Genomic DNA, 93,446 nt, shown 5'->3' on the forward strand with positions numbered 1-93,446 from the left:
CTCCTGCCGAAACTCGTGAAGTTAAGGGCCAGGACGCCCACTGCGAAAGTCAGAACCAGCACGAGTATGGTGATCGGGATGCCCAAAAGGGTGCCGGTCCCGAGCCATTGAAAGTCTTCGTTGGTGTCACTGAAGGCAGTGGAGTTCGTGAAGAACAAGACGCCGCCGGAGTACAGGGAAGACGTGCCCAGAGTGGTGATGAACGGGTTGACCTTGAGGACGGTGACGCCGAACGCATTAATGGCTCCGAGCACGACGCCGGCACTGAGTGCGAGGAAAATTGCCGGCGTCACACCAATTTCGGTGGAAAGTGCAGCCGCGATTGTCGCCGCGGTCGCAAAAATCGCGCCTACCGAAAGGTCGAAACCTCCGGCGATAATTACCAGGGTCATTCCCACCGCAACGACGCCCAACGGGGCGTACTGCGTCAGGACGATCTGCAGGTTACCCGGTTCCAGGAATCCTGGATATATTGCCGTTGCAGCAATGATGAGGACGATCAGGACCCCGAGCATTGAGTACTCGAGGATACGTTCCGGAGAGAACCACCCTGGCTTGGCGACCGTGTGGTCGGTGGCTTCGGGGGCTATTGTTTTACTGCCGCTCATGATGTTCCTTTGACGCCGAAGGCGACGTGGAGGATGTCGCCAGGAGTTGGAGATTGGGTATGGAGATCGATTTCAGCCACGGCTCGGCCTTCACTCATGACGATCACGCGATCGCTGATTTCGAGTACTTCCTCGATCTCTGCACTGGTGACGATTACCGCTTTGCCTTGGTTGGCGGCTTCCCGGATGGCGTCGAGCACATCTGCCTTGGCGCCAACATCAATGCCTCTCGTCGGCTCATCAACCAACAGGACATCCGGGTCCCGGTAGAGCCATTTCGCGACCGCGACTTTTTGTTGGTTGCCGCCGCTTAGCCAGCCAACCGGGTAGGTCCCGACTTCGCGGCTTAGTGCGAGGTTGGTCAGCATCTTCCTGGCCACTGCCAGCTGCTCCGTGGATCGGACTACTCCGAATCGTGAAACGTCATCCAGCCGTGCAAGAGTCACGTTGTCCGGCAGGGACATCTGCAGATGCAGCCCCTCGGTCTTGCGTTCTTCAGGAATGAGCCCGATGCCCAGGCGAAGGCCCGCCCGCACGCGCCTGGGCCAGGCTACTTCCTTCCCGCGGATTCGCAACGAGCCGGAACTGGCGGGTTCAGCTCCTGCCAGGGAACGAAGGAGACTTGTTCTGCCGGAACCTACTAGCCCTGCGAGACCTACGACTTCGCCGGCCCGGGCCGTTATGGATATTCCACTGATGGCGCCGGGCAGCTCGACGTCATCAGCTTCAAGGATGATGTCTCCTATGCTGAAGCCCCGCTGGGGCGCCCTTTCAGCGGCGCGCACACCTGTCATCGCCTCTACCAGGGCCGGGCGCGTCCACGACGATACAGGGCCATCGGCGGTCGTACGGCCGTTGGTCATGACGGTGATGTGATCGCTGACTTCCAGGACCTCGCCAAGGTTGTGCGTGACAAGGACCATGGTGATTCCGCGTCGTTTCAGTTCCCGGACGAGGTCCAGGAAATGGCGGCGTTCGCGCTCGGACAGCGCAGCGGTGGGTTCGTCGAAGAGTATGACCCGCGAACCGGACTGGACGGCCCTGAGAATCTCAAGTATTTGAGCCTTTGCCACGGTTAGTTCGCGTGCCGGTTCGTGCGGATCATACGTGACGCCGAAATCATCACATAGGTCCTTGAAGCGCCTGACCATCTCACGTTTCCTGAGCCATCCACCGGAGGTCAGGTTTTGGCCAAGAAAGACATTCTCCACTGCGGTCATCGCAGGGAGCACGGTCAGCTCCTGGTAGACGGCGGCAAGGCCCGCGCGGCGGGCATCGACCGGACTGCCTGTCTTGAGTTCATGTCCAAGCACGGAAACGTGACCGGAGCTCGGTGCTGTCCTGCCGCTCATGATTCCAAGCAACGTGGACTTGCCCGCGCCGTTGGCTCCCACTAAAGAGTGGACCGTACCCTCTTCAACGGTGATGCTCACATCCGATACAACCGTAGATGGCCCGTAGCGTTTGCTTACGTCCGTGCACACAATGGCTTGACTCATTGAAAATTCCTCTTGCAAAGGGGGTCATGGGTGCGGCCCGCCGAACCGGGGCCGCACCCGGGTGCGAGCTATTAGTACTCGGGGTTCCACTGAGCGACGTTGTCCTTGGTGATCACTGGTGCGCCGGGGAATTTGAGCGTATCGAGCGGGTTGGTGTTCTTCGCGACGTCCTTGCCCTTGATCTTGTCAACCAGCAGTTGGACCGACAGCTTGATGTCAGTGGAAGGCATGCCGGGCAGTGCTGCCTTGACGGTTCCGGCCTGGATCTGTTCTTTCGTCCAGCTGTCGCCGTTGCTGTCATAGACCAGTACGCTGTCCTGCTTGCCGGCCTGCTTGACTGCCTGGACCACACCGCGGGTCATTCCGGAGTAGTTGCTGGCGATCGCTTTGAGTCCGTTGTTCGCGTTCAGGAACGTCTGCGATGCCTTGAAGGCTGCGTCTGTGGAGTAGTCGGTGTTCTCGACGTTGGCCAGTGAGAAGTTGGACTTCTTGGCAAACCCTTCCTTGACCGCGGCCGTGGTGGTGTCTGTGACGAAGTCGAGAGGGGGGCCGGTGATCAGGGAGACTGGCCCGGGCTGCGTGCTGGCCAGGATATGGTCGGTCCATTTGGTGTAGCCGTCGCGGTTCTGCTCGCCGACGAAACCTACTGTGCCTTCGCTGTACCCGTCGTCACCGCAAATGGCAGTGATGGCGATGATGATGGGGATGCCACTGTTGGCTGCCTTCTTGATTCCGTTGCACTGGTCGGATGGGGAGATGGCGTTCACGACCCATCCGTCGTACGTCTTGCGCTGCTGGGCGAGCTGGAATGCGGTGTTCTGGTCCTGGGCCTTCCAGTTGCTGGTGATGACCGTAACGTTGACGCCAAGCTCTTCGCCCACTGCCTTGGCGGCCTTTTCTTCCGCTTGCAGGTATGCGTTGCTGTTCGCGGGAATGAAGACGCCGATGTTCAGCTTCTTCTCGCCGCCGCTGGAGGAACCGGGAGGGGTTCCGCCACCGCAGGCTGCAAGTGGCAGCGTCAAGGACAGGGCAGCCAAGGCTGTTCCAAAAATCCGGTGCTTTAGGTTCATGGTCAGTTTTCCTTGCATTTGAGGGGGCTGTGGTTAGTCGGTCCAGTGCGGAAGAAGGGCACTGAGGTTGGTGAACCACACACCTTCGAGTCCGGCGATGTAATCGAGAAGCTCTTCGAACATGAGCAGGTTGTGCGGCCGTCCGATTGCTTGGGGATGAATGGTGATCGAGACGAGTGCATTCGGAACCCGTGCGTAAGCGAAATCTATGTGCGCTTTCCATCGCTCGTAGATCGCCCGGGGCGACTCGAAACCGGTGCTTACGCCGGGAATGTGCTCTGTAGCCGGCCAGTCATCGAGGTACCAGGAGACAGGAAATTCAAGAAGGGAGCTTGGGTCGCCGAATGAGTTCCCGTTCTCATAGTCCAGAGTGACGGGTCTGGGCCTGTATGGCTCGAAGTCCCGCCCCATCAGGGAGGAGTCCCATTCAAATCCAAATTCTTCCAGCAGGCTCAAGGTCTGATCCGTGAAGTCCCAGGCCGGAGAACGATAGCCGCGGGGAGCCTTTCCCACAATCTGTTCGTGCTGTTTGATCTGGAGGGCAAGCAACCGCCGCTCATCGTCCTGGGTTATTTTCATGATCGGTTCGTGCCAGCAGCCGTGGGCTGAAATCTCATGACCGCTCTCGAGCACGCTTTCAAAAGCTTGCGGAAAAGTGGCCATGGTGTGCGTCGGGGTGAAGAAGTTTCCCACGACGTTGTGCCCGCGCAATGCCTCCAGTACACGGGGCAGTCCCACCAGCGCGTCGTACTCGCCGCGCGAGAGGAAACCGGGGCTGGTTTGCCCAAACGTGCCCATCCACGTTGCATGCGCATCGAAGTCCACTCCGATGTTCACCGCCAAGCGCTTGCCTTCGGGGAGCTGTAATGTCACCGCTGCCGCCTTCACTTCGTTGTGTCCCCTTGTGCAGTCGCTGCCAGTGAGGTTTTTTGAGGTTTTATGTGGATTAGTATGGTCCGGCGTGAGATGAAACACAAGTAGCCTGGCTCACGCCCTCTAAGATCAACCATTCCAGCAGGAGGGTATTCTGTCTAATGACATTTTGTCGCCAACGGTATAACTTGTTGGAATGGATAGACGTGATCTGGAGTGCTTTCTGGCGATAGCGAAGACCGGGTCGGTCAGTTCGGCCGCAGCGAAACTGCATGTGACGCAACCGGCCGTCTCAAAGCAGATAGGTCGCCTCGAAGGGGAGCTTTCGATAAGGCTCTTTCGACGTACCCCGAGCGGAATGGCCCTCACAGCAGCGGGCAGCACTCTCCTTGAGCTTGGAAACGAGGTGCTGACGCGGTTTCAACAGGCTGAAGACATCATGCGAACCCGTCACTTGGGCGTACCGTCTTTCCGCGTGGGCTGTCCTCACGCGACCGCAGAAGGAGTGCTCACACCGTTCATGGCGGGTACCGAGGCCCCCATTGCCGACCTTCATATCGTGTCAGCCGGCGAAGTGGACCAACTGCTGGACCAGGACGTCGACCTGGCGGTCAGTTCGCTGGCTCCCCCGCCTCATCGGCATCAGTTGGCGGTTGCGAAAATTCCCATCATGATTCAGTGTCTGGAACCCGAGCAGCGTCTCTTCACCCACGCCGGACGTGGGGATTTGGAGGTCCTGGCGGATAATGGGGTGATCGTCCCCCGTACCGGAGTCAGGGCAGCGGTGTTTGAAGCCACGATGGGGTTTGATCCACCGATACTCATCCGTGAGTTGTCCACAGGATCCGTCGCGCAGGCAGTGGCGGCGAGCACGCACGGTTATGCCCTCGTGACGGAATCTCAGCGCTTCGGGCTCCGTGCCACTCCCGCCTACGCAGGCGGAGAGCCGATCACGATCACGCTGTACGCGTCGTGGGACGTGCACCACTTTGCCTCTTCAGAGCTGCGGCAGTTGGCGCTGGCTCTAGGTAAATGGATGTCTGACAACCCCCCGTGGCCGGCGGCAATCGTCGGCTAAGCGCACCGCCCGACTGAATTTGGCGGGTGACCGATCCAAAGGGTCCGGTTGTGGGTCATGGATTCTGAATTGGGTGCGCGGCCCAGAGTTCGAAGCCTTCGGCTTTGTCGATATAGGTACGCAGATGGGCGCCGTCTGCCAGCAACCAAAAACCCGTACCATTCGGCATGACCTCGTCGACCTCGCCCCGGCGCAGCAGTTCGCCACCGGCATGTATCTCAACGATTTCACCGGGGGCGCGGCGCCAGTCAGTAACGCAGCAGAGAGTCATTTTTGTGTGATGAGGGTTCGAGTTCATCTGGGTTCCTTTGGACTGTGGTCGCTGCCTATCCGCGGTTCAGTCATCTGCAGCGGATGGTTTCCGTCCCCGACACGGCGGCCTGAAGCCGCTGGCGGGAGCGGGTCCCGGGGTTGACGAGGTAGGTCTTGGCTGCGGCTGCGGCCAGGGGGATGTCGGTGGCCGAGTCAGTGTAGAAGGTTGCGTCGGCGACGTTGATGCCGGCGTCTGACAGTCTGGCCACTTTCGCTGCCCCGACGTTGTGCGTGGCCATGGTCAGGGCCTGTTCATGGACGCCGAGGTTGGAGGCCAGCAGTTCGGCGTCGTGCAGCCCGACGGCGTCCAAAAAGGCGCGGGCCAGGCGTCGTTCTGAGGCCGTGACGACGATGGCCCGCCCTTGGGTGGCAGCCTCAGAGCAGCGCCCGATCATCTGGTGGTTGATGAATCCGGGTCTGGCGGCCAAGTTCCGCCCGGTCTCTGCCGCCAGCTGGGCATATTGATGGTCGTTCAGTCCTCTCAGCGCCAACGTCACGAGCCTGCGGTTCATTGAGCTTTTCAGGTCGCTTTCGGGACGGGCGGCAAGGGTGAGCAGGAAAAGCGGAACGGCCTTGAGGAGCCTGGCGGGGTGTTGCACCAGGCGACGCCCGACCAGGGAAGCCATGGTGTCTCCCCTGGTCAGGACACCGTCCAGATCGAAGAGGGTGATTGCGGTCATCGCTCTTACGTTATGTCAGTAAGCCGCTACGCGACGTATGCGTCGGCCTCGATTTCGACCACAAGGTTCGGCGCTGCCAGCGCGCTTACTTCGACAACAGCGGTCACAGGACGGATGTTACCGAAGATCTCTCCGTGGATCTCTCCTACCGCGTCAAAGTCGGCGATGTCGGTCAGGTAGACGCGGGTACGGATGACGTTTTGGAAGGACGCGCCAGCCTGTTTAAGAGCGGTTTCGATGCGGGAGTAGATTTCGCGGGTCTGCTCTGCCGCGTTGTCCCCGACGCCGCCGGAGGTGGTGCCGGCGACCACGATTTGGTTTCCGACGCGGACGGCGCGGGAGTAGCCGAGGATCGGTTCACGGGGCGAGCCGGATGAGATGTTCTGGCGTTCTGTCATTGATGATCTCCTTTATTGGGCGCCCGGGCGGTCGCCGGGCAGGTTGAAGCCGCGCCCGGATCCCTCCGGGCGCCGCGGTCTATGTGGGTTAGTCTGCGAGGCCGACGCTGACAGCGCCCGCTTTCCAGTCAATGCCACCAAGCAGGCTGGAGGGAATGCGGAAGACGCGGCCCGGTGCAGCTGGCCACAAGAGCCTTTTCTGGGCTACGACTTTTCCGTTCTGCCGCAGAACGACCTTCGGGAAGGGAACGTACTTGTCGCTCCACAGGAGCAGCCGGCGACGTGGCGGGGCCGGGTCGTTCTGGCGCAGGACTGACGGGGCAACCCACCTGAAGGGAGCTTCCGCGGTGAGCCCGACCGGTGCACCCGCAGGGCGGTTCCCGCGAAGGTATCCCAGGACGTGGTCCGCGACTGCAGCGCCGTCCAGTGCTGCCACGTCGGCCGTATCGACCGGGTGCAGCATATTGCCGATAGCGAAGACGCCGTCCTTGCTTGTCCGCAGTGCGGCATCAACGACGGGTGCCTTGCTGACCGGATCAATCTCGATTCCGGCTGCCCGGGCCAGCTCGTTGTCCGGGATCCAGTCACCGGTGAGGATGACGGTGTCGCAGTCGACGATCTTTCGTTCACCGGTGTCGAGGTTTTCAATTTCCACGCCTTCAACGTTGGGCTTTCCGATGATGCGGGTGACTTTGGTGCGGGTGGCGACCTTGGTGTTGAAGAAGATCCTGCCGGGCCCGCTGAACAGGCGGTAGGCGTCCGCCTTGGGGTATTCGGTGGTCATCAGTACTGTCTTGCACTTGACGTGCTGCAGGCTCATCGCCGCGGACCAGCTGACCAGTTCCGCGCCGACGATGACTGCTCGTTTGCCGACCTTGCCGTGCTTGAGGTGGACGATGTTCTGCAGGTGTCCGGTCGTGTAGATGCCCTGACCGCGGTCCCCCGGGATCAGGCGGGCGGGACGGGGCCGCTCCCTGGCCCCGGTGGCGAGGATGACAACGTCAGCGTCAACCCGGACCCGGCCCTCGGGCATGGTCACGTTGACGGAGCGGGCGCCGGCCCAATCGGTGACCATGGCATTGGTTAGGATCCTCGCACCGGCAGCGGCTGCCTTTTCCCGGAGGATTCGTGCGTACTTGGGGCCGTCGATGAACTTGCCCATGTCACGGATCCCGTAGCCGGGGTGATCACTGTGACGGGGGATGCCGCCGGCGAGGCTTTCGCGTTCCAGGACCAGGACTTCGCCGTTCACCTTCGGAGCGAGTTCTGCTGCGGCGCGGAGCCCGGAGGGGCCGGCGCCGATGATCAGGACGGTCGGTGTCAGGACGGTGGCGGGGGTGCTCACTTGTTGGCCTCCATGGTCGAGAGTCGGGTCTTGCTGTCATTGCTCTCCGGGAGTCCTACGTTTTCGCCGCGGCTGTCGAGCATTTCTTTGACCTCGGCTCCGCAGAAGAAGCCCTGGCAGCGGCCGTTCTGGGCGCGGGTCCGGCGGCGGAGCCCGTCCAGGGTGCAAGGCGGGATCGGGGAGCTGAACGTGTCGCGGATTTCCCCGGCGGTGACGCGTTCGCAGAAGCAGACGATTTTCCCGTATGCGGGATCTGCCGCGATCCGCGCAGCGTCCTGGTAAGGGCGGAGGTAGGCTTCGCCAATATTGGGCATGTGCGGCGGTTCCGGCAGGTCATCGCGCTCGATGAGTTCAATCGCGCCGGACTCCTCGAGCAGCTGGTCGATGTATTCCGCGACGGCGATTCCGGAGGTCAGTCCGGTGGAGCGGATACCGCCGGCGATGACGTACCGCTGCCTGGTGTCCAGGTCGATGAGGTAGTCGGGCTGGTCGCTGGCTGCGCGCAGCCCTGCATAGGTTGCGGTGACTTCTTCGTGCAGCAGCTTGGGCATGATGTTTTCGCCCTTGCCTTTGAGGAATTTGAAGCCGTTTTCGGATGTGCCGGTGTTGGTGCGGTCCTCGAGGTCTTCGGCGGTGGGTCCGAGCATGACGTTGCCGTAGATGGTTGGGCTGACCAGGACGCCCTTGCCGAGAGCTGTCGGAACGGGCAGAACGATTTTGTCCACCAGCGGTCGGGCCTGCTTGTCGTACACGAGCAGCTCGCCGCGGCGCGGTGTGATGTGGATGCGGTCGTAGCCGAACATTTGGTCAATGGCGTCGCCGCCCAGGCCAGCGGCATTGATTACCCAGCGGGCAGAAATGTGGTCGATGCTGGTGTGAATGATGGTTTCGTCGTCGTGCACATCGAAGCCTTTGACCCAGCGGCGCAGCAGGAGTTCCGTGCCGCGTTGGACTGCGTCGGTTGCCAGGGCAAGGTTGGTGGTCCAGGTGCAGATAATGGATTCGTCCGGGACGGACAGCCCGGCCAGGGCCCCTTCACCGAGGTGTGGCAAGAGTCGGTAGATCTCGGCAGCATCGATAATTTCGGTCTGGGCGTAGCCGTTCTTTTCGGCCTTTTCCTTCAGTCCCGGAAGCGCGTCACGCTGTTCCTCGTTCCAGGCGACGAGGATGGCACCGGTGTGCTCAATAGGGATGCCGGTTTCCTTGGCGTACTGCGAGAGGAGGTGGTAGCCCTCGTGGACCATCCTGGACTCCAGGGTGCCGGGCTTGGCGTCGAACCCGGTATGAAGGATTGCCGTGTTCGCTTTGCTGGTGCCGTCGCCGACGTCCTCGCGGGCGTCCAGAAGCGCGACGCTGAGCTGGTACGCGGCCAGCTTTCGTGCGATGGCTGAGCCGACGATGCCGGCGCCGATGACAGCGACGTCGTAGGTCTTGGTCTGGGTGTTGTTCATCTGGGTTTTCTCCTTCGTCACCTTGTTGCCTCGACGGCGGATGACCACCGTGCGCGGAACTCGGCTGCTTCGTCTGCAGACCATTTCGGCTCGTATACAGTGCTGGGGCTCCACGGGACCACTGCGTCCTGGAGTGTGCGGGACGGGTCCAGTGCCACCCTTGCCAGCGCTGCTGCGCCCAGGGGCGTCGCGTGCTGGGACGGGTAGACATCGATCCCGATTTGCATGAGATCGGCGACGGCCTGCATCAGGACCCGGCTTTGCGTCAGTCCGCCGTCCACGCGCAGCCGTTGGAGCGGCCGGCCGATGTCCGAAGCCACCAGTCCACCAAGCTCGGCGACCTGCGCGGCGATGCCTTGGAGGACGGCGAGCACGATGTGCCCTGGACCGGTGGAAAGGGTCATCCCGGTGAGGGATGCCTTGGATTCAGGGCTCCACCAGGGCGCGGCCAGTCCCGCGAAGGCCGGTACGCTGAACACTCCTTCTGAGTCCTTGGCAGCCACAATGTCCAGCTCCGGGGCGGCCTTGATAAATCCGAGCTGCTGCAGCCATCTGACGGCGGAGGCCGCGGTGTAGACCTGCCCGTCGAAGCAATAGGTTGGTTCGTCTTTGACGGTCCAGGCCACCGAGGCCGCCAGTCCTGCCGAGGAACGGAGCGCCCCTTTGCCCGTGTTGGCCAGCAGGAACGCTCCGGTGCCAAACGTGCATTTCGCTTCTCCGGGGGCAAGGCAGTTCTCCGCCAAAAGGGCAGCCTGCTGGTCCACGATGAGCCCGCCCACTGCCATGATGCCGCCGAAAGCGGTGGTGGATCCGGCGATGGCATCCGAGGGAAGGATTTTTGGGAGCTGCTCGTCACCGAGTTCAAACAGGTCCAGCAGCTCCCGGTCCCATTCGGTGCTGTCCAGGCTTGTCGTTAGGGAACGGCTGGCCGTACTGACGTCCGTGACGAACTCACCGGTCAACTGATGGATCAGCCAGCTGTCTGAGGTCGTTACGACGCCCTCGCGGGTGACGTTCTTCCTCAGCCATGCCTGCTTGGGAGCTGAGAAATACGGATCCAGGACCAGGCCGGTGCGCTTGGCGAAGTCCTCCTTGCGGTCCACCAGGCCGGCGCAGACGCTCTCGGCGCGGCGGTCCTGCCACACGATCATGTTGGACAGGGGCTTGCCGGTGGCCGGGTCCCAGGCCAGGACTGTCTCGCCCTGGTTGGCGATGGTCACGATGTCAATCAGTGCACCGGACTGGGCGACGGCCGCCCTTCCGGCCTGCAGGACTGAATCGAGCAGTTCCTGGGGATCCTGTTCTACGCCGCTGCCGGGAAGGTAGTGGGGCCGGACTGGCTGTTCTGCCAGGCCAAGGATCTTGCCGGCGTCGTCGACGACCACGGCTTTGGTTCCGGAGGTTCCCTGATCGATGGAAAGTACGGTCGTCACTTTCGGTGCGTCCTTTCGGTGTGCTGTGCGTCGGCATCAAGCTCTGCGTCGATGGAGTGCAGGTCGGGCATGGCGAGTCCGGAGGGACCGCCGCGTCGGATGAGCAGGAAGACCAGATAGACCGCGCCGATGGCCACCATGATCGCGACATACAGCCAGGAGTTGATGAAGGACGCATCACGGAAGATCAGGAGCATGAAGATCAGCCAGACCGAGGCCAGGACAATGACAGGTACTTCGAACTTACCCAGCGTAAATCCTTTGCTGGGGGGAAGGCTTTTGCGCTTGACGATGTACAGCAGAACGGTGGATGCGTAGATAACAGCCGGGAGGAGCGTCGCTGCTGCGAAGAGGCTGAACAGGGCATCTGTCTGGAAGGCGAAGAGTGCCAGGATCAGTTCACCGAGGGCGAACATCAGGCCGGTGGCGGCCGTGGGCGTTCCGAAACGCGGTGACACCTTGTGCCACAGCACGTGCCCCGGGAATCTGCCGTCCCGGGACATGGCCCAGACGAGCCGCACACCGGTCATCAGGATCACCATGCCGCAGGCGAAGATCGCGACAACCACCATGACCAGCAGTGCGGTGCCCACGACGGGTCCAAGGACGCGGTTGATGACGTCGGCGACCGGGGTTGCGGATTCGGCCAGGGCTACCGGGTCCCCGGCCAGCAGAGTGATGGCAAGGAGGAAGAAGAACCCAAGGATGCCGGAGGCCAGTACAGCCTGCCACATGGCACGGGGTACGACCCGGGCGGGATCCTTGGTCTCTTCTGCGAGGTTGGCGGCAGATTCGAATCCCACGATCGTGAAGGCGCCCAGCAGTGTGCCCAACATCCAGGGTCCGACCGTGGTCACTGTGCCGAAGTCAAAGTAGTTTTCAGCCGGCAGCGCGCCGGTCGAGAAGAGGTTGGCGAAGTTAACTTCCTTGGCCACGACCCCGACGACGATCAGGAGGACCACGAGCAGGACCATGCCGATGAGCTCAGCCGTGACAGCGACGTTGTTGACGCGCTCGGTCCACTTGGTGGAGAACGCGACCAGCAAGGCCTGCGCTGCCAGGACGAGGCTGGTGATGAACCAGGCGTTGCCGGCATTGCCTTCATAGCCCAGAAGGACAGGGAGCACTGTTGAGGCGATGGTGTAGTCGACTGCGACGACGACAATGGCCAGAAACGTGAACGATATCCATCCCATGATCCAGCCGAGCACAGGATTGGCCAGCCGGGACATCCACTGGTAGGAATATCCGGTTACGGGGATACGGGCTGCCAGCGAGCCGAAGATCAGCGCGACCATGAGCTGTCCGACGATGACAAGGGGCCACGTCCAGATGCCCGCAGGACCGGAACTGTTCAGGACGGCACCGTACGTCGTAAAAATGCCGGTGGCAATAGAAACGAAAGCGAACGCAACAGCGAATGAGGCGAACTTGCCGGTTCCCCGCTTCATCTCCTGCTTGTAGCCGTACTCGGCAACGTCTACTCCGGCACCTGCACTTGCGCCCGAGGCGGTGGAACTGTCGGACAAGGGGTGGTGGGTCATGGGGACGGATCTCCTTCGATGGTTGTCCCGGATATTTGTCGGCCTCTGGCCGACTTCCAAGCTGCTGCCTTGTGTGGATTTACGAGGATTCTTATGGAAAATTATGGCTGAACCAGCATTCCGCGTCAAGCCCTAGCTGTAGCCCTCGTCACATCAGCGTCCGGATTTCGTTGACTGGCCACCTTTTAAGCCATGCCGGGGCATTCCCACGCGATGGAACGGGAACTTCAGGTGAGGGCCATTTCCACAAAATGGCACATTTTCCGTGTGGAAAGTCTGAATCCTGCGCCCGTGGTGCGGCCCGTGTCCCAAGCGCAGGCAATGATGAACGGCGCGACTGCGGCAACGGTTTGCGATCTTTACGGGACGTCGGTGAGGATCCTTCGGCCTCCCACGACTGTCTTAATTGGGCGCAACACAAAACGCCATGCCCCGCTCCAGTGAGCGAGGGCATGGCGTTTGCACGTCAGGTAGTTATCGGGCGACCGAGCCTTCAGTGTAATCGTCGTCTGTGCGGGCCCAAGCGAAGAGCCTACGCAGGTCCCGGCCGGTTTCCTCGATCGGGTGTCCTTCTTCCTCTTTGCGAAGGGCGGCAAATTCGGGGGCGCCGGCGTCCTGGTCTTCGATAAAGCGCCTGGCGAAGGTGCCGTCCTGGATGTCAGCGAGGACAGCTTTCATGTTCTCCTTCACCTGCGGGGAGATGACCCGAGGCCCGGAAACGTAGTCGCCGAATTCTGCCGTGTCCGAGACGCTCCAGCGCTGCTTGGCGATGCCGCCCTCGACCATCAGGTCAACAATGAGCTTCACTTCGTGCAATGTCTCAAAGTAGGCCACCTCCGGCTGGTAGCCGGCTTCCGTCAGGGTCTCGAAGCCGTACTGAATGAGGTGGGAGATGCCGCCGCATAGAACAGCCTGCTCACCGAAGAGGTCCGTCTCGGTTTCTTCGGTGAAGGTGGTTTCGATGACGCCGGCGCGGGCTCCGCCGATTGCCTTAGCGTAGGCCAGGGCCAGTTCCTTGGCTTTGCCGGACGCGTCTTGCTCGATGGCGATCAAGGCTGGAACTCCGCGGCCGGCTTCGAATTCGCGGCGCACAATGTGGCCCGGCCCCTTGGGTGCCACCAGAGCTACGTCGACATCTGCCGGAGCCTTGATGTAGTTGTAGCGGATGTTGAAGCCGTGGGCGAAGAACAGGGCGTCGCCAGCCTGGAGATTTGGGGCGATGTGCTCTGTATAGATGTGTCGCTGGACCTGGTCCGGGGCCAGGATCATGATCAAGTCTGCCTCGGCAGCAGCGTCGGCCACACTCAGGACACGCAGTCCCTCGGCTTCGGCCTTGGCCCGGGACTTCGAGCCCTCCTTAAGGCCGACGCGGACGTCGACGCCGGAATCGCGCAGGCTCAGCGCGTGGGCGTGGCCTTGGGATCCGTACCCGATGACAGCTACAGAGCGGCCCTGGATGATGGAGAGGTCGGCGTCGTCTTCGTAAGACATTTCAGTCATTGTTGTTCTCTTTTCAACGTGCGGTGGTGGAAACTGAGAGGCGGGACTCCGTACGTACGGCGCTTTCGCCTGCGTGGTCGGTAGTGCTCCCGGCAGTGTTCCGGTCATATTCCCGGACATAGTCAGTGCAGAATCCGATGACACGGTCGATCCAGGCCTGTCCCATTTCCGGGGAGGATTCGCTGAAGTCACCGGTGACACCGGAGGGGCAGATGTCAGAAAAGTCCCAGAAGATTTCGCCCGGAAGTCCGTGGGGCGGTATGGATGCCTGGATATAGCTGGCAGGGGTCCAGCCCTGGAACCGGGTAAGTTCCGGGGTGACCGCCTTCTCCATATGTACTTCTTCCGGGAACATCGCCATCATCGCTGACAGTTCAGGTTCTGCTCCGTGGCCGTAGACCCGGTCAGGATCCTTATACAAATCACGCATCAGCGAATATCCAAGACCCCAGGGGTATAGCCGGCCCACGAGAATGCCGAACCGGTCTTTCAGCTCGAACGCTGCGGCCGCCGTCGCCCCGAGGTTCCCGCCGTTGCCGTCCACGAGGACAATCCGCCGGAACCCGTGCCTCACCAGTTCGGAGCCAACTGCAACTACCAGGTCGGTGAGGAGTTGCTGCGGCAGGCTGATGGTGCCGGCATATCCACGGAGATTATGTGAATGCCCATAGGGGATGGTCGGGGCAACGATAGCCCCCGTTGACGCGGAGACGACTTTGGCTACGTGGTCGGCCACCAGTGCGTCCTCGTCCAGCGGGAGGTGCGCTCCGTGCTGTTCGATGGCGCCGATGGGCAGCAGTACCACGGGGTTTTCGTCAACGGCAGCCGCCGCGTCTGTCCAGCTCATGGCTCCGAGCAGGCGGGCGCCGCAGTTGGAACGGTCTTCGAAAAGCCTGCCTCTGGGTTGCGTTGGCTCAGACATTGACCGCACGCTCCACAACCGAAAAACGGCGGTGACCGAGAACCGGCACCGTCTGCCGGACCTCAGTTACCCGTTCATTGCTGACCTTCGAGGAAATAACTCCCGGATGCGGTCCCGCGGCGGCGGTGACGACACCGAAGGGATCAATGATCGCCGACTGGCCGATGCACACCGGCCCCGTCTGGCCGGAGGCAACTACATATACCGTGTTCTCCAGGGCGCGGGCGCGAAGCAGCGTCCACCAGTGATCCTCCTTCATCGGTCCTGCCACCCACGCGGCGGGCAAGGCAATGACGCTGGCCCCGGCGTCGGTGACCCGGCGGGCCGACTCAGGAAAGCGGAGGTCGTAGCACGTCATGAGGCCGACCGTGATGCCGTCCACCGTGAAAGTTGCCGGGTCAGTAATGACACCCGGTTCGACGGCATCTGATTCGCGGTAGCCGAAGGCGTCGTACAGGTGAACCTTGCGGTACTGGGCGGCGAGTCTTCCCTGATCATCCACCGCAATGACTGTGTTGTGGACCTTCCTGAGGTCGGGGACGCTTTCAGTCATCCCGATGACGATCCAGATGTTGTGGGTCCGGGCAGACCGGGCGATGAACTGAACGAAATCACCTTCGAGGGACTCTGCGATGGGAAACAGATCCGTGGATGAATCAGGATGGCTGTACATGGCGTTTTCAGGAAGAACAACCAGGCGCGCGCCCTCGGCCGCAGCCTGTTCCACCAATGCCGTGATGCTGTCGCGATTGTCGTGTTTTTCGGGTGTTGCAGGGAACTGCGCCGTGGCAATTCGGAGGCTCATGACTGCTCTTTCTTTTGGATCATGCTAGGTAAGGACTCGACGAAGACCGATGATGCGTTCGATGACAACGACGATGACGAGGCTAAGCACGATCAGCAATGTCGAAACGGCGGCTAGTTGAGGATCGGTCCTGGTCTGCACGTAATCAAACATCGCGATGGGCAGTGTCCTGACGCGGCTTGAGACCAGGAAGAGGCTGACGACAGCTTCATCGAACGTTAGAAGGAAGGCCAGGACCACACCTGACAAGACGCCGGGGATGATGAGAGGCAACGTGACGGTCCTGAACACCGTGAGGGGAGGCGCGCCAAGAGTCTGGGCAGCTTCTTCACATCTTGCGTCCATGGTGGTCAGGCTGAGCAAGGTGGTGCGGATGACGTAGGGGATCACAAGTCCGGCATTCGCGAGGATGAGGCCCTGATAGGTCCCTTTGAGGCCGAGGGGACTAAAGACCAGGAGGAGTCCGAGACCGACCACGATAGCCGGTACCAGAAGGGGCGCGAGGAAGAAGCTCTCCACCGCGGTCTTTCCACGGAATTTTCCGCGGGCGATTGCCATGGCCGCAGGGATGGACACAGCCGCTGCAAGGAGGGAGGCGCCGCCGGCAACCATCAGGCTGACTTGGAAGGCACCCTTGAAATCACGATTGGCAAACAGGGTGGCGTACCACTTGAAGCTCCAGCCGGTTGGCGGGAATTTCAGAATGTTGTCGGCGGAGAACGAGATGACAACAGTGATCAAAATTGGTGCGAGGAGGAAGAGAAATATCAGGGTGACGCCGGCCCGGATCAGCCAGCGGTTGAGAGCCTTGGTTTTCATTAGCTGCGGTTCCAGTCGAGGCGGGCCATCAGTCGCTGGTAGCCCACAAGGACACCGGCGAACAGGGCGATGAGTATGAACGAGATGGCCGAGCCCAGGGGCCAGTTCAGCGACTGGACAGCCTGGTCATAAATCTCGGTGGCCAGCAGGAACACCCGTCCGCCCCCGACAAGGGCCGGCGTCACGAACGAACTGATGGTGAGCACGAAAACCAACAGGCACCCTGTGAGGATCCCCGGCAGCGTGAGCGGGAGTATTATCCGGAAGAAAGTCCTCACAGCGTTGCCTCCGAGGGTGGCCGAAGCTTCCAGCACCGCATCATTGAGCCGGGACGAGCCGGTGGCGACGGTGAGGATCATGTAGGGCATCAGGATTTCGGTGAGGGAGATCGCGACACCCAGCTCGTTGTTTGCCAGCTTCAGGGGTTCTGAAATAAGTCCCATGCCCGTCAGCGCCGAGTTGACGATGCCACGGTCTCCGAGAATTGCCATCCATCCGAATGTCCTGACCACTGCGCTGGTGAGCAACGGAGCCAGGGCCAGGACCAGAAGCAGACTCTTGAATCTCGATTGCGTGCGCAGCAGAAACAGAGCTAGCGGATAGCCCAGGAGGAAGGCGCCGGCCGTGACGACGACGCCCAGGCCGAGGGTGCGCCAGATCAACTCGAGATTGAACGAGGCTTCGAAAAATGTCGAGTAGGAGTTGAGGCTCACGCCCTCCTGAATGAGCCCGCCCGGAAGAGCAGCATTGAACGACATCCGCAGCAGCCAGGCCAATGGGACACCGAAGACGATACCGAGCAGGATCAGCCCGGGAGCCAGCTTCAGGAACGACGTCCAGGACTTGCCCTTGGCCTTAGGCTTCCCGCCCTCAGGTGGCAGGACAGTCCTGGGCGCGTCCCGGAGGATTACCTCATTGGACATTGCTGTCCACCAGACCAAGGGCGTCCGCCAGGACGCGGTTGGCGATGGTGACGTCCGGCAGCGGGACACCCTCGTCAAGCTTCCTGAGGAGTTTGCCCTCGTTCGCGTCAGAGTCCAGTGCCGTGTCGATCAGCTCCGCGGCTTCCCGGGCGGAGATGGCCAGCACGCCGTTGTCATCAGCGAGGATGATGTCCCCGGCGGACACAGCGACGTCACCGATGACCACGGAGACATTCACGCCGCCCTGGGCGATGCCCAGCAGTTTCGTGGTCAGGAGGCTCGTGCCGCGGGCAAAGACCGGGATACCGATCCTGGCGACCTCAACGACGTCGGTCATGACCCCATCGATGAGGATCGCCGATGCCCCAGCGACCTTGGCCGCATACGCGACGACTTCGCCAACAGGAGCATGCCGGCGGTCACCGCCTGTGCTGACCACCAGAACATCGCCTGGTTCCACCAGGGCAACGGCACGATGCATCAGCGAGGAATCGATTCCTGGGATGTGGACGGTGACGGCCCGGCCAACGATCTTACTGCCGTGGAGGTGGGAACGGATCCCCGAGTCGACGAAGCCGCGCTCATGGAAGTGGCCAAGGGTGGGATAACTGACCCGTCGAAGTTTCTCCAGCAGGTCGGCGGCGATGGGCTGCCCGTTCGGATTTTCGATTATGGACATGTGTCAATCCTTAAAAATTGTGGGTGTTGCTCAAGCGGCGATGAAGTGCACGCAGTCGGTGGTTGTGCCGATTGCGGCGTCCGAGCCCACCGGCAGTGCCGGAGCTCCGTCAGCGAACATCTGCACTTTCAGGAGGTTGGCTCCAGCTTCGACCTCGTACTGGACGGTGTCGCCGAAGTAGACGGACGAGCGGATCCGGGCCGGGATGTCTCCAGGACGGGCCGCAGGCCGTACTTCAAGCTGGTGCGGCCGGATCATGGCCGTCGCCCCGTCACGGTATTCACCGGAAACGCGGGGAACGGCCAGCCGTCCGGCGCCCGGCAGTTCGATCATGCCCGCGCGGCCACCGTCAGGGATTACCCGGACGTTCTCTACGAGATTTGCCTGTCCTACGAATTCGGCAACAAAGCGCGTTGCCGGACGTTCATAGATTTCCGTTGGGGACCCGAACTGCTCGAGCTTTCCCTCGGACATGACTGCAATTTTGTCCGCCATCGTCAAGGCTTCGCCCTGGTCATGGGTGACAAAGACGGAAGTGATCCCCATCCTTTGCTGGATGCCACGGATCTCGTTGCGCATCGCATCGCGCAGTTTCGCGTCCAGGTTGGACAGGGGTTCATCCATGAGGAACAGCTGAGGATTGATCACGATTGCCCTCGCCAGGGCAACGCGCTGCTGCTGCCCGCCCGAAAGAGCCGTGATGCGCCGGTCCGCCAGGTGGTCCAGGCGGACAAGCTTCAGGGCTTCATTGACGCGGGTGGCGATCTCTGTCTTGGGTACACGTCGCATCTGCAGGCCGTAGGCAACGTTGGATTTTACGTCCAGGTGTGGGAAGAGCGCGTAGCTCTGGAACACCATGCCCACTGAACGTTTATGGACCGGGGCGTGGGTGATGTCTTTGCCGGCCACCCTGACGGTTCCGGACGTCGGGTCAATGAGGCCGGCGATCATGCGCAGCGTTGTGGTCTTGCCGCACCCCGACGGGCCGAGCAGAGCCAGGAATTCGCCTTCTGCCACGCTGAGGGAGACGTCTCCAACTGCGGGTGCAATTCCCTCTTTGTAGCGCTTTGTGAGTGAACTGATTTCGAGATACCCAGGGGTGCCTGTCATTTACTTCGCACCCACAACTTCTGTCTTCAACCGGGTAGCCCAGGTGTCGCGCTGGGAGACCATGACATCCCAGTTCGGCGCAATGATCCGGTCGGCCTTTGCCGGGTCAGCAACAGGGATCTTGGTGAGGATGTCCGCGGGGAGTTTGGCTTTGGTGTTGGTGGGGGCGTATGACATGAGTTTGGAGAATGAAGACTGGGCATCAGCGCCGAGGGCATAGTTGATGAACGCCTGCGCTGCCGCGGGGTTGGGTGAGTCCTTGACCAGGTTGAGCGTGTTGATCTGGAGAATTGTGCCTTCCTTGGGCAGGACAGCCTTCATCGCACCGTTGGAGTCATCCGCGAAAAGCTGCGCCCGGGCGTTCCAGCCGACACCGTATGAGGCGTCGCCGCTCTGCACCATGGTGTAAGGGTCCGGCTGGGGATTCCAGGTCTGAACGCGGGGGGAAAGCTTCGCCAGCTTGGCGATGCCCGGATCGACTGACCTGGTGTAGTCCCCGCCCTCCATCTTGGTCGTGATTGCGGTCAAACCGACGGTGCTCGTAAGGTCCGGCGGGCCGATGATGGCGATCTTGCCGGCGGCAGCGGGATCCTCCCACAGGGCTTCCCATGACTGCGGTTCACTGGAAACGGCCTTGGTGTTGTACATCAGAGCCACGCTGTCAAAGGTCACGCCCGCTCCCAGGTTGCCGTCGACCTTGGCTTTGGGGTCCAGGTCGGCAAGGTTCGGAACAGCTGCGGGGTCGAGCGCCTGGAAGATGCCCTCTTTGTTCGCGGTACGGGCCACGGCGTAATCCAGCAGGGAGACGTCAACGCTGGGATTGGCCTTCTCTGCCCGAAGGGAGGCCAGTGACTCGGCGCTGGTGCGGGCCTGCACGAACGAGATGTTCAGGTCGGGGTGAAGCTTTTGGAAAGGCTCTACGACGGCTTTGACGTAGTTGTCCTGGAAGACACCCGGATAGATGCTGAAGACCAGCTCGCCGGACACATCGTTCCCGTTGCCCGATGATGCGGAAGGCGAGCCACCGCATGCGGTGAGGGCAAAAGCAGGAAGAGCGAGAAGAGCTACGCCCTTGAGCAAACGCAGTTTGGTTGTTGACAATGCATTCTCCTGAGATGAGTTGGTGGTGCAACGCTGATGAGCGATGTCCGAAAACGTGGAGTTTTGTGGATATCAGTGTGAGGCTGTGGAAGTCTGTGTGTCAAGGGTTACATCAAACTGTGACGGCGACCATCGGCATCAGCCTCGGCTGCAGGTCTGCCGCGATAGATGAAAAAGCCCGAAATGGCGCGGGAATGTCAACGGTCCCCGCCGGTACGCGAGAGAGAATTTGCAGGCCCGGCGCTGCTCCGCGAGGGGTTCCCGCCCGACCCGCCGCCGCCGTTCAGGAGTTCATTCGGTCATTCGTGGTCACGAAATCAGGCTTCAGCATTGCGGATATTGGTGCAATTATCCATACTTGGAAGCATGAATCCACGAAAAACCTCACAAGCGGGCAACGATGCTCGTAGCTGAACGGCACCGGCAGATCGTGCACAGGCTCCACGGGACCGGGGTGGTGAGCACGGAGGATCTCGCATTATCGCTTTCTGTTTCCAACGAGACCATCCGACGGGACCTTGCGTTGCTGGAGAAGCGTGGTCTGCTCTCACGTGTACACGGTGGGGCAACCGCTCCCCTGCCCTTGCCGCCAGGGGAAGAACCATCCTTTGCAGAACGCGCCAAAGTTGCCAGCCACGCCAAGGAACGAATCGGGAAAGCTGCTGCCGCGCTATTGAAACCTGGCCAATTCATCGTCCTGGACGTCGGAACGACAGCTCTTAGCCTGGCCCGTGCAATACCCCTTGACTATCGTGGCACCGTCGCGACCAGCTCACTTCTGGTTGCCGTCGAACTCTCCAACCATCCCAACCTGGTTGTCCACGTAGCCGGCGGCAGGCTACGTGGCGGGGACATGGCACTGTCGAATTCGAACGCCCAGACCTTCTTCAGAGACCTTCATCCCGACATTGCCTTCCTCAGCTCCGGCGGGATCGACGCCGAGGCAGGCCTGACAGGCTACTACCTTGAAGAGGCTGCGGTCCGGAGGGTCATCATTCAGAACTCGGCAATCTCATACGCCCTCGCGGATGCAACGAAGTTTGGCCGGATAGCACGGCACCGCGTCGTCGGCTTTCAAGACCTGACGGGGCTCATTACCGACGCGGAGCCGCCGGCAGACATACGGGAAGCCCTCGAACAGAACAAGGGCGTTGCCGTCATTGCCTAGGCCCGGCGTTGCCGCCTGCCACGCGGGCATCCAGCAGCTCGTCGCTCACACAACTAATTTCGAGGAAGAAGCATGATCCAAGCACCTAACCTCATCCGGCGTGTCTCGGTTACCGATGCGGGCATGCTTGACGATTTACTCAACTCAGCGGTGGAGAGCCTCATTCCCGATGCCCTGGCACTCAGCGAAGGTATCAGGGTGACCCGAACAGGGCCTGGCGACTACACCGTCGAAACTACCCCTGACGTTACTTGCGGTTACACGATCTGCGAGGCGCATTAGACCAGCAGGTCGTGGACCCAGCACCCTGCCCGCAGGTGCAGCCGCGAAACCGCCGATGTCGGATGGTCGTCATGTGCCAGGGAAAATCACCAGTGGAATCTTAGGGCCGGTGCACCTCCTGGCCGCATCCCAACGGCAGTGCACGGCCGCGCATCTGTTCCCGGCGGCCCTCCAATGTGGCAGCGAATACCTGTTCGTAGGCCACGCCCTCGGGGTCAGGGCTATCCGTGGGGAACATTCAGTTGTCAGGCGCAGTGAGGCAAAGCCAGGGGCTGAAAACCTCGTCTCCGGACCAAACGTACGGCTGGAGACCTGTCAACGTGCGTTAGTTCCGTGTGGTGCCAAGGACGACGTCAACGCCGGCTTTGCGCAATACGCTCACCTGAACGGGATCAGCTTTTCTGTCCGTTATTACGCCGCTGACACTGTCCAGATCGCATACCTGCCGGACCGCAATACGTCCCAGCTTGTCGCCTACCGCCAGAATGTAGGTCTTGGCGGCTTTCTCGATCATTAGTTGCTTGGTTGCGACGTCTTCAGTGGAGTAGTCCGTCAGTCCTGCGGTGGCGTCGACGCCTCCCGCGCCAAGGAACGCCCAATTGGCGTTGAAGCTTCGGATTTGCGCCAGCGCGTCAGGACCATAGGTCGTCATTTCGCCGGCTCGAATACGTCCGCCCAGAACATAGAGCTCGATGCTCGGGCGATCTCCCAGAATGGATCCAACAATCAGGCTGTTGGTGATGACTATCCCGTGGAATGTTGACGGGAGCGCACGCGCGGCCGCCTCCACCGTCGTTCCCACATCAAGGAATACGGTGTCATCATCTGCCACCAGCGCAGCAACAGCTGCCCCGATCTCCTCTTTTTCCTGAGGAAATTCCATCGACCTGTTGGCCCGGTCGGGCTCGGTGTCGATGACCCGTGCCGGCGCCATGGCTCCGCCGTGAATCCGTTTCAGAGCCCCCGAGCGTTCCAGCGCCATGAGGTCACGCCTGATGGTTTCCCCCGACACGGACATAACAGCCGCAATATCAGCCGGACGAAGGTAATCGCCCTCATTCATCAGCTCGAGAATTCTTCGGCGTCGTACAGCGGCCGGCTGCTTCGTTGGAGAGACCATTCTTTCCGGTGTCCTAACTAACTAAGATCGTTTGCCATGGGCCTCAAGCGGGTATGCCATGTTGGAACAGCCATTGTCCATGCGATCACTAAACACACTTTAACCCTCCCCACCCTATTAGATCCACATAATTCCACAAGGTATCCACGCAAAGTTCCATTGGCCCCGGATCCAGCTCCGTCATCGCCGCGAAAAGACCGCATGCGCCCATGGCCGGCGTCGCTTCGTCGCTGAGCGCCGCTGGATGCCGTCCGGTGCGGAGATCGGGTTTCCAAAGCCCCGGTGGTGATCATGGCGGTAAAGGGTGGCTGCCTCGTATCCGATCTCGGAGGTTTCAACCTTGCCTGCATTCAGATGAGTACCGCGTTCAAGTGGATGAAAAGACGGTCGCCCTCTCACGCCACCTCGCCCTCACCGCAGCCGGTTCGGGCAGTCGTCGCAGAGATTCCGACGGGTCCCTGTTATCGGGTGCCAGCCAGGAGTACCGTCTTCTTGAGAATTGTGGACCGCGGCCTGACCCACGAGGTTTAGCCAAGCTGGGTTGGTTGCTGAGCGGGCTGGGATGGCTGGATGGAATGCTGATAGGACGCTCGTGACAGCGTTCCTGCTGGCGCAACTGGATCTGCGCATCGAGGCGGACCCGGCCACTAAGCGCGCAGCCGAACTCTTCCGTCCACTCGACCCGCTGCTGGGCAGCGTTGTGGCCCGCCTGGAGGCTCTTGCGGCCGCCGAGCGGGGACAGGATGTGCTGTTGCTTCAGCTGCAGGAGGAACTAACTGAGCTCCCTCAGACCAGCGCGGTGGTCGAGCAGGCCGTGGCCTATTCCATTGCCGACCGGACGTCGAACTTTTTGCGCGGCTCGCACAACCTCCATGACGCGCCGCTGGCGCACAAGGACGCACTCTACGTCCGGGACAAGGCACGTGAGGCGACGACGAAGCAGCAGAAGCTCGAGCGCGAACGCGAAGGCCGGCCCATCCGATGATGCCGGTCCTGATGATGGCGATCGTCTGATTTTGAAACGCGCCCCGGGAAGCCTCTTCGGGATGCAGTCTTTTCAGGTGATGCGGCTCAGCGCGGTGCAGGGCACTCCCTACGGGTTGCGAGCGACCCGGCATAGACTGGGACCGAAACAGCAACCGGGGGGTGCGAATTGGGATCGTGGGGTTCGAGGGGCGTTTGCCTTGTCATCGAGGATGACCAGGACATTCGAAATCTGCTCACGCTCATCCTGACCGGCATAGGCTTCGAGGTACACGCCGTATCCAGCGCCCGGGATGCCGTGCGGGCTGCCAAGGCTCTCCCACTGGTGCTCGTCACGGTCGACCTGGGCCTGCCCGATGGTGATGGCCTGGACGTCGCGCATGACATCAGAAAGTTATCCGACGCGCCCCTGCTGATCGTCACCGCCCACGCCGAACCCCACGATGAGTTGGCCGGCCTCGCTTCGGGAGCGGCTGCGTACCTGGTCAAGCCGTTCCGGCCCCGGGAACTTACCGAACTGGTGGATCGGATCTGCCCCGCTGGGACGCCACTGGCCAGCATGGCGGCCCGGGAGGTCGCTGACGAGGACAGGCGCCACTGACCTGGAGGCACTCAAACAGTGGGCAACCGCATGTAAGTCTCCATGACTTTGGCGCGTCAGGAGGGCGCCATCTTCACCGCCCCCGGCGCGATGTTCGACAGTGGCCCTTAACGTTGCCGGCCGTATTGGCCGCTACCGGCGGATGAGCTCGAGTACCCCGGATCCTCCGGAACGGGCGTTGGGCCGGGATATGACCAAATCCCTGGTCCTTTGATCGTCACCAAATTGTCCGATAGGCTCCACTTCCCGTCCGCGGCGGCCACGGATTTCTCACCACGAAACTGCCAGCGCAGGTGTTCGTGCGCCCCCGCCGCAGGACACAAGCCAGCAATGTTGCAACAGGCAGTTGCAACATTGCTGATTCATTCCGGGTTCCGGCCGGGTGGAACCCACTTCCATCCCGTGAGACAAACCACGGATGGCGAAAGCAATCGTGCAAGCACGCTTGCACAATTGCCCCGCCGTACGGCCTCGTGGACCTCGTCTTCACCGAGATCCAGGCACCGGAGGCAGTGGGTGAGTGGAAGGATCAGATGCGCCGCCGCGCCCACTCGGCACGCGAAACGCTGCGCCGGCATCCATGGGCGGTCCGGCTGCTGGAATCCCGCAAAGCTCCCGGCCCGGCGACCCTCCGGCACCACGAGGCAACCCTGGCGACACTGCGCACCGAGGGCTTTACCGTCCAACAGGCCGCCCGGGCCTACTCCCTGCTGGACAGCTACATCTACGGGTTCGCCCTCCGGGAAGCCGCACTGCCCATAGCAGGCAATACGCCGATGGCGGAGGTGGCCGGATCCATCATGGAACGGTTCGCGACCGGGGAGTACCCACACACGGTCGAGATCGCCACGCAAGTCGTTATGCAGCCCGGCTACGACTACGGCAACGAATTCGTCTACGGGCCGGAGTTGATCCCGACGCGTTGGAACCGGCACCGGCCGGCTAACCGCTGCGGCTTCGACTCCGCCGCTCCAGCGATCACTCCCTGGCATCGCAGTGTAGAGCGCCCCAATTGACGGAATCCAGCCGTCCGGGTGGTGAAAGATCCGCTGCGGCGTTGGCGATCGCAGGTTGCTGACGAAGGATCGACGGCATTCCCACAAACCTTCGGTGCGGCTGGTCCGGTCTGCCGCACGGTGATCTGTATCAGCCTGCACACTATAGTTATTCAATTCGTTGTGCTTATATGATCGTGCCGCACAAGCCATCCCAGGACGTTGGAGAAGTTATGAAACACACACCGGGCATACTGAAGCACAAATGTCTCTCGCTGCTCGTCGCAGTCACGGCCACGACCGGTGCCTCGCTCGTCGCAGCGGTTCCGGCCTCCGCAGCAGGCCCATGCGGTACGGGATACGCGTATATCGGCTCACACCCCATCACCGTGCCGACCTATAGCAAGGACTACCGTTTCGGAAAACCGGGCACGAAGACCGGCTCCATTGACGTGTACTGGAACGCCTCAGCGCGCAAGAACTGCTCCGTGGCATACGCCTACGGCCCCACATATGGCGTGAAGATGTACCGTGAAAATTTGATCGCGAACTACCCCTCATACGGACCCGACGATGCCTCGCGCGGCTACTACTCCTACTACGCCGGACCGGTCTACACGAACACGCAAAAGGCCGGAGGCCAATGCATCATCCTGGACGCAAGCTTCGGGCCTGGCGGGACCGACCATTCCAGCTGGGGTGCCGCGTTCTACAGCCCGGTTCACTGCTGACCGTCTGACGTCGTCGGCGCAAGCCTCACCGCTGGCAGCCCGGAATCCACCGGGAAGGCATACATGCGGCGCAGATCAGGCCGCGGGCGATCTGAAGCACGCGGCGAAACGTGCTGAATGCGTGGGGGACATTATGACGCGCACCCAGCGAACAGGGTGCGCCTCTGTGCCATCCGCCCCTGGCTGAGAAGCCAGTCACCCAACCCCGGTGCGGGAGGTGGCTTCACTGGTCAGGAGACAGCTTCTGTTCCTGCAAGATGGTCTCCTCGCACTGACCGAAGCGGGCACCCGGCGGCCCAACACCTTTGGCAGGATTTTTCCCACGCCTCCATGAGCGCCAGGCAACAGACTTGGCCTGCGGAAGACATCCACAAGCCGCAGCGGCCCCAGAAGTGCCGGCCCGGGCATCTCAACAGAGCCGTCCGTGCCCGGCCACTAAAACGCCCGCCTCCACAGCCATCGCAGAGACCGCTGGCAGGTGGATTCCCTGGGAACAAAGAGGCGCGCGCGGACATTGAGGTTGGGGTCGTGGACGTCGACGGTGCGTCCGTGGGCGCGGGCGCGGGCGCGGACTCAGGGCGAAAGCACGGCTGGATCCCATGAATCTCCCATCCCTGACTGGCTAGCTTAAATACGTCAAAGAAGCCGAACCCGGGAGGGATCAAGGTGGATAAATTTGACGGGCCAGGCGGAGCTGACAACTCCGGGCGGCCACCATCAGCAGTATCCTTTTGGGTCGTGATCATTCTGGTCGTCGCAGTCGTCATCGCATCATTTTGGCTTACCATCGCCGTCTACGCCCCGCCGCTTATCGCAGCACTGAGGCACGCGTTCTTCTAAGTGCCCTGGTAGCGGTACACCCCCGCGGCAACCGCCGAAGCCTGCGGTCGTACGGACGCCAAGCGCGACTTCAATTCCACGCAAAGAGAGCCCTCCTGTTGATGCAGTTCCCCGGGAGCTGCCATGAACAGTCGTGGAGGCAGTAACAGGCAACAACTCGGCACAGGTGGCGCCGCAACTCCAGAAGGTCATGGAGTTCCAACCCGGCCCGGCCATGAATACGCCCTCCAAATCGCTCACCAACATCTCGGACAGGACCGCCGGTCCGCCATCGTCGACCGGATGTCAATCCACACGACGGTCCGGTTCAGGCCCGTACGTCCGCTTGGCTGAACCTCAGGGGCGAATGGGCGTGGTGGCGTCCTTTCCCACAACGGTTGTCCACGGGCGGGCGGTCCAGGACGTCACGACCCCACCGGTGACGTATGGGTCGGCCGCCGCAAAAGCTCTTGCAGCCTGGAGTGCGTTCTCGCCGGTGAAGACCAGCAACCCACTGAACGGCCCGTCACCAACGGCCCCACCAAGAAGCAGGTCTCCCCGCTCGACTGCCTCCCACGCAGCCCTGAGGTGGTCTGTGCGATGCGCTTCGCGGGTTTGAAGGTAATTTTCTTCGTAGACATATTCGAGGACGGCATGCATTAATTTGGGTCCATTTCGTATTGGAGGGGAACGATACAGGCAAGGAGGCTTCTGTTAAAGCGCGGGACGCCGGATGAGGTATTCGCGTAATCCAGGGATTGCGAAGTCGACAAGTCCGTGTCCTACGGGTTCTATGAGGCCGGCGTCCAGTAGCCGGGTTCGGTAGTTTCCGACGGCGTTGGGCCGCATACCGGTTCGTTTGCCGATGTCGGTGGTGGAGGAAGGCCCGGAGTCCCCTGCCATGGCCTGCAGGAAGTCCCGATCCCTCCCGGACGTTGTTGACAGGGCAGCTTCGATGACCACGCGTTCGTTTCTTCGGCGGGCAGCAGTGGCTGCCCGGTCCACAGCTGCGGCGTCCAGGCCCGCGGTGGTCTTTTCCGCTTCTTGCCAGAGGTAGTAGCCAACCAGCTGGATCAGAAAGGGATACCCGCCGGTGGCTTCTGCCGCTTTCCTGGCCAGATCTCCGCCGAGGATCGTACCAGCGCCTTCAAAGGTTTCGGTAAAGGATCGATCGACTTCAGCGATCGAAGCCGCATGGAGGTCGATGCGGTCCGCCCTGCGCAAGAACGTGGCGACACCTTCGTTGAGCAGGTCGGAGACAGCGGCAGGCAGCCCGGCAAAGATCAGTCCGATAGGAAGGCCCTCGCGAATGAAGTGCTGTACGTCGGCTGCGAGTTGGGACAATTCGTTGCGGTCAGCGGCATGGATTTCGTCAACAGTGATGACCAGTCCGGTGCCCCGCTGCGCCAGCAACCGGAGAAGCCTCGAACCACGGACGCGCCAGTCCACCTGCTCCTCGGGAGCGAGTTGCGTCGTCACGGCGAAGCCGGCAACGGACAACGCCGTGACGCGCCGGCCTGTGGGTCCCTCTCCCAGTTCATCGGTCAGCCGCCGCATTGCCTCACCAATCCGGCCCAGGAATCCGCCGGTGGCCGTCTCGGAAACGACGGCCCAGCCGCTTGCTATCGCAAGGTCTTCAGCTGCGCCGAGCATGACTGTCTTGCCGATTCCCCGCGCTCCAGTGAAGATGGTCAAGAGGCCTGGGGCACCTGAACCGATCCGGAGGCCGTAGGCGAATTCGTCAAGCACTCCCCCGCGCCCGACCAGATCGGGCGGAGCCGCCCCGGCAGTGGGGCGAAACGGGTTGTTCATGGGCGCCCCTTGTGAATGTCTATGAATCTTGTGAATCTTGTGAATCTCACTGTACAGGGGTGCCAGGCGCCGATTGCGACTTATATCTCCTGCGGCTGTAGATCAATATGGCAACGCCGGCCAAACGTTAGATTCAGGGGACAAATACTGCCACCAGTTCGCCGGAGGATCGGACAGAACGAAGGCAACGTTGAGGACTGCCACGACCAGCAGACCCACGCCAACCCAAAAGAAGGCCCTCCATAGTTTGCGGTCCGCTCTGCTGCCCGCTTCATCCCAATCCATACGGTTAGTGACTCATGTTTCCGGCAGCATGAGAACCCTGGAGTGGCTAACAAACAAAGGTGCTCGTCCCACATCAACACGTCCCGCTGCCAGTCAACGCCCGGAGGAATAGCCCTAAAGGTCCATCCTTACCGGCGGGGCGCTGGACTGTTTCTTCGCCCTCGGTGTCCGGTGTCACCGGGTGGCCGCGCTCGATGGAAAGATACAAGAGCGGGGAAGCCGTATGTTCCCGCAGTCGTTGTATTGGGAGGAAGAATCCGGAACATGGAAATCCTGACGTACGCAGACATCGAGGCTGCCAGGAACCGAATCGGGAACGTCATCAGGCCAGTGGCTGTGGCGCAAGGCGATCCCGTCAGAAGGGATGCCGAGCGAGGGTCAAATCAAGGGACTGTACAACTGGCTTTGGAGTTTATGCAGTTTACCGGCACGTTCAAGGCGCGCGGAGCCCAGAATTTTATCCTGGCCCACCGGGACGCGGGCACACTACCCGACGCGGGCGTCACTATCGCTTCCGGAGGCAACGCGGGAATGGCGTGCGCCTGGGCAGCCAAGGATCAGATGGTTCCCGCTACAGTCTTCCTGCCAGCCAACGCCCCACGGATCAAGGTGGACCGGCTCAGAGGCTACGGCGCAGATGTGCGGCTTGTCGGATCCGAGTATGCTGAGGCGCTGGCCGCGTGTGAGGAATTCGCTGCCGCGACGGGCGCCCTGATGTCCCACGCCTACGATCACCCGCTTATCGCCGCCGGTGCCGGAACACTCATGGAGGAGATCCACGCACAGATCCCTGACCTCGACACGGTCCTGGTTGCAGTTGGAGGAGGTGGCCTGTTCTCCGGGGTAGCAACCGTAGCCCAGCATTATGGTATTCGGACAATCGCCGTCGAGCCGGAGAACTGCCGCGCCTTGAACGCCGCCCTTGGGGCCGGCCACCCCGTGGACGTCGCTGTAGAGTCCGTTGCTGCAGACGCTCTGGGCGCTCGGCGGGCATCCGTAATGGCGCTACAGGCGGCACAACACGAATTAGTCCAGTCGGTGCTTGTCCCGGACGAAGAAATCATCCGTGCACGGCAGGCCCTGTGGAGCGAGCACCGGCTCGCTGTGGAACACGGTGCCGCAACGGCGCTTGCCGGACTTCTCAGCCCGGCCGGCTACATGCCCGCCGGGAATGAAAAGGTATGCGTTGTTCTATGCGGAGCAAACACCGACCCCAGCGACCTTACCTAAGGGCTCCTCCGGATGCACAGCCCCCACAAAACTGAGACCCGAACACACCCCAGGTCACCGGCGGTTGAGGCGCATGACCGCGGCAGCTTGATGGAATCCCGCTCATCGGCCGCCGGGACAGGTGGGAGCCAAATCCGGTCCGTACTTTGCGCCGGTCAGGTGCATGGCTCCCCCGCCTTTCGGCATCCGTTGCTGGTGGAGCTGAAACGATAACTACCGCCGGGCCGATCGCCGCGGCACAAAAAACCGTGGTTCCACACGAGCCATTTCCTCCGCGGGTTCATGGACGACGCGCGGTCCGCAGCTTATGATCAAAACCGAGCTTCACTAGGTTTTGGGTTACGCCCTGCAGACGGGGCCATTTCAATGGAGAAAGCATGACAACGACGGATCAACTGACGCGCAGTCCCTCGGCGTTGCGGGTGGTACTTGCCACGCCCCTGTATCGCGGTGCGACGCTCGCGCTGTTCTTCTCGGGTCTCGGTTTCTCCGCTGCAGCACCCCAGATCGCCCGGTTCATCGTGGACGAACTCGGCGGCTCACTGACTGTCGCCGGACTGTACTATCTGACAAACCTCACCGCCCTGGCGGGCGGGTATTTTGTGGGGCGGCGGTCGGATCAAACGGGGCGCCGGCTTGGCCCGTTCCGGTTCTGTGCGATGGCCGGCTTTCTTGGGTGGCTCGGGATCGCATTCTCTACCCAGCTGTGGATGCCGTTTGCCATCAGTGCGCTCGTCCTCGCCTTCGCCGGGGCAGCAACATCGCAGCTCTTCGCAGCCATTCATGACGAACTCCAGGCCAATCCGTCGCCCGCTGGTGACGGCATCGTCTCATATGTCCGGATGTCACTGACCCTGGGATGGGTGGTGGGTCCGGTTGCCGGGACCTTCCTCGGCGCCCAGCTGGGCCTGCGGGCAATGCTCGTGGCAACCGCGATCTGCACCCTGGCCCAGCTGCTCCCTCTCGGAACTCTTCGCGACGGCGGGCCGCGTGTACAGGCAACAACCGCCCACAACACTGACGCACCCAGTCCCAAGCCTCATGTATCGCTGAAGGCGATGAAGCCCTTGCTGGCGTTCACGGGGCTCTACATCCTTGTTTATGCCGGAGAACCGATCAAGTACGCCTATCTGCCGATCTATATGAATGATCAGCATTACCCGCCAGCGCTCAGCGGCGCCATTATCGGAATTCAGCCCCTGGTGGAGCTCATTCTGATGCCCGCCGCAACTGTTCTCGCCCGCCGGACAGGCATGCTCAACCTCATGGTCCTCGGTGCGCTGTGTGGTGTCGGCGCCAACGCAATCTTCGCGCTCAGCGCATCTCCCACCGGGCTGCTGATCGCCCAAATTCTCATGGGAGGCGTGTGGGGAGTGTTCGCGGGCCTGGGAATCATTGTGGCCCAGCGTTTGCTGCCACAGGCCGTTGCGACGGCGTCCGCGATTTTCATCAGCGCACCTGCGGTCAGCTCCGCCCTTGGAGGAGTTGTCGGTGGCATCGGTGTTGGCGCCGCAGGGTTGCCGCTTGTCTTCCTGGCGCCCAGTGCGCTGGCGCTGACCGCCGCCTTCGGACTCCTCGTACTGCAAACGCGTTTGGGCGCCCGGATCTAGCGGTCCGTTCGTTATCGCATCCTGTCCCACGAAGGAGTCCGCGCTGGCTGCCGCCACACGCGACAGAAACAGTCACACGCATCGTGCCGACCGTTAGGCGAGGCTTGACGGAATCTCCGTTATCGCCAGTCACCAATCATCACGGAAGGGCCGCCGGGGCCCGCGGGAATACCTGTCAGGACGCGGACAACCGATTGGTGGCGACCAGGCTTTCGGCTGCGCTGACGATGGCTTCCTCAGCGGGGCGGGGCTCCCAGCCGAGCATACTGCGGGCCTTGGCGTTCGACGTTCGCCATGCAAAGCCAAGGTCCGCTGCGACGGGGCGGAACTGTGCGGAGAAGACAGCAGCTGCCCGCACTATGAAGTCAGGGATCGTCCTCGTCGGGACGCGGTTTGCTGATTCGCCAAGACGCGCCCTCAGTAAGGCGCCGATATCCTTCATGGCCATGGCCGGGCCATTGGAGAGAAGGAACCGCTGACCGGCTGCTGCCGGGGTAATCATGGCCAGGAAGTGCCCACCAGCGACGTCGCGGACGTCCACGATCGGGACAGACATCCGCGGGTAGCCGGGCATTGCCCCGGTGAGCATCATTTGCAAAAGGTGGTTGGCGCCCGAAATATCAGTTCCCAGAACGTGCCCCATCACCGCGACAGGCAGGACAGTGGTTAGTTCGGGCGTTCCCGGTTCAGAGGCTACAAAGTCCCAGGCGGCCTGTTCGGCGAGGGTTTTGCTCCTGGCATAGGCGTCGACGCCTGGACCGTCGAGCCGGCTCCAGTCTGCCTCGGTGAACACATGGTCACTCTGCGGGTATCCCCAGGCGACGGCATGAAAAGCGGACGTAAGGACAACCCGTTTGACGCCAGCACTGGTCGCGGCGCGGAGCACCCGACGCGTACCCTCACGTGCCGGATCAACTACTTCGTCTTCATTCGCGACATTCCCTGGCACAACAGGGGACGCCACATGAAGCACGTAATCGACTCCGTCCATGGCCTCTGGCCACCGGTCATCCCCCGTAAGATCAGCCTCGGTGAAGCTCAGGTTCCCGCCCTTGACCATTCCGGCGTCCGTGAGGACGGAACGGATGGCCGCCTCACGGCTGAGGGACCGCACTGTTGTTCTAACCTGGTAACCCTCCTCAAGGAGCTTGAGGATGCAATGGCCCGCAATGAAACCGGAACCGCCCGTAACCAGAACCCGCTCATGACTCATGAACTGCCGTTCCTGTCGCTCGTCGTTTATTTCGCGAAGCATATGCCTCACGGCAGCGGGCAGCCACCCGGGAACGACGAAAGGTCCACTTCGGCCCCAGCCGGTAACAACATGCTGGGTCTGGTGCGGCAGTGGGCAAAACGCGGAGCGTGTTCCCGTCCGCTGTGTCTGGCCCGTCGGTCAAGGCAGGGCCATGTATTCAGACCCGACAACCGCTGACTCACCTCCACGACGTGCACGTGACAGCAGCCGCCAGCTTGACGGGATCCCCATTACCGGCACCTAAAGTACGGGAGCGGACGAAGCTGCGAGAACTCCCGTTTAATGACGAATCAAGCGTTTCCTCACGTCAAGTCGCCTTTGCTGGCAAGGCAACGTCGTCGACGACATCCACGTAGGCACGGGAGTGTCTTCGCTTTCTGTCAGAGAAACGGAGAGTGCATCTGACCAGGAGGGAGTCCTTGGTGCTCGGAAGAGGCGGCATGCAACTACCGACCATGCGGCCGCACATGTCGCCGGCGAGGCGGCCAGGCAATGCCTCCGGTTCACGAACACCCCGCGTGTGCCGGGTAAGTGGGACGAGTAGAAAAGGGTTACAAGTCCCCTGTGCCCGCTGTCATTCCGGAAACAGGTTTCGCAATCAGCGCGTGAGCTGACGGACTCTAAGAGATGCTCATCGTAGTTGTGATGCTGGCTTGTCCGACGACGGAGTATGGAAGTATCCGCAGGCAAAACGCAGCCTGTCGGCAAGAGCCCACGCTTAAGTCTTAAGCCGATCGCCATGGAAGGAAGCAGGAGACATTCTGTCGATCCGGAAGTAGCTGGTACAGGCCAGAGAGGACTCGGCCGCAGGGAATATGAGATGAAGGCGTCAGCCGTGCGCGAGGAGTTCGAGGCCGACGACCGCCGCGCCCAGCACACATTCGGCCCCTAAAGCAATCAACCTCTGCCACCAGGCCATTTTTACCCGGCGAACCGCGAGGTAACCGATAAGGACCAGCGACACGATCAGTGCGAGAGTCGAGGCGCGCAATGCAGTTTCAATACTCCATCTGCCCAAGGCGGCCACAGCAATAAAGATCAGCGGAAAAACGATCGCTCCAAACGCGCCAAAGCTGACACGTGCCATATGCGACAGTTCAGACCGGGTCGGGGTCTTAGCGTGCACGGCGAGGTGGGAGACAAGATCAGCCACGAATACCGCCAGCAGCGTGCCGACGACCGTGATAGCCAGCGTTGTGGCCGCTGCCCCTGGCGCGAGTGCTTCTGAGTGGGAGGCCAAGGCAAGAACGACAGCCAAACCGGTGAAGGTGACATAGACGCGTTCTTTGAGAGCCTCGGCGCGACGGCTGACGCCTGGTTGAGCTGTGGCATTCACTCCTGGGACCTCCTATGGCTAGTCGACTTGCAGTGCCCGCAGGCCGCTAATGGTGGTGCGAACGAGGAATTCGAGCTGCCTATCGTCGTAGGTGCTAAACCCGGACGAGTCCAGATGGCGCAATACACTGAGTTCTCCGCTTCCGGAAGCGTCCAGCACCCGGTGGAGTTCGGGCTGCTGGGGGTGGCCGTCGGGGTCGCTGTTGAGGATGACATCGCGGGCGAACCCCATTGCGAGGTTGGTCATCATCGACAAAGCGCGCCCGGCGTCCTCCTCGCGGAAGCCCGCGTCGATCATCCTCTTGAGCACAACCTCGGCCGGCTCGACCATGCCGAAGTCCGTTTCGCCCGCAAGCCGCAAGTACACCGCAACCGAACCGGAGGCAATGAGGCTATTCGCTACCGACGTCGCGAAGGCCACCAGCGCTTCGTCCCAGGTCGCGGTCGGGGCAATCTTCGTGCGCTGGAAGCGGGTCTTGAATGCGTCGACCGCCAGCAAGGAGAGCAGTTGCTCGCGGTCTGCGACGTGGTAAGTGATCGCCTTTCGATCGACACCGAGTTCGGTTGCCACCGCTTGCATGGTCAACGCGGTCGGCCCGATCGCACGGGCCGCGGCGACGATGCGGTCCCGGGTGATTCCTGCGCTGTTACCGGGCCTACGCCGCAGCGCCCCCTGCTCGACTGACATTGCACCTCCGCTTGCTCTTGACATCCTTCCTCAACGTAGCATACATTTCCCGAAAGGGAATTTAATTCCCGTTCAGGAAATCACTTCAACGCAGAAGGACCCGCCATGGCAAAGACGCATGACATCCCGATCATTCCCCCGACGCCGTCCATCGTGGGCGAGGCCGCCGCGGTACCCGACCAACTCGCTCCAGGCGACGGTCCCATGACGATGCAGCGACGACTGTGGTTCCTGCTCCCGCTGGCGTTGCTGAGCGTTTCGGTCATTTGGGGTGGCGTCCTGCAGGCTCTTCTTGCCCGGCAGGTGAACGGCTTCGTTCCCGATACGTCCGCGCAGGCAGGGGTCCTCGGTCTCGTTCTCACGGTCGGGGCGATCTCCTCGGTTGTCTTCACCCCGGTCGTCGGCCTGCTGTCCGACCGCACGCGCACCCGGTTCCTCGGCCGCCGCAACAGCTGGATCCTCGGTGGCGCGATCGTGAGCGCGTTGACACTGCTCGCAACCGCCTTCGCGCCTAACGCGATCATCCTCACGATCGCGTGGGCACTCGCCCTGATCCCGCTGAACGGCTACCAGGCCGCTGCTTCCGCGGTGGTACCGGAGCGGGTGCCTGTGCGGATCCGCGCCCGCCTGACAGCCGTGAACGGAATGGCAGCACTGGTGGGTGTCGGCGTCGGCGCGGTCATCGGCAACCTGGTCGGTGTAGGTGCGGCCTACATCATCTTCGCCGTGCAACTCGTCGTTGTTGGCGCCCTGTTCGCGTTCTTCACCCGGGACTTCACACCTCCGGCGATCGTGAATGGCGTCAAGGCAGAGCGGACCAGGCTGCCCGGATTCCGGTCAGCGCCGGACTTCTGGTGGGTGTTCATCGGCCGCTTCCTCGCCTTTCTGGGCTACGGTCTCGCTACCGGACTCGCACTGTATGCACTGCGTGACTGGTTCAAGGCAGGCGACGGGACCATCGACGCAGCAACGGCGCTCAATGGAACGGTGATCGTACCAATCAGCACCCTGCTCCTGATCGTCTCCGCGATCACGGGCGGAATCCTGGCCGACAAGTTCCACCGGATGAAGCCGTTCGTTATCGGTTCCTCGCTGCTCTTCATTCCGGCCGCGCTGGTCCTGATGCTCGTCCCGAACGGGACGGGAGCAGTCATCGGCATGTGTCTTCTCGGTTTCGGCTTCGGCTCCTACGTGTCGGTAGACGGTGCGCTCGTGACCCTGGTGATCCCCAAGCTCGAGGACGCCGGGCGCGACCTCGGAATCCTCAACATCGCCAATGCCGGGCCGCAGGTCATCGCGCCGGTCATCGCCGGAAGCATCGTCGCCTTCGCAGGCTTCGGCTGGCTGTTCGCGCTGGTAATCGCCGTCAGCATCGCAGCATCCATCGCTGTGATGTTCGTTAAGTCCGTCCGCTAAGACAGAGAGTTCCAAATGCTGCGCACCTCCTTCAACGACGGCTGGACCGTTCACGCCGAGCACGACGCGGGCGCTCCGCCCGTCGGTCCGGTCACCCTTCCATACGACGCGATGCTGCATGAGCCCCGCACCGCCGACACCCCCGCAGGCATGGGCACCGGGTTCCATCCCGGAGGGCGCTACCGCTACACCAAAAGATTCCAGGCGCCGGAACAATGGCGCGACCGCTCCGTCCTGGTCGAATTCGAGGGTGTCTATCACCGTTCCGAGGTGTACCTGAACGGGGAGCTCATCGGGGGGCGCCGGTCCGGATACGCCGTCTTCCACGTTCCCCTCACCGCGCAGTTGCGGTTCGGCGAAGAGAACACGCTCGAGGTGGTTGCCGACACTACGGATCAACCGAACTCCCGCTGGTACTCGGGCAGCGGGATCTACCGGCCCGTGAATGTGCTGGTCGGTGGCCTCGTGCACGTCCCTCCCTTCGGGGCGCGATTCGCCACTACCCGGGTGGATACGGACGGTACCGCTACTCTTGTCGCCACCGTCGACCTCGTCAACGATGACTCAACCGAGCAGGAGGTGCGGGTAGAGGTGAGTATCTCCGCACCGGGCGGCAGCGAACTGGCTGGCGGCGCGGAAACCGTCACGCTCTCGCCAGGAGCCCGGACGTCCGTTCGGCTTCCGATATCAGTCGGGAACGCTGAATTGTGGTCGCCGGATTCCCCTCAGCTTCACGACGCGGGCGTTCGCATCACCGATGGCGCGGACCTGCTCGATGCGGTGGAGACACAGACCGGGTTGCGGACGATCACCGTCGACTCCACTCATGGGTTCCGCATCAATGGCACCCCGTACAAGCTGCGCGGCGCGTGCATCCACCACGACAATGGCGTGATCGGAGCCGTGGAGCTGGATGCGGCGGCCGACCGGCGTGTGCGCATCCTGAAGGCCGCGGGGTACAACGCGATCCGCTCCTCACACAACCCGACCTCCCCGGCGATCCTGCGCGCATGCGACCGGCACGGGCTGATGGTCATGGACGAACTCAGCGACGCTTGGTACTTCCCGAAACTCAGCTACGACTACGGGCTCGACTTCGAAACGGAATGGGAAAGGGATCTTGAGGCCATGATTGCCCGCGGGTTCAACCACCCGTCGGTGGTGATGTGGTCGATCGGCAACGAGATCGCTGAAACCAGCCAGCCCAAAGGCATCGCCCTGGGACACCGGATCGCAGGACGTACCCGGGAACTGGACCCCACCCGGCCGGTCACCAACGGTATCAACCTGCTGCTGAACACGGTCGCCCCCGACGACGCGAAGAAGGCCGAATCCGTTGCCAAAGCCCGCGAGAACGGGCACAACGCCAGCAAGAACATGATCACCATCCTGAACTTCGCGATGAGCGCCCTGGAGAAGGTGATGCCGCTGATCGTGGCGGGTAAGCGAACCGACACCCGCACGAAGGACGCGTTTGCTGCCCTCGATGTCGCTGGCTACAACTACGGCACCGGCCGCTACCGCAAAGACCACCAGACTCACCCGGACCGGGTCATCGTGGGGAGCGAGACGGTTCCTCCACAGCTCTTCAAGAACTGGGCCCTGGTGGAAGAGCTGCCCTGGGTGATCGGCGACTTCCAGTGGACGGGGTGGGACTACATCGGCGAGGCCGGCATCTCGGTCATCCGATACGGCGAACCCCGCAGGCTCTTCCTGCCGTACCCGGCACTCCTTGCCGGCACACCGGTCGTCGACATCACCGGCCACCTGCAGACCCAGGCACACCTGAACCAGATCATCTGGGGGCTCCGCGCCGGTCCGGTCATCGCGGTTCAGCCCGTCAACCATGCCGGCCAGAAGCAGAGCAAGACCGGGTGGCGCTCGACCAACTCCATCGCTTCATGGAGTTGGGAAGGGTACGAAGGCAAGAATGCAGTCATCGAAGTGTACGCGAACGCGCACCGCATCGACCTGAACCTGAACGGCCGGACGATCGGATCACGGATCATGACCGTCAAAGACCAATACCTCGCCACGTTCAAGGTCCCGTACGAACCGGGAGAGCTGACGGCGATCACCTACGACCGGTCCGGTCGGGAAATCGCCAGAGACACCCTCCGCAGCGCCGGGACGAGCCTGCGTATCCAGCTATCCCCTGAGGCGGACACCGTCACATCTGGCGGAGAAGATCTGCTCTTCGTTCCCATCGCGTTCACCGATGAAGACGGGATCGTGCGGCCGCTCGCTGATCGCGAAGTCACGGTTGACGTCGACGGCGACGGGGAACTGCTCGGCAGCGGCAGCGGCAACCCCATCACCGCGGACGAGTTCAGCCGTGGACAATTCACCACCTTTTACGGGCGGGGACTGGCAGTAATCCGCCCCACCGCCGCCAGTGGAACCATCACCGTCACCGTGACCGCCACGGGATGCAGACCGGCATCGGTAACGGTACCTGTCACGAACGGAAATCCGACGCGCACCGAAAACAGCCGCCCGGCACGGGCGTCACGGACATCTAAGAAGGAGCCCATCCATGGCTAACGCGACCCACCAGCCCATTCGATTCCCGTATCAGGACCCGGCACTGTCCACTGACCAACGGGTTGAGGACTTGCTGAGCCGGATGGAACTGGCCGACAAAGCCGGTCTGATGTTCCAGCCCCTGGCCAGCATGGGAGACTTCGACGCGCCTGGCGCGTTCGGATCCCCCTCGACGCGCACCCTGTTCGACAAGCGGATCAATCACTTCAACATCCTGCAGGCACCTACCGCCCGCGCCCTCGCCCAGTGGGTCAACGCCGTTCAGGAGCACGTGCGTGCCCAGCCGCTGGGGATCCCGGTGACGGTGTCCACGGACCCGCGGCACTCGTTCGGCAACAACCCGGGCACCGCGATCATGGCTGGCCCGTTCTCGCAGTGGCCCGAGATGCTTGGCTTCGGCGCGCTCGATGACCCCGGGCTCGTTGAGCGGTTCGCCGATACGGTTCGCCGGGAATACCTGGCCGTGGGAATTCGGCTGGCGCTGCACCCGCAGATCGATCTCGCCACCGACCCGCGGTGGGCACGAGCCAGTGCCACCTTCGGACAAGATGCTGAAATCACCGGCCGCCTCGGCGCGGCCTACGTGAAGGGTCTCCAGGGAGCGACGCTCGGCGCCTCGTCGGTGTCAGCGATGGCCAAGCACTTCCCGGGCGGTGGCCCGCAGAAGGACGGCGAAGACCCGCACTTCGCCTATGGCCGCGAACAGGTCTACCCGGGTGGAAAGTTCGACCTGCACCTGCAGCCCTTCCGTGACGTGATTGCAGCCGGCGTCTCGCAAATGATGCCGTACTACGGCATGCCGATCGGAATCGGCTACGAGGAGGTCGGGTTTTCGTTCAACAAAGAGATCGTCACCACGCTTCTGCGCGAGACCCTCGGATTCGACGGCATTGTCTGCACCGACTGGGGCATCCTGTCCGGCACATTCTGGGGCGTCGAACACCTCACCTATGAGGAGCGGATGCTCAAGGCGCTGGATGCCGGGATCGACCAGTTCGGCGGCGAGTTCGCCCCGGACGTGCTGATGGGCCTCGTCCGCGACGGGTCGATCGGCGAGGCTCGACTCGACCTCTCGGTGCGACGCCTGCTGCGCGAGAAGTTCACTCTGGGCCTGTTCGATGACCCCTTCGTCGACGCCGACGCCGCGGCCAGCCTGATCGGCACCACGGAGGCTCGGGAAGAGGGCCTCGCCGCTCAGTCTGCCGCGACCACGCTGCTCCTAAACCCCGACGGAGCCGCGCACTTGCCGCTGGCGAAGAAGATCAAGGTCTATACCGAGGGCATGAACGTCGAGGCGTTCGCCGGCCGCGCCGACGTCGTCGCAACCCCGGCCGAAGCCGATGTCGCGGTGCTGCGTCTTGTCGCACCGTGGGAGAAGCGCGGCGCACCCGGCACGGTCGAATTCTTCATGCATGCCGGACACCTGGACTTCAACGATGCGCAGGTCGCGCACTTCCGCGACATCGCCGCGCAGGTCCCAACCGTGATCGACGTGTACCTGGACCGGCCTGCGATCCTCACCCCGTTGAAGGACCTCGGGGCCTCGTTGATCGTCAACTACGGCGCTACCGATGAAGCGTTCGCCCGGGTGTTGTTCGGCGAACTGGAACCGAAAGGGCGGCTGCCGTTCCAGCTTCCATCCTCGATGGCGGAGGTCGTGAAGAACCGGCCCGACGTACCCGGCGACACCGCGAACCCGGCGTTCGAGTTCGGAGAAGGGCTCCGCTACCAGAACTGGACCGCGTCACCGCCTCCCACCGACCACGACCGCGCGGCCACAACAGTTCAGCGAACCAGCCGGTTCGATTTCACGATCGCCACCCTCGCGGACGTGATGGACGACCCTCAGGCCGGGCCGATCCTCGCCGAGACGATTCCCGGCCTGGACCAGATGCCGATGCTCGACATGGTTCGGAACATGGCATTCACCAATGTCCTCGACATGGCCGCCGACAACCTTGGCGCCGACGCGATCGATGACCTGAAAGGGCGGCTTGCCGCCGTCTGATTCACTGCGGTGACGTCCGAGCGGATCAGCTTCGCCCGGACGTCACCCCTTCCCCCACGTCGTCCATGGTGTTCACGCCGACGCGGAGTGGTACCGCTCCCAGCGCAGAACGTGCAAGCCCCACTGAACAGATGAGACCCTTCCCATGAGCAGAACCCGTCCAGCCAACTCCTCCGCAGCTTCGGCGACGTTCGTGGACCGCCGCGTCGACGGACGTGACGGCGCCATTGCAATCCGTGATTACCTCCCCGCCTCGGTGGATTCCTCTGCCAGGCCCTTTCTCTGGGTGCACGGTGGCGGGTTCCAAAGTGGCGGTCTTGATCAGCCCGAATCGCACGCTACCGCCCTCGCCCTGGCGGCAAAGGGGCGGTGGGTCCGCACTCTCGATTACCGGCTCGCCCCGCGCACATGGCCGTGGTCGAAAGTCGACTTGACCGTGCACCAGGGCCGATACCCCGCGGCCCTGCACGACGTTGTCGACACGGCGCTCGACCTGACCCGGGACGCCGGTGCCATCACTATTGGCGGAGCCAGCGCCGGCGCGTGTCTGGCCGCGGGCGCGGTTCTCTATCTTCGTGACCGACAGGAACAACTCCCGCTCGGCGCTGTGCTGGCGTATGGCACCTATCACGCCGAACTCCCCGCCAGCCCCGCGCTCGAGCTGGAACTCCACGGGATAGGACGACTGTTCTTTAAGTCGAAGATGGTCCGGGCCATGAACCTCAACTACGTCGGCGACTCTGAGCGCCTCCTCCCTGGCTACGCGTTTCCGGGTGGTGCGGACGTGACCGGATTCCCACCGACGCTGGTCGTCGATGCGATGAACGACCGGCTGCGCGCTTCCGGTCAAGCCTTCGCCGCCGAACTTTCCGAAGCCGGAGTGGACACCTCACACCACGTCCTCCCCCGGTCGATGCATGCGTTCCTGAGCTCGCCCCGGTCCGGCCATTTCGCCGCGGCCATCACGATGATCAGTGACTGGCTCGCCGACACCGACTCCCGTAAGCCCGGCCACCCCGCCTGACCGCCCCATCCCCTCACCGCTCGCTCGGAAAGGAACTCCGTGAACTTCCCCCATTACAAGGACACACCGGACGACACCATCGTGAACGAATTCATCCCGCCCCGCGTCCACATCTTCATCAACGATGCGCGAAACAGAGACGACGAGCTCAGCGACGCCGTCAACCGGCTCATACCACTGGCTCTGGAAACCCGGCATGGCATTTTAGTCACCCAACATAGCCCATCGGTCTACACACTCGAAGTACACCCCCCGACGCCCTTGGGGATGATTCGCGAGAAATGCCTCGAAGGGGCTGAAGAACTCACCGCATCTGTCACGGGTTCAGCCGACTGCGTCCTAGATACACAAACCCGGGCAAGGCAGCGGTAACAGGCCCTCCAACCCGCAACCGCCCGACGACACCCGCCGGACGGACCATTCAAAACTACTTTTAGGAGAAATGCATGACTCAGACAACTGTCATCACCGGTGGAACCGGAGGAATGGGGCTCGCTACGGCTCGGATTCTTGGCCGGGACCATCGCATCGTCATCGCCGACCTCGATCAAGGCCGCATCGACCAGGCGGTGAGCGATCTGACCGGCCTCGGCATCGACGCCATCGGCTTCGTCTGCGACATCACCGATGGATCCGCGGCAAACCGGCTCTTCGAGAACGCCGAAGAGGGAGGCCATCACGTCCGCGCGGTCGTGCACACCGCTGGTATCAGCCCGCAGATGGGAACCCCCGACCGGATCGCGCGCATCAACGGCACCGGCACGGTCAACATCGCCCAAGCATTCCTGAAGCGCGCGTCGGAGGGCGACGCACTCGTGAACGTCGCCTCGACCGCCGGCCACGGACTACCCAAAATACTTATCCCGTTCCGAAGCTTCCGGCTCGCACAAACCGACCCCGCATCGTTCGAACGCGTCATCGTCAAACGCGCCCGTGTCTTCGGCAAGAAGCTGCACGCCGGCATCACCTATGGCCTGAGCAAGGCGTTCGTGATCTGGTACACCCGCTCACTCGCGGGCGCGTTCGGCAGCAAGGGTGCCCGCGTCGTCTCGGTGTCCCCAGGAAGCTTCGACACCGCAATGGGAAAACTTGAGAAAGACCACGGCGCTTCCGAATTCCTGAAAGTCTCGGCGATCAAACGCTTCGGACATCCCGAAGAGATCGCCGCGGTCCTCGCCTTCTGTGCGAGTGAAGCGCCTGGTTACCTTACCGGCACGGACATCCTCGTCGACGGCGGCACACAGGCCGGGCAGGAGTTCAGAACGAACCACTGAACCCTGCACGCTGAATGTCCGATGCGTGACCAGGACAGCAGGATAAACGGTTTCCCTTGACAAGCAGCTAAGCCCCTCATGTTCGTGAAGACGGCACACAACTTCGCCGGTTCGCCCGAAGCAGTGCACGAACCGCTTCGCCCGAGGCAAAGACCTGTCCTGATTCCGGCGAACCCTCCTCCAAAACGCCGACCACGCCACCATACGAACGTCAGGAGAACAATTCGACCAGGGGCTCCTGGCTGTAGGCGTCCCCGTCGACTGGTTCACTGTCCAGGGATTGACTTACGGCTTCCTCAACGAACCCCTACTTTCTGCCTTCACGACAGGCCTTCAACGCAGAACTCACTGGTTAGCCGCAAACGTCGTGAGGTCGGCGGCCGAGCTCGGTCAGGTCATTTCAGCCCTCTTGGGCCAACCGCTATCGCCTTGCCAGGCCCCAGACATGAAAGGGCCGCCGGCTTCCTCCGGCCGGTCCCTGATCTCCACACGTCGCCGGCCGATCTGGAGGACCTCCTGGCAATTGATCCGTGGGGTTTTCCGCCGGTCCCGGCCCGTGCGAAGGCATCCGGCGGGTGGTTGAAGGCATCATTTACCGGGATGCAACATCGGTTAGACCCTACCCGCACGTAGCCTTCCATCTCAGATCGTACGTTGGTGCCGCGGCGGTTTCGGGCAACACCAGGACCGAACCGAGGGCCTGCCCCTTTGCGATGGGGCAGGCCCTCCATCATTGAATCCGGAAGCAACCGTCCCCGGTGCCTGGCCGAAAAAACGAAGACCACTAACTCCTGGCCAGCGCTTCCACGTCCATAAACCGGGGGCCACGTATCCTCGCATTCCCGCATTCCCGCATTCCCGCATTCCCGGATTCCCGCATAGGACCAGTCTCAACCAAACCCACCAGCCCGGCCGACGCACCAACCACGCAAAGCCGCCTTGGGCACTGCAGCGTTGTCCGCTTCCCGGAGCAAGAACACCTACCCGACAGCAAGATACCGGCGCGTCGCCGCCCGCCGCGGACCGATGAAAGCCGTCGTCGCGGTCGAACACTCCATCCTCACCGCGGCCTGGCACCTGCTCGCCGAAGGCGAATGCCTCGCCGACCCAGGCGCTGATCCCTTCACACGACTGGACCCAATCAAGGCCAAAAACGACGCCATCAAGTAACTCAACAGTCTCGGTTTCGACGTCACCAGCACCCCGGTCACCGCAGCCTGACTCACCACACTTTCGCATTAGGTCCGTGAGAGCGGAGTCAGCCTCTTGACCTTCCCTGCCGTGGAAGGTCAAGAGGCTGACTGGGCATAACCTATCCGAGGCACTGATTGCGAGGAGTTCGGGACCTCGCTGCGACGTCGGAGGATCTCATGCCTGATCAACAGCCACGTTGGATCCCGCCGGCGGCGACCACCAGGGTAAACGCTCCCCTGACGATCGGCGGTTCCACGCCGGCACCACATGCGTGAAGTCAGGCGTTCAAACCCGTGCCGGGATCCTCAGGACCTTGACTGCTGGACGCCGCGCCCACCCGTCCGGGCGACCTACCTCACGGGGAGGCTCATGGTTGCGTAATTGAGGCCTGGTGCCGTTGCAGTCATTGTCAGGGTGCCCGTTGATTTCGAAGGGCGAAGAACCGCGAGAGCCTGGCCGTGCCAAGTGTGTCGGCGGGGACGCTTGAAGCTGTCAACGTTGCGCGGGTTTCCGTTTCCGACGCCGATCAGGTTGCCAGCACCGCTGACGTAGAAGGATATTTTGGTAACAGCGTCGGGTACACGCCGGCCCTCCTTGTCAATGACCTCGACGAGCACGTGAGCGAGGTCGTCACGGCCCGTTGTGAGGTTCTGGACATCCGAAGTGAGACGAAGTCCTGCCGGTGCTCCGGTGGTGGTTAGTGTTTTGCGTGCGATTTCCAGCCCGTTTCGGCTGGCGATTGCGGTCAGCTGGCCGGGGGCGTAGGGGACCCTGAAGTTAGTCATTTGCTTGTCTGAGTCCTGCACTGTGTTACTTGCGATCAGCAGGCCATTGAGAAGCAGCTGCACCGTGTCGCCGCTGGTGTAGACCTGCACGTTCAATGGCAGCAGTTGCGCTTGGTCCCACGTCCAGCTTTCAAGAGCGTCGTACCAGGCGTAGTTCACGGCGACCTGCTGGGTGCCTGGCGGCGTCGGCCGCAGCACGACCATCTCGAGCGGGCTGTGACCGACGAACACTTCCCGATAGAGGTTCTGGGGCTTGCGCTGACCGATCAGGTCAATGTCGCCGCAGAAGCCTTGGAAGTAGGGGTACCCAACTGTCCCGACAAGGCCGCCGGCGGCCAGTGGCCCGGTGGTCGCTGTGGTGGCGCCGATGCCGCCTTCCCCGATGTAGTCCCATCCGGCCCACACCAGACTCCCGACGTACCAAGGGCTTGCCTGGGCGAGCTTTGCGTTGTCGTAGTTGCTGTTGAAGGGAACTTCGCTCTGGGTGATTGCTTTGTCCGGGTGCGCGGCGTGGTCTGTGGCCCCGGGGTTGCCGTGGAAGTCGAACACGTCAAGATAGGTCCATGGGTCTGGCCCGATTTTGAGGAGGTCAGCACCTCCGAGGGAGACGGGTCTGGTGACGTCCAGTGACCGTACGTGGTCCGCGAGACGGGGGCCGTAAGCATTCGGATCAGCCGCGATCTCGTTGCCGATCGACCAGATGATCACACTGGGGTGGTTGCGGTCCCGGCGGATAAATGTGGTGAGGTCACTTTGCCAGTGCGTCGGGAAGTACAGGTGGTAGTCGTTAGCCGCTTTTGCCGGAAGGTCCCATATATCGAAGGGCTCGTTCCAAACGAGCATGCCCAATTTGTCGCAGGTATCCAGGAAATGCGGCGAGAACGGGGTGTGAGCGGGACGGACAGCATTGAAACCGGCCGCTTTGAGAATCTCGATCTTGCGTTCCTCTGAGCGGTCCAGGGAGATGGCCCCGAGAGGTCCGTGGTCGTGATGGACATTGCCGCCGTTGAGCTTGATTCTCTTGCCGTTCAGCAGGAATCCGTCCGTGCCGTTCCACACCATGGAGCGGATTCCGAACGTTGTCGTGTTCGAGTCGATCACCCTTCCGCCCATTAGCACCTCGGTGCGTGCAGTGTAAAGATTGGGCTGCTCCGGGTCCCACAGACGCGCACCGCTGATCCATTGACCGAACGAATATGTTGTCTGGTCACCCGCGACGATGGAGACACTGCCGGATGTTTGCGTTCCTACTACGTTGTGGCCGGGATCAAGCAGCGTGGTCCGCACCTGCGCATTTGCGGTCTGGCTGCCATCGTTCCTGACTTCCACAGCTGTGTGTATGAGGGAATTCCCCGCGACAACGGGCGTTGTTACCTGGACGCCGAATGTAGGGATGCATACATCGCTCGTGGCCGTCAGCCACGTGTGCCGGTAGATTCCCGACCCGGAATACCAGCGGCTGCTTTCGTTCGGGCTCTGGACCCTTACTGCCAGAACATTCTGGCCAGCGAAATCCAGATGATCGGTCAAATCGAAAATGGCCGGCAGGTAACCATGCGCATTGAAGCCCAGGCGAAAGCCATTGAGCCAGAAATCGGCCGTCTGGAAGACCCCGTCAAAACGCACCTCGACCCGGCGGTTGAGGGCGTCCTTCGGGACGGTGAAATGCTTGCGGTACCAGCCGACGCCGCCGACGGTGTAACCCTGTCCACGTCCACCCAGGGCCGCGGGTCCGTAGCCGCCAGGGAGGTCTGCGTTGGCGTCAAAGGGCCCAATGACGGGAGGAACCCCCTGGATTAGAGAAGGATCGTTGGGGACCATGTACGTCTGAGGGCTCGCAGTTGCCTCACCGTTCTCGGACGTTGCATAGGGTAGATCCTCAATTTGCCAGTCGTGCGGGACGTCGAGCACCCGCCAGTAACTGTCGTTGAAGCCGATGGACTCGGCGCCTGCGGGGTCATCACGCAGGAAACGCCAGTCAGCATCAAAAGACGTCTGCGATCGGTTTCCTGCACTGGCCGCGGTCGCAGGGGCGGAGTCGAGGAGCACCATGCTGACACCTGCCGCCACGGCAGCGGTTGCCCCAATCCCTAGGACCTGACGCCGGCTGGGCGAGGCTGACGAGGGTGTAACTTCGGACTGCGCCATGATATTGCTCCCTTGCAAGTGGTCCTCTTCCTGATCCACGGGTTCGGTGCCCGCAGCAGAATTGTTAACGCTAACAATCTTGAAACAATTTAGTGCCGGACACAATAGCTGGAGCCAAGCTATGTGAAACAGCTTTGCGAGATTGGCCCCAGATAGCTCTGAGCGCCACATGTCAGGTCGGTTAGGAAAGCACGCCTGACGTCGCTTTGGCGGTGGAGGGCCGAATGTCGGCACAGCGTGCCGGTTCAGTGCTTTTCTGATCTCGTGCCCGGCGCGACCACCGGGCTTACGCCACGTTCATCGAGGTGCCGCAGTGGTCGTATGCAGGGTCCAAACGCGCAAGAAGGCCGCTCCTTGCGCGCAGTTCCCAGCTGGTGGAGCTTCCATAATGCTGGCGCGTACTGGAAGCCCATGGGGCAGCACGGCGCGCCTTGGGGTGCCGGTGGCTCATCCCTGGTCGTGGCCACCGTACGCCAGGAGGTGTTCCAGTCCCCACAGCAGAACGTCCATGTCGTAGTCGAACCGCCGGTCATCGTAGGACGTAAAGCCGACCGCTTCCAGGTGCCGCAGCGCTCCAAAGCTCGCTGAATCGACACCCTCAAGGGCCCTAACGAGTTCGGGCCCTTGAGGGTGTCCGCCCTCTCTGGCGTTCATGACCAGGTCTTTCGCGCAGCTCATCGCCACGCCGATTGCCAATGTCAGGGCTCTGGCGGCGTCACGTTCGCCGAATCCTGCCTCGATCATTTTCTCGAGCACGATTTCAGCGGGCCTGATCATGCCCTCGCTCGCGGGTCCGCGAAGCTTGAAGTACGTGGCGAGGGAACCGGACTCGACCAACGCGTCCTTCGTGCTTGCTGCAATCGTCCGCAAGGCCTGCTTCCAGTCACTCCATGCAGGCAGCCCGGCGACTTCGAAGCGGGAGGAAAACGCATCCACGGCGAGGAGCTCCAACAGGCTGTCCCGATCGGTCACATGATAGGTCACCGCCTTGCGATCGACCCCGAGCTCATCCGCTACCGCCTGGATAGTAAGTGTCTCCGGGTCCAGGTAGCGGGCCGCAGCGACAATGCGCGTCGGGTTGATTCCCGCGTTCTTTCCCCGTGTGCGGCGCACGGCGGGAACCGTTCCTTCTGCGGTCATGACGGCTCCTTGATGAGATCGGCGGCCGATCAACGACCATTCCCGACCGGGAATTAATTTCGGAAAAAAGCTTGACGCCTTCAAGCCTACGGGATACCGTTCCCGAAAGGGAATTAAATTCCCGAACAGGAATAGCGTAATTCCTTAGCTGAAAGTAGACGACGATGTCCTCGACCCCTCCAGAATCACTGGCCCACCCAAGCACCCTCTCCGAACCGACGGGGCCACTCGCCATCATTTCCCGCGTCGGTCAGGGCCGGCTCCGGCTCGCCCTCTTTATCGTTGGATTCGGAACGATCTTTGCGAACACCGCGCTGAACAACGTCCTGCTCGCCGCAAAACTGGCAATCCTCGCACCTGAACAGAAAGTCGCGCTCCTCGGGCTCGCGACCGCGATCGCCGGGCTCCTGTCCGGCATCTCAATCTTCGTCTGGGGCACCATCTCCGACCGCGTCCGGAGCCGGTTCGGCAAGCGCAGCCCCTTGATCGTTCTGGGCGGCATCGGTGCTGCCATCTTCATCGCCCTGGTCGGGTTCGCGCCGAACGTTGACCTGCTGATCGCCGCCTACGTCGGATACAACATCTTCCTCCCGGCCTTGTCGGCTGCCGTCCTCGCGGTGTTCCCTGACCGCGTTCCCCGGGAAAAGCGCGGTACGGCTTCTGCCTTCTACGGCGGGGCACAGGTACTCGCGGGCGCCGTCGCCGGCATTGTCGCGGCAAACTTCATCTCCGCCCCGGACCTGTTGCTCGTGACCACCTCGATCGGCATCCTCGTACCGGCCATCGCCTTCGTGCTGATCGCGCCTGACTTCTCCAACCGCCACGAGCCGATCGAAAAACTGACCGCCCGCGAGGTGCTCACGGCTTTCAAACTTCCGAAGGGAGCACCCGATTTCTACTGGGCCTTCACCGGACGGTTCGTGATCTTCCTTGGTGCCTCGATGATCGTGGCGTTCCAGCTGTACATCCTCACCGATCACTATCACCTGGCGAACGAGTCCGCCGGTCACATCATCGCAGTCGCGGGTATCGCAACACTGCTGACCATCGTCATCTCCACGGTCATCGCAGGTCCGCTCTCGGACAAGATCGGCCGGCGCAAGATGCCCATCTTCATCGCCTCACTCATCCTCACGGTCGCACCTGCCTCGCTCCTGCTCATCCCTTCCGGTGACGCCGTCATCGCATACGGCGCGCTGTATGGCCTTGGAACCGGAATGTTCCTCTCCGTCGATGCTGCACTGATGACCGAAGTCCTCCCGGACGAGCTCTCACGGGGAAAGGACCTGGGGTTCCTCAATCTTGCCAACTACGTTCCGAACGTTATCGGTCCGCTGGTGACATCACTGCTGGTCAGCACCGGGCTCGGCTACACACCCATTTTCGTGATCTCGATCGGGCTCACCCTCATCGGCGCCTTCAGCATCTTCAAGATCAAGGGCGTCCGATGAACGGCAGCGCAGCACTGAAGGGCCAACAGCTTCTCGGTCGGGCGCTGGGCCCGCTGATGCGGACCCCCATGCGGATGCGGCGCGACCAGTTCACACGGTTACCGCTGCCACCCGGCCGGGTACTGTTCCTCGGCGACAGCATCACCGAACAGGGGATGTGGCACGAGTGGTTCCCCTCAGTTCCGACGCTCAACCGGGGCGTCGGTGGCGACACCGTTCAGGGAGTCCGCCAGCGGCTCGACAGCGCTGTCAACCAGCCACGGCTCATCTCGCTCCTCATCGGAACCAACGACCTTGGTGGCCTGGGTACCACCAAACCACCGGCCCTCGCCGCGCAATTCTCTGATCTGGTCGTGGCACTCCGGGTCCTGGCACCAGAGTCAGTACTCGTGATCAACAGCGTCATGCCTCGAACCCCGCACTTCGCCCCGACCATCCGGGACCTCAACACCCGGTACCAGGACATCGCGATAAGGGAGGGTGCGCGTTTCCTCGACCTCTGGCCTGTTCTCGCCGGTCCGGATCGCGGGCTCAAGCCTGAGTTCACCGCGGACAACCTGCATCTCAACGGCGCCGGATACGGGGCCTGGACCAAGGCCCTCGCACCCGTCCTCGACGAGGTCCTGGCAGTACCCCCTGCGGGCCGCCCTTCGCCCGCAGGGGGTACTGCATCATGATCCGCTCAAGCTTCAACGACGTCCCCGGCGACGGCGGTCCGCCAGGTCACAGAGCGGGCGGGAGGTGACCCTCCCCTTGACGCGATGCACCAGGAGCAACGCGACGCCGCTGCGGCGGCGGCCGGCCATAGCACCGGCTACTTTTCCGGAGGCATCAACTCGCCCTGCGCAGTCGCCTGGGCCGCGCAGGGGGAACCAATCTTGGGCGTCACCACCGCCATGGCCGACGAATTGGGGGGCGGGATCCCCATCGGCCCCTTCGCCATCACCGGAGACGACTCCATCGGCCGGGGCATCGTCGAAACGCTCAGTGGACAGGGCTCACGGGCCGTTTGATGAAGAACCACGGCCCATTCACCGTCGGCAAGGACGAGCAAGATGCAGTCAAGGCAGCGGTAATGGGTTGGAGACGTCGCCCGATCAGTACTGTTCTCCGAGCAGCCGGGAAGCCCTCACACCACAGCCCCGGATGCGGTCGACTTCCTCTTCAACAGTTACCAGAACGTCTACGGACAAGACCCGACCGGAGCGCTGAACTGAACGAACCACCAGAGCTACCCCGAGAGGGGGATGACGCACATGGCCGTTCCGCGGACCATTCGGCCGCGACTGCAGACGGGCACGGACCCATGCAAGCAGGGCGGATGCCCCGCCTGAAAGATGTCGCGGATGCCGCGGGAGTTTCCTATCAAACTGTCTCGCGCGTCATCAACAATCATCCGAGCGTCAGCGCGCCCACCCGCGAAAAAGTAAAGTCGACCATCGCCGCGATGGGATACCGTCGGAACACTGCCGCCCGCAGCCTGGTTACCCGCCGTTCCCAGACCATTGGCGTGCTGGCCAGTGAACTGTCCCAGTACGGTCCGGCCAGTACCGTGGCAGGCGTGGAGCGAGCAGCCAGGGATGCCGGCTACTTCGTCAGCATCGCCGCGTTGAGGGAGATCACCCGCGAAAGCCTTCTGGGTGCGGTGGGACACTTCATCGACCAAGGCGTTGACGGGATCATTCTGCTGGCACGGCAATCGGACAGCGTCGTCCTTGCCCTGCAGGAGATGACGTTGGCCGTTCCCGTCGTGGCAGCCGGTTCACCCGGTAACAGCACCGTCCAAGGGGCTGCAGTCGATCAGCGCCACGGAGCCCGGCTCGCCGTCGAACACCTCATTGAGCGCGGTCATCGGCTTATCGCCCATGTCTCCGGACCTCCCGGTTGGGCTGATAGCGATGAGCGTGCGACGGGGTGGCGTGAAGCCCTGCGCGCTGCTGGCCTCCAAGACCAGATAATCATTGAAGGAGACTGGAGCGCTGACAGTGGCTACAACATCGGGTTAAGTCTCGAACCGGAGGACATCACCGCACTGTTTGTGGGGAACGACCAAATGGCCCTGGGTGTCCTGCGCGCCTTCTCCGAAAGGAATATCCGCGTGCCCGAAGACATTTCAGTGGTTGGATTTGACGACCAACCCGAAGCCGGATATTTCATCCCGCCCCTGACCACCGTGCGGCAGGACTTCGGGGAACTGGGCCGCAGGTGCGTCGAGACGCTCTTGCGGCAGATGCAGGGGGTTGGCGTAGACCGCCCTTCCGTCGTCATCCCGAAGTTAGTCCAACGCGCCAGCACGGGCGCATATCCACATGACTGCAGCAAGAGCTCAATATGGTGATTGACGCGTCAATTGTCAGCGCTCGCAATTGAGCTGGAAAATTGGCGCACCTGCCAAACTGTAAGGCCGTATTGTGTTGTACAGCCATCAGGCACCGGCCGAGACTTCGCCCCTTCCGGGTCTGAACATCCAACCAAACGTCAAATCACGACCAACCGGGCGGCCCATTGAACCGCTTCGACGCGGCCTGCGCCGCTAACCAATTTCGTGAACTTCCGAAGTCGACAGCTCCGGAGCCACGTGGGTCTTACTTCTTGCCGCGTCTGGCGGCGCCCCAGTCCGCATCAATGCCGCGGGAGGGAGACCCACGAGATTGGCCCTGGCGATCCGGTACCGAGTGGGCGAATCGGTGAGGCTTGCCAGTCTAATTACGTAGGAGTCCGTTCCTGCCGTCGATAGTCGTAGTGTGGGGGGCCCTGCGAGACGACCGTCGACGGCAGGGATAGATGAACACCCTGGCCCGGGACGCCGTGGTGCCCGCCTCCAGGAGGCCGAAGAGGCTTCCGTGAAGGCCCAGGGCAAGGCCGACAACTAGCCTAAATGCCCCTTCCTGGGCGCCCGTTCCCGGTTAAAAATGGTGCCTTGGTCACCTGCCGACGCCGTTCCCCCCTATGGTTCTTTGAGGCCGTCAACTAGCCGGGCGTTGGGGGTCACGTTCTGGGCCCTTCATTGTTTCTTTTCTGAGAACGCGGATGAGATTCTTTTCCCGGTGACCCCCACGGGCGGCCGCATCGATGATCGAAGGTCCGTGCTGCGAGGAGATGAACGGGATCATGCTGGCCAAACCCAGGATGAGGAACAAATCATTGCCAGGGTCGCCGCGATCGACATTGGCAAGGCTGAACTCGTGTGTTGTGTCCGGGTCCCTGCGCCAGGGAACCCGAAGAAGCGTCTGCAGGAGGTGTCGACGCATTCGACGATGAGCCGTTCGCTGGCGGAGCTCGCCAACCATCTGGTGGAGCTGCGCAGCGAACGGGTGGTGATGGAGGCGACGTCCGATTACTGGAGGCCGGTGTTCTACCTCCTGGAGGCGCACGGGCTCGAGCCGTGGCCGGTCAGCGCACGCGACGTGAAGCATCTGCCGCCCATCGTCGCCATCGGACGCTCCATCCTCGTCATCACCTGGCACCTGTTGCAGAACCCGGATGCCCCGTTCCGTGACCCCGGCGCCGACCACTTCAGCCGACACACCGACCCGGAAAGCAAAAGAAAGCGGCCACATCCGACAGCTCGAAGCACTCGGCTGCACCGTGACCCCTCACACCAGCAGCGTGACACCCACCCATATCCATACACCGACCAACCGCCGGGCCACGACGGACACTCCAACGCGCAACGGCCGCGGCCACATCACCTCCATTGACCCGTCCGCCCTCGCGGGCGATCCGTGACGCAGTGGCGCGTCCGATACCAGACGCGGCTCCGGTGACGACGACGGTGCGCCCGGTGAAGCGATCGGTGGTGATTCGCTCGCGCCACTGGCCGTCGACATCGGCTTCTTCCGGCTTGATGCCGCCGTTGGCCCGAAGCACCAGATCGTCGACGAGTTCCTGGGGCAGCTGGCCCTGGCTCAGGGCGACGAGCTGCTGGAGCGGCAGCCCGAGAACCGGCTCGAGCGCGGTCTCGTCGAACGCACCGCCATGTCCGGGAACCTGCCTGATCAGTTGACCACCCTCGGGGTGGTTGAGCCATTCGCGGATAGGCGACTGAGCGGTGAGGGGGCGATCGTTGCTTGCCATGTTTGTGTTTCCTTTTGTGGGCTAGTCAGCCGTGATTTCGGTTGGAGTGAAATCTCCCGGAGAAAACCCGCTACTTCTCGCTTTGCGGCTATTCACCGCCAGGACATGTGCACATAAACTCGCCGGGTTCGGCCGACACCGCGTCCAGCTCGAGGGCGGGATGACGAGACGGGCCGTGAGGCCCTCCATTATGCGGGCATTCTCGTCGTTTTGTGCGGTCCTGTGGTGGTCGCGTCAGCTCAGTGACACGAGAATCGCACGGCGTCCCGAACTCGTCGTGAATGTGGTTTGAACCCGTCCCTGAGACTTGAGTATCCCGACAAGATTCGACACTGTGGCCGGTGAGAGGTTTGTCCGTTCAGCCAACTTCCTTTGTGTGGCGGGGCCTTCGCTGCTGAGCCGCAGGATCAGCAGCTCCATGTTGTTTCGCCGTAAAGCTTGCTGCGAACCGGGTCCATAGGACGACTCAGATCTCAGGGTCTTGGGCATGAGGTCCGCTCTTTCTCCCTAGTCGGGTGGGTTGAGTCTCCGAGCTTCTTTGGGCTCGATAAAATCTTTGACCACTGTTTGCACAGGTCAGCTCCTCGGTCTGATAGGTGTACGTGGTCGGTGAGCAGAGCCAGTCCTTGGCGGTCCGCTATGGAATGCCAGGACCTTCGCAAGAGGGTGTGTTGGAAAAACGCTCTTCCCATGGCCCGTTTTGTTCCGTCCCAATGAGCGGACGGTTGTTTTGAGCGGGAGTGCGTCATGAATGCGTCGGCGCAGCGGTAGTACCGGCACGCAACGTTTCCGGCCGATGTGATGGATGACGGTGTTGCAGTCCTCAGCGATTGCGTTGTAGCGGCTTCCGGGGACTTCACCTGGCAGCGGCAGCTCGATCAGGGCGATGCGGGCATTCGTTTCGCGCTGCACGGTCCGTGATGTCGGCGAACTCGCTCACGGCGCGGTCGATCCCCCTGGTCGAGGCCCGCCAGGACGATGCGATGGTCCGCGCCCAGGATGTGAGCGGTGGCGAGCCCATGCCGCCGGTGATCACGGCTGTCTTCGTCATGCGATTCTCCTTGACGTGTGTATCAGTTCTTCGGCTTCGATTGAGGTACCTGCCGGCGGGCAGCCGTCGGCCTCGACTCGGATGTCGATCTTCCCGGGACGGTGCGGGCGAATGATGGCCAGTGCTCGGCCGTCGAAGGTGGTGCACGTCGCCGCATCGAAGCGCTCCTGCGTCGAGGGTCGCCCGGTTCCCAGGCCGGCGAGGCTTCCGGCTCCCGTGACGGTGACGGTGATCGCGCGGTCGGCGTTGTTGACGACTGTCCCGAGGTGGTCCCGGAGCGAGATCTCGACGTAGGCGAGGTCGGTGTCGTCGGCACGGACCGTGTCCTTGTCGGCTCGCACGTCGATCGCGACGGGACCATCGACGGTTACCACGGTGGTCCGATTCTGCTCGACGCCGTCATGGTAGGCGATCGCGGTCAGCTCGCCGGCCCGGTAGTGAGTGTCGAAGCGTGTGATGAAGGCTTTTTCCGCACCGACGCGCTGCCGGGCGATGACCTCACCATTGAGGACGAGTTCCACCTCATCACCGGAACTGTAGACGTCGACGACGACAGGTGAACCAGCCGGGACGGCCCATGTCCAGCTCGACACGGAGTCCGACCACGCCCAGCCGGAAGATGCGGTGGGGCGGCCATAGTTCTGCGGCCGGTGGACAGCGATGTATGGTGCGGCGGCGAGACCGAACACCGTCTCGCGGTAGTACGACATAGGACGGCGATGCCCGGTGATGTCGATGTCGCCGGCGAATGCCGCGAGATAGGGGTACGCGGCGCTCAGGCCACTGTTCTTGTAGCCTGGCTCATCCGTGTAGTCCACGCGGCCGATGCCGCTCTCGCCCAGATAGTCCCACCCCACCCAGGTGAAGTCGCCGATGACGTGGTCGTGCTTCGTCACCAGCCGCCATAACTCGTCGATGTGACCGGGATTGGTCTCAGAGCCTACGAGCACTCGTTGGGGGAAGAGCTCAGCATCTTGCTCGTACCGCTGATCGCCGTAGTTGAGCCCGACGACGTCCACTTGCGCTGCAGCTTCTTCGATCGCGCCGGTGACGAGGTCCGAAACTACGAGCTGGGCGAGTCCGTCGCCCATACTGCCCATCGCGGTGTTGACGTCCTGCTGCTGCCCGGCGGCGGACATCATCGCTGCGATGGTGTCGAAGACCGAGACAGTCGGGTTGATGGCGTTGGTCACGAATCGAGTCGTGTCGAGGGTTCGCAGCTTCTCGACGAGTTTCCGTCCCCAGGTGCTTCCGATCGAGCTTCCGGTCTCGAAGATTTCGTTGCCGATCGAATAGCAGATCACGCTCGGGTGGTTGAAGTCCTTGCGCACCATCGCCTCGAGGTCGCGTTCCCACCACTCCGGGAATGAAAGTGAGCTGTCGAACCCTGTCTTGGCGACGGTCCAAACATCCGTGAGCTCGTCCATCACGAGGACGCCCAAGCGGTCACACGCATCGAGCATGGCTCTGCTCGTGGGGTTATGTGAACTGCGGATCGCGTTGAATCCGGATGCCTTCAGGATCTCGATGCGCCGCTCCTCCGCGCGAGCGATGGCGGCCGAGCCGAGAGGTCCGTTGTCGTGGTGGATGCACGCGCCGCGGAGCTTCACCTGCTCGCCGTTGATGCGGAGTCCGCCGACAGCGTCAACGCGCACCTCGCGGATGCCGAAGACTGTCCGGTCCTCATCGAGTTGGACGTCCCCGTCGCGAACTGCGGAGTGGTTTGCGTAAAGGTTGGGCAGGTCCGTGCTCCACAGCCGGGCTTGGTCGACGTTCAGTCTGAAACGCGCCACACCGGAGGTGTTCGGCAATAGGGTGATGGGTGAAGATCCGGCAGCGACCACAGCCCCGTCGGCATCCGTCACGGTGGTGTCAACCCGGACTGTGCGAGTGGCGCGAGTTTCGTTCGTCACCGGCACGGCGACGGCTAGTACGGCGCGAAGGCCTTCCACGTACTCGGTGCTGACCTGTACACCGTCGAGCGGAATATGAATGGGGTCGCTCACGGCGAGATGGGTGTCACGGTAGATGCCCGCGCCGGTGTACCAGCGTGAGTCCTGGTGGGATCGGCATTCCACAGCGATCGTGTTCGGTTGCCCGAAGCGTAGATAGGGATTCGCGTCGACGACGAACCCGGCGTAGCCGTTGGGGCGCTGCGCCGCGAGGTCGCCGTTGATGTAGACCATCGCGTCGCGATAGACACCTTCGAACTCAACGGCGACGACCTTTTCGCGGTGTTCCGCGGGTACATCGAAGACTTTCTCGTACCGGAAGTAGCCGCCGGGGAAGTAGCCTGTGTGCGAACCACCTGGGTGATCCGGGGAGCGTTCGAGGTCACGGACCGCGTCGTGTGGCAGCGTGACCGGCAGCGGCGTCACCGGCAGCGCATCGGCGCCGCCGGTGAAACTGTCGAACGGCGTCTTCTTCGGCGTGACAGTCCAGTTGTCATTGAAAGATCGGCGAATCATTGGCGTGCTTTCTGATCGTCCATCCATGTGACGAGCGCTTGCGTGCCGTCTGTGAAGTGGCGGGTTTTGGGCTTGTTGAGGAAACCATGGGTCGTGTTGGGAAGGACCTGCGTGGTCGTCTCGATGCCCGCGTCAATGAGCTCCTGGGCGAGTGCATCGCCGGAGGCTCGGAGATTGTCCCGGTCAGCGTTCATGACGAGAGTCTGCGGCAATCCCCGCAGATCGCCTCCGCCGGGAAAGACGGCGTGATCGTCGAGGCTTTCCGGGGAACCGCCGTAGTTCATGTTCATCCGTTCCAGGGAGTCCTTACCCAGGAAGACGGCCATCGCGCGGTCGCTCATTCGAATCCTCGAGCGAAGCTCCCGGGTCACCGTTGCCGGTCGCCCATGGAATGTGCCGTAGATGAGAGCGAGTCCGCTCGGCGGGGGCCCGTCCCCGTCCCGCAACCTGGTCGCGGCGGACAGGCTGAGCCCCGCGCCGGCGCTTGTTCCTCCCAGGAGAGGAGAACGTGTACTTGGCTGAGTGGAGGCGAGGTCCTTGTACGCGTCGAGGACATCGAACAACGGTTCGGGGTACCTGTTGGTGGACGGCTTCGGCCGGAAGGTGCCGCGGAAGTTGATCATGGGTACGAGACGGTAGTCGACGGCACGCACGTGCCGGCCGCTGTGCGCGATCGCACGGGCGACGGCGTCGGATTCCGGCATATCGAGTCCGCCTCCCATGAATCCCCCGCCGTGCACCCATACGAGCGGGACGGTATGTCGCACTTCGTCCGGCGCATAGTCCCGCACGGGGATGTCATGGCCGGTGCGACCTGCGACGGTCGTGTCGGTCACGTGGATGCCATCGACGCTCACCGAGACGTCGCATCGGAGTATAGGGGCCGGGCTGCGTTGAAGTCGGCCGGACTGTGAGCATCGCAGATCAGCTGCCAATTCCCCCTTCGCCGCGACCAGGTCTTGGAGCTGGGGTCGCGTTCGCGTGTGGGACTGAGGTCGAGCGCGACCTCGACAACGGTCTCCGCGCCTGGGGCCAGGCGCACGCGGCGGAATCCGATCAGCTGCGGAACGCGGCTGGCGCCTGACGTCTCGACAGCATAGACCTGCGCGACGGTAGACCCGGCGCGGGCGCCCGTGTTGCGCACCCGAACAGTGGCGACGCCGTCGGCGTCGGACGCGTGATGCTCGATGAGTTCCATCTCGAACGTCGTGTACCCGAGCCCATAGCCGAAGGGGTATGCCGCCCTGTTGCCGTCGCGATCCAGCTTGCGCTGACCCCACCATGCGTCGTAGGTGATCTCGCTCGCTGAGGCGTCGAAGAACGGCAGGTGTGCGGCGTCCTTGGGAATAGCTAGCGGCAGCCGGCCTCCCGGCTCTTGGGCGCCGGTGAGCACATCCGCGATGGCGCGTCCTCCCTCCATGCCGGGATACCAGGCCATCAGGATCGCGGGGACGTCGTGGCGCCACTTCTCCATGATGATCGCGCTGCCGCCGATGATGACGGGAATGGTGCGGGGGTTCGTATCGACGACAGCTCTAATGAGCCGTTCGTCCCGCTCGTGCAGCGTCAGCGATGTGCGGTCGCCGCCCTTGCCGAACTGGCTTATTAGTCGGGCGATCTTCTTGAGCAGCCAACCGACGACGAGGGTGTTCATCGGCCATCCGAAGATCGGCATGTCGCTGGGTTCCTCATTCTCCACCCGCTCACCCTCGTCGTCGAAGCTCATCCCGGCGACGACGATTGCGAGGTCGGCTGACGCGGCCGCCTCGCGGGCCTCTGCGAGGTCGGTTCCGTCGACGTGGGTGATCGATACAGTGGGAAGCGCCTCGCGCAGGCCGTCGAGGGGAGACGAGGACGAGGGCGGGTGCACCAGCGAGGAGCCGTGGTCGCCCATGTTGGCCTCCACGGCGAGGGCGCCGATCACGGCTAACCGGCGAATCGAGGGGTCCAGCGGCAGCAGCGCCGCGCCCTCGACTGGGTCGTTCTTCAGGAGCACAGCTCCTTGGGCCCCGGCTCTGCGGGCGAGGGCGCGGTGCGCAGGGCTCGCGAGTACCGCCTTCGGCGGTGCTATCTGATCGCGCGCGGCCGCGTGCCGTACGAGGGTCGACAGGATGCGGCGCACTGGGCGGTGGAGGGATTCCTTGCTCACGAGTCCCTGTGCGATCGCTTTCGGCAGCTCGCGGGCTCGGTGCATGCGCAGCGGCATCTCTATGTCGAGCCCCGCGTCCAGGCTTCGAACCGCGTCGTGGATGCCGGAAGCCCAGTCACTCGTGACGAAGCCCTCGAAGCCCCACTCGTCGCGGAGGATGTCGGTCAGCAGCACCTTGTTGTCGCCTGCCCACTCTCCGTTCACCGAGTTATATGAGCTCATCACGGATTCGGCGCCCGCGTCGATGACGGTCTTGAAGTGCGGGAGGTAGACCTCGTGCAGCGCGTGCGCATCGGCAGTCACGTCGACTTTGAACCGTGCGTTCTCCATCGAGTTCAAGGCGTAGTGCTTCACACAGGCGATCACGTTGCGCTGCAGTCCACGCGTGAGAGCGGCGCCCATCTGACCGAGGAGTACTGGGTCGTCCCCGTAGGATTCCTGCGCGCGTCCCCACGCCGGGTGGCGTATGAGGTTGATGCACACCGCCCCGGAGTAGTTCGCGCCCTGTGCGCGACCCTCTAGTCCCATGGCAAGACCGATGGCTTCTTCCAGCTCCGGGTCCCAGGTCGCACCACGTGAGATCGTGACGGGGAACGCTGTGGATGCACCTGCCACGACCCCGCGCGGCCCGTCGACGAACTGCACGCCGGGAATACCGAGCCGTGGAATCGCACCAGCGGCGATCGGACCGGCCTTGATCTTGGCCGGAAGTGTGATGATGGCGCGTAGCGGCACGTCACCATCCAGCATCCACAGCAGTTCTTTGTTGGTCATCTGGGTGATGAGCCGCTCTGCGACATCCGCTGGCGTCAATGTTCCAGCGCGAACGGCGCGTACTCCGTCCTCAAAGCTGAAGTGCGCCTTCTTCTTACGATTCATGGATCAGCTCTCTTCTGGACATCGGCATAGCTCTTGCTCGTCGTCGTGCTACGCATCCGCTGCCAGCGCTCGGCTGCTGAACCGGGTCTACGGCCGGGCTGTCCGCGTGCAGCGCGGCGCGGACGATCCAGTTGTCGTCGAACGACGCACGCAGCATGCTTGTGCCTTCTGATTCAGCGGAAGGACAGACGAACATCACGGCAAGGGATGCTACGACGGAGGCGTTGCCCGTAGGCAGGCTGACAGGGCTGTCGTGCGCTGCCGTGCCTTTTCGGATCCTTCTCCGTCGAAGTTATTTCCTGTTCGGGAATGTAATTCCTTTTCGGGAAATGTACGCTACCGGATCAGGGAAGTCAACCCATCGGCGTCGAGCTAAGGAGGAGCCTGGCAGAAGAGCTGGCGCGTCAGAGGTCCGCGGGCCCCGCATGCCCGGCCGAGGTCCAGCCGCGCAGGAGCGCATTGGCCCACACCTTGCCGCTTCGGCCTGCCATCCGAAGTGGTCTGGCGAACCACCCGCTTACCAACACCCGCAAGATACGTCCCGAGGTGGGTCACTACACGCTCGATTGAAGGCGGCGCGTGGGCTGGATGAAAGGGGCCGCGTGCAAGAGAGAACTGGTCGACGTTCATGTGGAGCCTGACCTTTCTTCTTTCGAAGTCTCGACGCAAAACCCATCCGCGTCGTAATGCGCGCCTTGAACATTGGGCTCCCAAGGGAATGGGAGGATGGAACATGATCACACGCAGTGGCTGCGAGCCTACGGCGCGGAACCTTGATTCTTCCCGATGGGAAATTACGGTATCGGTATGTGAAGGCGATGCTACGCTCCCTGGGAGAACGCGGAAGGGGCGCACATGACCTCAACGACAGATTCCGCCTCACCGCGGCGTGGGCGTGGGCGACCGCGTCGCATCGACCAGCAGATGATCGTAGAGGCAGCTCGCGGAATCCCTGTGGGCGAATTAACGATGCGTGCCGTCGCCGAACGCCTTGGGGTTAACCGTAAGGCCCTGAATTACCACGTCAGTGATCGTGATGGACTGCTCGACCTGCTTGCGGCGTACTCGCTCGCGGACGGAATGTCGGCGATCGAACTCAGCCTCAGCCGGGATTGGCGCGACCTTCTGCGCGACTTTGCTTCGCAGACTCGTACCGTCGTCGCCTCGCTTGGTGATCTTGCCGAGTACTCACGTGTGGATGCGAAGCTGGACGCAGCGGCGCTGAAGCCTGCCGAGGCGGTGCTCCGGTCCCTCCTCCGCGCCGGCTTCTCAACCCGCACCGCAGGACTAGCGCTCGCGAACATCGCGGAGTTGGCGTTCTCTGCCGGCCGCAACGACATCGATAGGGCGGACGCCAGCACTCATAAGACGACGGCCTCCATTCGGCAGATCCTGAAATCCACGCGCGAGCCGGGCTTTCCGGCCATGGAGGCCGTCCTGCTCGCCGACAACGGCCTCCTCGGCGAGGAGCAGTTTCAGTTCGACCTGCGCGTGGCCATCCTCGGCCTGGAGCAGATCCTCGCCAACGAGGCTTAGGCCCACTATCTGCCTCGCCGGACTCGCAGTGTGCGAGCCCGTTTGGCGCGATCTGATTCAAGACCGAATATTTCCCTTGCGCGTGTTTATTGCTTGATTTATATTTACCCGTGGGGAGTAAATATTTCCTTCGCATCGTAACCAAGCTCACACCGCCATCCAGATATCCGTCGGGGACGCCATCCCATAGCGGACCGCACACCACGAGAATCAGCGGCAGAGCGCCACTGGCCGATGACGAACGCCGAGGCAATTTTCGTCATCGAGTCCCGGCCGATCGACGTCGAAGTCACCGCGAGCTCCGATGACCTTCATACGCCTGCCGATTTTCAGAGGACAGGTCCCATAGGCGACCTGGCCCGGGTGGCGCACCTTACGCCCTGAAGTCGCAACCCTCACCAACTAACAAAGCCACGCTCAGCCCGAAGCACAGGAGTCAAAGATGACCGACCAAGTTCCGCTCACCACATCCGTGGCCGCCGTCCGAAAGCAGCCCAACCCTTGGTGGGTGGCGATCATCTGCAGCATGGCCGGCTTTATCGACACCGGCATCGCCGGGGCGTTCGCGGTGGTTCTCGTGATCTATCAAGGTGCGATCGGGCTGCTGCCCGAACAGATCGGGCTCCTCACTGGATTGTTCGGCTTCGGCATCGCATTCGGGGCCATCGTCGGTGGCCGTCTTGGAGACGTCCTCGGCCGTCGACGCGTGTTCACCGGAACCATGATCGTCATCATCGCCGGGGTGGCGGTACTGATGTTCTCGAGCGCGTTCCCCGTGCTGGTCGTGGGGGCGCTGCTCATGGGACTCGGAACCGGTGCGGATATTCCGGTCGCGCTCACGACGATGACGGAAGCGGCCCGCACCGACAAACAGCGAGGCCTGTTCATCGCCTTCAGTGGCGTATTCGTTGCCCTGGGTGGGATTAGCGCCGCGGTCATCGGAGGAATCGTAGGGAACATGGGGCTTGCCGGCGCGCAGATCCTGCTCGGCTATCTCGGCGTAATCACGCTCGTCGTGCTCATTCTTCGGCTGACAATTCCCGAGTCCGCCAGCTGGCTGTTGGCGAGGGAGGAGAGGCGTCGGGGAATCGACACAGTCCGAGCAGACCGTTCGTCAGTCAAGGACCTTCTCCGTGCACCATACCGAGTGCCATTCCTGGGCCTGCTGGCCTTCTATACGCTGGTCATGGCTTCCGCCGTCCCGATCGGCCAATACGGGACCTACCTTTTGGTCAACGTCGCAGGAGTGTCCATAGCGGACGCGTCGTTGACAGGTCTGTTCGCGATACCGATCGCGATCGTGGCCATCCTGTTGTCATTCCTGCAACTCGGCAACGCCAAGTTCCGGTTTCCGCTGTTCACGGTCGGCGCCGTTCTCCTGGTTGTTACGCCCTTCATCCCCGTGGTGTTCGGGTTCTCCTTCGTCACCTACCTGATCTTTTTCTTGCCTTCCGCGATCGGATCCGCGCTTGCGAGTGAAGGCATCATGAAGTTCTGGGCTGCTCGATCCTTCCCGGTGCTGCTTCGCAACACGGCTGTCGGCGTGATCTTGTCCGTAGGTCGTTTCGCTGTCGCAGGCTACGCAATCGTGGTGCCGACACTCGTCACGCTGGGGGTCAACGTTCTCCTGATCTCCATGTCCATTGTGGCGCTCGTCGGGCTATCGATCGCATGGACCGTCTTCCGCGCCCGCGACAAACACAGCGAGTTCGACACGGAGAAGGAGCGAGAAACCGATCCTAACCCTGCGAACACCGCGGCTGTCCTGGCTTCTGTTGACTCGGGTTCTTAACCCGTTGCGAATGCGGTCCGCTTTGATCGTTCAATGGGAGGGGCGTGAGTCTTTCCAGCCGACTTTGCAGTCGCCGGCCGTGCTAGGTCCGCTTGATCCAAGGTGGTGATGCCAACGGGAGTTCCTTTCTGGTGAGCCACCGCTGACGATCCAAGACGTTCTTCTGCAGCAGAGAGAAGAACCATTCCATCGCTTTTCTGTCCGCATACGCGCCGACCTTGCCCGTTGGGCCTGTCAACCCGGGATGCTGGAGCAATTCAACCAAGCGGGCGACCGGAACAGGGACCTGCGACCGCAGGGAAGCACTGTGCCAGCCAGCTGCCAGCCCGCACCGCGTTCCCCCGCGCAGCCAAGCCAGGAAGGAATTCATCGTGAGACCATCGAGTACCCGCAGATCCTCCCGAAATAGAGGTCCTCGACGGCACAGGGGCAGTGCTGCCCTCGCTGGGTGGTGTGCTCGGTGATGTCCGTGAACCACGGCTCGTTCGGGGCAGCGGCGGTAAAGCCCCGCTTCAACAGGTCGTCGGGGATCGGTGGCCCCGGCATCCGGCTAAGCCTGCTTCTTGGAGAACACCGACCAGATGCCGTGGTCACTGGTTTTCGCCGGCCCCGGATTCCTTTCTCGGGCAGCTCGTCGGCGAGGAACCAGCGAGCCTCGATCGACAGCTGGAAGCCGAATATTCAGGGATCCGCTGATCCGGGGCCGTGGTCCAGACTCAGTTCCGAGGCTTTCAGCAGCTCGGCGCCGGGTCGCTCGGCTGCGAATTCATGGCCGCGAATGATGGCCTCCTGGCTGCGCAGGAAGGCGCGAGGATTCCTGCCTGTTGGGGTGTTGCTGCGATCTTCTGACGCGTGACGAGTTGCTCCACGGTGCCGTAGTCGGACACGACTGATCCGGTGAATCCCATTCGGCCGCGCAGTAAGTCTGAGAGTATCTGTCGGTTCGCGCCCGCCGGCACCCCGTCGATGTCGGAGTAGAAGTTCATTACGCTGGCAAGCCCCGCCTCTTTGATCATCGCCTCGAAAGGGGTTGCGCATACATCGTAGAGATCCCGACCACTGGCGACGGAGGCCGCGGCGTTCAGGGCTCCTTCGGATACGCCGTAGCCAAGGAAGTGCTTAGCGGTAGCGATGACGCCATTGGTAAAGGTCGTCGCTTTGGATCCCGCGCACGTAGGCGATGCCCATCGAGGAGGTGAGGAGGACGTCTTCCCCATAGTTCTCGTGCACGCGCCCCCAACGGGCGTCGCGGGCAATGTCTATGACGGGTGAAAGTGCCTGCGCGAAGCCGACAGAACGCATTTGGCGGCGGACGGTGTCAGCCATCTCCTGCACGGCATCGGGATCCCACGTTGCTGCCAGGCCGATGGCGGTCGGGAAAGAGGTGTACTCGGGGGCGGTGAAGCCGTTGAGGGCCTCTGCGTGCAGCATTGCAGGGATGCCGAGGCGCGTGTGCTCCAGGAGGTATCGCTGGACGCCGTTGTTGATGTCGGCCAGTTGCTTGGGGAATGCTGCGCCGAGCGCTCCGGATGAGAGGTGGCCGATTCCCTTGGAGAGCCGGGCTGCCATTGTTTCCGGCGTTGGGATGGAGGTAGCCATGATTCCCACGACTGGCGGGATTTTTCCACGAGGGACATCTAGCGCAGCAATTCGAGCGCGCGCTCGTGGGTGTTCAGGTTTGTCATGAAGATCCTTTCGGTTTGCTGTTACACCTATGGCAGGATCGTGCGCTTGCGAGGGAGCGCGACCCGTCCGGCACAGTTGAGGCATCGTTTGAGGTTCTCGGTCGCCTCGGAGGGCGGTCGTGAAGCCCATTTTCCGGACCATGTCGAGCGTCGAAGGCTGTTCGAGGCCCGGTACAAGTAGGGCGAAAGTCGGGCCCGCCGTCGCATCATCTGAGATCGTGATCTGAGATCATGCCGAGAGTCACTGTCCCGAAGTCGAACCTGCCATGGCAGATGACCTGGTTGCAGCACGCTCAGACTCGGTCGTTCTTGTTGGCGCGGTCGTCGTGGGCCGGAGGCCGTTGGCGTTTGTGAGGACACCAAGGGTGATGCTCACCGGCTCGCAGCCGTCGGCAATGGCTGTCAAGGTGAGTTCCCGGGTTGTGTCCGCTGCGGAGTACGGGCAGATCCCGTCGGTGAAAGGTGTCATGAGTTTCGGCGCCGAAGGCTTCAGTGGTGAACACTTTGCCCGCGCCGAAGCCGAGAGGGAATCCGGCGCTCTCGAGGCTGGCGTTCATGCAGACCTTGGAGCGGTGGTAGGCGCCCTCGAAGCAGCGCTACCTGATCGCGCGATTCTTCCGCTGCGCGGATGGTCTTCCAGTAGCAGTAGATGCCCCCGGTAGAGTGGCCGGCTGTTGCAACACTTCACGCATTCTTGGGGCCGGCGTCCATGGCCAACAGTTTTTCGACCGCCGGCAATCTCAGAGCCACTCCGCAGGGTCGCCAAGGCATGGGAACAACTGCCAGGAGCTGCCCGCCACCGGCGCTGACGGATCAAGCCACTCCATCGCTGTTCACCTAAACCGGAAAATTGGATCAGCATGGACACTATCGCCTCGGCGGCCGCCGTCACGGCCGAAAGCGACGTCCTCCGCGCCGGGGGCGCCCTCTATGCCGGGCGGCTGCGTGGAACCGGCGCTCTCTGATCGCCTGCTGCGGGGCCGGGGTGTGAGCGACGCTCACGACACCGATCGCCGTAAATCGCCGCCGGGCGTTCGAGCCTGGCCCTGTGACGGAGGCCCCTCAGTTCGGAACGCCCGCGATCAAGGCGAGTCCATTCACGATCACGGCCAGGGCGAACGTGAACTGCCCGTGGCTATAGGTGTCGATCTGGGCGTCCAGGATTCTCGTGAGGTTTGGGAAATCTTCGTCCGGAGACGAGTCAGCGGATTGAGCGAAGGCCGCGCGGACGACATCGCTGCGGGGATGGGTGGCGAGTGTCCGTGCCGTGACCACGTCCCTCGCATGCGCGATGCACAGGTTGGTGAGGATGACGGTGGCGCGGAGTGCCTGCTCGTCGGTGAAGCCGGCGGCGACCAGCGTGCCGACGAAGTGCTCCGTCCGCAGAACGAAGCCGGTCAGCGGTGCCCCGCGCAGACTCAGATGATCAATCAGTGGCCCGACGGCGACCGCGGCATCGACGACGGCTTCGGCGTAGTCCACGCAGGCGGACTTCCAGTCGGCAGATGCCGGCGCATCGGCATCGAAGTGTGCCGCGAAGGCGCGCCAAGCGAGCAGCCCCATCAGCGTCTCGCGATCGGCCACATGGTGGTTAAGCGCCTTGTGGTCAACTCCCAAACGCGCGGCGACACGGCGCATGGTGATTTCCGAGGGGTCCAGTGCACTCGCCGCTTCGACGATCCGATCCACATCGAGCCCGGCGCGCTCGCCCTGCCTGCGCCCGCCTGATGCGTCCCTCCGTGCCGAACCTGCTGACTCCATTGGGACCTCCCCTCGATTCACAAGGCCGTGCTTGACGCCCCGACTTCTCGAGGGTAGCCTATCAACAATCTTATTCCCCATGGGGAATACCCGACGACAAAGGAGTTCGGCGATGACCACGTCCGCAACCGCCGCTTCCGAGATCCCGCGCACAGACTCGACCGTCATCGCGCGCACCGTGGCGACGGCACGGCGCGCTTTCGACTCGGGGCGGACGCAGCCGTTGTCTTGGCGCCGCGCGCAGCTCCGGGCGCTGATGCGGATGCTGTCGGAGTCGGCGGACGAGATTCACGTCGCGGTGGCCGCCGATCTCGGCAAGGCGCCGGTGGAGGCTCACCTGAGCGAGGTAGGAGCGATCGTTGCCGAAGCGAAATCCGCGATCAGGAACCTGCGGCGCTGGACCCGCGACCGGCCGGTGGGCGGCTCGCTCACCCGCATCGGACCCAGTCGCGCCACTATCCACCGGGAACCGCTCGGAACGGTGCTGATCATCGGGCCTTGGAACTATCCGCTTCACTTGCTGTTCATGCCGTTCATCGGGGCCGTCGCAGCGGGAAACTCGGTAGTACTAAAGCCGAGCGAGCTGGCCCCGCACTGCTCGGAGCTCGTTGCCCGGCTCGTGCCGCAGTACCTCGATCCGGAGGCCTTCCAGGTCGTCGAGGGCGGCGTCGCCGAGACGACGGATCTCCTGGCCGAGCGCTTCGATCACATCTTCTACACCGGGAACGGCGCAGTCGGGTCACTCGTCATGCAGGCCGCGGCGAAGACGCTGACCCCGGTGACTCTGGAACTCGGTGGCAAATCGCCCGTGTGGGTCGACAGCACCGTAGACATCGACGCGGCAGCGGCATCCATCGCGTGGGGCAAGTTCTCCAACGCGGGGCAGACCTGCGTCGCCCCGGACTACGTGCTGACGACCGCCGATGTCGCGCCCAGACTCGCTGCGGCGATCGCGGCCCGCATCACCGCTATGTACGGCACCGACCCCCGCACTTCGCCGGACTTCGGACGGATCATCAATTCCCGCCACACGGAACGTCTTGCGAAGCTGATCGACTCGGGCACCGTCGTCGCCGGAGGCCAGGTCGACGTCTCCCAGCGCTATGTCGAACCCACGGTGCTCACCGACGTGTCCCTTGACTCGCCGGCGATGCAACAGGAGATCTTTGGCCCAATCCTGCCAATCGTCACAGTTGCAGGCCTGGACGAGGCGATCGCGGTGATCCGATCGAATGACAAGCCGCTCGCCCTCTACGCATTCACGACCAGCCGCGAGGCGCGGGAGAAGATCACGGCCCGCACTTCGTCGGGCGGGCTGATGTTCGGCGGCGTCATGGTGCACCTGGGCGTGCCCACACTGCCGTTCGGCGGCGTGGGCGGCAGCGGTATGGGCGCCTACCACGGCGAACACAGCCTCCAAACGTTCAGCCACGAACGCGCCATACTCCGCAAACTTCCCGGTCCAGACCTAACCCGATTCGCCTACCCGCCGTTCACGGCCAAGAAGGCGAAAATGCTCATCGGCTCCTGAGCCGCGTTACCTTCAAATGCCAACAGAGGAAATCCTGCAATGACTGTCATCCAAGATACGAAGGCTGCCGACGTGGTGGTCACCAAAGAACGGCTGTTCGGCTCCGAGCAGCGCTGGCGACGATTTGGCGTGCCCACACCTGCGGGCGAGAGCCGCCGTGCGGACGGGGCCGTCGACTACGGTCTGTTCGGACCCGGATCGCTGGCCTGGGATATCATCCTGCATCCAGTGACGATCTTCCTCGAGACGGTCGCGCAGGGGCAGGTCCAGACCACCTACAAACCCGTCGATGCGGGCGTCCGCGACAAGGATCCGATGACCCGCAAGGGGCTGCAGGATACCCTGACAATCATGGACGCGTTCGACCGCGCCCAGCGCAACTCCGGCATTCACGCCCCGATGTGGCTCGCTGACACGCCCAGTGCCGAGCGAATCGCGAAGCACCTGATCGCTATCCACGGCAAGGTCGTCAGTGACATCATCGATGTCGGCGAACCCGAACTGGGCGGATACGCGGCCAACGGCCCCCGCGACGCCATGTGGGCGGCGCTCACCGAGATGGAGTCGATGCTCTGGCTCTACGAAGGCCTGGCATTCCGCGACGGCAAGCGCCCTCACGCGGTGTCGCCTGCCCAGCGGGACGCGTACATCGCAGAGTTCGCAGCCTATGTGCGTCTCTTCCCGCATGCGGACGAGCCACCCACCTCACAGTCCCAGCTGGATGCGCTGCACGAAAAGTACGCCGATCTCTTCCGACACAGCGCGACCATGCACACAATGGTCGAGAGCGGGGAGGACTACCAGGCGTTCCTCATGCGCAATTTCAAGAAGAACTTCCACCGCTCGCAGGTGCGCGTGTTGATGCCGATGGGCGTGCTGTTCGGCCTGTTCGGCAAAGCCGTCACCGGATGCTTTCCCGACCATGTGCACCAGTCCATGGGTCTGACGCCCAAACAGAGTCGCGCTGCCCGCCGCGCCCGGAAGATGGCACTGCCGCTCGTCTGGATCTTCCAGCGCAGCTTCGCGCAGCGCTACTGGATGCGCCTCATGTGGGGCCCCGATGGTGTCAAGCTCATACAGCACGCCCGAAAGCTGCACGACGCCGCCAAACGCGAACGCGCCGCATCGGCTGCCTGACACCACACCGCTGCAATCCCCAAGGAGAAGATCCGAGGTATCGACCACCGTGGTCACCCGGGTTTCCACCGCCTTCAATCCGCTGCTCATCGACGGCTGCCGCGCGCTTTGGGTCACGCACTCAACCAAGGACGCACTGGTTGCTGCCGGCTGACCTGGGGCGGAGGCCTCCTTCCGTAAACTTAGGGCTGGAGGAGGCTTCCGTCGGTGTTGACCGGTCGACCCAAGTGTTGGACGCCGGGCAGCACCAGGGCGCGGTCTGCGATCCGGAATATCTTGAACGCTCGGGTCAAGGCGCTGCCCGTGGCACGGTGACGCGCCCGGTCCCGCCTCGGGACATCCCCCGGGGGCTACCGGCGGGCGGCATAGTCCCGGGTTTGCGGTCCCAGGGCAGCCACATCCTGGCGACGATGCCGCGCGCCAAGTTCAACTGCCGGCTGCCGCGGCGACTGAGTCGGTGGGGGCAAGCGTCTCGGCGCGCGCCAAGGATTGGGCATCCGACTGCCAGGTTGGCGACCGCGGCCTACGACCGCACCCGGACGGGTGCGACCATGCGGTCGGGAACGCGGCCGCGGTGATCCGCCCCGCCGCGACCCGGCCTGGGAAAAAGATTCCAGAGGCTGGTCCATCTGTCGTCATCGAGGCATGTGGAGCGCTTGCCGGCCGGGCCTCCGATGGGGACCTGGCGACGGAAGTTGGCCGCAGCGGCGACACCGGCGATGACCCGCAGCCGCTTGGTTGTCACTCCCGCCCGGGACCCCCACGCCAACGAACCCAGCGCAAGGCTCCGGAGTCCGGTTCATGATCAGTCAAACGCCGTCGGTGACACTGCCCCGTACCGATTATCGCGAGGCACATTGAGCTAACGGCGGCTGTCGCCCGACGGCGACAACAAAAGGCCGAGGACTTCGCCCACGGGGCCGCTGAGTTCCTCCTCGGAAGCCGACGTCAGGGGTTCCACGCCCGTCGAGGATCGCAGCAGGACGATGCCGACTGCGGTAGCCAGTGCAATCTGGGCGCGCAGCACGAAGCGTTCACCGTCTGCGTCTGCGGGTTGCCAGCCGGCAGCTGCGGCCATCCGCTCGGCGAAGGATCGGATCAGGTTGCGGCGGATGGAGTCGGCCCGCTCATCCCCGGACGAACGCAGCATCAACAACAGTTGCAGCTGCAACGGGTTGTCTCTCGTTGGCGAGCCTGCCACATGGCTGATCATGTTCTTCAGAATCTCATCCACGGTCACCTCCGTGGCCTCGGGAGCACTGAGATGCTCGCCGGCACTCGCCAAACAGGCCTCGAAGAGTCCCTCTTTGGATGTGAAGTACCGATTAATAAGCGCAACGTTGACACCGACATCGGTGGCTATGTCCCGCACTGTGGTGGCGCTGTAACCGTCGAAAGCAAAGCGGCGGCGTGCCGCTTGAAGCAACTGCTGCCGCGTGTTGCCGGCGTCGCGGGATCTCACGGCGCCGGGTTCGCCAGGTTCGCCAGGTTTGCGTCGGTCGTCAGCGACCGGCGTTGCGATGGTCATGGGCTCCCTTTCGTTCCGACATCACGATACACGCCGCCCCATGGCCATGTAAACGCGCATTGACTTATCGTGAACTTTCCCTACGATTGAATAAGTCATCATTTGTTTACAACGTTCGGAGAGTCATGTCACACACGATTGAGAAACCCGCGACGGGTCCGATACCCCAGGCTGCGGCGCATCGCCCCAACAGCGCGCTCATCACCTTTTATCTGGCGCTGGGCGGCCTGTCCTTCGCGGTTCTCCAGTCACTGGTGGCCCCGGCACTCTCTACGATCGGGCACGACCTTGGCGCCGCCACCGGGGATGTCAGCTGGATCCTCACGGCCTACCTGCTGTCCGCTTCGGTGCTGACGCCGATCTTTGCGCGCCTTGGAGATATGGTGGGCAAGCGCCGGATCCTCATCGTCGTGCTCTCCCTTCTGCTCGTCGGCACGCTGCTGGCGGCCCTCGCTCCGAACTTGGGGGTTCTGATCGTTGCCCGCGCCCTGCAGGGTGCGGCGGGCGCGGTCATGCCGCTGTCGATTGGCATCGTTCGTGACGAGCTTCCCGGCGGGAAGGTCAGCGTGACCATCGGACTGTTGTCCGCGATCTTTGGCATCGGCGCCGGCGTCGGCATTCTGGCAGCCGGGCCCATCGTCGAGAACCTGGACTGGCACTGGCTTTTCTGGCTGCCGCTTGTGCTCATCGTGGTTGCACTCCTCGGCACCATCTTCGGCATGCCCGAGTCCCCCATCCGGAAGCCGGGCCGCCTGGACCTGCTCGGCACCGCGGTCCTGACCGTGTCGCTCGTGTCGCTCCTTCTGGCCATCAGCGAGGGGCAAAACTGGGGCTGGGGCTCATTCAAGACCGTTAGCCTGCTCATCCTCGGCACTGCCTCGCTTGTAGCCTTTGTTCTTGCAGAGCTCCGCGTGAAGGAGCCGCTCATCGACATGCGACTGTTCAAGTTTCGCGAAGTATGGACCGCGCACGTCGTCGCCCTCGTCTTCGGCTTCGCCATGTTCGGCACCTTCGTCCTGGTCCCGACCCTCCTCCAACTGCCGACCGCCGTCGGCTACGGATTCGGCAAAACCGTCTCCGAAGCAGGCCTCTACCTGCTGCCCACCGTACTCATGATGGTCGTCCTGGGCCCGGTGGCCGGCATCATGATCCGCAAAGTCGGACCCAAGCCGCCCATGCTCATTGGCGCGCTCTCCGTCACAGCGGCCTTCATCCTCCCCGCGATCGCCCACGGCGAGATCTGGCAGATCGTACTTTCCGGACTGTTGACCGGTGCGGGCATCGGCCTGGCCCTCGCCGCAACGGCAAACGCCATCATCGAAAGCGTCCCTGCAACGCAAACCAGCGAGGCGATCAGCGCCAACACCATCGCCCGCACCATAGGAAGCAGCATCGGCACCGCCGTCATCGCCGCACTGATCTCATCGCACAGCACACCCCAAGGTTTGCCGATGAATGACGCCTTTACTATCGGGTTCTGGGCCTGCGCCGCCGTCGCCGTCCTCGCGATCATTGGCTCACTCATTGCCCCGTCGATGCGCAAACGCCGCCAACAGGCCCTCGCGCCCGGCATCGACGATCCGTCCGTCATCGAAACCCGAGCACTCTAGCCCCGCACGGTCGGGATGCAACGGCAGCCACGTACCGGCCGAAAGACCATGAGGACCGGCGCCCCGTTTGGAGCGCCGGTCCTTTCGCGGTCACCTGGATCACGGTGACTCTTGCACGTCACAGCTGGCGAACGAACTGGTTCGGCAGTTCTACAGTCGACGGATTGCTCTTGCCTGGGGCCTTCCCGGAGGATCGAGAGGACATGACCGGCTGCAGGGCCCGCCGCCCGGGCCAGGTGACCTTGGCGCCGATGCCGTCGAAGACGGTCGCCGGGGAGTCCCTCGAGGAAATCTGCTGTTGATTCTTCATGCGCGAAGAGGCCGTGCCCGAGAGACCCGACGATGATTTCTGCGACCGCGGCGGCCGGCGGGCCTTTACGCAGGTCACCGGCCTTTTCGGCCTCGTGGAGGCGGACACCACGGCAGGGACGGACTCCGGCGAATTTAGTCCCGCCAGCCTCATCGTTTCGCCCGCTCGGTACCGGATCGCCGGGGCCAATCCCGCGGGCGGTTGTGCGCCGCAGAGTCGACTGCGGCCGTCTGAGTCTGGGCAGCATTTTTGCGACATACGCGAAAACCGGCTTGTTGTCACCGACCGCCGCTTTCACAGGACGCGCCCTGCCCGTCATGGCTGCGGCAGCGTGACGGTGACGTCGCTCTGCCCAGACTCGGCTGTAGCCGGCTTTCCGGCTTCCCACTCCCCTGCTGGTCATGGACAGCATTGGTGTTGAGATTTGTGCCAACAAGATCAGATCGGACACGACGGTCCCGTCTCAGTTAACTTGACAACGCCGACCTACGGCTTTGCCAGATTGAGTGAGACAGATTCCACGAGATCCGTTGCGCTCAACAGCAGAGATTTTCGGGCCACACGTTGCCAAGTTAGGTGAGACAGGAGACCTGATCCACAGGTTGCCAAGTCCACTGAGATTTTTGCCAACAAAGCTGCGAACGGGCAACGACTGCCTTGAAACGCTTCTTTTCACGTTGCGCAGCTTGACGGATGGTCCATCGTCGGCATTGGATCCGAACGCTCTTTGATGCGGAAGTCGGGCATCTCGTTGCGGTCTGCCTGCCGTGCCAGGAAACCCTGAATCCCGGCCTGTGACTTTGGCAGGGTGATGCCGGCGCCTCTCTCGCCCCGCCCAGTGTCGTCAAGCTGGCGACTTCAAGAACGATGATGCGGGGCTGCGTGGCGGCGATGTCCACGAGCCACTCAGTACTTTCCCTCGTGCTCTGCGGCCGCTGCTGCTACCAATGTTGAAAGAAGAGGGGAACTTCGGTCCGACCTCGCAGTGGGCCATATTGCACTCAGCCTTGTAATCCACTTCACATGCGCATACGATTGCTTCACCGCGCATACGAATGCGCATACGAATGCCGATCGAATTGCCCGGCCGTGAAAATTTCTTGGAGGACATCATCGTGGATGTAACACGGACAACCCCTGCCGCCCCCGGTGTCGACGGGGAGCGCGAGCCTGCGGCCTATAGCCAAGTGGCGGCTGCCGAGCTCGCAGGCGTTTCGAAATTCTTTGGTCACACTGTCGCCGTCGCGGATGTGTCTTTCCAGTTGTTCCCCGGGGAGGTTCTTGCCCTCGTAGGGGAAAACGGGGCGGGAAAGAGTACATGCGTGAAGATGCTGGGTGGGGTATATCAGCCCGATGGCGGAACCGTCCGCGTCGGAGGCGAAAAAGTTCATTTTGCGACCGCGCTGGAGGCGCATAAGCACGGTGTGGCGGTGGTCCATCAGCACCCCGGGCTCTTCGCGGATCTGTCCATCGCGGAGAACGTCTTTGCCGGGCAGCCGCTTCGTTCCCGTGCCGGATTGCTGGATCACACGAGGATGAAGGCAGAGGCTCAAAGGGTCCTTGCCCAGCTCGGGCTCGACCGGCCCGTCACGATGCCCGTGGGATCCCTGCGCATCTCCGAGCAGCAGCTCGTGGAAATCGCCAGGGCCCTGGTCTCAGAGGCGAAGGTCCTGATCCTGGATGAGCCGACCGCCGCTCTGACCACAGCCGAGGTGGACCGCCTGTTCGAGGTGATTGACCGCCTCAAGGAGCAGGGCGTGGCGATGATGTTCGTCGGTCACAGACTGGAGGAGATCTTCAGGATTTCGGAACGTCTGACGGTGCTTCGCGACGGTGCCTTCGTTGATACCCGCCGGACATCGGACGTTACCGAAGAAGAAATCGTGAAACTCATGGTCGGCCGCGCCTTGGGCGACCTGTATGAACGGTCAGCGGCAGTCCTGGGAGACACCGTCCTGGAACTTCAGGGACTCACCTCCGATGGAAAGTTCAGGAACATTGATCTGAACGTGCGCGCGGGAGAAGTCGTGGGAATGGCCGGGCTGATCGGCAGCGGCCGCACCGAAGTGGCCCGCGCAGTATTCGGGATGGAACGACCGACATCCGGGAAGATCCTGCTCAACGGCGACGAGCGGACCATCAAGTCCGCGGCGCACGCAATCTCCGAAGGAATCGCCTACGTCTCGGAGGACCGCCGCGGCCAAAGTATCGTTGAAGACTTCACCATCCTGGACAACGCGACGCTGCCCGTTGTCGGCAAGGCCACGCGGTGGGGCCTGATCAGTACCAAAGCCGAACTCGCCATGGTGCAGGGCCCGCTCGAGCGGATGAAATTGAAATTCGCGGGCTACGGCCAGCCAATCGGCAATCTTTCGGGGGGCAATCAGCAGAAGGTGGTCCTCGCCAAATGGCTTGCGACTCAGCCGAAACTGCTGATCCTGGATGAACCGACGCAGGGCATCGACGTGCAGGCCAAAGCCGAAGTCCACCGGATCATCCGTGAACTCTCAGCACAGGGGATCGCCATCTTGCTGATTTCTTCGGACATGCCCGAACTTCTTGGCGCGTGCGACCGCATCTACGTCATGAAACACGGCGACCTCGTCGCGGAGTTCGACCGCGAACACGCCAACCAGTACGACATCGGCCTCGCAGCCACCGGTCTGCACGCTCCCTCACGAAGCACCCCGAAACCCGCAGAAGAACCCACCTCCGCCGCGGAACCGCAGCAGTTCCGGCCACCCCGGCAACAGCCCGGGGTTGCGACGAGGGGCCGCACCCTCTCCTGGATCCGGCAGGCGCTGGGACGCCGGGAACTTGGACTGCTTCTGGCGCTGGCCGCCGTAGTCGCCCCATTGAGCCTGCTCAACACCAACTTTTACTCGGGCGATAACCTGCACGACTTGGCCGACTACTCGGCCATGCTCGGCATCGTCGGGATCGGCCAAATGCTGGTAATCCTGACCCGGAACATCGACCTTTCCGTCGCCTCCACCCTGGGCCTTGCTGCCTACGCCTCCGCCGCAACCATGAGGACGGCACCGGACGCTCCTCTCATTCTGGGCATCGGTGTCGCCCTCGCGGTCGGGCTGCTCTGCGGTCTCATCAACGGGTCAGTCATCGCCTACGGCGGAGTTCCCTCCATCGTCGTGACCCTGGGAACACTTGCGCTGTACCGGGGCGTGCTGAGCATCATCTCCTCAGGAGACCGGGTCAAACCCGAACAGGTCCCGGCGGACTGGCTCACCATGACCAAAGAGCCCTTCCTCGGCATCTCACCCGTGCAACTAAGCGCCATCTTCATCTTCGCACTGGCCGGATTCATTCTCTGGTGGACCGCCAAGGGCCGCGAAACATACTTCGCCGGGTCCAACCCCGCCGGCGCGGAACTGATCGGCATCCCCGCCAAGCGCCGAACCCTAACTGCGTTCACCATCTCAGGACTCCTCGCCGGTGCCGTCGGTGCGATGTGGGCGTCCTACTATCCCTTCGTGGACGGACAGGTCGCCTTCGGACTCGAGACCGCTGTCATCGCCGGCGTCGTCGTCGGCGGAGTCGCCCTCAGGGGCGGGTCGGGCACCGTCGTCGGTGTCCTGATCGGCACCGTTGGGCTCCTGGCGATCAGGAAGGTCCTGACCATCGCCGGCGTACCCGATCAATACCTCCAGGCAGTCTACGGAGCCGCCATTATTGCCGCGGTCTCCGTGGACGTCATACTCCACAGCCGCCGGAATAAGGCGAAAGGACACTGACCATGTCGACAACAACCACCGCCAGGTGGCCGCAGCGTCTCCAGTCCCGGCTTCTGTCCTGGGAAGGGCTCCTAGGGGCCTTCGCCATCGCCATGATCATCATTGCAGCCATCACCACCCCAGGGTTCGCAGACGGTTATAATCTGGGCTCATCCGTTGCCCGCATGGCCGCGAAAGCCCTGATGGTTTTGCCGCTGGTGTTCCTTATCATCGCCCGCGAAATCGACATCTCCGTCGCCAGCACCGCCGGCCTGGCAGGCATCGCCTTCGGCCTGACCGTCCAGTCCGGTGGATCCACGATGGCCGCCGCAGCCGTGGCACTGGCAGTAGGACTCGCCTGCGGCGCCCTCAACGGCTTCTTCGTCGCTGTGCTCCGCCTGCCCTCCCTGGTGGTCACCCTGGGCACCCTGGCCCTGTTCCGCGGGCTGTGCTACGTGCTCGTCGGAGGCACACCCATCAGCAACATGCCCCCGGAAATCATCTCGCTGGGCAACGACTCGGTCCTCGGCACCTACATCCCGGCAGCCATTGTCCCGTTCCTGCTCCTGGCGCCGGTCTTCTATATTGTGCTGCACAAGACACCGTTCGGGCGGCGCGTTTTCGCCATCGGCGGCAACCCCGACACGGCGTCGTACTCCGGCGTCAGGAAATCCCGGATCATCTTCCAGCTGTTCGTCACCTCCGGGCTTGTCGCGGCCCTCGCCGGCATCATCCACGTCGGCATCACCTCCTCGGCAGCACCGGACGGCGCCATCGGCTACGAGCTGGACGTGGTGACCGTCGTGTTCCTGGGCGGCGTCAGCTTCCTGGGCGGCAAAGGAAAAATGACTGGCGTGCTCTGGGCACTGGTTGTCGTCATCGCCATCCGAAGCATGCTCCAGCTGCAGAACTTCGGCGCCTACGGCCAGGCAGCCGTCGTCGGACTCGTCCTCATCGTTTCCCTGCTCATGGCGAACATCGCAAACCGCACCTCGGCCTTGCTGGCCAGCCGCAGGACACGGGCCCAGCAACTGGGCAACCCGGCCCCAGAACCGGCCGCTACCGTTCTACCCACCCAATAAACCAGCCTCAACCCCGCAAAATCATAGGAGATTCACATGCGTACACCTGCACGTGCTGCCCTGTCGGGCCTCGCCGTTCTGAGCCTCGCCAGCCTTGCGTTGACTGCTTGCACACCCTCTGGCGGCAACGCCTCCTCCGGGTCAGGCACCTGCACCCCGAAGGACAACATCACCGTCGGCTACATTCCCAAGCTCGGCGATGACCCGTACATGACCACGGTCAGGGACGGCGCGCAGAAGGCAGCCACCGAACTGGGCGGCTCGAACAAGGTCGTCTACACCTCACCCAGCGAGGCTACAGGCGCGGCCCAGATCCCCTTTGTCCAGCAGCTGATTTCCCAAAAAGTTGACGTCATCGCCATCTCAGGCAGCGATCTCAACGGTGCCGCCGCGGAGCTGAAGAAAGCCCAGGCCCAAGGAATCAAGGTCATCACCTTCGACTCCGACGTCGCCCCCGACGCCAGGTCCCTGTTCGTGAACCAGGCCAAGACGGATGAACTGGGCACCGGCATGCTGGACAGCATGCGCGACCTCCTGGGCGGTACGGGCGAATTCGCCATCCTGTCCTCCACCCAGACAGCGGTCAACCAGAACGCCTGGATCGAAGACATCAAGAAGAGGCTTGGAAGTGAGGCGAAGTTCAGCGGCATGAAACTCGTCGACGTCGTCTACGGCGAAGAGAAGGCAGATGTCAGCGCCAACCGCGCCAAGGAACTGGTCACCACCCACCCCAACCTCAAAGGCATCATCGTCCCGGCCGGCATCTCGCTGCCGGCGGCAGCCACAGCGCTGGATGAGATCGGTGCGCTGGGCAAGGTCAAGCTCACGGGCCTTGCACCGGCGTCCCTGATTAAGAAGCAGATCGAGACCGGCAACGTCCAGGACATCTGGTGGAACGTCACTGACCTGGGCTACCTGTCGTTCTACGCCGCCAAGGCCGCCGCCAGCTGCACCGTGACCGGTAAACCCGGTGAAAAGTTCGATGCCGGCAAGCTCGGCTCCTACACCGTGGGCGATGAGAAGACTGTCATCCTCGGACCGGCCAAGATCGTGACCCCCGCGAACGTGGACGAATTCGCGTTCTAATGCCCCCTGCGGCTGGCCGGGCCCCGGCCAGCCGCAGACACCAATCCACAAGGAGCTACATTCATGGAGCTGAGTAACCGGCAGCCGGTCCCTGAAACCCTGGAGGCCGACGTTGACCAGCTGGTGCAACGGATCATGACAGGACTGTCGCCCGGGGGACGGATCATTCTTGGCCTGTGCGGGGCGCCCGGTGCTGGGAAATCCACCTTTGCCGATCAGCTCGCACAGGCGCTGGGCAGCGACCGCGCCGTGGTAGTCCCCATGGACGGGTTCCACCTCGGTCACGACGTCATCAAGGACTCCCCGAAACTGGATCGCAAAGGGGCCATCGACACGTTCGATGTTGGCGGTTACCGCTCATTGCTGCAGCGGATCAAGTCCCGCGAGGAAGATGTGGTCTACGCACCGGCCTACCGGCGCGGACTGGAAGAACCCATCGCCGCGTCCATCCCCGTGCCCAGGGACCACCCCGTGGTCATCACCGAAGGGAACTACCTTCTCGCTCCCGATCCACGGTGGCAGGCTGTGCGGGCAGAACTGGACCAGGTCTGGTACCTGGAAACCCCGGACGAGCTGAGACTGACCAGACTCATCGACCGGCACGTCCATTTCGGAAAGGCCTTGTCCAAAGCCGTGGAATGGGTCCACAGGTCCGACGAACCCAACGCTGACTTCATAAGGACCACCAGGGGCTCGGCCGACCTGATCGTCCGGCTCACATGACGGCCCAGCCAGGTACGGTGCAGCCGGAGCCGACGGCGGATGGAACAATAGGGACGGCGGAAGGAGATCACATGGTAACCATGAGCGAAGTGGCACAAGTCGCAGGCGTTTCACAGACCACGGTCTCCCACGTCGTAAACAAAACCCGCCGCATCGCCCCGGAAACCGAGAAGGCCGTCACCGCAGCCATCGAGGCCACCGGGTACGTCAACGACGGGATCGCCAAGTCCCTGCGCACCGGCAAGACACACACCATCTGCCTTGCCATCTCAGCTATGTCCAACCCGTATTTCGGTGAAGTTGTCCACTCCATCGAAAAACACGTGACAGAGCTGGGCTACAGCTTGGTCCTGGCCGACACTCATGATGACCCCCAGCGGGAACTGCGCGCCGTCAGGGATCTGCTCGCGCAGCGTCCGGCAGGGATCATCCTCGCCCCCTCCGCTGACCCACAAGAGGCCCTGCGACAGATCTCCCGCCGGAAAATTGCCACCGTTCTTATCGACCGGGTTCCGGAACATCTTGACCCCTCACAGCCCGTCGATGCCATTGGGGTGGAAAATACCGAACCCACCGCGGAGCTGGTCCGGCACCTGACCGAACGCGGTCACCGCCGGATCGCCATGATCTCCGGACGGCCCGGCCTTCGCACCACCATCGAGCGGCTCGAGGGCTACATCCTCGGACTGCAACGAGCCGGCATAGGACTGGACCAGGGACTCATCCGGGACGGCCACTCCGAGGCGGAGCCCGCCGGACAGGCGATCAAGGCACTGATGGCACTGGAATCACCGCCAACGGCGTTAATCACGGCCAACAACCAAATGACCATCGGTGCAATGAAGGCCCTTCGTGAACTGGGCCTCCGGGTACCGGATGACGTGGCACTCGTGGCCTATGACGACTTTCCCTGGGCTGACCTGTTCGACCCCCGGCTGACGGTCATGGCCCAGCCCATTGAAGAACTCGGAACCCTCGCAGCCGAAATGCTGTTCCAGCGGATCCGCGAACCCGAGCTCAAACCCCGGGAAGTACGCCTCACCCCCCGGCTCGTCGTCCGGGACTCCGGCGGAAAAGGCATCTAACCGCTTTCCCGCCCACACTTGACTTCCAGGCTACCCGCTTCGACTCCCCCGCGGCGGCTAAGCCGGTCATGCCCCCACACCTCCTTCAACGCGCCCGGATGCCGTCCACGCGATGACGCATGCCCAAAACACACAGAAAGGTCCTTTCATGGCCCTCAACCTCGCCGATTCCCTCTGCTCCATATCAACGAAAGCAACCGCAACGACCTGGCGTGACGCCATCCGACTGTCCGGAGACGGACTCGCCTCCGGAGGTGCAACGACTGGTGACTACACGGAGCAGATGATTGCCGCGGTCGAGGAGCACGGGCCCTACATCGTAATCGCGCCCGGAATCGCCCTCGCCCATGCACGCCCGTCCGACGCCGTCCTTCACAGCGGGCTCAGTTGGGTCAGCCTCGACAGCCCGGTCGAATTCGGGCATCCAAAAAATGATCCGGTCACTCTGGTCATCGGGCTGGCAGCCATTGACCACCACACCCACATCGAGGTCCTGAAAGCCATGGCGGGTGTTCTTTCCGACAAAGCAGTACGGGCAAGCCTGGACGCAGCCGTCACGGAGGACGAAGTCCGAACGATCCTCGCAGAAGCCGCCGCTGCCACCTCCTGAGACCTGCACCAACACCTATTACAGATCCATCCTTATGAAAGGCACCACCATGAAAATCGTTGCAGTATGCGGCATGGGCATTGGCACCTCGATCCTGCTCAAGATGAACGCCGAAAAAGTACTCGCAAAACTCGGAATCGACGCCGAGGTCGAAGCCGCCGACATCGGCGTGGCCAAAGGCGCAGCGCAGACAGCCCGGGTCGTCCTGACCTCCGATGAGCTCGCCGGTGAACTCGGACAGGTTCCCGCAAAGGTCATCATCATCGACAACTTCTTCGATCTCGACGAAATCGAAGAAAAACTCACCCAAGCCGTCCAGTAACCAGCCACCCCTTACCTAAACCCGGAAAGGAGCACCGTCATGGACTGGCTCGCAGTCATCCTCAATTTCATCGGTCAACAAATCCTGAATGTGCCCGCCTACCTCATCGGCATCATCACCGCCGTTGGCCTGTTGGCCCTTCGCCGCAACGCAGGACAAGTCATCGGAGGGGCATTGAAGGCAGCCGTCGGCTTTCTGATCCTCGGCGCAGGCGCCACCGTCGTCGTCGGCTCCCTTGACCCGCTCGGCAAGCTCATCCTCGCAGTGACCGGCGCCCAAGGCGTTATCCCCACCAACGAGGTCATCACGGCGATGGCCCAAGACCAGTTCGGGGCCCAAAGCGCCTACGTACTGACCCTCGGCTTCGTGATCATGCTGGTCCTGGCACGGTTCACCCCACTTAAGTACGTGTTCCTGACCGGGCACCACATGGTGTTCATGGCCACCATGATCACCGTTGTCCTCTCCGTGGGATTTGGGGAAAACCTGGGGTGGCTCGTCGTCCTGATCGGTGCTGTCCTCCTCGGAGTCATCATGGTGGTCATGCCCGCCTTCCTCCACCCCTGGACGAAGAAAATCACCGGAAACGACGCGATCGCCATCGGCCACTTCGGTTCACTCGGCTACATCGCCGCAGCCACAACGGGCCAGGCCGCGGGGCGCCGCAGCAAATCGGCCGAAGACATCGAGTTCCCGCAGGGACTGAAATTTCTTCGCGACTCCATGGTCGCCACCTCCCTCTCAATGGTCCTTATCTACATGGTCTTCACCGTTTGGGGCCTCATCGCCCTGCCCCTGCAGAAGGCACTGGCAATCTTCGAAGCCACCGACGCCGGCGATTTCGTCATGGCCGGCTTCGCCCAGGCCCTCCAGTTCGGAGTCGGGGTGGCCATCATTCTCTACGGTGTCCGCACCGTTCTCGGCGAACTCGTCCCCGCCTTCCAGGGGATTGCGGAAAAAGTCGTTCCAGGCGCCAAACCCGCCCTGGATATCCCCATCGTGTTCCCCTTCGGCGCCAATGCCGTGCTGATCGGGTTCCTGAGCTCATTCGCCGGAGGACTCCTCGCCCTGGGCCTCTTGGCGCTATGGCTGAACCCGGTCTTCGGCCTGGCGCTCATCCTCCCGGGAATGGTGCCGCACTTCTTCACCGGCGGCGGCGCGGGTGTCTACGGCAATGCCACAGGCGGCCGCCGCGGCGCTGCCCTTGGAGGCTTCGTCAACGGTGTCGTCATCACTATCCTCCCCGCCGTCCTCCTCCTGGTACTTGGCCAGTTCGGCCTTTCCAACAGCACATTCGGTGACGCCGACTTCGGCTGGTTTGGCACCCTCATCGGCCTCAGCCTCCGGGGCGGAGCCACCGTCGGAGTTTTCCTGACCATCCTGATCGCCGTGGCGCTAGTAACATCCGCCATCATTTTCCAACTCAAAGTCGTCAATACCGGCTGGATCCCCGGCGCGAAGCGCGACGCCTGGATTGCCGGGGAAAAGGCAGCTGAAGCTGCACAAAAGGCGGCCGCCAAAGAAACAGCCCATAAGGAAATGGCCAGAAACACTGCTTCCTAAACCGTCGGGAACTACCCCCCTCGCCCAGGAAGGAGTGTTAAGGCACTCGCGGCCTAACACCCCAGCGACACAGCAAAGGACCATCAGATGACAGAACGCACCACCACCGTTGCAAGCCGGGTAGGCCTACATGCCCGCCCCGCCGCGATCTTCGCCGAAGCAGCCGGCAACATTCCCCTCGAAGTGACCGTCGCCCTCGAAGGGACCCCCGCGAGCGAAGCCGTGGACGCCTCCGGCGTGCTCTCGCTCATGGGATTGGGGGCAACCCACGGCACTACCGTCGTGCTTCGGGCCGAAGGAACAAATGCCGATGAAGCACTGGATTCACTGGTACACATCCTGCAGACAGACCACGACGCAGACAGCTAGCGGCAAGGTATCCAAGGATGGCTGGCGCTGAGTCCCGCAGCTCTGCGGGACTCAGCGCCAGCACCTGCCACCTCTTGCGGCCAGCCGCAGGTTCCCGGCAAAAACCGACAACCGCCCACGCCCATGACAAGCGGCGCCTGCAACGAAGCTGATTCGGAGGCTGCTGTAAATCCAGTCCCTACAGATCTCCAGGAGCTTTGATTCGACCACGCCCACCCAGCGGCTCTCCGACGCCGGAGTTTCCATCTGGCTCGATGGCCTCTCCCGCGGACGCCTGGATACCGGCGTCCGGGCCAAGCTCATCGAAGAGAAAAACGTGGTCGGTGTGACCACCAACCCGTCCATCTTCCAGGCGCCATCACGGCCGGCACCGACTACGACGCCACCATCGCAAACATGCAGCGGCCGGCGCCAGCGTCGAGGACACCATCTTCGCGATCAGCACCGACGTCGCCGACGCATGCGACCTGTTCGCCCCGGTGGCAGCAGCTCCAACGGTGTCGACGGGCGCGTGTCCATCGAAGTTGACCCCCGCCTGCCTGGCACACGGCCGGCACCATCGCCGAAGCCAAGAACCTCTACAAGAAGGTGGACAAGGACAACGTCCTCATCAAGATCCCGGCCACCCTCGAAGGCCTGGAGGCGATCACCGCTACCCTCACCGGGGCATCAGCGTCAACGTGACCCTGATCTTCTCGTCGAGCGGTACCGCGCCATCATCAACGCCTTCCAGACCGGCCTGGAGCAGGCCAAGGAACGGCCACGATCTCGCGAAGATCCACGCCCTCGCCTCGTTCTTCGTATCCCGCGTGGACGCCGAGATCGACAAGCGCCTCGACGGCATCGGTACCCTGCAGGTACTATCGCTCAAGGGAATGGCCGGAATTGCCAACGCCCGCCTCGCCTACCAGGTCTACGAAGAGCTCTTCGCCACCGAGCGCTGGGCACTGCTGGCCGAAGCCGGCGCGCTCCCCCAGCGGCCGCTGTAGGCCTCCACCGGCGTCAAGGACCCGGCCTGCCCGGACACCCTGTGCGTCGCTGAACTCGTCGCCCCCGGCGTCGTGAGCACCATGCCGGAGAAGACCCTCGAGGCCACCTTCGACCAGGCAGTTATTACCGGCGATAGCACCGAGTACCCAACGCTGAAGCCCTTTCACACAATCACAGACAGAACGGACGTGGTGGTCTGGATCGTGCGCAAGGCAGGCAGTTTTGCGGTAGTCGCACGGAAACAAAGCCACGTAATCCCATTGAGCGCGTGACGCTGTCTTCATCGACTTTTACGGCCTGAACTGGACGCCTGCCACCCGCCCGTCCACCGGCGGCCCCTGATGTTCTTGACTCGTGGCCGTCCCTGCAAGGCATCCGCAGCGAGCGGTTGACGTGACGGCCCTCACCCCATAATCTAATGAAACGATTCATCGGAAAGCGCTTGCCAACCCTTGCCGCTCCCGACTGAAGCCCTCCGAAATGAGAATTTCGGTTCCTTGCCAATGATGACGAAGGAATTTATAGAATGCGCACAACCTCCGGGGATGCCCGCCCCGCCCTTGAAAACAGTGTGAGCCAGAAAGATCCGAAGAAGGCTGCAATGAGCGGCTGGATCGGCGGCGCGCTTGAATACTACGATTTCGCGCTGTACTCGCTGGCCGCGACGCTCATCTTCCCCGCGACCTTCTTTCCGTCGGAGAATCCGACCGTCGGGATCATTGCTTCACTCGCCACCTATGCCGTGGGTTATGTCAGCCGTCCGGTCGGCGCGATCGTTTTGGGAGCCTACGGTGACCGGCACGGCCGCAAGCACGTACTTGTATTCGCGATGTTGCTGATGGGCTTCGCTACCTTCGCCGTCGGACTCTTGCCCACGTACGGGCAGATCGGCATCCTCGCACCGGTTCTGCTCGTCATCCTCCGGCTGATTCAGGGTTTCGCGGTTGCCGGCGAGCTGGGGGGTGCCAGCGCGATGATCGTCGAACACTCCCCCGATGCCAAACGCGGCTTCTTTGCCAGCTTCAGCCTTCAGGGCACCCAGGTCGGCTCGATCCTGGCCACTGCTGTTCTGCTTCCTCTCGCTGCTCTTCTTCCCAACGATCAGTTCAGCGCCTGGGGCTGGCGTGTTCCTTTCCTACTCAGCGCTATCGTCATCCTGGCTGGATACATCATCCGCCGCCGGGTGCAGGAACCGCCGGCATACCTGGCGAATTCCGAGACGGGCGCCCCGGCACGCCGGTTCCCCCTCATTGAGATCTTGCGCACGCGTCCATGGGTCTTGGCCCGCTGCGTCATCATGACGTTCACGAATGTGATCGGCATGGCAACCCTCATCTTCGGGGTTTCCTACGCGACCCAAAAGGGCTACGGCATCGGCTTCTCCAGCAGCGAATTCCTCTGGGTAACACTCGTGGCCAATATCGCTGCCGTAGTGACGATCCCGGTGTTCGGTGCGCTGTCCGACAGGATCGGTCGCCGGACGCTCATGGTAGCGGGCGGGATCGCTGGGGGTGCTCTTTCAGGAGGATACCTCTGGGCTGTAGACCAAAGAAGCCTGGTACTGGTCTTCATATGCGTCGTCATAGTGCAAGGCATCTTCTTTCAAATGTGGAACTCTACATTCGCCACGTTCTTCCAGGAGCAGTTCCCCATGCGGATCCGGGTCACAGGGTTTGCGGTGTCACAAAACGTCGGCCTCATGATCGCGTCATTTTTCCCCAGCATCTTCACTGCAGTCGCCCCTCCAGGAACGGACAACGTTCCCCTTGTCATCGGGCTCACCACATTCGGTATCTGCCTTGTCGCCGCGCTGGCTACTCTCCTGACCCCGGACACGAAGGGCAAGTCCCTTCAGGACCTCGAGAGCTAAAGGACTGGTTCCGAACACTTCCCTCCCCCAGGAAATACTTCCCGGTGGGCCACTCCATTCAACGAGGAGCGAACGTATGAACTCAGATCAGTTGCAGCCTAAGCAGGCACAGGGTATCTCCCGCAGGACCGCCCTTCAGGGGTTCGGAGGTGCTGCTCTCGGTACCGTCTTGGCTGGGCACGTTGGCAGCGGTGCCGCGGTCGCCGAATCGGGACAAGGCGTCAAGGTCCTGATCAACGGCGAACCGGCGAGAGTCGGAAGCTATGCGTTTCCAGGCGAAGCGTCAGAACTCGTTCTCGACAATGGGCTTGTGCGTGCCACGTTCGGGCGGGACGACGCCGGAATGGTCACCGGCTGGCAGGACGTGTCCATCACCGCAACGTCAATTGTCGTCGCCGGTACAGAGCTGGCGCATAACCTCAACGGCGTCAATCCACGCGATCCTGACCGCCAGCACTCCTTCTACGTCGACGCAGGCGGGGGAAAGACACGCCTGGTGTGCTCGAGGGTTGATGTCGTCCGCGTCGAAGCGGGACTGGTCGAGGTGGCATTCGTCGATACCACCAGCACTCCCCTGCGCCACGAGCACCATCTGGTCATGAGGTCCGGCCGCCGCGGTATTTACGGCTACAACATCATGACCGCCGTGGCCGACACCGTCCTCAGCGAGGTCCGGATGAATACGAGGTGGGACCGCGGCCTTCTCGACCACTCCTACAACTGGGAACGGGGGGCAGGGCAGCAGCCGACATACGCATATCTGGCCACACAAGAGAGTCTTCAGGACGAGACCTGGCGGATTGACGGGGCCAACAACCCGGACCTTCCCAGCCCGGACAGCAACTCCGGCAACCTGCCCGCGGGCTCGGTTTACAGCAAATACGACTGGAGCCTCTACCACCACGAGAACCCGATGTTCGGGCACTTCGGCCACGGGTTCGGTGCCTGGTTCACCCCGCTGGGTGGCGTCACCGGTGACACACTCTGCGCCTACTATGGCGCCGGACCCCAACATCAAGACCTCGCGATCCACCAGGACGCCCTCATCCTTAACTACTTCGCCCGCAACCACTACGGCGAGCCCGGCTATCAGGTCCCGGCAGGCTACCGCCGCCTGTATGGACCCTGGCTTACCTTCTTCACTGTCGGCGACCCCGCAGAGCCCGGTGCGCTGGTCGCACAAGCCGCGCGGACGGCCCAGGCCGAGATCAAAGAACACAGAGAAGGCGCCCCTTGGGTAACCGACCCCCTTTACCCGGCCCCGGCTGACCGCACCACTGTCACCGGCCGCGTCCGGCTGACGGACGGGCGCCCGGCTACGAACTTCCATGTCATCCTCTCCACCCAGGACAGCGAGAGCGTCTTCCCAATCGCCGAAGCGACCTACTTCGCCACCACTGACGCCGAAGGACGCTTCCGGCTCCCCGGCATCCCGCAGGCGTGGAAGCCGGGCACCGCAACGCCGGGAACATATGTCCTGTACATCCAGCCCGCGGCAGGGTCAGTGACCGACCTCTACCGCCGGTCAGGCCTGGTCGTCTCGGGCCGCTCCCAGGACCTCGGCGAAATCATGTGGACCCCTACCACGCACGGCACCTTCCTATGGCAGCTCGGCCGCTCCGACCGGACTGCCGGCGAGTACGCACTGGCCACCAAATCGCCGGTCACGGCCCGGCCGCGGGGGTACCAGAAGCCCTCCGTAATTCCAGCGGACCTCACCTTCACCATCGGCGAGAGCTGGGAGCCGACCGACTGGTACTACGCCCAAACCAACAGGGGCACCTGGACCGTCCAGTTCACCCTGGACCGCCCCTACACAGGCACTGCGTACCTCACCGTCGCCACTGCAATGCAGCAAGGAGGCGCCCCGGCCGTGGCAGTCAACGGCAACAGCTCCGCCATCTCCGGCGCCCTCCCCAACAACAACGACTCCACGATTGCCAGGCAGGCCGACCGCAGCGGTTTCCCCCGCACGGCCGTCCTGTCATTTCCCGGGGAGCTACTCGTGGCCGGCGAGAACCGCATCACCTTCACCCATGGCGCTCCGACGGCAGCTGGAAAGGGCCCCGGATGGGACACCCTCGTCCTGGAAGTCGACGAGGGCACCCCGCCCGCCGCCGCCCGGCTGACAGCCTCCTTGGTCAAGAGATCTGCCGGCGCCGGCAGGACCACCTGGGAAGTGACCATTCATAACGACGGCCCCGGCAACGCCTACGACCTGCGCATTCAGGGAGTGAGCACGCCCTCGGGGCAACCCGCACAGACCATCGGGCGAGACCCCAGCAGCTTCGCCGTACCCGTAGCCGCGGTTCTGACACCCGGTGGAAGTACCGTCACCCACATCACTGTTGCCGGTGGCCAGCCGGTCACAGTCTCGCTGACAGCCGACGGAGGACGAACAAACGCCACGACGGGGGGCCACTGACAGGCGTAAGGGAGCCTGTCGGCTGAGGGAAAACGGCGGGCTGCGGGCGCTTCCGGGCACTGAAGATACCCACGGTCAGATCACGGTCAAGCCTGCCGGTGAGAAACATCCAGCCAAAGAAAACGCCCAGGGACGACGTTGCTGAGCTCATTGATTTCGTTGACCACTGGGACGTTTTCGCGAGCACGAACAGATTCACATCGAGAAGGCGGGCACCGGGAAAAGGCCCGCGCGGACCTGACAAACCGTGAGAGGCGCAATATTCTCTCAGCACACCCCAAGTCAGGTCCTCCGCCCCGATGCTCATTCTGGCCATCCAGCCGGACAAGCGGGCCATCATCAGCAGATCCAACCACAGTGCTCTTCGCGTAGCCCAGTTGGAGCATCCCGGCCACAACATCGTCCCGGTTAGCGGCCAGAGGCCCTGCAACGTGAACCCGTGACGGATCGATCATGATCTTGGTCCTTTCCAGAATTGGAAAGACCAGCATGAACCCGCCCGCGGATTATGCCGAGCTATCGCGGGCCTGACCCGCCCCGACCTGCGGCGACGCAGAAGTATCGGCATAATCCCGGCATCAGGATAAACACCGGAAGGGTGCTCCTTCGCTCGGCGAAATAACAGCTTCGACAACCACTATTTTCCCAGCTCAGAGCACCCTTCCCCTGTTTAAGACGCGCCCAGGAACGCCGCCTCATGAAAAGCCGGGGCTAGGGCGCAGTGATCAGGGTGCTGCCGGGACCAGGCTCGAGAGCGACTCATCCACGTGCTTTGTTCGCACGAATCGTTGGGTTGAGCAGGTTGACGAAATCCCCACTATCTGCGTTTTCTCACCCGTCATGGGGAGCACATCCAAACGTGGGACATATGGGTCGGCGCGGAATGGTCAGGTCGCTGCAGGGACCAGGCCCAAGGGCGCCTCGGGCGACGTGCGGTCTGTAACACAGGAATGGAATTGCCTGGCGGCCAACGAGCGCTTTGGTTGGGCGTTTCCCGTCTCCTAAATGCCCGCTCATGCCAGCCATACGTCGATGGGTTGGTGGTGAACAGGACATGCGGGCAGGGTCTATCGATCCCTGCCCGCACTCTCATGTTGTGTCAGTGGCCATGTCCGCCTGTTTCGGTGGCGGTGATCGCGTAGTTGGCGTCGAGTTTGACCGTGGCGCGGGTTCCGTCGGACTTGGTGATGTGTGCTTCGTAGGCGGCGCTCCCGTCATCTTCTGTGGTCATCTCGTCCACGGTGGCACCGGAGTTGGCGGCCAGGACGGCGGCCTTGACCTTGTCGGCCGTGTCACCGGTCAGGGTGGGTTCGTTGCTGTTGCCGTGGCGTCCATGCCCGCCGTGTCCGCCTGATTCGGTGGCGGTGATCGCGTAGTTGGCGTCGAGTTTGACGGTGGCGTGGGTTCCGTCGGACTTGGTGATGTGTGCTTCGTAGGCGGCGCTCCCGTCGTCTTCTGTGGTCATCTCGTCGACGGTGGCGCCGGAGTTGGCGGCCAGTACCGCGGCTTTTACCTTGTCGGCCGTGTCGCCGGTCAGAGCGGTTTCGTTTCCGTGGGTTTGGCTGTTCGGCGTCGTGCTGCTGGTGGGCGAGGCAGTTGTCGTGGCAGCGTTGGCGGGCAAGGCTGCCGCCGTCAGGGCCCCTCCTCCGATGATGGCACCGAGCAGGGCCGTGCCGGCAGCGATTTTTCTGACCTGGTTCATGATCGTGCTCCTAGTGCGTCGTTACCCCGACATGCTCGAGGTCGTAAGACCATCCTGCGACGTCTTCCTTTTGCCGCCCTGTCCTGATGCTGTGCCGTCCCTGTGACTGAAGTGGCGTGTGGTCCCCCGGTTACGCGAGGTAGCCCAAGGGGCCAGTTAATCGAATGCTCGCCGCGCGACCCTCGCGGAAGGCTCACCGACGCCCGTATGCCGAACCGAACCTTCCCAGCGCATAGTCACCGGACAGCTTCAAAACAGTGCATCCATAGCCGAGGACGGGAAAGTGGGTCAACTATACGACCCGATCTTCTAGCTACGGAGGAAGTGTGCAAACCGCAGCCCCACTCATGAACCAACCCCTGTCCGGGGATACCGATTCATCCACTTATTGGCGGACTGTCCCCAGGAGCTTGTCGGTGCTCCTCGCCGTTGGGATAGTTCTTGGCGGGGTTGTTTTGGGATTGAACGGACCATTGGTCTCACCCGTGGCCGCGCCTGCATCTTCCGCCGCAGTGGCCACGAACACCACGGTGACTGTGCCGCAACAAACACCACCCTTGGGTAGCGCAGACCGGCGGGGGATACACGCAAGGGGACGCCGGTGATGGACAGTCGCCAGCTCATGGTTTCTCCGGCCACCGCTCTCACGCTCATCTGGGGCGGTGCTGTGGCCGCGTCAGGGCTTGCCATAGTAGCTGCGCCTCAGCCTCTGAGCGTGGGCGTGCCGTTGATAGCACACCTCACGGGGATGCTGGCCGGTTACGGGGTGACAGTAATGCTGGCCCTGATGTCCCGGGCCCCTGCTTTGGAACGAGGCGTCGGCGCGGACCGGTTGGCGCGCTGGCACGCAACTGGCGGACGAGCGATTGTCTTCCTCATGCTGACCCACGGTGGTACCGCGACCGTTGCCTGGGCCGTGCGGCAGGGAATGGGCCTATGGTCTGCCTTTGTCGAAGTGATGCGAATGCCCGGGCTTATCGCGGCGACGGCTGCCACCCTCATTTTCGTACTCATCGGCGTCATATCCGCCCGTAGTATGCGCCGGAAAGTGAGATACGAAACCTGGCACGCGCTCCACTTGCTCACTTATCTGGCCGTCGCTTTGTCTTTCGCACATGAGCTGGCCGGTCCCGATCTCGCCGGCCATCGCCTGGCCCAGGTCTTCTGGAGCCTGCTCTACACGGCCAGCTTTGGTCTGGTGCTGCGGTACCGTGTCCTGGCGCCGATTCTGCTCGCCTGGCGCCACCAGCTACGGATCGACCACATCCGCACTGAAGGAAAGGGAGTCGCGAGCATCATCCTTCGCGGTCGGCACCTCGACGAACTGAATGCTCAACCCGGTCAATTCTTTCGCTTCAGATTCCTGAGCAGAACCACCTGGCTTTCATCCCATCCTTTTTCGCTCTCGGCACCTCCCCACAGCGAGTTTCTGCGTATAACTGTCAAAGCGATCGGCGACGGCACCCAACTCATTCATTCCCTCAGGCCCGGCACCCGGGTTATCGCAGCAGGCCCTTATGGAGCCATGACCGCTGCCCGGAGGCAGGCACATGGGGTCCTGCTTATCGCCGGCGGAATCGGGATCACACCAATGCGGGCGCTCTTCGAAACATTGCCTCCAACTGCCGGGCGCATAACGCTGCTGTACCGGGCCTCATCCGCCGAAGAAGTGCTGTTTAGAGAAGAACTCCAACAAATTGCCTGGCATCGCAATGCCCACCTCATCTTCCTTGTGGGACGGTCCGCGGACCCGGCGAACGCTATGACAGCCCGAAACCTCACGCACATGGTTCCAGACCTGACAACCCGCGACGTCTATATCTGCGCCTCCCCCAAATTCGCTGCAGCCGTCAGAACAGCACTCACAGAGGCCGGACTCCCCGGCCGGCGACTACACCAAGAGGAATTCATCTTCTAGGAAAGCGGCCCCTCACCAGTCCAGCTCCAGAGATAGCTCGCCACCCTGAGCTACACCCCAAACTGACAACATAGGCGGTAACCGGGTACTCCCAACCGCTACCAGTAGCGATTGGTCGGGCCAGCTCGTAACATCGTCTCCTACGTCGACTCCGGTGCACTTCAGCACCCAGGAGTAACCCCTATCCCGGTCGAGGACGTCGCCTCAGCCACCGCGGGATTTTTCAGCGGGTGTGCGTGATGTTGAAGCGTCGCCAACCACCAGAGGGGGCTTGGGACCGACGGCAACGATTCACATCGCAGACAGGTCTTCGGAGGTCGGGCGCGAGAATAGATTCACGAGGTTGCCATCAGGATCGCGGAACAGGGTGGACGTGTTTCCCCACGGCATCGTGGTTGGCTCGAGAA

78 protein-coding genes and 3 pseudogenes (1 of these 81 only partly in view) are annotated in these 93,446 nt (G+C 62.6%); 40 read left to right on the forward strand and 41 right to left on the reverse strand.

What is annotated here, in order from left to right; translation table 11 throughout:
- From ACFRAU_RS07555 to ACFRAU_RS07570, 4 genes are all read right to left on the reverse strand, one after another.
- Nucleotides 1-608, reverse strand: the 5' portion of a protein-coding gene (locus tag ACFRAU_RS07555) for an ABC transporter permease (protein WP_377999395.1). Its footprint begins 385 nt before the window's first position; 608 of the gene's 993 nt are visible here — the first part of the coding sequence; its start codon is at nucleotides 606-608; its stop codon lies off the left edge, out of view.
- Nucleotides 605-2,107 (reverse strand): sugar ABC transporter ATP-binding protein, encoded by a 1,503-nt coding sequence (locus ACFRAU_RS07560; RefSeq protein ID WP_377999396.1) that lies wholly within the window; start codon nucleotides 2,105-2,107, stop codon nucleotides 605-607. Before ACFRAU_RS07560 ends, ACFRAU_RS07555 begins: the two co-directional genes overlap by 4 nt.
- Nucleotides 2,108-2,178: 71 nt before the next feature.
- Complete coding sequence (locus ACFRAU_RS07565) at nucleotides 2,179-3,177, reverse strand: sugar ABC transporter substrate-binding protein (RefSeq protein ID WP_377999397.1); 999 nt, start codon at nucleotides 3,175-3,177, stop codon at nucleotides 2,179-2,181.
- Nucleotides 3,178-3,210: 33 nt separating this feature from the next.
- Nucleotides 3,211-4,065 (reverse strand): polysaccharide deacetylase, encoded by an 855-nt coding sequence (locus tag ACFRAU_RS07570; RefSeq protein WP_377999398.1) that lies wholly within the window; start codon nucleotides 4,063-4,065, stop codon nucleotides 3,211-3,213.
- Between the two features lie 181 nt (nucleotides 4,066-4,246).
- On the opposite strand from ACFRAU_RS07570, the gene ACFRAU_RS07575 reads away from it, so the two are divergent.
- On the forward strand, nucleotides 4,247-5,128 hold the full coding sequence (locus ACFRAU_RS07575; RefSeq protein WP_377999399.1) for a LysR family transcriptional regulator: 882 nt from the start codon (nucleotides 4,247-4,249) through the stop codon (nucleotides 5,126-5,128).
- Between the two features lie 55 nt (nucleotides 5,129-5,183).
- Here ACFRAU_RS07575 and ACFRAU_RS07580 read toward each other — a convergent pair whose 3' ends face one another.
- From ACFRAU_RS07580 to ACFRAU_RS07650, 15 genes are all read right to left on the reverse strand, one after another.
- Nucleotides 5,184-5,426, reverse strand: coding sequence for a hypothetical protein (locus ACFRAU_RS07580; RefSeq protein WP_377999400.1), 243 nt, complete (start codon nucleotides 5,424-5,426; stop codon nucleotides 5,184-5,186).
- A 43-nt stretch (nucleotides 5,427-5,469) separates the two neighbouring features.
- Nucleotides 5,470-6,120, reverse strand: coding sequence for an HAD family hydrolase (locus tag ACFRAU_RS07585; RefSeq protein ID WP_377999401.1), 651 nt, complete (start codon nucleotides 6,118-6,120; stop codon nucleotides 5,470-5,472).
- A 26-nt stretch (nucleotides 6,121-6,146) separates the two neighbouring features.
- Nucleotides 6,147-6,518 carry a RidA family protein gene (locus ACFRAU_RS07590; protein ID WP_377999402.1) on the reverse strand — a complete coding sequence of 124 codons (372 nt, stop codon included), beginning with the start codon at nucleotides 6,516-6,518 and terminating at the stop codon, nucleotides 6,147-6,149.
- Nucleotides 6,519-6,606: 88 nt separating this feature from the next.
- A complete protein-coding gene (locus tag ACFRAU_RS07595) occupies nucleotides 6,607-7,863 on the reverse strand; it encodes an NAD(P)/FAD-dependent oxidoreductase (RefSeq protein ID WP_377999403.1) in 1,257 nt (418 codons plus the stop codon).
- Entirely contained in the window at nucleotides 7,860-9,314 is a 1,455-nt protein-coding gene (locus ACFRAU_RS07600; RefSeq protein ID WP_377999404.1) for an NAD(P)/FAD-dependent oxidoreductase, read from the reverse strand. Before ACFRAU_RS07600 ends, ACFRAU_RS07595 begins: the two co-directional genes overlap by 4 nt.
- 17 nt (nucleotides 9,315-9,331) lie before the next feature.
- The gene (locus ACFRAU_RS07605) at nucleotides 9,332-10,747 is read right to left on the reverse strand and encodes an FGGY family carbohydrate kinase (protein WP_377999405.1); all 1,416 of its coding nucleotides are present in this window, start codon (nucleotides 10,745-10,747) and stop codon (nucleotides 9,332-9,334) included.
- Nucleotides 10,744-12,291 (reverse strand): amino acid permease, encoded by a 1,548-nt coding sequence (locus ACFRAU_RS07610; protein ID WP_377999406.1) that lies wholly within the window; start codon nucleotides 12,289-12,291, stop codon nucleotides 10,744-10,746. The genes ACFRAU_RS07605 and ACFRAU_RS07610 overlap by 4 nt, the downstream gene beginning before the upstream one ends.
- 474 nt (nucleotides 12,292-12,765) lie before the next feature.
- Nucleotides 12,766-13,791: a ketol-acid reductoisomerase gene (gene ilvC / locus ACFRAU_RS07615; RefSeq protein ID WP_377999407.1), complete on the reverse strand. Its 1,026-nt coding sequence runs from the start codon at nucleotides 13,789-13,791 to the stop codon at nucleotides 12,766-12,768.
- Nucleotides 13,792-13,804: 13 nt separating this feature from the next.
- Nucleotides 13,805-14,638: a creatininase family protein gene (locus ACFRAU_RS07620; protein WP_377999408.1), complete on the reverse strand. Its 834-nt coding sequence runs from the start codon at nucleotides 14,636-14,638 to the stop codon at nucleotides 13,805-13,807.
- Between the two features lie 67 nt (nucleotides 14,639-14,705).
- Nucleotides 14,706-15,518 carry a carbon-nitrogen hydrolase family protein gene (locus ACFRAU_RS07625; RefSeq protein WP_377999409.1) on the reverse strand — a complete coding sequence of 271 codons (813 nt, stop codon included), beginning with the start codon at nucleotides 15,516-15,518 and terminating at the stop codon, nucleotides 14,706-14,708.
- 24 nt (nucleotides 15,519-15,542) lie between these two features.
- Nucleotides 15,543-16,337, reverse strand: a complete 795-nt coding sequence (locus tag ACFRAU_RS07630; protein WP_377999410.1) for an ABC transporter permease — start codon at nucleotides 16,335-16,337, stop codon at nucleotides 15,543-15,545.
- On the reverse strand, nucleotides 16,337-17,260 hold the full coding sequence (locus tag ACFRAU_RS07635) for an ABC transporter permease (protein ID WP_377999411.1): 924 nt from the start codon (nucleotides 17,258-17,260) through the stop codon (nucleotides 16,337-16,339). The genes ACFRAU_RS07630 and ACFRAU_RS07635 overlap by 1 nt, the downstream gene beginning before the upstream one ends.
- Nucleotides 17,250-17,939 carry an RraA family protein gene (locus ACFRAU_RS07640; RefSeq protein WP_377999412.1) on the reverse strand — a complete coding sequence of 230 codons (690 nt, stop codon included), beginning with the start codon at nucleotides 17,937-17,939 and terminating at the stop codon, nucleotides 17,250-17,252. The genes ACFRAU_RS07635 and ACFRAU_RS07640 overlap by 11 nt, the downstream gene beginning before the upstream one ends.
- A gap of 30 nt (nucleotides 17,940-17,969) precedes the next feature.
- Nucleotides 17,970-19,049, reverse strand: coding sequence for an ABC transporter ATP-binding protein (locus ACFRAU_RS07645; RefSeq protein ID WP_377999413.1), 1,080 nt, complete (start codon nucleotides 19,047-19,049; stop codon nucleotides 17,970-17,972).
- Nucleotides 19,050-20,150, reverse strand: coding sequence for an ABC transporter substrate-binding protein (locus ACFRAU_RS07650; RefSeq protein ID WP_377999414.1), 1,101 nt, complete (start codon nucleotides 20,148-20,150; stop codon nucleotides 19,050-19,052).
- 400 nt (nucleotides 20,151-20,550) lie between these two features.
- On the opposite strand from ACFRAU_RS07650, the gene ACFRAU_RS07655 reads away from it, so the two are divergent.
- Both ACFRAU_RS07655 and ACFRAU_RS07660 read left to right on the forward strand, forming a co-directional pair.
- Nucleotides 20,551-21,318, forward strand: a complete 768-nt coding sequence (locus ACFRAU_RS07655) for a DeoR/GlpR family DNA-binding transcription regulator (RefSeq protein ID WP_377999415.1) — start codon at nucleotides 20,551-20,553, stop codon at nucleotides 21,316-21,318.
- A 72-nt stretch (nucleotides 21,319-21,390) separates the two neighbouring features.
- The gene (locus ACFRAU_RS07660; protein ID WP_377999416.1) at nucleotides 21,391-21,600 is read left to right on the forward strand and encodes a hypothetical protein; all 210 of its coding nucleotides are present in this window, start codon (nucleotides 21,391-21,393) and stop codon (nucleotides 21,598-21,600) included.
- Between the two features lie 325 nt (nucleotides 21,601-21,925).
- On the opposite strand, the gene ACFRAU_RS07665 is transcribed toward ACFRAU_RS07660, so the two are convergent.
- The gene (locus ACFRAU_RS07665; protein WP_377999417.1) at nucleotides 21,926-22,720 is read right to left on the reverse strand and encodes a DeoR/GlpR family DNA-binding transcription regulator; all 795 of its coding nucleotides are present in this window, start codon (nucleotides 22,718-22,720) and stop codon (nucleotides 21,926-21,928) included.
- A 592-nt stretch (nucleotides 22,721-23,312) separates the two neighbouring features.
- Between ACFRAU_RS07665 and ACFRAU_RS07670 the strand changes: the two genes are divergently transcribed.
- From ACFRAU_RS07670 to ACFRAU_RS07685, 4 genes are all read left to right on the forward strand, one after another.
- Nucleotides 23,313-23,705 (forward strand): hypothetical protein, encoded by a 393-nt coding sequence (locus ACFRAU_RS07670; protein WP_377999418.1) that lies wholly within the window; start codon nucleotides 23,313-23,315, stop codon nucleotides 23,703-23,705.
- Nucleotides 23,706-23,873: 168 nt separating this feature from the next.
- Nucleotides 23,874-24,305: a response regulator transcription factor gene (locus tag ACFRAU_RS07675; protein ID WP_377999419.1), complete on the forward strand. Its 432-nt coding sequence runs from the start codon at nucleotides 23,874-23,876 to the stop codon at nucleotides 24,303-24,305.
- 473 nt (nucleotides 24,306-24,778) lie between these two features.
- Nucleotides 24,779-25,321, forward strand: a complete 543-nt coding sequence (locus ACFRAU_RS07680; RefSeq protein WP_377999420.1) for a TetR/AcrR family transcriptional regulator C-terminal domain-containing protein — start codon at nucleotides 24,779-24,781, stop codon at nucleotides 25,319-25,321.
- A gap of 212 nt (nucleotides 25,322-25,533) precedes the next feature.
- On the forward strand, nucleotides 25,534-26,031 hold the full coding sequence (locus ACFRAU_RS07685; RefSeq protein ID WP_377999421.1) for a hypothetical protein: 498 nt from the start codon (nucleotides 25,534-25,536) through the stop codon (nucleotides 26,029-26,031).
- A 1,176-nt stretch (nucleotides 26,032-27,207) separates the two neighbouring features.
- Here ACFRAU_RS07685 and ACFRAU_RS07690 read toward each other — a convergent pair.
- Both ACFRAU_RS07690 and ACFRAU_RS07695 read right to left on the reverse strand, forming a co-directional pair.
- Nucleotides 27,208-27,510 carry a YciI-like protein gene (locus tag ACFRAU_RS07690; protein WP_377999422.1) on the reverse strand — a complete coding sequence of 101 codons (303 nt, stop codon included), beginning with the start codon at nucleotides 27,508-27,510 and terminating at the stop codon, nucleotides 27,208-27,210.
- A gap of 54 nt (nucleotides 27,511-27,564) precedes the next feature.
- Complete coding sequence (locus ACFRAU_RS07695; RefSeq protein WP_377999423.1) at nucleotides 27,565-28,662, reverse strand: ATP-binding protein; 1,098 nt, start codon at nucleotides 28,660-28,662, stop codon at nucleotides 27,565-27,567.
- A 555-nt stretch (nucleotides 28,663-29,217) separates the two neighbouring features.
- Between ACFRAU_RS07695 and ACFRAU_RS07700 the strand changes: the two genes are divergently transcribed.
- Both ACFRAU_RS07700 and ACFRAU_RS07705 read left to right on the forward strand, forming a co-directional pair.
- Nucleotides 29,218-30,177, forward strand: a complete 960-nt coding sequence (locus tag ACFRAU_RS07700) for a threonine/serine dehydratase (protein WP_377999463.1) — start codon at nucleotides 29,218-29,220, stop codon at nucleotides 30,175-30,177.
- Nucleotides 30,178-30,554: 377 nt separating this feature from the next.
- The gene (locus ACFRAU_RS07705) at nucleotides 30,555-31,787 is read left to right on the forward strand and encodes an MFS transporter (RefSeq protein ID WP_377999424.1); all 1,233 of its coding nucleotides are present in this window, start codon (nucleotides 30,555-30,557) and stop codon (nucleotides 31,785-31,787) included.
- Between the two features lie 175 nt (nucleotides 31,788-31,962).
- On the opposite strand, the gene ACFRAU_RS07710 is transcribed toward ACFRAU_RS07705, so the two are convergent.
- The 3 genes from ACFRAU_RS07710 to ACFRAU_RS07720 form a co-directional block, all read right to left on the reverse strand.
- Complete coding sequence (locus ACFRAU_RS07710) at nucleotides 31,963-33,000, reverse strand: SDR family oxidoreductase (protein ID WP_377999425.1); 1,038 nt, start codon at nucleotides 32,998-33,000, stop codon at nucleotides 31,963-31,965.
- Between the two features lie 871 nt (nucleotides 33,001-33,871).
- Nucleotides 33,872-34,378, reverse strand: a complete 507-nt coding sequence (locus ACFRAU_RS07715; RefSeq protein ID WP_377999426.1) for a hypothetical protein — start codon at nucleotides 34,376-34,378, stop codon at nucleotides 33,872-33,874.
- 18 nt (nucleotides 34,379-34,396) lie between these two features.
- Complete coding sequence (locus ACFRAU_RS07720; protein WP_377999427.1) at nucleotides 34,397-35,065, reverse strand: TetR/AcrR family transcriptional regulator; 669 nt, start codon at nucleotides 35,063-35,065, stop codon at nucleotides 34,397-34,399.
- A gap of 105 nt (nucleotides 35,066-35,170) precedes the next feature.
- Between ACFRAU_RS07720 and ACFRAU_RS07725 the strand changes: the two genes are divergently transcribed.
- From ACFRAU_RS07725 to ACFRAU_RS07755, 7 genes and pseudogenes are all read left to right on the forward strand, one after another.
- Nucleotides 35,171-36,481, forward strand: coding sequence for an MFS transporter (locus ACFRAU_RS07725; protein ID WP_377999428.1), 1,311 nt, complete (start codon nucleotides 35,171-35,173; stop codon nucleotides 36,479-36,481).
- A 15-nt stretch (nucleotides 36,482-36,496) separates the two neighbouring features.
- The gene (locus tag ACFRAU_RS07730) at nucleotides 36,497-39,025 is read left to right on the forward strand and encodes a glycoside hydrolase family 2 TIM barrel-domain containing protein (protein WP_377999429.1); all 2,529 of its coding nucleotides are present in this window, start codon (nucleotides 36,497-36,499) and stop codon (nucleotides 39,023-39,025) included.
- On the forward strand, nucleotides 39,018-41,033 hold the full coding sequence (locus tag ACFRAU_RS07735; protein ID WP_377999430.1) for a glycoside hydrolase family 3 protein: 2,016 nt from the start codon (nucleotides 39,018-39,020) through the stop codon (nucleotides 41,031-41,033). The genes ACFRAU_RS07730 and ACFRAU_RS07735 overlap by 8 nt, the downstream gene beginning before the upstream one ends.
- Nucleotides 41,034-41,178: 145 nt before the next feature.
- Nucleotides 41,179-42,057 (forward strand): alpha/beta hydrolase, encoded by an 879-nt coding sequence (locus tag ACFRAU_RS07740; protein WP_377999431.1) that lies wholly within the window; start codon nucleotides 41,179-41,181, stop codon nucleotides 42,055-42,057.
- A gap of 39 nt (nucleotides 42,058-42,096) precedes the next feature.
- Nucleotides 42,097-42,429, forward strand: a complete 333-nt coding sequence (locus ACFRAU_RS07745) for a hypothetical protein (protein ID WP_377995762.1) — start codon at nucleotides 42,097-42,099, stop codon at nucleotides 42,427-42,429.
- A gap of 74 nt (nucleotides 42,430-42,503) precedes the next feature.
- Nucleotides 42,504-43,331, forward strand: a complete 828-nt coding sequence (locus ACFRAU_RS07750) for an SDR family NAD(P)-dependent oxidoreductase (protein ID WP_377999432.1) — start codon at nucleotides 42,504-42,506, stop codon at nucleotides 43,329-43,331.
- Nucleotides 43,332-44,240: 909 nt separating this feature from the next.
- Nucleotides 44,241-44,501, forward strand: a pseudogene (locus tag ACFRAU_RS07755) (IS110 family transposase); the annotation flags it as partial.
- A 374-nt stretch (nucleotides 44,502-44,875) separates the two neighbouring features.
- On the opposite strand, the gene ACFRAU_RS07760 reads toward ACFRAU_RS07755, so the two are convergent.
- Both ACFRAU_RS07760 and ACFRAU_RS07765 read right to left on the reverse strand, forming a co-directional pair.
- Nucleotides 44,876-47,362 (reverse strand): glycoside hydrolase family 2 TIM barrel-domain containing protein, encoded by a 2,487-nt coding sequence (locus tag ACFRAU_RS07760; protein ID WP_377999433.1) that lies wholly within the window; start codon nucleotides 47,360-47,362, stop codon nucleotides 44,876-44,878.
- A 543-nt stretch (nucleotides 47,363-47,905) separates the two neighbouring features.
- The gene (locus ACFRAU_RS07765; protein ID WP_377999434.1) at nucleotides 47,906-48,598 is read right to left on the reverse strand and encodes a TetR/AcrR family transcriptional regulator C-terminal domain-containing protein; all 693 of its coding nucleotides are present in this window, start codon (nucleotides 48,596-48,598) and stop codon (nucleotides 47,906-47,908) included.
- A gap of 164 nt (nucleotides 48,599-48,762) precedes the next feature.
- Between ACFRAU_RS07765 and ACFRAU_RS07770 the strand changes: the two genes are divergently transcribed.
- The 4 genes from ACFRAU_RS07770 to ACFRAU_RS07785 all read left to right on the forward strand — a co-directional run bounded on the left by ACFRAU_RS07770 (nucleotide 48,763) and on the right by ACFRAU_RS07785 (nucleotide 52,387).
- The gene (locus ACFRAU_RS07770; RefSeq protein WP_377999435.1) at nucleotides 48,763-50,049 is read left to right on the forward strand and encodes an MFS transporter; all 1,287 of its coding nucleotides are present in this window, start codon (nucleotides 48,763-48,765) and stop codon (nucleotides 50,047-50,049) included.
- Entirely contained in the window at nucleotides 50,046-50,726 is a 681-nt protein-coding gene (locus ACFRAU_RS07775; protein ID WP_377999436.1) for a GDSL-type esterase/lipase family protein, read from the forward strand. The genes ACFRAU_RS07770 and ACFRAU_RS07775 overlap by 4 nt, the downstream gene beginning before the upstream one ends.
- A gap of 201 nt (nucleotides 50,727-50,927) precedes the next feature.
- On the forward strand, nucleotides 50,928-51,062 hold the full coding sequence (locus ACFRAU_RS07780) for a hypothetical protein (RefSeq protein ID WP_377999437.1): 135 nt from the start codon (nucleotides 50,928-50,930) through the stop codon (nucleotides 51,060-51,062).
- A gap of 308 nt (nucleotides 51,063-51,370) precedes the next feature.
- On the forward strand, nucleotides 51,371-52,387 hold the full coding sequence (locus tag ACFRAU_RS07785) for a LacI family DNA-binding transcriptional regulator (RefSeq protein WP_377995792.1): 1,017 nt from the start codon (nucleotides 51,371-51,373) through the stop codon (nucleotides 52,385-52,387).
- Nucleotides 52,388-53,565: 1,178 nt separating this feature from the next.
- Here the strand turns inward: ACFRAU_RS07785 and ACFRAU_RS07790 are convergent.
- The 6 genes from ACFRAU_RS07790 to ACFRAU_RS07815 all read right to left on the reverse strand — a co-directional run bounded on the left by ACFRAU_RS07790 (nucleotide 53,566) and on the right by ACFRAU_RS07815 (nucleotide 60,673).
- Nucleotides 53,566-54,126, reverse strand: coding sequence for a hypothetical protein (locus ACFRAU_RS07790; protein WP_377999438.1), 561 nt, complete (start codon nucleotides 54,124-54,126; stop codon nucleotides 53,566-53,568).
- Nucleotides 54,127-54,360: 234 nt separating this feature from the next.
- Nucleotides 54,361-54,615, reverse strand: coding sequence for a winged helix-turn-helix transcriptional regulator (locus tag ACFRAU_RS07795; RefSeq protein WP_377995769.1), 255 nt, complete (start codon nucleotides 54,613-54,615; stop codon nucleotides 54,361-54,363).
- A gap of 367 nt (nucleotides 54,616-54,982) precedes the next feature.
- The gene (locus ACFRAU_RS07800; protein WP_377999439.1) at nucleotides 54,983-55,177 is read right to left on the reverse strand and encodes a hypothetical protein; all 195 of its coding nucleotides are present in this window, start codon (nucleotides 55,175-55,177) and stop codon (nucleotides 54,983-54,985) included.
- Nucleotides 55,174-57,645 carry a glycoside hydrolase family 2 TIM barrel-domain containing protein gene (locus tag ACFRAU_RS07805; RefSeq protein WP_377999440.1) on the reverse strand — a complete coding sequence of 824 codons (2,472 nt, stop codon included), beginning with the start codon at nucleotides 57,643-57,645 and terminating at the stop codon, nucleotides 55,174-55,176. The genes ACFRAU_RS07800 and ACFRAU_RS07805 overlap by 4 nt, the downstream gene beginning before the upstream one ends.
- On the reverse strand, nucleotides 57,642-58,481 hold the full coding sequence (locus tag ACFRAU_RS07810) for an alpha/beta hydrolase fold domain-containing protein (RefSeq protein ID WP_377999441.1): 840 nt from the start codon (nucleotides 58,479-58,481) through the stop codon (nucleotides 57,642-57,644). Before ACFRAU_RS07810 ends, ACFRAU_RS07805 begins: the two co-directional genes overlap by 4 nt.
- 17 nt (nucleotides 58,482-58,498) lie before the next feature.
- Nucleotides 58,499-60,673: a glycoside hydrolase family 3 C-terminal domain-containing protein gene (locus tag ACFRAU_RS07815; protein WP_377999442.1), complete on the reverse strand. Its 2,175-nt coding sequence runs from the start codon at nucleotides 60,671-60,673 to the stop codon at nucleotides 58,499-58,501.
- Nucleotides 60,674-61,528: 855 nt separating this feature from the next.
- Here ACFRAU_RS07815 and ACFRAU_RS07820 point away from each other — a divergent pair.
- Together ACFRAU_RS07820 and ACFRAU_RS07825 are read left to right on the forward strand one after the other, a co-directional pair.
- Nucleotides 61,529-62,209, forward strand: a complete 681-nt coding sequence (locus ACFRAU_RS07820) for a TetR/AcrR family transcriptional regulator C-terminal domain-containing protein (protein WP_377999443.1) — start codon at nucleotides 61,529-61,531, stop codon at nucleotides 62,207-62,209.
- Nucleotides 62,210-62,651: 442 nt separating this feature from the next.
- Entirely contained in the window at nucleotides 62,652-64,001 is a 1,350-nt protein-coding gene (locus tag ACFRAU_RS07825; protein WP_377999444.1) for a nitrate/nitrite transporter, read from the forward strand.
- An 85-nt stretch (nucleotides 64,002-64,086) separates the two neighbouring features.
- Here the strand turns inward: ACFRAU_RS07825 and ACFRAU_RS07830 are convergent.
- The 4 genes and pseudogenes from ACFRAU_RS07830 to ACFRAU_RS07845 form a co-directional block, all read right to left on the reverse strand.
- Nucleotides 64,087-64,646 (reverse strand): annotated as a pseudogene (locus ACFRAU_RS07830) (IS3 family transposase); the annotation flags it as partial.
- A gap of 86 nt (nucleotides 64,647-64,732) precedes the next feature.
- Nucleotides 64,733-65,218: a glycoside hydrolase family 3 N-terminal domain-containing protein gene (locus tag ACFRAU_RS07835; protein WP_377999445.1), complete on the reverse strand. Its 486-nt coding sequence runs from the start codon at nucleotides 65,216-65,218 to the stop codon at nucleotides 64,733-64,735.
- A complete protein-coding gene (locus tag ACFRAU_RS07840) occupies nucleotides 65,121-65,600 on the reverse strand; it encodes a glycoside hydrolase family 3 N-terminal domain-containing protein (RefSeq protein ID WP_377999446.1) in 480 nt (159 codons plus the stop codon). The genes ACFRAU_RS07835 and ACFRAU_RS07840 overlap by 98 nt, the downstream gene beginning before the upstream one ends.
- 1,148 nt (nucleotides 65,601-66,748) lie before the next feature.
- The gene (locus ACFRAU_RS07845) at nucleotides 66,749-67,447 is read right to left on the reverse strand and encodes a TetR/AcrR family transcriptional regulator C-terminal domain-containing protein (RefSeq protein ID WP_377995777.1); all 699 of its coding nucleotides are present in this window, start codon (nucleotides 67,445-67,447) and stop codon (nucleotides 66,749-66,751) included.
- A 112-nt stretch (nucleotides 67,448-67,559) separates the two neighbouring features.
- Here ACFRAU_RS07845 and ACFRAU_RS07850 point away from each other — a divergent pair, with 112 nt between their 5' ends.
- Both ACFRAU_RS07850 and ACFRAU_RS07855 read left to right on the forward strand, forming a co-directional pair.
- Nucleotides 67,560-68,978 (forward strand): aldehyde dehydrogenase family protein, encoded by a 1,419-nt coding sequence (locus ACFRAU_RS07850; protein ID WP_377999447.1) that lies wholly within the window; start codon nucleotides 67,560-67,562, stop codon nucleotides 68,976-68,978.
- 39 nt (nucleotides 68,979-69,017) lie between these two features.
- Entirely contained in the window at nucleotides 69,018-70,115 is a 1,098-nt protein-coding gene (locus ACFRAU_RS07855) for an oxygenase MpaB family protein (RefSeq protein ID WP_377999448.1), read from the forward strand.
- Between the two features lie 862 nt (nucleotides 70,116-70,977).
- Here the strand turns inward: ACFRAU_RS07855 and ACFRAU_RS07860 are convergent.
- Nucleotides 70,978-71,643: a TetR/AcrR family transcriptional regulator gene (locus tag ACFRAU_RS07860; protein ID WP_377999449.1), complete on the reverse strand. Its 666-nt coding sequence runs from the start codon at nucleotides 71,641-71,643 to the stop codon at nucleotides 70,978-70,980.
- 125 nt (nucleotides 71,644-71,768) lie between these two features.
- On the opposite strand from ACFRAU_RS07860, the gene ACFRAU_RS07865 reads away from it, so the two are divergent.
- The gene (locus ACFRAU_RS07865) at nucleotides 71,769-73,253 is read left to right on the forward strand and encodes an MFS transporter (protein ID WP_377999450.1); all 1,485 of its coding nucleotides are present in this window, start codon (nucleotides 71,769-71,771) and stop codon (nucleotides 73,251-73,253) included.
- 118 nt (nucleotides 73,254-73,371) lie between these two features.
- Here ACFRAU_RS07865 and ACFRAU_RS07870 read toward each other — a convergent pair whose 3' ends face one another.
- Nucleotides 73,372-73,563 carry a hypothetical protein gene (locus tag ACFRAU_RS07870; protein ID WP_377999451.1) on the reverse strand — a complete coding sequence of 64 codons (192 nt, stop codon included), beginning with the start codon at nucleotides 73,561-73,563 and terminating at the stop codon, nucleotides 73,372-73,374.
- Nucleotides 73,564-74,630: 1,067 nt separating this feature from the next.
- Between ACFRAU_RS07870 and ACFRAU_RS07875 the strand changes: the two genes are divergently transcribed.
- The 14 genes and pseudogenes from ACFRAU_RS07875 (at nucleotide 74,631) to ACFRAU_RS07940 (ending at nucleotide 89,419) form a co-directional block, all read left to right on the forward strand.
- The gene (locus tag ACFRAU_RS07875; protein WP_377999452.1) at nucleotides 74,631-77,315 is read left to right on the forward strand and encodes an ATP-binding cassette domain-containing protein; all 2,685 of its coding nucleotides are present in this window, start codon (nucleotides 74,631-74,633) and stop codon (nucleotides 77,313-77,315) included.
- A gap of 2 nt (nucleotides 77,316-77,317) precedes the next feature.
- Nucleotides 77,318-78,376, forward strand: a complete 1,059-nt coding sequence (locus ACFRAU_RS07880; RefSeq protein WP_377999453.1) for an ABC transporter permease — start codon at nucleotides 77,318-77,320, stop codon at nucleotides 78,374-78,376.
- Nucleotides 78,377-78,412: 36 nt separating this feature from the next.
- On the forward strand, nucleotides 78,413-79,462 hold the full coding sequence (locus tag ACFRAU_RS07885; RefSeq protein WP_377995785.1) for a rhamnose ABC transporter substrate-binding protein: 1,050 nt from the start codon (nucleotides 78,413-78,415) through the stop codon (nucleotides 79,460-79,462).
- Between the two features lie 63 nt (nucleotides 79,463-79,525).
- Nucleotides 79,526-80,185: a nucleoside/nucleotide kinase family protein gene (locus ACFRAU_RS07890; RefSeq protein ID WP_377999454.1), complete on the forward strand. Its 660-nt coding sequence runs from the start codon at nucleotides 79,526-79,528 to the stop codon at nucleotides 80,183-80,185.
- Between the two features lie 71 nt (nucleotides 80,186-80,256).
- Nucleotides 80,257-81,270 (forward strand): LacI family DNA-binding transcriptional regulator, encoded by a 1,014-nt coding sequence (locus ACFRAU_RS07895; RefSeq protein ID WP_377995787.1) that lies wholly within the window; start codon nucleotides 80,257-80,259, stop codon nucleotides 81,268-81,270.
- 148 nt (nucleotides 81,271-81,418) lie between these two features.
- Nucleotides 81,419-81,880, forward strand: coding sequence for a PTS sugar transporter subunit IIA (locus ACFRAU_RS07900; protein WP_377995788.1), 462 nt, complete (start codon nucleotides 81,419-81,421; stop codon nucleotides 81,878-81,880).
- Nucleotides 81,881-81,929: 49 nt separating this feature from the next.
- Nucleotides 81,930-82,202 (forward strand): PTS sugar transporter subunit IIB, encoded by a 273-nt coding sequence (locus ACFRAU_RS07905; protein WP_377995789.1) that lies wholly within the window; start codon nucleotides 81,930-81,932, stop codon nucleotides 82,200-82,202.
- Between the two features lie 39 nt (nucleotides 82,203-82,241).
- Nucleotides 82,242-83,765 (forward strand): PTS ascorbate transporter subunit IIC, encoded by a 1,524-nt coding sequence (locus ACFRAU_RS07910; protein WP_377999455.1) that lies wholly within the window; start codon nucleotides 82,242-82,244, stop codon nucleotides 83,763-83,765.
- Nucleotides 83,766-83,852: 87 nt separating this feature from the next.
- Nucleotides 83,853-84,134: an HPr family phosphocarrier protein gene (locus ACFRAU_RS07915; RefSeq protein WP_377999456.1), complete on the forward strand. Its 282-nt coding sequence runs from the start codon at nucleotides 83,853-83,855 to the stop codon at nucleotides 84,132-84,134.
- Between the two features lie 274 nt (nucleotides 84,135-84,408).
- Nucleotides 84,409-84,612: pseudogene (locus tag ACFRAU_RS07920) on the forward strand (hypothetical protein); the annotation flags it as partial.
- 110 nt (nucleotides 84,613-84,722) lie between these two features.
- A complete protein-coding gene (locus ACFRAU_RS07925) occupies nucleotides 84,723-84,818 on the forward strand; it encodes a hypothetical protein (RefSeq protein ID WP_377999457.1) in 96 nt (31 codons plus the stop codon).
- Nucleotides 84,815-85,123, forward strand: a complete 309-nt coding sequence (locus ACFRAU_RS07930) for a transaldolase family protein (protein ID WP_377999458.1) — start codon at nucleotides 84,815-84,817, stop codon at nucleotides 85,121-85,123. The genes ACFRAU_RS07925 and ACFRAU_RS07930 overlap by 4 nt, the downstream gene beginning before the upstream one ends.
- A 527-nt stretch (nucleotides 85,124-85,650) precedes the next feature.
- The gene (locus ACFRAU_RS07935) at nucleotides 85,651-86,994 is read left to right on the forward strand and encodes an MFS transporter (RefSeq protein ID WP_377999459.1); all 1,344 of its coding nucleotides are present in this window, start codon (nucleotides 85,651-85,653) and stop codon (nucleotides 86,992-86,994) included.
- 76 nt (nucleotides 86,995-87,070) lie between these two features.
- The gene (locus tag ACFRAU_RS07940; protein WP_377999460.1) at nucleotides 87,071-89,419 is read left to right on the forward strand and encodes a polysaccharide lyase family protein; all 2,349 of its coding nucleotides are present in this window, start codon (nucleotides 87,071-87,073) and stop codon (nucleotides 89,417-89,419) included.
- A 1,099-nt stretch (nucleotides 89,420-90,518) separates the two neighbouring features.
- Here ACFRAU_RS07940 and ACFRAU_RS07945 read toward each other — a convergent pair.
- Nucleotides 90,519-91,121, reverse strand: coding sequence for a PepSY domain-containing protein (locus tag ACFRAU_RS07945; protein ID WP_377999461.1), 603 nt, complete (start codon nucleotides 91,119-91,121; stop codon nucleotides 90,519-90,521).
- A 604-nt stretch (nucleotides 91,122-91,725) separates the two neighbouring features.
- Between ACFRAU_RS07945 and ACFRAU_RS07950 the strand changes: the two genes are divergently transcribed.
- Nucleotides 91,726-93,039: a ferric reductase-like transmembrane domain-containing protein gene (locus ACFRAU_RS07950; RefSeq protein ID WP_377999464.1), complete on the forward strand. Its 1,314-nt coding sequence runs from the start codon at nucleotides 91,726-91,728 to the stop codon at nucleotides 93,037-93,039.
- 291 nt (nucleotides 93,040-93,330) lie between these two features.
- Here ACFRAU_RS07950 and ACFRAU_RS07955 read toward each other — a convergent pair.
- Nucleotides 93,331-93,446: VOC family protein (locus ACFRAU_RS07955; protein ID WP_377999465.1), on the reverse strand; the 116-nt coding region annotated here is incomplete at its 5' end.

This window comes from Arthrobacter sp. NPDC056691 (assembly GCF_042791415.1).
Classification (GTDB): domain Bacteria; phylum Actinomycetota; class Actinomycetes; order Actinomycetales; family Micrococcaceae; genus Arthrobacter.

Excerpts from the sequence above, each read along its gene's own strand:
- ACFRAU_RS07905 (WP_377995789.1), top strand. The coding sequence starts at position 81,930 with ATGAAAATCGTTGCAGTATGCGGCATGGGCATTGGCACCTCGATCCTG.
- ACFRAU_RS07690 (WP_377999422.1), bottom strand. The coding sequence starts at position 27,510 with ATGCATGCCGTCCTCGAATATGTCTACGAAGAAAATTACCTTCAAACC.
- ACFRAU_RS07915 (WP_377999456.1), top strand. The coding sequence starts at position 83,853 with ATGACAGAACGCACCACCACCGTTGCAAGCCGGGTAGGCCTACATGCC.
- ACFRAU_RS07860 (WP_377999449.1), bottom strand. The coding sequence starts at position 71,643 with ATGACCATCGCAACGCCGGTCGCTGACGACCGACGCAAACCTGGCGAA.
- ACFRAU_RS07875 (WP_377999452.1), top strand. The coding sequence starts at position 74,631 with ATGCCGATCGAATTGCCCGGCCGTGAAAATTTCTTGGAGGACATCATC.
- ACFRAU_RS07730 (WP_377999429.1), top strand. The coding sequence starts at position 36,497 with ATGCTGCGCACCTCCTTCAACGACGGCTGGACCGTTCACGCCGAGCAC.
- ACFRAU_RS07805 (WP_377999440.1), bottom strand. The coding sequence starts at position 57,645 with ATGATTCGCCGATCTTTCAATGACAACTGGACTGTCACGCCGAAGAAG.
- ACFRAU_RS07870 (WP_377999451.1), bottom strand. The coding sequence starts at position 73,563 with ATGAAGAATCAACAGCAGATTTCCTCGAGGGACTCCCCGGCGACCGTC.
- ACFRAU_RS07910 (WP_377999455.1), top strand. The coding sequence starts at position 82,242 with ATGGACTGGCTCGCAGTCATCCTCAATTTCATCGGTCAACAAATCCTG.
- ACFRAU_RS07645 (WP_377999413.1), bottom strand. The coding sequence starts at position 19,049 with ATGACAGGCACCCCTGGGTATCTCGAAATCAGTTCACTCACAAAGCGC.
- ACFRAU_RS07775 (WP_377999436.1), top strand. The coding sequence starts at position 50,046 with ATGAACGGCAGCGCAGCACTGAAGGGCCAACAGCTTCTCGGTCGGGCG.
- ACFRAU_RS07935 (WP_377999459.1), top strand. The coding sequence starts at position 85,651 with ATGCGCACAACCTCCGGGGATGCCCGCCCCGCCCTTGAAAACAGTGTG.
- ACFRAU_RS07865 (WP_377999450.1), top strand. The coding sequence starts at position 71,769 with ATGTCACACACGATTGAGAAACCCGCGACGGGTCCGATACCCCAGGCT.
- ACFRAU_RS07795 (WP_377995769.1), bottom strand. The coding sequence starts at position 54,615 with ATGCCCAAGACCCTGAGATCTGAGTCGTCCTATGGACCCGGTTCGCAG.
- ACFRAU_RS07880 (WP_377999453.1), top strand. The coding sequence starts at position 77,318 with ATGTCGACAACAACCACCGCCAGGTGGCCGCAGCGTCTCCAGTCCCGG.
- ACFRAU_RS07800 (WP_377999439.1), bottom strand. The coding sequence starts at position 55,177 with ATGACGAAGACAGCCGTGATCACCGGCGGCATGGGCTCGCCACCGCTC.
- ACFRAU_RS07565 (WP_377999397.1), bottom strand. The coding sequence starts at position 3,177 with ATGAACCTAAAGCACCGGATTTTTGGAACAGCCTTGGCTGCCCTGTCC.
- ACFRAU_RS07850 (WP_377999447.1), top strand. The coding sequence starts at position 67,560 with ATGACCACGTCCGCAACCGCCGCTTCCGAGATCCCGCGCACAGACTCG.
- ACFRAU_RS07765 (WP_377999434.1), bottom strand. The coding sequence starts at position 48,598 with ATGACCGCAGAAGGAACGGTTCCCGCCGTGCGCCGCACACGGGGAAAG.
- ACFRAU_RS07820 (WP_377999443.1), top strand. The coding sequence starts at position 61,529 with ATGACCTCAACGACAGATTCCGCCTCACCGCGGCGTGGGCGTGGGCGA.
- ACFRAU_RS07885 (WP_377995785.1), top strand. The coding sequence starts at position 78,413 with ATGCGTACACCTGCACGTGCTGCCCTGTCGGGCCTCGCCGTTCTGAGC.
- ACFRAU_RS07640 (WP_377999412.1), bottom strand. The coding sequence starts at position 17,939 with ATGTCCATAATCGAAAATCCGAACGGGCAGCCCATCGCCGCCGACCTG.
- ACFRAU_RS07725 (WP_377999428.1), top strand. The coding sequence starts at position 35,171 with ATGGCAAAGACGCATGACATCCCGATCATTCCCCCGACGCCGTCCATC.
- ACFRAU_RS07760 (WP_377999433.1), bottom strand. The coding sequence starts at position 47,362 with ATGGTGCTCCTCGACTCCGCCCCTGCGACCGCGGCCAGTGCAGGAAAC.
- ACFRAU_RS07620 (WP_377999408.1), bottom strand. The coding sequence starts at position 14,638 with ATGAGCTGGACAGACGCGGCGGCTGCCGTTGACGAAAACCCCGTGGTA.
- ACFRAU_RS07950 (WP_377999464.1), top strand. The coding sequence starts at position 91,726 with ATGGACAGTCGCCAGCTCATGGTTTCTCCGGCCACCGCTCTCACGCTC.
- ACFRAU_RS07705 (WP_377999424.1), top strand. The coding sequence starts at position 30,555 with ATGACAACGACGGATCAACTGACGCGCAGTCCCTCGGCGTTGCGGGTG.
- ACFRAU_RS07895 (WP_377995787.1), top strand. The coding sequence starts at position 80,257 with ATGGTAACCATGAGCGAAGTGGCACAAGTCGCAGGCGTTTCACAGACC.
- ACFRAU_RS07785 (WP_377995792.1), top strand. The coding sequence starts at position 51,371 with ATGCCCCGCCTGAAAGATGTCGCGGATGCCGCGGGAGTTTCCTATCAA.
- ACFRAU_RS07695 (WP_377999423.1), bottom strand. The coding sequence starts at position 28,662 with ATGAACAACCCGTTTCGCCCCACTGCCGGGGCGGCTCCGCCCGATCTG.
- ACFRAU_RS07560 (WP_377999396.1), bottom strand. The coding sequence starts at position 2,107 with ATGAGTCAAGCCATTGTGTGCACGGACGTAAGCAAACGCTACGGGCCA.
- ACFRAU_RS07740 (WP_377999431.1), top strand. The coding sequence starts at position 41,179 with ATGAGCAGAACCCGTCCAGCCAACTCCTCCGCAGCTTCGGCGACGTTC.
- ACFRAU_RS07750 (WP_377999432.1), top strand. The coding sequence starts at position 42,504 with ATGACTCAGACAACTGTCATCACCGGTGGAACCGGAGGAATGGGGCTC.
- ACFRAU_RS07575 (WP_377999399.1), top strand. The coding sequence starts at position 4,247 with ATGGATAGACGTGATCTGGAGTGCTTTCTGGCGATAGCGAAGACCGGG.
- ACFRAU_RS07840 (WP_377999446.1), bottom strand. The coding sequence starts at position 65,600 with ATGGCTACCTCCATCCCAACGCCGGAAACAATGGCAGCCCGGCTCTCC.
- ACFRAU_RS07825 (WP_377999444.1), top strand. The coding sequence starts at position 62,652 with ATGACCGACCAAGTTCCGCTCACCACATCCGTGGCCGCCGTCCGAAAG.
- ACFRAU_RS07900 (WP_377995788.1), top strand. The coding sequence starts at position 81,419 with ATGGCCCTCAACCTCGCCGATTCCCTCTGCTCCATATCAACGAAAGCA.
- ACFRAU_RS07945 (WP_377999461.1), bottom strand. The coding sequence starts at position 91,121 with ATGAACCAGGTCAGAAAAATCGCTGCCGGCACGGCCCTGCTCGGTGCC.
- ACFRAU_RS07720 (WP_377999427.1), bottom strand. The coding sequence starts at position 35,065 with ATGTCAGTCGAGCAGGGGGCGCTGCGGCGTAGGCCCGGTAACAGCGCA.
- ACFRAU_RS07635 (WP_377999411.1), bottom strand. The coding sequence starts at position 17,260 with ATGTCCAATGAGGTAATCCTCCGGGACGCGCCCAGGACTGTCCTGCCA.
- ACFRAU_RS07625 (WP_377999409.1), bottom strand. The coding sequence starts at position 15,518 with ATGAGCCTCCGAATTGCCACGGCGCAGTTCCCTGCAACACCCGAAAAA.
- ACFRAU_RS07855 (WP_377999448.1), top strand. The coding sequence starts at position 69,018 with ATGACTGTCATCCAAGATACGAAGGCTGCCGACGTGGTGGTCACCAAA.
- ACFRAU_RS07600 (WP_377999404.1), bottom strand. The coding sequence starts at position 9,314 with ATGAACAACACCCAGACCAAGACCTACGACGTCGCTGTCATCGGCGCC.
- ACFRAU_RS07630 (WP_377999410.1), bottom strand. The coding sequence starts at position 16,337 with ATGAAAACCAAGGCTCTCAACCGCTGGCTGATCCGGGCCGGCGTCACC.
- ACFRAU_RS07735 (WP_377999430.1), top strand. The coding sequence starts at position 39,018 with ATGGCTAACGCGACCCACCAGCCCATTCGATTCCCGTATCAGGACCCG.
- ACFRAU_RS07835 (WP_377999445.1), bottom strand. The coding sequence starts at position 65,218 with ATGGGGAAGACGTCCTCCTCACCTCCTCGATGGGCATCGCCTACGTGC.
- ACFRAU_RS07610 (WP_377999406.1), bottom strand. The coding sequence starts at position 12,291 with ATGACCCACCACCCCTTGTCCGACAGTTCCACCGCCTCGGGCGCAAGT.
- ACFRAU_RS07590 (WP_377999402.1), bottom strand. The coding sequence starts at position 6,518 with ATGACAGAACGCCAGAACATCTCATCCGGCTCGCCCCGTGAACCGATC.
- ACFRAU_RS07585 (WP_377999401.1), bottom strand. The coding sequence starts at position 6,120 with ATGACCGCAATCACCCTCTTCGATCTGGACGGTGTCCTGACCAGGGGA.
- ACFRAU_RS07770 (WP_377999435.1), top strand. The coding sequence starts at position 48,763 with ATGTCCTCGACCCCTCCAGAATCACTGGCCCACCCAAGCACCCTCTCC.
- ilvC (WP_377999407.1), bottom strand. The coding sequence starts at position 13,791 with ATGACTGAAATGTCTTACGAAGACGACGCCGACCTCTCCATCATCCAG.
- ACFRAU_RS07685 (WP_377999421.1), top strand. The coding sequence starts at position 25,534 with ATGAAACACACACCGGGCATACTGAAGCACAAATGTCTCTCGCTGCTC.
- ACFRAU_RS07665 (WP_377999417.1), bottom strand. The coding sequence starts at position 22,720 with ATGGTCTCTCCAACGAAGCAGCCGGCCGCTGTACGACGCCGAAGAATT.
- ACFRAU_RS07710 (WP_377999425.1), bottom strand. The coding sequence starts at position 33,000 with ATGAGTCATGAGCGGGTTCTGGTTACGGGCGGTTCCGGTTTCATTGCG.
- ACFRAU_RS07845 (WP_377995777.1), bottom strand. The coding sequence starts at position 67,447 with ATGGAGTCAGCAGGTTCGGCACGGAGGGACGCATCAGGCGGGCGCAGG.
- ACFRAU_RS07940 (WP_377999460.1), top strand. The coding sequence starts at position 87,071 with ATGAACTCAGATCAGTTGCAGCCTAAGCAGGCACAGGGTATCTCCCGC.
- ACFRAU_RS07890 (WP_377999454.1), top strand. The coding sequence starts at position 79,526 with ATGGAGCTGAGTAACCGGCAGCCGGTCCCTGAAACCCTGGAGGCCGAC.
- ACFRAU_RS07660 (WP_377999416.1), top strand. The coding sequence starts at position 21,391 with ATGATCCAAGCACCTAACCTCATCCGGCGTGTCTCGGTTACCGATGCG.
- ACFRAU_RS07790 (WP_377999438.1), bottom strand. The coding sequence starts at position 54,126 with ATGGCAAGCAACGATCGCCCCCTCACCGCTCAGTCGCCTATCCGCGAA.
- ACFRAU_RS07815 (WP_377999442.1), bottom strand. The coding sequence starts at position 60,673 with ATGAATCGTAAGAAGAAGGCGCACTTCAGCTTTGAGGACGGAGTACGC.
- ACFRAU_RS07580 (WP_377999400.1), bottom strand. The coding sequence starts at position 5,426 with ATGAACTCGAACCCTCATCACACAAAAATGACTCTCTGCTGCGTTACT.
- ACFRAU_RS07655 (WP_377999415.1), top strand. The coding sequence starts at position 20,551 with ATGCTCGTAGCTGAACGGCACCGGCAGATCGTGCACAGGCTCCACGGG.